This window comes from Gimesia benthica (genome assembly GCF_009720525.1).
Classification (GTDB): Bacteria; Planctomycetota; Planctomycetia; order Planctomycetales; family Planctomycetaceae; genus Gimesia; species Gimesia benthica.
Window position 1 is genome coordinate 4,492,936 of the sequence record NZ_CP043930.1, and the last position, 115,343, is coordinate 4,608,278.

The window sequence follows — 115,343 nt, forward strand, 5'->3', positions numbered from 1 at the left end:
CCGGTAGAGCCGGGATGTCCAGTGCAGCGGGATCGGAATGATCAGATCAAAGTTCATGTTCTCCAGTGTTTCCTGATGGCGGTAGTATAGTAGATTTCCCAGGCTCACTCCCAGAGGGGCTCCCGGGTTCTGCTTCAGTTTTAAGATTAATTCGCTCAATGGTCCCTGATATTGACCCAGGGCTATCGCTCGCGTGAATAAAAAACGATCTTTCCTGCAGTGAATGCAGCCTGAAGACGTCTCTACATGCGGACCCACCGGTGCACCGCACCGTCCACACGTGTGAGCCATCAGGGGGGCGATCTGGTCGATCCGGGGCCCGCAGTTCGTTCCATCGCACAGCTGGTCTTCACCGCACAGTACACACCGAGGCGGATAAACAAAATTCCTCCCCGCCTGCAGCCAGCCGCGGGAAAGTGTCTCAATCAGGGGAATCCCCGAATATTTCATGATTTCACCAAAGTCACTACTGGGATCTCAGCTGATTTTCGATATCCTCACATCTTAAAGCAGCAGTCCCGGAAAATACAGATCCAATGTACAGATGGGACAATTTCACATGCACGGCACGTTGGTCAGGGAAAGTCATTGGAAGACAGCAGCACAGCAACAGTCATTGTCGGAGGCGGTCTCGCCGGCCTGGCCTGCGCTGCGGCTCTCGCGGAGCGGAATCAGCCTGTCACCCTGCTCGAGTCCCGACCCCGACTCGGGGGGCGCGCGAGCTCCTTTGAAGACCAGCAGTCCCAGTCCCTGATCGACAACTGTCAGCACGTCAGCATGGGTTGCTGTCACGAATTCAATCGCTTCTGCGAGACCGTCGGCATCGCCGATTCCTTTGAGCGAGCCGAGCAGCTCTACTTCATCGGTCCCCATCAGAGCGGTCCCGTCAACGCCGACACCCGCTTTCAGGTGAACCGCTTTGCCTCCAGTCCGGCGCTCCCCACACCCCTGCATCTGTTTCCCGCCTTCGCGCGACTCTCCTATCTCAACTTCCGCGAGAAACGCGAACTGGCCCAGGGACTCAAACAGCTCGCACGCACCCGCGTCAATCTGCAAGACGAACCGACCATGGCCGACTGGCTCCAGGCACACGGGCAGTCGCAAACCGTCATCGATCGCTTCTGGAACGTAGTTCTTGTCAGCGCACTCAGCGAAAGCCTGGAACGCATCAGCCTCTCGCATGCCCGCAAGGTTTTTGTGGATGGCTTTCTCCGCGCCCGCGACAGCTGGCAGGTTCTGATTCCCACCACACCCCTCGAACAGTTGTACGGCACCACAATCAGTGACTGGCTGACCACACGTGGTACCGAGATCCGTCTCAAGACCGGCGTCAAACAAATCCACATCACCGACGGCAAAGTAACCGGCGTCGAACTTCGGGATGGCACTCACATCGATGCAGACCGCGTCGTGCTCGCCGTTCCCCACCAGCGCGTGCTCGATCTGCTGCCTGCCGAGTTCCCCGGTCGCACAGAACTGTCGCGCATCGCAGAGCTTGAAGCGGCTCCTATCACCAGCGTGCATCTCTGGTTTGATCGCGAAATCACGCCGCTCCCGCACGCGGTCTTCGTGGATTGTCTTTCTCAATGGATGTTCAACCGTACGCAGTTGATGCAGCAGGAGCACGACGGACGCTGGTATTACCAGATCGTCATCTCGGCCAGTCATCAACTCACCGCAGCCGGACGCCAGGGACGTTCGCAGGAGGAGATCATCCAGGAGGTCATCGCGGAACTCACCCGGATCTGGCCTGTCACCGGAGAGGCCCAACTGCTGCATAGTCGCATGCTCACTGAACATCATGCAGTCTTCTCCGTTCAGCCCGGTGTGGAACAGCTCCGCCCCGCGCAACGGACGCAGGTCGCAGGTCTGTATCTCGCCGGAGACTGGACTTCCACCGGCTGGCCCGCCACGATGGAAGGGGCCGTCCGCAGTGGATTACTCGCGGCCGAGGAACTGCTCCACGATCTGGGGAAACCCGATTCATTGTTACTGCCTCCTGAAAATACGGCTTTTCTATCCAAAATGCTCTTCAGACTGTAAACTTTCACGCATGTTTCACCAGCTGACCTCAACCCTGGATCCGAAGCGCTCGCAGAAGCAGTCGCTTGCGCACTTCTTCCGCATCATGGTTCTGTTGATCGGCTTTACGATTTTCGGAACGGTCGGCATTCGGGTGATCGAAGGTGCTTCCTGGCTCGACAGCCTGTTCATGATCGTGATTACCGCGACCACTGTCGGATATGAAGACCCGGTGTCGCTGTCTGATAACGGCAAAATCTTTATCATTTTCTACCTCATGTTTGGTCTGGGGATTTTCACCTACAGTGTCTCCCAGCTCGGTCAGTGGATTGTGCGCCAGCAAATGAGTTCGGTTCTGGAGAAACGACGCATGCAGAAAACAATTTCCAATCTGGAAGGTCACTACATCGTGTGTGGACTCGGTCGGATGGGACACTCCATCTGTGAGTATCTGCACGAACGCGAAAAACAGTTCGTGGTCATCGACAGTAACGAAGAACGCCTGGAGCAGACCTGCACTCCCCGCAACTGGTTTTACATCCAGGGAGACGCCACCGATGACCAGGTCCTCAAAAGTGCCGGCATCGAACGGGCGGCTTCCCTCGCAGCAGCCCTCCCCGGGGACGCTGACAACGTCTACGTGGTCCTCACCGCACGGATGCTGAATCCCGGCTTTCAGATCATCGCCCGCGCCAGCGACGACAAGGCCGGAGAGAAGATCAAACATGCCGGCGCGAATCGCGTGGTCAGTCCCTTCCGCAGCGGCGCCGTCAAAATCGCCCGCTTCATGATTCACCCCGCGGTCGAAGATTTTGTTGAGGTCGCCAGCAAACATGTGGGTGGGTTCGAAGTCGCCGACCTGCAGATCACCGACGCCAGCCCCTACTGCGGCAAGAAACTGAGTGAAACCGATCTGAGCACCAAAGGCATAATGGTGGTCGGCATCTGTCGTCCCGGTCATCAGCCCCAGATGCCCCCGTCCAGTTCGTCGATTCTCAACGCGGGCGACAGTATCTTCGCCCTGGGTTCCTCGGATGCGATTACGCAGCTGATGGAAGAATTCAATCCGTCCACCGAGACATCCGCCTGAAAAGCGTCCGCGGTTTCTCTTCGTCGGTCCCTGCGGCCCAACCTGAACATGGCTCACCGCTGTCTCAGAGGAAGTGCATAAACTCCCCTTGATCGCCTCCCGCCGATGCGTATGCTGTTCTAACTTTGGCTCGCGCGCGAGACAGGTAATCTGCACTAAAACATTCGGCACCAGTGACGCAACAACAGCTGAATCCCCGTTGCTTTTCACCGGTTGTCTACTGGAACAGATCGCACTACTTCGCAAAGTCAGTCCTTCAATGTTCAGGGCAAACCAGGACACAAACCGGTCACAGCAGGACAAAATTCCGGACAGACCAGGACAAAATCCGGGCACAAGCGGACAAAATTCTGTCCCGCCCCGATTCAGAAAACACATCAACCTGGAACAGAGATTTTACTGAAGAAACGGACTAATGTGTTCGCTCGCCTGACGACATCCCCGACAGCTCAACCTCTGATCGAAATACATATGACACTCTCCCCTGAGCGGAATGGCGCTAGCCACCGGTAACACGGATAGACGCTGACCTCAGAACCAGTGCCGAGCCCTATCACGCTCACTACTGATCCGTGGCCTAGGGTATCCTGTCGCTCTGGTTCTCGGGACTCCAACAACAGAAAATCCAAATTCGCCGCAGTGCGTTAGCCCCGGTTGAAACGACTTTGGTCTGGAGCATTCGAATTAAGAATCACGAACTGCCCACCAGCAGATTATAAGAAACCGCACCCACCACCCGCAGATAAACAGTACGCAGCACTGAAAAGCCGGAACCGAAGCAAGGAGAACACTGCCGCTCACTCAACAGTGAAAACAACCCCACCAGACCTGAGCGGAATGGCGCTAGCCACCGGTAACACGGGTAGATGCTGACCTCAGAACCAGTGACGAGTCCTATTACGCTCACAGATCCGTGGCCGAGGGTATGCTGTTACTCTTGTTTTCAGGACTTCAACAGCAGAAAAGAAAATTAGCCGCAGGGCGTTAGCCCCGGTTGAAACGTCTTTGGTATATATCATCCGAATTAAGAAACGCTACCTAGCGCCTGGCCGCTCACAGAATCGGGTAAGCCCGAATGCAATTCGGGCCGAGCGTAGCGAGCAGGAAACTGCCAGGCAGAGAGCACGAACGAAAGGGAATCGTGGTTGCCGGACATTTCATCTCATCGGACAGCGTTTCCTGAATGATTCGCCTACCCTGTCAGTTTCCTGTTGCCTGCGGCAATACCGGATTGCATCCGGTACCACCCATGGAAATAGAACCGGACACAAAAACCTTTTTCGTGCTTTTCGTATCTTTCATGGTAGCAAAAAAACAGGATCAATCCCGCACCAGCGACCACTGCTGATCCAGAATCTTCGGCGACACCTTCAGCGCCGTTCCCAGTTTCTGGGCGAACAGCGACACGCGGAATTCTTCCAGCAGCCAGCGGAACTTGATCAGTTGCGGATCAATAATCTCCCGCTCATGATGCTGCCGGGCCCGCTGGGCGTACATTTCAATGTACCGCGAAATACTGCGAATATTAGCGATGTCCCGCTGCAGTCCGCTCCCGCCGAGTTTACTCAACCGCATTTCCATCCCCTGCAGGTAACGGGGAACCTGTTGCAGCCAGGGGTAGGGCGTATTCACCAGGAAGCGGGCGTTGATCAGGGCATTCAACTGCGCCCGCATGTCGGCCAGCGGTTCATTCCAGGCGGGAACCTTGGTCTTATCCAGCGTGATCTTGATTTTGTGATACTGCTCAAACAGCGTCGGCAACAGTGCCGCCAGATCCTGTGCGGCGACCGGAATCTGGTTCCGCCATTCCTTGATCAACTGACGATACTCGGCCTCGGTCCGTGGCTGGCGTTCTTTCTGTCCGCACAGCACCCGCTCCGCCAGCAGTTCGACCAGTTGTTCCCGCAGATTGATCCCGCCGATCCCCGCGGCATACAGTGAGATCCGTTCCAGGCCCGGGATATTTTCCACCTGTGATTTCAATCGCCGATGTTCGGCCAGCACAAACAGCCGCCGCAATCCGAACCGCGTCTCATAGGCGGCCCGCTCGGGCGCATCCCGCAGGCAGAGCATCACCGACTTCCCTTCATCGACCAGGCTCGGAAACCCGGTGAGTGACAGATTATCATGATCGATCTGCACCTCGGCTGGAAAATCTCCGAACGTCCAGTCAGTCAACCCGCTCTGGCTCCAGTGATCATCCGAGAGTGCCGAGAAGCTGCTGGCCGCTTTCGAACCATATTCCTGTCGCAGCTGCGTCAGGTTCCGGTTGACGGCGATCGCATCGCCCCCCTGGTCCAGCACACGGATATTCATCTGCAGATGCTGAGGCAGCCGCTCCGTTTCAAACATCTCCTTCGTGATCCGCTCTCCCGAAATCTGGGACAGCAGTGTCGCGACTTTCTCTTCAAACGAACCCTTGCCGAACTCCAGCTGCTTCACGACCTGCTTCGCCGTTTCCGGTGCCGGCACCAGCATCCGCCGGACCGACTTGGGCAGCGCCTTGATCATCGCCGCCACCTTTTCTTCCAGCAGCCCCGGCACCAGCCAGCCCAGTCGCTGGGGTGACAACTGATTGAGACTCTCCTGCGGAATTGAAATGGTCACGCCGTCTTCCGCGGCTCCCGGCTCGAGGTGATACTCCAGCGGAAACTGCATCTTCCCCATCTTGAGTGCGTTCGGGAATTCGGTCTCGTCGACCTCCTCCGCCTGTGCGTCGAAGAAGTCCTCCAGCCGCATGTTGAGCAGTGTCGGCGTCTTCCGTTTGGCGACCTTCCACCACTTCTTCAGGCTCACGCCGTCATAGACGTCTTCCGGAATCCGTGCATCATAAAACGCGAAGAGCTGCTCCTGCGAAGGAATCAGGTCGTACCGCCGCGACTTCGCCTGCTGCTGTTCGAGGTCACTCATGAACTTCTGATTGTGTGCCAGGAAGTCGACGTTGAGCGTAATGTCCCCCTCGACCAGGCCATACTGCAGCATCAGGGTCCGCGACTGTTCGGGATCGATCTTGCCGTAATGCACCGAGCGTCCCGGCACGATGGTCAGACCAAACAGCGTTACCTTTTCTGTGGCCATCGCAGACGCTGCATCCCCGTTCCAGCGGGGATCGCTCCAGGTCTTTTTCACCAGGTGCGGTGCCGCGGGCTCGATCCAGTTCGGCGAAATTTTCGCAACTGTGCGGGCATACCGCTTACTCGTTTCGATCAGCTCCGCCGAGATGACCCACTTTGGCTTCTTCTCAAAAATCCCCGACCCGGGCCAGAGGAAATACTTCTGCCCGCCGGAGCCCGTGTACTCGTGCGTGTCCGACCGCATGGCAATGTTCGACAGTAACCCCGGCAGCAGTGCCCGGTGAATCGCCGCCGAGTCATCTTTCCGAGGATGCAGTTTCAGCCCCGTCTCTTCGACCAGCTGACGCAGCTGCCGAAAGATGTCCGCCCATTCCCGCAGCCGATTGTACGACAGGTAATTCTGCACGCAGGCCCGCCGCAACCGGCTCTGTGACAGATCTTCTTTCAGCTTGTGATAAAAGTCCCACAGCTTGAGGAAGCTCAGAAAGTCCGAATCGGGATCGCGAAACTGTTCCTGGGCTTCGTCGGCTGCCTGCTGTTTATCGATCGGTCGCTCGCGTGGATCCTGCAGTTCCAGGGCCGACGCAATCACCAGAATCTCATGCAGACAGTTTTCATCGTGGGCCGCCAGAATCATGCGTGCAATCCGCGGGTCGACCGGCAGCCGACTGATCTGCCGTCCGATGTCGGTCAGCCGGTTCTGTTCATCTATCGCCCCCAGTTCAAACAGCGTGCTGTAACCATCGCGAATCGCCGCCGGCTTCGGAGGATCGATAAACGGAAAGTCTTCAATCGCGCCCAGCTTCATATTCAGCGTCTGCAGAATCACCGAGGCCAGGTTGGTTCGCTGAATTTCCGGCGACGTGAATTCATCGCGGCTGTTGAAATCCGCTTCGCTGTAGAGCCGGATACAGATCCCCGGCGCGACACGTCCACAACGACCGGCCCGCTGATTGGCAGACGCCTGCGAGACCGCTTCGATCGGCAAACGCTGCACCTGCGACCGACTCGAATACCGGCTGATGCGGGCCAGCCCCGTATCAACCACATAGCGAATACCCGGCACCGTGATCGACGATTCGGCCACGTTCGTCGCAATCACAATTCGACGATAGGTGGACGGGCGAAAGACCTTATTCTGTTCCGCCGTCGAGAGTCGCCCGTAGAGCGGCACAATCTCCGTCTGTCTTCCGCCGTCATCACCGATGATCGAGCGACCGCGCAACAGCTTCGCCGTCTCGCGAATATCCCACTCTGTCGCCACGAAGATCAGGATGTCCCCATCGTCGATCGCCGCGAGTTCATTCACCGCGTCCGCCAGCTGGGACTGTTCATCGCGGTTACTGTTTTTCCCTTTGCCCTGTCCCTTATCGTCCGGCTCTGCATCAAAGGGCCGGTAACGAATCTCTACCGGATACGTCCGCCCCGAGACATTCAGAATCGGCGCCGGCCCTTCACGGTTCGCAAAGTGTTCGCTGAAACGTTCGGCGTCGATCGTGGCCGATGTGATGATTACCCGCAGATCAGGCCGCTGCGCGAGCAGGCGTTTGAGATAGCCTAAGAGGAAGTCGATGTTCAGCGAGCGTTCGTGTGCTTCGTCGACAATGATCGTGTCGTACTGATTCAGAAAGCGGTCGTTCTGCGTTTCGGCCAGCAGAATCCCGTCGGTCATCAGCTTAATGTAAGTGTTCGGGTTCGTCGTGTCGGTGAAGCGGATTTTAAAACCGCAGGCGGTTCCCTGTTCGCGTCCCAGCTCTTCGGAGATGCGGGCCGCCACTGATCGGGCGGCAATTCGTCGTGGCTGGGTGTGACCGATAATGCCATTGATGCCTCGTCCCATCGACAGCAGCAGCTTGGGTAACTGCGTCGATTTCCCCGAGCCGGTCTCCCCGCAGATAATCACCACCTGGTTGTCGGCGATCGTCTGCTTGATGTGATCCAGTTCGTCATGGATCGGCAGGCTGCCGTCAAACTTGACCTCGGGCCGCAGCTTGAGCCGCTCCTCCCGTCGGGCCAGCGACTTCTTGAGTTCTTCCTGCAGCCGCTGCAGATTTTTATCGAACGGCTTTTTGTTCTTCTTTGCCTGCCGGATCGACCGCAGCCGTTGGGAGAACCGAAACTGGTCAACAACCATCGCCTGTGAGATCAGCCCGGGCAGCTCTTTCAGCGCAGCGTTCAGATCCTCACTGGCAGCACCAGCGTCAGCAGCAGCCGAATTCGCATCACCACGGGACATCACACATCAACAGACAAAAGAGGTAAACGCACAATAGTAAGCAGAAGGACCCGCATTATGCAGCGAAAGTTCGGCAGCGCGAAGGGTTTCCACCGGGATTTGTGGGAATAGTTGACCGGAAGTGCAGAGTTTTAGAACCACGTAAGGCACAAAAAACACGAAAAGTCTGTGACAGGAAACAGCTCTGAGGGTGGTCTCGGATGAAATCCGAGATTGCCGCAAGCAACAGGAGGTCGCAGAGAAATTAAACTGTCTTGTTTTGGTGTTCCCCACCAGTACCAACTACTGGGCCAGTCTCTATGGAATCGATGAAAGTCACTCAATTTCAAAGCAATCCTAACATATCCAGCACGTGCCCTTCTGATTACCTGCCTGTAACTTCTTCCTTGCACTGGCCTGGATTCACATATACCATATTACTGATGCAAGGTTGCTGAGAGTCCCACCTGATTTTCCTGCCTTCTACGTTGCTGTCGTAATGTTTCTCGCCCGTATTACTCCATTTGAAGTGGAACAGCGCTATGAGTCTATCTGCACCCACCGTCCGCAAACGCGGCTTCACCCTGATCGAACTGCTGGTGGTGATTGCCATCATCGCGATTCTGATCGCCCTCTTACTGCCCGCCGTCCAGCAGGCACGCGAAGCGGCCCGTCGCAGTCAGTGTAAAAACAATCTCAAGCAGATTGGCCTCGCGCTGCACAACTACAACGAAACACATCGTGTCTTCCCACCCGGATTCATTAACGATCACGGCTGGTTGTGCAACCTGTTTATCCTCCCTTTCATGGATCAGGCTCCTCTCTACAATAAAATCAGCCCCAACAGGCCCATGGATCTGACCAACACCACCGTACTCGCCGATGTGCGTACGGTTCTGCCCGCCTACCTCTGTCCGTCCAGCGCCGATCCCAACCCGGCTCAGAACGCAGACAACAGAGTGAGTGGCGTGGCCATCGGTCTGTCCAACTATCTCGGCTTCAACGGCAACGGCGACTATCGTTGTAACTCCTCCGCGAAGCCGAACGGTATGTTCTATCACAATAGTAAAACCCAGATCCGCGACATTACCGACGGTCTCTCCAACACGTTTGCGTTCACAGAAAGAACCACCGTGAACGACGCTGCCGGCACGAACCACATCGGTTCGATCTGGGCAGGAGTTACACCCTGTGCTGCGACTCCCAACAAATTCGAAAACATTCGTTACGGTCTGGTGCAGGCACGTGTCGGCTGGTCCATGATCAACGGAACCGGTTACCAGTTTGGTCCCAGCAGTCTGCATGAGGGGGGCGTGCATGTGCTCATGGCAGACGGTGCTGTTCGCTTCGCCAGCGAAAATATGGATGCTTCCAATAACCCAGGCACCATTTCCTCCGCAACCAGCACTTACTTCCGACTGGCCGTCATCAACGATGGTCAGGTCATCGGTGAATGGTAAGCCGAAGTAACTTCTGCTTACCTGTAACATAAAAAGAGCTCCCTGGTGCTCAGGCGCCAGGGAGCTCTTATCGTTTCATCTTAGTTGGGAACTGTTACATCAGTGCTTCAGTTCTCAACTCATTCCTTGTCCAGCTTAAAGGGGAAATCGTTTTCCCCGGGTTTGACTTCCACCGTCAGACTAGAGCTCTCATTGTACTTGGCAGGAATGACCTCTTTCATTTCGGTCGTGGTTCCGTCAGGATTTTCGACGTAGCGTGCTGTCGAGATGCGAACCGTATGCTTGCCGATCTTGGCTCCCTTGGTTGTCGGGTTATAAGCCAGTTCAAAGATCCCCTGGCTGTTTGTGATACCCGTCGAAGGCCGCCCCGCTTCAGGAGCAAACGTCACGACTGCTCCCTCGATCGGTTCCCCTTCCATGACCACCAGACCCTTCACCGATGCGGTATCAGGCTGATCCTCAGGTGTGCCGGAACAACCTGCCAGCAGAGTGCATACCGTAAAAACCAGTCCCGTGCAGCGTAACGAACGCGTAGATAAAAAATACATTGTGTTCCTGTATCCAAAAGGGGCGCGCTTAAGAAACTTCAGCCGCGGCACAGACTGGAAACAATCTGTCCACAGACTGCTGAAACAGATTCCATTCTCAGGAATCGTCGCGCAGGTGTAAAGCCAGACGGAAATCTGATTTCCCGTACGCAGGAAAGATCAGTTACCGGCTTTCTGCCGGGGAGCCTGCTTCACATGCTGATCGAGGAACTTCACGATGCGGTCGTTGGTCTCAGGAGTATTGAATTCCCGACCACCATGTCCGGCGCCTTTGACGACGATCAACTGCACGGGCACCTTCGCTTTTTTGAGTGCGGCGTCGAGTAGCTGACTCTGATGCACGGGCACCAGCGGGTCTTTCGAACCGTGAATGATCAGGAACGGGGGATCCTGTTTGTCGATGTAGGTGATCGGGTTGGCCTGTGCGACTTTGTCTTTGTTCTCCAGCACCGGTCCGCCCAGCAGCAAAGATTCCGGCGAACGGGGGTCGTTGTGTTTGAAGCGGGCGTCGGGCAGGGCATGCGCATCCATCTGCAGAAAATCGGTCGGTCCCCACATGTCGAGCACCGCCTGAACCTGACTCGATTGATCCGCATGTTTGCCGACGGTCCCTTCCAGCTGTTTGTCACCCCCACTGGTTCCCAGCAGGGCCACCAGGTGACCGCCGGCGGATGATCCACCTACGCCGATGCGGGACGCGTCGTATCCGTACTCTTTGGCATGGGCTCTCAGCCAGCGGATGGCGGCTTTACAGTCGTGAATCTGCGCAGGGAATGTTGCCTCGCCACTCAGGCGGTAATTGATGCTCGCACAGGCATAGCCGTTCTGCAGACCCAGGGGAACCAGTATCCCACCCCGGCCTTTGTCGCCACTTCGCCAGCCACCGCCGTGAATCCAGACGAGCAGGGGAGGCTGTTTGACATCTTTCGGAAGATACAAATCCAGCAACAAAGGCTTCCCATCCACTTCCGCGTATTCCAGGTTCCGATGCACTTCCGCATTTTCGCGAACCCAGCGAGGCGCACCACGGCGGGGCTGCTGGGCCGAAGCGGATTCGTTCAGGACGACGGTCAAGGTAAGTAGAATCGCGATGAAAGTCAGGCGGTTTCGGTGCATCTGGTTCTCCAGTGGTTCATGGGATGTGAGTCCCGTTGCAGGCTCAAGTCAGTTTAGGTCAGCGCAGTTCCCCATGAAACCCATTTCAGGCCCAACAGTTTCGCGGCAGCTCTCGATATTAGAGAAATCATCCCCGCCATCTGAAGCGGATGCGTATCCGCATGTTTCGCTATGTGAAGTTAATAATGGGAGATATGCGATGTATGGGGTGATATGGTGGTGGTGAACCGAAAGTGGCGATCAGCCTCATTTTGAGAAAGGTGTACATTTAGGCATGCAGAACGCAAATATCAATGAATAAACATGTTGCGATGCGTATGTTCGATAAAAAACACCATCAGAATGTCGGATTTTGAATAAATAAAGATTGAATTGTTAAAAAACATTATTAATATCGAGTTAGATATCTTAATAATTCTTAATAATGACAGCTGGAGTTCTTCCGGCTGATACGAATCACTTCCCCCGCTCAAGGGAATGTTGTTTCCTCGGCGATTTTGAAAATCGTACTTTTCTTTTTTTATCTTCTACCCAACGCGAGAGAATTTCATGCAAGTATCCACAACCCGCAGGCGTGCTTTCACGCTCATTGAACTTTTGGTCGTCATCGCCATCATTGCGATTTTGATTGCCCTGTTACTGCCCGCTGTCCAGCAGGCCCGTGAAGCCGCCCGGCGATCCCAGTGTAAAAACAATATGAAACAGCTGGGACTGGCCTTTCATAACTACCACGACAACTTCACCATGTTCCCCACGGGGTACTTCCATAGCTCAGGCTATCTGACCGGCTGGGCTGCTCGTATTCTACCCTATATCGATCAGGCGCCCCGCTACAACCAGATGACCGCACTGGGAGAGCTGACGCAACTGATGCCTTACCGGTTTACCACTGCACCTCACAATGGTGACAATAACCTGTTTACCGATCCGATCGCGGTCTTCTGCTGTCCCTCTTCGGAAATTGGTGAACGGGCTACCGACTACTCAACCGGCTGGGGGGGGAACCCCGGGAATGACGGCTCGCTGCACTACCGCGGCAATGGCGGTTCCGTCGATGTCGGCTTCGTCAACGGTTCCAATTCGAGTCGGCACTATGGAACATCAGGGGTCCTCTATCCCGGTTGTAAAACCCGGATGCGCGACATTACCGACGGGACCACCAACACCTTCCTGCTGGGCGAGCTGTCCAGCTACATCGGCTGGAGTGGTTCCAAGGGAGGCTGGGATGACATTGCACCCTGGACCTGGGCTACCTACTACTACGGTTCTGCCGGTTATCTGATGATCGACACCAAGCTGATGCAGTATCCCATCGGTTCGGGAAGTCACAGTCAGTATGGTGTCGGCTGGCGCAGTCAGCACGTCGGCGGCGCGCACATGCTGCTCTGTGATGGCAGTGTCCGTTTCCTGTCTGAAAGCACCAGTCTGGATCTGTTGAAAGGCCTTTCCACCCGTGCCACCGGCGAAGTGATCGGCGAGTTTTAATCGCGCAGCTTTGCTGTTGTCAGATTCAGAAATGTTTATCAGACTCTACAGGAACAGGATATAAATGAACGCATCGTATTCTTTCAAGCAATTCACACTTCCCGCGCTCTGCCTCTTGATGCTCACGCAGGCAGGCTGCTTCGGCGGTTCAGACCAGCTGGAGACGGCAGAAGTGCATGGCAAAGTGACTTATAAGGGCGAGCCTCTCGAAATGGGGACCGTGACCTTTATTCCAGAAGGTCCAGGGAAATCCGCCGCGGGCGAAATCCAGAAGGACGGCACCTATACCCTGACGACCTACACGAAAGGGGATGGCGCTACCATCGGCAAGCACGGAGTCATGGTGATCTCGGAACGGGATACCTCCAACCTGCCGGCCGAATCGGCGGAAGCGAACGTGGATCTTTCCCTGATCCCGGAAAAGTACAGCATGAGCCCCAAGACTTCCGGTCTCACCGCCGAAGTCAAAGAGGGGGATAATGAAATCAATTTTGATCTGGAAGAGTAATCTATCAGACCGCAGTGACAGGCAATCGTTGTCCGGGCGCATGCGTCCCGATTCAGGCAATGGGTCTCTGCAGGTTTGACACGATAGAAGTTGACAGTTCCAGAACAAATTGAAGGCGAGAGGCGATCTCTTTCTGCAGAGGGAGATCGCCTTTTTTATTTCACTCGTGTGACAGAAAATCAGATCAGCGAGTCAATCGTCAGCATAACCAGGATCACCACACCGATCGCCAGCTTACCTACCACACCCAGCAATCGCCCCACAAACGCGGCCCGGCTGATTTCCATGCGGTCCACATCCAGGTTCCCTTTCCAGGCTTCTCCCAGGTAAGCGCCCAGATAAGCACCTACGGCGCCGCCGAGAATTGCCCCCACGACCGTGCCCACAGGCGGAAACACGGGAGTCGCCACCGTCGCGCCCATCACGCTTAACAGGAACGTGCCCAGTAGCGCCAGAATCATCGCCCGCCGACTGGCCCCTTTTTTCGCAGCCCCCGCAGAACTGCCCAGCGCTTCAACCAGTTCTCCCAGCCCCGCCAGCAGAATTGCGATCACCAGTACTGTCAGCGAAATTCCCTTGCCGCTTTCCTCAGGCATGAACAGGTAAAACAGCGCTGAGAGAAAGACCATGATCCAGTTGCCCGGAATCAGAAACAGAATCGAGGCCCAGGCAGCGAAATTCGCCAGGAACAGCAGCAGCGCCATCAGGTAGTAAAACGTGAAGGGCAGCCACTCGGTCAACCACTCAAAGGACATAGGTGTTACCAGATCTGAGTCAGAATAGTGTGTTTAACGGCCCCGGATTCATAAAACGGGAGTTGCAGGGGGCACTCTTATAGTTCGTCAATCGACTTAAATTATTGCAGAATGCAAAAATAAAGACGAATGTAAAGCCTGGTTTTGAGGTTAATCTGGTAGCATGTAATGGGTACGACGTGCAGGAATGTGTACTTATGGATATGTTTCTGTGCGGTCTGGAAGGACAATGATTGTATTTGTCTCTCTTCAGGGGTAAAATCTGACATTTGACGCACCATTGATGGACGGATTTTCTTATAATCATCAATGATATCCGATGTCAGTTGCGGGCGGCGATCTCCGTGCGGCCTGTGAGTGACACCGTTTCCCGTGCAGACGTACAAAAGCGCGTGCTTGAATTACAGTCTCATCCCAAGGAGCAGACCGTGAGTATTGCCAATTCCACCAGAGACGTTCATGTCGAAGAAATTGTGGACGTCGAACAACGCAACTGGCTCAACATGAAGGAAGTTCCCGCCTGGTTTATCAGTCTCGGGGTCCACCTGCTGATTCTGTTTGTCCTGGCAAGCATCACCCGCATTACGCTCCTCGATTCGGAACATGCGATTATCTCGTCCATCGAAGAACTGGACGACAATGTTTTCAAACTTGATCCCACCATCCAGGATGTCGTCGGTTCGTCCGGCGATACCGAGATTCTGGCCCCCTCCATGGCGGCCGCTCCTGTTTCAGCTAAAGAGCAGCAGGAAGCACTCAAGGATCAGCTGGAAAATGATATTGAAACTCCCGAACCGGTCTTTGATGACAACCTGACTCAGCCCGCTCAGGAAGAACTGACGGCTGCCGTAGAGGTCACCGGCGAAACCGACCGTCCGGGCGGAGTAGCAGGTGCCATCGATCGTCTGACCCTCGAAATCGCTGCCGCTGTCAAAGAGAAAAAACTGCTGGTGGTCTGGCTGTTCGACGTCTCTCCTTCAGTCAGCAAACGCCGTAACGAAATCGCCGATCGTTTTGAAAACGTCTACAAACAGTTGGGTATCCTTGAAGCTGCCGAAAATGAAGCCTCACTCAAAACCGCTGTGGCTGCCTTCGGTTCAACAACACAGTTCGTGACCAAAGATCCGGTCAGCGATGTCAAAGAAGTCGTTTCCCAGATCCGTTCGATCAAAGAAGATACATCCGGCGATGAAAACGTCTTCGCCGCTGTGAACCAGGTTTCCAAACGCTGGTTGTCTTACAAACGCTCCAGCCGTCGCAACATGATGGTCATCGTGGTAACCGATGAAGCAGGCACCGATGCCGTTCAGAACCTGGAAGAAACCATTCTGCTTACCAAGCGTAACGGCATTAAATGCTACGTCGTGGGGAACGCATCCCCCTTTGGTCAGCAGGAAGTCATCACCCAGTTCGAAATTGAGCCGGGTGTCGAAGTACCTGCCGTCTCCGAATCCGGTCCGGAAACTGTATTGCCCGAACGCATCAAACTGCCGTTCTGGGGCCAGTCCGATTACGACATTCGCCAGATCAGTTCGGGCTACGGTCCTTATGCTCTGACGCGGCTTTGTGCGGAAACCAACGGGATCTACTTCATCACCGAAGATACCACTCCCAACTTTGACGCTGCCGATATGCGGGACTACCATCCCGATTATATCTCCATTCGCGATTACGAGCGAATGCTCACACAAAACATGGCTAAGCAGGCGCTCGTCCGAACAGCCGCAGCAACTCGACTTTCTGACCGTCGACTGCCGCAGCCCACCCTGGAATTTCCTGCCAATAATGATAACGTTCTCAGGCAGGCGATTACTGAAGCCCAGAAGCCGGTCTCGCAGCTCAGCTACGGCTTGAATGAACTGCAGGTCATGCTGGAACAGGGACTCAAAGATCGTAAGAAAATCACAGAACCCCGCTGGCGTGCCAACTACGATCTGGCATTGGGACGCGTCCTGGCCAACCAGGCACGTGCTCACGGATACAACACGATCCTGGCCGAAATGAAAAGTAATCCCAAGGTCTTCGAGACAAAAGGCAACAACGCCTGGAGACTGGTGGCCGCCAAAGACGCACGTTCCAGCCCAACTGTCCGGAAACTGGAAAAGCAGGCCATGGAACTCCTGAATGGCGTGATTGACGAACATCCTGGAACTCCCTGGTCCTACCTGGCTGCCAAAGAACTGGAAAAACCGCTGGGCTGGAAGTGGCAGGAAATGAAGATGAACCTCGACAACAGCGGTAACCGGGTCCGAACACCGAACCCACGTTTTGAAGAAGAACAGCGTAAGAGAAGAGAAGCGCTGAAGAAACGCGGTATCACCGGAAACAAACCGCTGAAGATCTGATTTACCTAACTGAATACACCGACAATACTTGAGTTTTATACCGAGGCTCCTGAGATTGCAGGAGCCTCGGGTTTCTGACATATCATTTCAACTGATTTTTCAAGACTCGTTTCTGCAACATCCAACGCCGAAACAAAGCAGGCACAACACTTTGAAAGCAGTTCGCTGAGAAAGTGCCGGGGGGATTATTACTGATGGCTCAAGCGCGAGACTATTCAGCCTTTTTTACGTCTTTGATCGTTCACGCTGTGATTCTGGTCGGCATGGGACTGATTCATCATCAGCTCACCGACAGTCAGCCCGAAGTCGCCATCGAAACCATCTTCGATGACGAACGCGATCAGGCGGAATTCGAACAGGTTCTGGAAACCAATCTTGAAGTCTCTGAAAATCTGAGTGTGACCTCCGGTGGCATGGTCTCGACGAACGTCGGTGCCTCAACGTCAACCGCCGTCTCCTCTCAGAAAATTGAAACCTCCGAGAGTCTCAAAGAGCCGGAAATCAAAATCAACGCCGGCGAAATCACAGCCCCCGGCGATGACATCCTGGGCGAAGACCTCGGCGTCGGTGAAGTCACCGGTGAAGTCGGTGCTGTCGTCGAAGGTTATGGCACCGCCATGAGTCGTATCTCCAAAGAGCTGATCCGCATCATGCGGGAAGAAAAAATTCTGGTGGTCTGGCTCTTCGATGAATCGGGCAGTATGAAAGACGACCAGAAAGAAATCTCTGAGAACTTCAATAAGATCTACAGCGAGCTGGGTATCGCCGCCAAACAGGAAAAGAAAACCCGCGAACGGGACCAGACCCTGCTGACGGCCATTCTCAGTTACGGGGCCACCGTGCATGTGCATACCCCTAAACCTACCGTGGACGTCAAAGAAGTTCAGGACGCCATCGGCAAAATTCCCATCGATGAAACCGGTCTGGAAAACATGTGCCAGACCGTCGCGGCCACGATCGACAAATACAGTACCATGGCCCGTAAAACCGACCGCCGTCTCTGTATCGTCTGTGTGACCGACGAGTCCGGCGATGACGGTGCCGCCGTTGAAGAAGTCATCACCCGTGCCAAACGGATGAAGTCTCCCATCTACATCCTGGGACGTGAATCGGTCTTCGGCTATCCCTATGCCCGTCAGCTCTGGCGCGATCCGGTTTACAATCTGCCGCACTGGATTCAAATCAATCGGGGACCGGAAACCGCGTTCCCCGAGTCCCTGCAATACGACGGTCTGCACGGTCGCTGGGATTCCTTCTCAGCCGGGTTCGGACCTTACGAACAGGTTCGTATCGCCCGTGAAACCGGCGGTATCTTCTTTGTTCTGCCCGGTAAAGAACAGCGTCTGGCTGGTGCCGGCAGCAACCAGGAGCGGCAGTTCCGCTTCCAGGATATGAAAGAGTATCAGCCTCTGTTGCTCTCGCGGCGCGATTACGATGCCTCGCGCTCAGCCAGTAAGTTCCGTTCTTCCATCTGGAAGGTGATCGTCACGCTGAATCCACACCTGGATAAGCAGTTGAATATCAAGGAACTTTACTATCCACTGCAGAAGAAAGAATTTTACGAAGCCGGCAGTAAGGAAGTTCCCAAGGCCATCCGTGCCATGGGTCTCCTGCAGAAAGCTGTCGACATTCTGGAAGACATCGAACCGCTGCGGGCTCAGGAAAAATCCTCCCGCTGGCGTGCTGCTTACGACCTGACACTGGCGCAGTGTCTGGCCTACCGCGTTCGTCTGTTCCAGTACTGCCTGGCCATGGACTCGCATGCCAAAAACATGCCTGCTCCCAAGGATCAGAAGAGCAACACCTGGAATGTGAGACGTGGTAAAAAGTTATTGCCCCCCGATCCGGTTCAGGTCAAACTTACCAAGGTCAGCCCGGAAGAGCTGGATAAGCAGCTGAAGAAATCGGAAAGCCAGTATAAGTTCGTAATCAAAGAGCATCCCGGTACCCCCTGGGCACAACGGGCGCAATACGAACTCAATCAGGGGTTCGGCATGTATTTCGAAGAACACTTCCGTGATCCACGCTACGACAAAGTCGGTAAGGAAATCAAAGTTCCTAAGCTGTAAGCAGGCTTGAATTACTAAAGATACTTAACACAGGCAGAGCACTTTTCGGAAAAATAGCCGGGAAGTGCTCTGTTTCCTTTTAACGGGTGCAACGCCTGCGTAGCATATAGAAACTGAGCAGAGAACCGTCTCTTATTTCTGATCCGCTTCCAGGAGTGATACCCACAATGAACAAATACCGCTCGCAGTCTTACTTCAATGTCTTCACCGGTCTGATGGCAGCCCTGGTGATCTCCTCCGTTCTGGGCAGCACAACTGCCTGCTCCGGTGATAACAACGCAGCTTCCTCTGATGGCTGGGTTGACCTCTTCAACGGTAAAGATCTCACCGGCTGGAAGATTGCAGAAGGGGGCCCTTTTGAAGTCAAAGATGGCGTGATCGTCGTCACCGGGAAGCGTTCGCATCTCTTCACCGAAGAAGAGTTCAAGAACTTTGAATTCAAAGCAGACGTCAAAACCACCCCGGGCAGTAACTCCGGCATCTTCTTCCACACCAAATTCCAGGAAGAAGGCTGGCCGACTCAGGGGTACGAATCGCAGGTCAATGTGAGTCACAAAGACCCGGTCAAAACCGGCAGCCTCTACAACCGCGTCAAACTCTTTAAGACACCTGCCAAAGATAACGAATGGTGGACGCAGCACATTATCGTCAAAGGTCGTCACGTGATTGTCAAAATCAACGACGAAACCGTGATCGATTACACCGAACCCGAAGGAGCCACCGGATCACCCTCACTGGGAGACAAGGGAAGCTTCGCTATCCAGGCACACGATCCCAAGAGCGTGGTTTACTACAAGAACATCAAGGTGAAGCCACTGGCTGACTGAACCTGATCGCGTTATATTGAAAGTCTGTTATCGGCCCTCGTTACATAACGAGGGCCGTTTGCATTCGACTGACATCCGCTGCGGAGAACTGAGACGTGAAACCGGGATTTAACACCAACGGTCTGGCCTTCCATCGCTGGGATGATGCCCTCCGCCTGATTGCCGAGACCGGTTATACCTCCGCAGCGATCACCGTCGATCATTACACGCTCAATCCGTTTGCTCCCGAACTGTCCCGGCAGATCGCAGCGATGCAGCAGCTGCTGCAGGAATGTCAGCTCTCCACTGTCATCGAAACCGGTGCCCGCTTCCTGCTGGATCCCCGCGTCAAACACGAGCCGACACTCGTCAGTCCGTCTCCGGAAGAGCGGGACCGCCGCATCGACTTTCTCAAACGCTGTGTCGATCTGGCCGCCGCTCTGCAGTCTGACGCCGTCTCATTCTGGGCCGGTCAGTTGAAAGCAGACCTGCCCCGCGTCGAAGCACTCAACAGGTTAGCCGCCGGCTGTCAGGAGGTCATCGACTACGCTGCTGACAAAGAGGTCCGTCTGGCTTTCGAACCGGAGCCGGGTATGCTCATCGAGACGCTGGCTGATTTCGAGGAACTGCTCACGCTCGTTGACCATCCCTGCTTTGGACTGACTGTCGACATCGGTCATCTGCAATGCATGGGAGAGCTGCCCATCAGTGAATATCTCAAACCCTGGCGTGAGCGCATCTTTAACATCCACATCGAAGACATGCGACAGGGCGTGCACGATCACCTACGCTTCGGAGAAGGGGAGATCGACTTCGAAGACGTATTCGCCGGCCTCAGACAGATTGACTATCAGGGAGGACTGCACGTCGAACTCAGCCGCCACAGTCACATGGCCCCTGATGTACTGCGCGAGTCTTTTGCCTTCCTCCAGCAGCATCTGCAGACAGGTTGACGGATCGACACCTTTTTCTGTGTTGCTGCCTGTTTTTTGAGGCCTTCCTGCCGCAAGTGTAACGGTTATGCCGCATAGCAGGGTTAAAACACTCTGGTTGCAGCAGACCGCCTCTGATTCTCGATATTGAAAGATAGCGGGCAGGAAATGCGCAGTTGCTGCGCCGGTGACGGGCAGGGGACAAACTCCTGGCTCTTAATCCCGGATTTGCGCTGCGTTGGCAGATCCAGGCACTTAATTCGATCTCAAGTCAGCATGGCCTCCTCAATTACTAAAACCTTTGACTTGTTGGCGCAGAGCAGAAATTCGCATGCGATCAACGCCTTGATCCTGGCACTCGACGTCGAAGACGAGTTGATCCAGGAACAGGCTGTCTTTGCGCTGCTCCAGCAGCAGAGTGCCCGTGGTCTGGTCGAAGTCATCCGGCGGTACGCTACTCACTCGCCGTCTGTCCGCAAGCTTTTGGAAACACATACCAAAGCCCTTGATGCCGCCATCCGTCAATGTCTGCTGCACGGCAACCGGGAGCTGCAGTACTGTGGCCTGGAGTTCGTCCGTGTGAACCACGATTTCAGGCAGATCCCCGCGCTGATCGATCTGTTTGAAAACAAGCGGTTGGTCAACCATCAACCCGACCTGGCCACGCAGACGCTCCGCCATCTGATCGGTCTGTTGTACGAGCATTTTCTCGATCGCTCCGTCGACTCCGCTTACTCCCGTTCGTTTCTGAAGAACGCCAAAGAGATCCGCCGCGAGATCCTCAGTTCGCTGATGAAAGCCTCCGAAAATCTCCCCGAATTCGATCGTCCCGAAGAGATCATGGAGAGCCTGCTGATCCTCGGCAATGTCGATGACGCCGCCATTCGTAAGATTCTCTGGCACTCCGATCCGGAGACGCGACGACTGGCAGAAGAAGTCCTCCACGAGAGCAAGCACGTCGGCGTGATGCAGCTTATCTGTGATTTCACCGGCGTAAGCTATCCCAACACTAAAGCCCTGGAGGCACTCGCGAATCGCGAAGATCCCGAGTTCATCGCACACCTGCTCCGCTGGCTGCCCGAACATCCGTCGGAACTGCAGCAGACCAACTTCCGACAGATCGGCAAGCTGGCCTGGCTCGAAGCCGATCACCAGGACTTCACTCGCATTCCGCCTGTGTTACAGACCAGCGTCATTCGGTTGATCAGTCTGCTCGACCTGGATCTGCCCAGTAAGAAGCAGGCACAGCGCTGGATGCTGCAGTATGGAACCCCGGCCGCCAAGGAAGCCGCGATCTCGATTCTCCGTAATCCCGACCGCGCCGAGGTTGCTGAAATGGTTCTGGAAAACCTCGACTCCGAAGATCCGGTGCAACAGGCCTGGGCGACCTGCCAGCTCCGTGCGCAGCATGTCCCGGATGCCATGAATCTGCTGGTCGAAAAAATCGACAGCCCCATCGAAGAAGTTCGGGAAGCCGCCCGCCGCGAACTCGCGAGTTTCGACGTCGATTTTGTGCTGGAACACTTTGAAGAATTCAGTCCCCAGGTCTGTCCCTCTGTCGGCAGACTGTTGCTCAAACTCGATCCCCGTTGTCTGATCGATTTGAGTCGGGCCATGGCACATCCGTTGAAGAAACGCCGGATTCAGGCTGCCCGCTGTGCACAGGTCTTACAGTTGCACGGAGAAGTGATTCCCGCTCTGAAAGCCCTCACCGAAGATTCGGATGAACTGGTCCGCCGTACCAGTGCCGAGATCCTGGGCACGCTTTCCACCCCCGAAGCCCGACAGGCGCTGCTGCACCTGGTAAGTGATGAGAAAACACGTGTCCGCGAAGTCGCCATCAAAGCCCTCCGGGTTCCGGAAAAGTCAAAAGAAGTACCCGCTGACCAATCAGCAACTGAGAAGGGAGAGTAATCGATGTCCTATGATTTCTTTCTGACCCTCGCCGGTCACACCGATGATGTTTCGCGTGCCTTTCGTAATCGCGGAGTCCTGCAGGAAAACTGGTTGCTGATTACCGCGACGATTGTCATCAGTTCCATCTGGCTCGGACTCTATCTCTGGGAAAACCTGCAGATTCAGCGGAAGGCCAGCGCCGATACTCCGCAGGGACTGTTTTACGATCTGTGTAAAACGCATCGATTGAGTCGTACGGATATCAGCTACCTGCTAAAAGCCTCGGAAGAACACGCACACGAACAGCCCGCGCTGGTGTTTATCGATCCCGGCATCCTGCACCTGCATGCCTCGGATGGCGGGACCGATGCCCGCTATTACGAAGAGCTTTCTAAAAAGCTGTTTCAGCGCTAAGCGACGTTTCCGCAGCCACACCAGGTCGCGCGATATAATACTCGTGCAGTACATCCTCGGGCAGCAGGCGATATTCCAGATTTCCCAACCCTGCTGCTGTCAGACTGCTACACAACGCTTCTCTGCCGCGTTCGTTACCCGCTGCTGGACGCTCGACTCCGGTCAGATTCCGCAGACTGCAGATGGATAAGAGCAAAGCCGATAGCGGGTGCTGCAGATTTTCTTCCCGGCTGCGCGAACAGGCCAGTTCTCTCAGCAGCAACGTACCATCGGGTCTGAGTGCCATCTGGACGGCTTGCAGCATCTCTTCCCGTTCCTGCGGCGCCACGGTGACGTCAAACACGGTGATCAGATCGAAGGCATTGATCGCATGAATGGCTGTCAGTTCCCGCTCGATAAACGCGACATTCTCCAGCCCCTGCGCTGCGGCACTTTCGCGTGCCTGTGCAATCAACTCGGCCGAAGGATCATAACCCACAAACCGACTCTCTGGAAACGCGGTCGCCAGTTCCAGCAGCAATCTACCATCGCCACAACCCAGGTCCAGTACATCCAGGCCTTCGCAGAGTTGCATGATCAAACCGGGAATCAAAGGCAGGATCTGTTGAAACAACTGATTCGTAAATGACGTCGAACGCTCTGCACTCTGTGCCTGCAGGATCTGTTCGCGGGTTTCGTCTGATAGCGGTGCTCCCGCGCGCAGACTCTCTGCCAGCTCGTCCTCCAGTTTCCCCAGCAGTGTCAACCAGCGCAGGCTCTCCTCGTATTGGGCGGAGCCGGTCAGAACTTCCGCATGTTCGCGTGGCAGTCGGTATGTCTGAAAGATTGGATCATACTCCACCAGCCCGCCTCCCTGCATGGCCGTCAGCCAGTCGGCGACATACACTTGTTTGAGACCAGCTTCTGCTGCAATTTCACTGCTCGTGGCATGCTCCAGCAGACTCATGACTTTCCAGAGTCCCGTCCGGTAACCCAATGCGACCAGTAACGCCAGGCTTCCCTGGTTAATCTTATTTTGCAGCTGGTTTTCAAAAGCGACGGTCCGATCTTCAGAAATGGTCAGTGTGGTATAGCTGGTTGTCATTCAAAGTCTCCCCTCAAAGAAAATGAATTTGTGTCCTCTACTGACTACCAGGCGCAAAACCACAGCAGCTGTTACAGGGTTTTTCAAAAAAAGCTGATATGGGAAAGGAGGGGAATACCTCGCGGCGGGTTTTGCTGATGGGTCATTTGTAAATCCTTGATTTTGAACAGGATACGATTTCTCTTGTGCTCTCAGGACATCTGTGTGAAAAAATCTTTAAACTCTGGGCGGACAACAACTGTTTTGCTGTGTACAATCAGTTAGTGAAATGAAGTAATTTGAGAAGACATTTTTAATTGACGGGCTCCTGCAACGGAGCGGTTCAAAACGGTGCCGGAACTATCTGAGACAGGATTCAGAAGCAGGCAGAGGGAGAGCGGGCTATGTTTCGACAATTGACTTTAGTATCAACGATCGTGGTAATTGCGCTGGCAGGGATCGGTTGTTTTCTGTTGAGTTCTGATTCAACACAAAATGCCGTCGCCGACAAGCAGCAGGGTTCTCCTGCGCCGCCTCTCAAATTGCAGTCCGATCCTCGTGTGCTGGAACGGACCAGGAAACTCGAAGAGATCAATCAGATACTTGCGAGCCGGGTCCCGCATATCACGGAGACCGCTGGTACCTCACATACCCATGAAACAGAAACCTGGCAGGACCCTGCGCTGGAACGGATCTATCAGCAGATCCGCAATCAGAAACTGACAATCTGGTTGCCCCGGAATGGTGAGCCATTCTCGATCTGGGTCGGCAATCCACAGAAGACCGTCGACGGCAAGAAAGTCTTTAACCACACCGAAGCACTCACCAACGCGATTCCTCACATTAATCAGCTTCCGTTCCCGGTACGTATCTGGTTCTATGGAACCCGGGATCAATCTAATCCGGAACTGGGAGCCTGTGTGGAGACGCTGACAAAGATTGAAAAGCTGCACAGCGTGAAATTTTCCTACTGTCGCATCAGTCAACGCGGGTACGAGGCTCTTCATGATCTCCCCCAATTGACCGATCTGGAAATCCTGCATTCGCATCTCGATGAAGCAGCCCTGAAACACATCGCTGAGCTCGCGCAGCTTCGTCGCCTGCATCTCAGTTTTGGCGATCAGAAGATATCCACCATCGCTGCAGAGCAACTGCTCGATATCTCTGAACTGGAAGACTTCAAACTGCAGATCCACCTGGAGCCCAAAGAGGTCGGACGCTTCTGGAAAAAACTGGCCGGCTGTGAATCGCTGGTCAAACTGGAAGTCGACTGTGGAAAAGTCAGCCAGGACATGATGTATAACTTCCTCACAAAAGGGGATCACCAGCGACTGAAGAACTGGACCATCCGGGAACACATTCCCCGCCAGAAACTCGCCGACGCACTGGCCCTGGCCCCCAACCTGGAAGTGCTCAAGGTCCCTTCCGGCACTCCGGATGAGATGGAATATCTGCTTGAGCGTCTCGCAGAGCAGAATACGAAGCTCCGCTCGCTGACCATCGGCTGGGACTCAGGAGAGCATCTCAAAGGCAGACAGGCCCGCAAAGCACTGCAGTTGCTCTCCGCCTTCCCCAATCTCCAGCAGGTACACATACCTGTCAAGTTGCCTGACGTCAATGCACTGGAACCGCTCACGCGTCTGCATCAGCTCGAATCTTTTTACTGTCGTAATCTGAATCTCCATCAGTCGACTCTGATTTACCTCGCCCGCATGCCCGCACTCAAGCATCTCACCGTGCGAACTCTCTCATTCTCTGATGAATCAGCGCATCTGCTGCCCTGGCTCTCCCATGTGGAGACCCTCGAAATCGAATATCCGCAGTCACTGACCAATAAACGACTCATGCTCCTGGCCACCATGCCCGAGTTACGCGAACTCAAATGGTGTGATATTGGTTCAGAACAATCCGCTTCGCTGAGTGATGATGTCAAAGCCCGGTACCCGTTTATCAAATACAGTGTCTGCGGTAAGTAGCATCAGCCGGTCGTGAGACCAATGAGTCAACGCGTATTGAAGTTCCCGGGAGCCCCGTCTTCTCTGAATAAACGGGAACCTGCGTCTTTACGGGGCGCACTCCGGAAGGGACTGCCTTGTATGCAATCAACCTGACTAAACCGGGACCACCGCGCAGGCTGAAACCCCGACAGCAGGATCAGAAACTGCTCAGTCTGTCGATGTCACCCGACGGACGTTTCGTCCTGTTCTGCAGTGATCGACCTTTAGAGGAAGACTAAAGAGCAGTTAAAAAGAGTAACTCGCTCAGGCCTGAATTGACTTCACAGAAAATTCATGCAGCGATTCCGGCCAGATAGCCCGAAATGTATTATCGGTCACATTACGATAGCCGGCACGCACACGTTCCATCAGTGGATGTTCAATCTTTCCACGAATGCGGCTTAAGACGTTTTCCGGATCATCCACGGTCAGAAACAGATTCATCTGCGAGCTGCCGAAATCGTGTCCGTCCACGGTCGCCTTGCCATCTTCCTGAATTTGTTCAATCAGCACCGACTCCAGGTCTACCAGTGAATCATAGTCAGGAATTACAGTTCCCGTGAATTGCAGAACGAGTTGATACTTCATAAGAGAGCCCCCTGTTCAAAAGAAAGAAACGGCGGGTCACAGAACATTGGACCGATGTGCCTCACGGAATTGAGGCTTAAGACTGGTGTTAATATATTATAACGGTGAGACGACGAGTCTTCACACAAGGTTCGATGAATTTCCTGTGATTATCCCAAAGCGGATTTCTCTGTCAAAATAGGCAGTTCTATCCGCTTGAATCACAAGTATGATGACAACAACAGGTTCAGATGAAAATGATTTAATTCGGGAAGCTTACAAAATGCTCAATCGGAGTTCATTTATTTGTCATAAAAATCTGTTGGCTTGCATTCTGGCCTGTCTGATCGCAGTTTCAGCGCTCTTTTTTCTGGTTCCGCCGCCGCAACAGACAGAAATCGCCTGGCAGGAATATTCCCTGCCGCACATCCAGCGTGACATGGATCAAGGCAAAGTCATCCTGATCAGCGCCATATCAAGCAAAGATCTTTTGATCCTCTTTTATGAGGCGCGCTACTCACGCGATCCTGCCATGCTGCAGTTCCTGCGCACGCATCCGGTTTCCTGTTATCGCATCGATCTCGCCAGCCTCTCCGAGGAACAGTTCCAGGCCTGGCAGGGATATTATGATTCGCTCTCCCCACTGGGCGTCGTGCTACTGGTTCAGACGCCGGAGAATGACGCGGTGATGGAAACCATCGAAGTCGACGGCGATCAACTCTCTCCACAGCATCTGATTTCACGTCTGGAAAAACTGCTCGTCCGCCGGAACACGCAGGGCGGTGCAGGCGTCTAAAACGTGCGCTCCATCAGGTATTTCTTCCAGTTCTCTTTTTCCAGCCGCTTGAACTCGCCCTCGATGTCAGTCCCGGTATAAAACGTGAGAATACCGTAAACCCGTTTGATTTCTCCCGGCGGACAGTCAGGAAAAATCGGATCCGAGTGCAGGCAGGGACACTTCTGATTCCCCCACGCTTTGAAGCAGGGAGTCCACCCCATGATCACCCAGTGGTTGCCCTTTGCAGACCGACAGGCAGCATACGGTGCGCGAAATACCTTGTTGTCATTGCTCTGTTGGGTGAAACCGTCCATCATCTTCAGCATCGCACAGTTCTGCACCCGCAACTTGGAAAGAGGCTCATCGGTGCCGTTCTTTAGCCACATCTCCATCAGCACCGCTTTCTGAAGAGGCAACACGATCGTTCCAAATTCGATGCCATTGGGCAGTCGACGCCGTGCTGTCATGGATCCGTCTTGATGGACTGACCATTCCCGCGGGGGCAGTTCCTTATTCTGCTGCGTCCAGATGGTAGGCACATGCGTGTGCGCGAGGTACGTCAGACCCAGGTTCGACCAGATCGCTTCCGGGATATCCAGCACGACATAGCTGTCTGGATCCCAGGGGGCAAACACGGAGATCTTCGTCTCCCGCTGAGGGTTGATCGCCCCTTCCAGAAAACCGATCCGCGGATGCCGACCACCCGGATACGGCTTCACCGTCAAGATATCCGCAGGCTTACGCTCCGGTGCGAGTCGCTCCTGCAGTTCAAACCGTTTCAGTGCCGACTTGATCTCCGGCTTCGAAAGCCCGGTCGCCTGCTGCATTTCATCCAGTGAATAGTGATGATACAGCGACATGTTCTCCAGCCAGTATTTCAGCTCCTCATCCGTCGCCGGCTTCCGTGCATTCGGAAAAGATTCCTCTGCACTGAGGGGCACAGCCAAACAGCAGCAGATCAAACTGAAAACAGCAACGCGACAAATCCACAACATCGGAGCACCTCGTGTTCTGCAAGATCGGTTCGGGTTCACATTTCTTATCCCGATTATAATACACTATTCTGCTCATCTCACCCTCATAGTAAAAAACGGTGGCAATGCTGGCTCGCCAACATTGATCGTGAAAACACATCAATAAACATAAAAAAATAGATGGGCTCGGATGTAGTCCGAGCCTAGCGCAGCGAGCAGGAGGTCTCAGAGGGTTCAGCCATTCCAGCAGCAACGCACCTCACCAGAAAATGCAGGGTGCGGACCCATGTGTCCGCCCGCCGGGCGAGGCCCTGATCAGCTCAGACATGACAGGAGCCGCCACGAACCTCACGAACGACACACATGAGAAATAATCCCATCGATTACAGAAAGAACCTGCTCAAAAACGTCACAAAACCAGCACGAATCACAGAAAAACTGAGCAGACGTTACCCCCTGCGGGTGATTTCCTCCCATCAAACCCCATCACTATAGACACGATTGCCCAATCCCCCTAGAATCGGCCGGTTTTTTATTGGTACTCCACACTCTGACAGCATCGGTCTTATTGAATGAATTCCCAGCAGACACTCGTGCCCCCTCCGGAAACGGATCCTCTTGTTCCTGAAAACACGTCTGCTAAGATGCCTGAGTCGGGCCGTTATGCAACACCTGACTGGGCGAATATCGGTTGGGTCGTCGCCATTCATCTGGGCGTCCTCGCAGCACCGTTCTGCTTCACCTGGACCGGTCTCTTCACCTGTATGTTCCTGGGCTGGCTCACCGGCGGCATCGGTATCTGCCTGGGCTATCATCGTCTGCTCACGCATGGCAGCTTCCAGACCTATCCGTTCATGAATCGGCTGATTGGATTGATCGGCTTGCTGGCAGGGCAAGGGCCTCCAATCCAGTGGGTCGCCAATCATCGTAAACATCACCTGCACAGCGACCAGCCCGGCGATCCGCATTCGCCCCGCGATGGTCGCTGGTGGAGTCACATCCTCTGGCTCGTTCCTTTTCACAGTGCAGAGGAAATTCAGGCGACCCATCAGCGGTTCGCCCCCGATCTGCTGAAAGACCCGTTCATGCGTCTGCTGCAGCGAACCTTCCTGTACTGGCACCTGGGTCTCGGCGCACTCCTCTACGGCATCGGCTACTGGGCCGGCGGTACAGAACTGGGCCTCAGCCTGCTCGTCTACGGCATGTTCGTGCGTCTGTTCTACGTCCTGCACGCAACCTGGTTCGTGAACTCAGCCACGCACATCTGGGGCTATCGCAACTATGAAACCACCGACGACAGCCGCAATCTCTGGTGGGTGGCTCTGCTGACCTACGGCGAAGGCTGGCACAACAATCACCACAAATACCAGCGGATGGCAAAGAACGGCCACAAGTGGTGGGAACTCGACATGACCTACGGCGCAATCCTCGTTCTCGAAAAACTGGGTCTCGCCTGGAAGGTCGTCAAAACCATTCCCCCAACGACAAAGCGACTGCCGTCAAACCACCCAAATTCGCTACACAACAGCAGGCAGTCCAGGCACAGGTCGACTGAAGTCACTCTTAACGTGTGCGCTCGGACGTAATCCGAGCCGAGCGCAGCGAGCAGGAAACTGTCAGGGGAAGCGTACAACCCAGAACGAAGCAGCCACCTCAATCGTTCTACAGGTGAGCTTTACCCACACTCAGAAACTGGATTCCGGACGAAAGCTCACTCTGTCCCCAACTGCTCCAGAGCCGCGGGCATCCGCTGAATATTGCCTTCCCGGTCCACGCACGCAATCACCGATTGGGCCACCGCCACGCTTTGACCATCGCGAAACAGCTCGTACTTGTGTACCAGTTTGGCCCCGGTCACTTTTTCCAGGGTCGTTCGCAGCGTCAGCACATCATCGTAGCGGGCCGGCAGCCGGTATTTGCATTCGATCTTAGCCACCACCAGCAGGTAGCCTTTCTCTTCCATCTCGCGGTAGTTACCACCCTGGGAACGGAAGAGCTCGGTGCGGCCCATTTCGAAGTACGTGAAGTAATTGCCATGATGCAGAAATCCCATGGCGTCCGTTTCGTTATAACGGACCCGGATTTCGATCTCATGCGAGTTAGACATCAGTCAAAACCATCCTTTGTCGAAATCAGAAGGCGTCTCAGGAGCGAACCGGACTGCTGGAGAGAGTCACATCGTAGGTCCGGTGTGCTTCTTCGCCGTTATCGTTCAGCGAATTCTCTACCGCGATCTGATACAGCTGACGACCCGACTCGGTCGGGTAAGTCGTATCGATACAGGCCTGGCAGAGAGAACTGCCGGGCAGACCTACGGCACGCGCGATCGAAGCCTTGGGCAGATACTTCAGCGTATCGGCACCAATCGCCTCGGCCATCGCTTCTTCCACTTCGGGGCTCATTTCGCCACCGTTCAGGAATTTGGGGGCGAACAGCTCGTTGATCGTCGACATGTCGATGCCGTAAAAACAGGGAGCAATGATCGGTGGACAGGCTACGCGGACGTGTACTTCCTTGGCCCGGCCCCGTTCCTTCAGCTGGCTGATCAATGCCTTCATTGTGGTCGAACGGACGATGGTGTCTTCCACCAGCAGTACCCGCTTCCCTTCCAGAACTTCTGGCAGCGGCGTGTATTTCGCCCGTACTTTGTCTTTACGGTTGGCCCCTTCGATAAAGGTTCGCCCGATGTAACGGTTACGGATCAAGCCTTCCAGACAGGGCACCCGCAGGGTATACGCCATACTGTCGGCGGCTGCTTTCGCGGTGTCCGGCACAGGTACGACGATGGTGTCTTCATCGATGGGCACGGTTTCCTGCTCGGCCAGTTCTTCACCCAGGCGTTTACGGGTGATATACACACTCTGGTCGTCCAGGGTACTGCAGACATTCGCGAAGTAGATCCATTCGAAGAAGCAGTGTGCCTTCTGTGTTGGCTTCGCATATTCGCGGATCTTCAGTTCGCCATCCTGAATCACAATCGCACAACCGGGGGCCAGGCTCTTGATCTGCTCGGCTTCGAAGCCCATGTTGGCCAGTGCCACACTTTCAGATGCAGCTGCGAACAGCGAACCATCAAAGGCATAGCACAACGGACGCAGTCCCACCGGATCGCGGGAAACGAACATGTTCCCCAACGCATCCAGGAAGACAATATTGTAAGCACCGTCCAGACGTTTGCTGAGCGTGGTCAGCATGTCGAACAGCTCGGCAGGATTCTCTTTGGAAAGCTCCTGCGAAATCAAATGCATCAGAATTTCGGTATCGGTTTCCCGGGCCAGATGGAAGTCGGACTCGGTCAGGATTTCCTTGCAGAGTTCCTGGTAGTTGGCCAGCTGACCGTTAAAACCAAAGGCGAACCATTTGGATTTCTGAATATGATGCCGTTCGAACGGCTGTGCGTAACTGCGGTCATCTTTACCACAGGTCGCGTACCGCACGTGGCCGATCGCCGCGGGGCCCTCATACTTCTTCATCAGGCTGTTGAAGGTCTGCTGATGATTCAGCTGGAAGACCTCGGTGACGGTTCCCACATCTTTGTGAGTATCGATCAACTGATTCCGGCCAGGGTTAAACGTAGTCATTCCCGCAGCCAGCTGGCCGCGATTCTGAATATCCAGCAGTAACCGGGAGATAAGTTGCGATGTCTTTTCAGGATCGCCCATGGGAGCCAGAGGACTGGGATCTCGGTTGGGAAGATGGTAGACGGCTGCAATTCCACATTCGTGGTATAGTTCCGACATAAATTGCCTTAGTTCGTGAAATAGAGTTTCGAAATCAGTGTGAACCGGGTGAACTATGCGGTAAATTGTTCCCGAGCCCTGCTTGAGCGTCAAACAGAATCAGCAAATTGAGAGAGAAAAACGTCGTTTTACAGGAAATCCCTTTGATTTACGACATGCTCGCGCTGATGATTAACTATGCTCCGGCCCCGGACTTCTATATTATATAAATATTAAGAAATAGGGACCCGGTGGCGAGTACCTCTTTGAAATTTTTTTGTGATTCCCGGAAAAAGTGCAGACTGTGAGTCTAACCCGTCGCGAAGTCATCGACTCAGCGGAAACGCTGGTAATTAAAATTGGAACAAACGTTCTCTCCTGCCCGGACGATACACTCGACCCCGCACGGATCGAAACGCTGGCCGAACAGATTCACCGTGTCAAAATGACCGGCCGCAAAGTCGTCGTCGTTTCCAGTGGTGCCATCGGTGCCGGCATGGGTTTACTGGGGCTCAAAGAACGCCCCCGCGATCTGGGGCACCTGCAGGCCTCCGCCGCTGTCGGACAGGCGCACCTCATCCGTCGCTATGACCGCTACTTACGCAAACACGGCTATCATGCCGCCCAGCTGCTCGTCACCGCCAACGATTTCAAAAACCGGACGCGCTACCTCAATGTACGTAACACCATCCATACGCTGTTTGAGTATGGTGCCGTCCCGATTGTGAATGAAAACGACACCGTCAGCATCCAGGAAATCAAGTTCGGCGATAACGATCACCTGGCCGCTATGGTCACCAGCCTGGTCAAAAAGCCGCTGCTGGTGATCCTCTCCGTCGTCGACGGTCTTTATAATGGCGATCCGAAATCTCCCGACAGTACCCGCATCTCTTCAGTGCAGGACTGGACACCCGAATTACTCGCGCTGGCGACCGACGACAGCAGCTCGCGGGGCACCGGGGGCATGAAATCAAAACTGCAGGCAGTCCGCTCGGCGACCGCCGTCGGTGAGAATGTCATTATCGCCAACGGAACTCAGGAAGGGATTCTGGATCGCATCCTGCAGGGCGAGGATGTCGGTACGCTGTTTCACGCCCAGGGTGCCTCGGTTTCTGCCTGGAAACGCTGGATCGGCTATACCATCCGCCCCAAGGGACGCTTTCATCTTGATGAAGGCGCCACCCGCGCCATTCGCGAAGGGGGCAAGTCGCTCCTGGCGATCGGCATCCGCTCGATTGATGGCACTTTCGAAAGCGGCGAAGCAGTCACCCTCGTCAGTCCCAGCGGAGAAGAATTTGCTCGGGGGCTGACCAATTACAATTCCGCCGATCTGGCAAAAATCATCATGCACCGTTCCGATCAGATCGCTTCCATCCTGGGATCAGTTCCTTATTCGGAAGTGATTCACCGCGACAACCTGGCCGTCCTGGAAAATCATCCTGCAGTCTAGGAGACAATTCAATGTGGTTTACCGAAACAGCCATTCCCCCCATTGCCATCTGCTCCGTGATTGCAGCCATCCTGTTTATCCAGTGGTATCTGAGGAGACAGTCAAAATACCTCGTGGGCATGGCAATTGCCCTGGTCATGCTGGGGGTTTCCTATCTGGTTGAAATCAGCATCGTGACGCCTCGCGAACGTGTCGAAGCCGACCTGTATGCACTGGCCGATGCATTTCAGCACAAACAAGTAGATGCGACAATGGGCTACATCAGCCCCCGCGCAATTCCGCTGCAAACCCTGGTCATGCTGGCGCTGAATACAGTCACCATCGACGGAGATCTGCGGATTACCGACGTCGAAACAGAAATGCTGGCCGATGACTCGATCGCCAAAACGCATTTTCGTGCCAATGGCGCGGCCACCTTTCGGGGCATCAGCGGTCGCGCCCCCACCCGCTGGGAACTGACCTGGCAGCAGATCGGGGGCGAATGGAAGGTCACTGAGGCCCGGCGACTGAACCCGATCACCGGCGACGAACTGCAGCCAATGGCCGTTCGCTGAGCAGACCGAAGATTATCTCTGGGCCACTTTGTAACCCTTGGGGTAACCCAGGGTCCGGGCAAAAAACTCTTCCATCATCGGAAATGTCTGGGTCTGGTCTCTCAAAAAGACCGCGTGGCCGGCACTGTCACTGCGATAGTAAGTCACATCCCGGGCACCGGCAGATTTCAACGCAGCCACGAACTGGTCTGCCTGGCTTACATCCACGAAGGGATCCAGTACGCCATGCATCACAAGCATCGGCGGGGCATCCGCACGGACGTAAGTGATCGGCGAGATTTTCGCGACTTCCGTTTTCAATTCGTCTTCGTTCTTCCATGTCAAATGGATCATCCGCGGGAGATGCTCGATGCCATCTGCCCAGCTCAGGTAGTCTGTCGGCGTCGCGGTCACACAGAATGCATTCAGTTGGCTGGACTGGTCGCGCCAGGGGGCACTTGAGTCTACCTGCTGACCCTGTTTCATCAATCCGACCAGGCAGACCATGGAACCGCCGTTCGCATTTCCAAAGGCGCCAATTCGTTCCGGATCAATCTGGTATTTATCTGCATGTGCCCGCATCCAGCGAATGGCGCACTTCAGATCTTCCAGGCAGTCAGCAAAGGGGGTGTCATCTGAATGACGATGATAAAGGCTGACGCAGACATACCCTTTGCGGGCGTAATGCAGGGGACCTGTCCGAGAGTGTCGAGTCGTATTGTTTCCGCCTGAACCACCCCCGGCATAAACAAAGACCAGGGCCGGACGTGGTTGAGTTTCCGCCTGCTGAGGCAGTACCAGGTTCATCCGCCAGCGGGTCTTTTTGCCGGGGTGATAGACAACATCATCGATGACTTTTAAGTCTTTGGGCAGGGGCACAATATTCGAACGGGGAATGGAACTCAGCTGGCGCGCCGGTTCTTTCTCCTGCTTTTTTTCCCCGTCCGGGATCAGGCAGGCTACGATTCCCAGAAAAACGATTCCCAAAACGACACGTGTTACGAAAACCGGCATTGCGCCCCTCAACACTTCCTATGAAATTGAAACTGAAAAACAGTACTCAAACAAACCCCAGATCCGGCCAAAAGTGTTCCTCACTTTTTTGAAAATGGGAAATAAATTTTCTGCCCTGCTCCCAATCTGCCTCAGAAATTCGATTTTTGATTTGCAAGATTATATATAATCTGACAGAATAATAGATTATCTGGGCTTGCCAGGACCTCCCGCACAGGGACCATAATGAGTGTATTCGTCTCCCGCCTGAGTCTCTGAATCAATTAACACAAAGAAGATCTGCCATGTTAGCGCGTACATGTCTGCTCTGTCTGATTCCTCTGGTATTGGTATCACCCCTCGGTGCTGCGGAAGCGCCGCCCGAAGCGAAACAAAAGGTCGATTTTGAGAAACAGGTTTTCCCCCTGTTGCAGTCGAAGTGCTTCGATTGTCACAACGCCGACACCCAGGAAAGCAAGTTCCGTCTCGACCGCAAAGCAGGCCTGCTCCGAGGGGGCGATTCGGGTGAACCAGCTATCATTCCCGGCCAGAGCGCGAAGAGTCACCTGCTCAAACTGGTACGGGGAGAAGAGGCCGGCCTGCTGATGCCCCCCGACGAATCCGAACGACTCACCGCAGAACAGATCCAGCTCCTGGCGGACTGGATCGATCAGGGAGCACCGTGGCCCGGACCAGACGGCGTCGTCAAACAGGAAAAACGGACGACCGATCACTGGTCCTTTCAGCCTCTGGCCAAAGTCACGCCCCCGGATACCAAAAACGCCTGGGTCCGTTCCGGCATCGACGCCTTCATTCTGGATCGTCTTCAGCAGAAACAGTTGACCCATAATCCCCGCGCCGATCGCAGAACACTCATCCGTCGGCTCTACCTGGACCTCCTCGGTCTCCCGCCAACGCCCGCTGAAGTCGAACGCTTCGTGAACGACGATAGCCCCGACGCCTGGGAGAAACTGGTCAACGCCACACTCAACAACCCCCACTACGGAGAACGCTGGGCCCGCTACTGGCTCGATCTCGTCCGCTTCGCCGAAACGCATGGCTTCGAAACCAACCGCGAACGACCGCATGCCTGGCCTTACCGCGACTATGTCATTCAATCACTCAACGCAGACAAGCCCTACAACCAGTTCATCAAAGAACAGATTGCCGGCGACATTTTGGGTGACCCGACCGGCACCGCTTATCTCGTCGCGGGCCCCTACGATCAGGTCAAAAGCCCCGACATCAACCTGACCCTCATGCAGCGTCAGAACGAACTCGACGACATGATCAATACCACGGGAACCGCTTTCCTGGGCCTCACCCTGGGGTGTGCCCGCTGTCACAATCATAAGTTCGATCCTGTGACCCAGGCCGACTACTATTCGATGCAGGCCATCTTCGCCGGCGTCAGGCACGGCGACCGCAGTCTGCCGATACCCGCATCACAACAGAAGGAAATCCGCCAGAAACAGACGCGTATCGCGAAGCTCAAATCCGAACTGGAACCCTATCGCCGCCGAACCGAGTCCCACCGCTTCGTTTCCATCGACGATCAACTTTCGCCGGAAAACACGTCTCCTCGTCTCGAAGTCCTGCAGACGCGTGCCGGTTTCGGCGCCAATCCCGCAGGCACCGATCCAGGCGCAAAGGACGATCCCGGCAGCCCCACTCGCTCGCCCAACCTGAGTGGCGGTAAATACAGCTGGTGGAAAAACGAGCCGGGCAAACCCCTGGTCGCCTGGAAGCCCGGGCAAACCGGCGACTATCGCCTCTGGCTCTCCTGGGGCTGTGGATACGAGTCGCACAGCACCGATGTCCGATATGTTCTGGACCGCGATGGAAACCCGCAGACCACAGATGACTGGCAGGAAGTCGCCCAGGTCGATCAGCAACGCTTTGCCGATGGAACGAAACCAGCCCGTAGAGCAGCCCTCTGGAGTGGTTTCCACGATGCAGGGATCGTCACGCTCGAACCGCAGAATGCACTGCTCCTGGTGGGCGGCAAACACGGCACCGCTGTGACCGCGGACCTCATCCTCTGGGAGTCAGTGACTCTCTCCCCCTCCGATCAGAGCCTGCCCAAACCAGCCTTCCGGAAACCGGTGCAACCGACCCACAATGTGGAACGCATCAGCCCTGTCGAAACCCGCTTCGTACGTTTTACGGTTCACGCCACTAACAGCAGTGCTCCCTGTCTGGATGAACTGGAAATCTTCTCCGGCGGGCAGAACGTCGCCCTCGCTTCCGCAGGCGCAAAAGCCACCTGTTCCAGTGCGTTGCCCGGATATCCGATTCACAAGCTGGAACACATCAACGACGGCAAATACGGCAACAGCCGCAGCTGGATTTCCCACGAGAACGGCGGCGGCTGGATTCAAATTGAACTCCCGCAGACCACAACCATCGATCGCATCGAATGGGGCCGTGATCGCGAAGGCAGATACAGCGACCGCGTCCCCGTCGACTATGTCATCGAGGTCTCAGAGACCGGCACTGACTGGCAGACGATCGCCGGCTCCAGTGACCGACTTCCCCTCACGCTGCCTGCAGATACACTCCAGGCCGCCAGCACCACCTACCATTTCGACCACCTGCCCGCCAAAGAAGCTCAGGCTGGGAAACAGCTACTCGCTGAACTGAAGCAACAACAGGGCGACCTCAAACGCCTGCAGAAATCAGACATCGTCTATGCAGGTAAATTCATGCCACCTGGACCGACCCACCGCCTCTATCGAGGCGAACCCCTGGCCAAACGGGAACAGGTTCCGCCCAATGCCCCCGAGATCTTTACCGATCTGAAACTGAGTACCACTGCTCCCGAAAACGAACGCCGCAAACGGCTGGCCGAGTGGATCGCTTCTCCAGAGAATCCACTGACCGCCCGCGTCATCGTGAACCGCCTCTGGCAGTTCCACTTCGGTAAGGGACTGGTGACAACACCCAGCGACTTCGGAGCCGGCGGCGTACCACCCACGCACCCCGAACTGCTCGACTGGCTCGCGCAGGAACTGATCGCACATGACTGGTCCCTCAAACACATTCATCGCCTGATTCTTAACTCCGCCACGTATCAGCAGTCAGGGCAACCCAATCCCCGGGCACTCAAAGTTGATGCCGCCTCCCAGCTCTGGTGGCGTTTCCCGCCACGCCGTCTTGAAGCCGAACCGATCCGCGATTCGATCCTCGCGGTGACCGGCGTATTGGATCTGAAAATGGGCGGACCCGGTTTCAGTGCTTTCGAAGTCGAAGCAGAGAACGTGCGGCACTATCACCCCAAGAAAAACTACGGTCCCGCTGACTGGCGCCGCATGATCTACATGACCAAAGTCCGTATGGAACAGGATTCCGTCTTCGGTCTGTTCGACTGTCCCGACGCCGCCACCTCCGTCGCCAAACGCAGTCGCTCCACAACGCCGCTGCAGGCTTTGAATCTGTTCAACAGCCGGTTCCTGCTGCAACAGGCCGACCTGTTCGCCCAGCGTCTGGAACGCGAACATCCCGGCGATCAACGGGCCCAGGTTAAACGGGCTTTCGAACTCTGTTATTCGCGTCCCCCTACCGAGTCCGAACTGAGCGACTCCGTCCAGTTCATCCAGGCGGAAAAACTGCCCGCCTTCTGTCGGGCTCTGCTCAACAGTAACGAGCTTCTGTTTATTCAATAGGTCAACTTCACCAGGCATTGAGAGTCACACATGAGCGCTCCTCAAAACCCGTTTCCCGCGAATCGTCATCTGCTTAACCGCAGAAACTTCCTCGGTCAGACAGTCAGCGGTTTGAGCAGTATCGCCTTCTCCGCGATGCTCGCCGAACAGCATCTGCTTGCCGCGGAGAAGGAACCCCGGTTGACCGTGGGTGGCAAAGCACCCATCCGGCCCGAAATCGATCCCGGTAAACCCTTCGCCCCCCGCGATGCCCACTTCCCGGCGGCAGCGAAAAATGTCATCGTCATTTTCTGCTCCGGCGCCTGCAGTCATCTGGACACCTTCGACTACAAACCGTCGCTCGTCAAAATGCATGGCAAGCCGATGCCTGGCGGCGACAAACTCGTCACCTTCCAGGGGCAGCAGGGGAATCTCACTCAGAGTCCGTGGAAGTTCAAACCGCGGGGCGAATCGGGCAAGATGATTTCCGACCTGGTGCCCCACCTCGGGGAACTGGCCGACGACATCTGCTTCCTGCATTCCATCAAAGGCAAGACCAACACACACGGCCCGGGCGAAAACTACATGTCGACTGGCTTCACCCTCGACGGTTTCCCCAGTATGGGCGCCTGGACCAGCTACGCTCTGGGGAGCGAAAATCAGGACCTCCCGTCCTACGTCGCGATTCCCGATCCCCGCGGCACGCCGCAGGCTTCCGTCAATAACTGGGGGCCCGGATTCCTCCCCGCGGCTTTCCAGGGAACCGATTTCAACGCCGCCCAGCCCATTCGTAACCTCGATCGCCCCGTGTCTATCGATGCAAAAACCGATCGCGCCACCCGCAGTTTTCTGCAAAGGCTCAATGAACAACATCTGGCCCGTTTCCCCGGCGATTCCGAACTCGCGGCCCGCATCTCCAGCTACGAACTGGCTGCCCGCATGCAGCTCAGTGTCCCCGAGATCAGCGATCTCTCGCAGGAATCAGACAGCATACTGCACATGTACGGCATCGATGACAGCGAAAACCAGCTCAAAGCGGCTTATGCGAAAAACTGTCTCCTCGCCCGCCGCTTAATTGAGAAAGGCGTCCGCTTCGTTCAGCTCTTCAACGGTGCCTACCAGACAGGCGGGGAAGGGGTCAGCAACTGGGACGGACACAAAAAGATCAAGGATCAGTACAGCATCCACGGTCCGGTCCTCGACCAGCCCACCGCAGCCCTCATCAAAGACCTCAAACAGCGCGGCCTGCTCGAAGACACGCTGGTCGTCTGGTGTACCGAATTCGGTCGCATGCCCACCTTCCAGAAAGGGGCCAGCGGTCGCGACCACAATCCCGAAGGCTTCACCTGCTGGCTCGCCGGTGCCGGCGTCAAAGCCCCCTTTACCTACGGAGCCACGGACGAGTTCGGCTACAAGGCCGTCGACAATGTCGTCACCGTCCACGACTTCCACGCGACGATTCTCCACCTGCTCGGACTGGATCACGAACGCCTGACCTTCTATCACAACGGCCTCGAACGCCGACTCACCGATGTAGAAGGGACCGTCGTGAAAGAGATCCTGGCCTGAAAAGTGTGAGTGAGTTGAGTTACACGACCGAAAAGTAAATTTAATTTCAAAGAGTAAAAGTGAATGGCTGCAGTTGTTTCAAAAGAGTTAATGCACGGATCCCGTCGCCAGACCCTGGTTCAGCAGGTCCTGCTCAAGTTTTTTCAGGGTGAATACCAGCCCAACCAGCGGATGACCGTCCAGTCCCTCGCCCGCGAATGGAACGTCAGTGCCACCCCGGTGCGCGAGGCACTCGTCGAACTGGAAGGCATCGGCATCGTCGATATCTATCCCAACCGGGGCGCCGTCCTGCGGAACTTCGGTGCCAGGGAACTTCGCGAAATCTGTCAGGTCCGCCGCATCCTCGAAAGTGAAGCCGCCCGCTGTGCCTGCGGCCACATCACACCCCACGAACTCGCCCAGCTGGAACAGATCTTCACCGAGCTTTCTACTGCCAAGCGGACCGTGGTCTGGTCGGAAAAGACCCAGGAATGGGACGACTACCTGCATGAACTCATTTACCGCGCCTGCGACAGCGAACGGCTGGTGCTCGAAATCAGCCGCTACAAAGCCCTGCATCGCACACTCAGACAGGTCCGTCACAACAAACGGCAGAACGTCAAAGACTACGACCGCATGGAAGAAAACGCAGAGCACCTGCGCATCGTCCAGGCCCTCGCCTCCGGAGATCCGGAAGCAGCCGCCCAGGCAATGAACGATCATCTCGCCCAGACCCCCATCGGCCTGGTGCGCGATCTGTTCGAACAAGAGGCATAAAGGGTGGGAAACCCTGTTCCAACCCATTTATCAGGCGAAAAGGGGCTCCATTTGGTGTTCGCGGGAATTTCATTAAAGATCTGCCCGCTGAATGCTGATCTAGTCTTAAATATTCGTGTCATTTCCGTTGGAATCCTTCCAACCGATTCAGCCGGCCTATTTTATGAAGAGAATAGTGAGAACCATTGACGGCTTCTCCGTGTCTCTCTAAACTGTGCCACTAACAAGTCACGGGGCGTAGCTCAGCTTGGCTAGAGCGCTTGCTTTGGGAGCAAGAGGTCGCACGTTCGAATCGTGTCGCCCCGACTTTTAAACCCCCTCTGGTAATGGACTTACGAGATTCTGTCTCGCACACTGCCATCAGAAACCGGGACAAAAAAAATCGCGATTCACTCGCGATTTTTTTATGCGCGGTGCCTGACGCAGGCCGCAGCTGGTCATAATATCATCTCCAGGTGTTAGTATCACATGCTCAGTTTCTGGGACACCTGGCTTTTACCTGAATTTTCTTGCGTGATTCAGTTCTCAACAGACTTTCGGGAGAATGACTTTCATGGGCGTCTATTATTACTACGTCAACGAAACCAGATCTCAATATTTCTGTATCGATCCATCGGGACGAGACATCAAGCAATATGCGGTGGGGCATAATATTGGTTCCCGGGCATTCAGCTATCTGCTACTCGACAAAAACGAATACGCAACCGGCGTGAAAGACCATCCGCTGGTAGGCAGTTGGATGGGCGATCGCTGCTATATTACCGGAGATGATTACTGCACCAGCTTCGCAGGAATTCAGACCGAGTATGAGGATATTGGCCAGCAGGTTATCGAGTTAATGGTCCACAACGATCCCTGGGAACTGCTGCAGTATGGAGGCGTCGACTGGCTACTGGATCTCATCCAGCAAAGCGGGCAATTCGTCACGATTACCAACGAAATGCGCAAGCGGATGTCCCATGTATTCCGCTGCGCCCGCCAAGAGTCACCAAGTGAAGATCTGGACCGAATCTGTGAAGCATTGAAACGCTGAATGGGCTTAAAAAAGGACGGCTTGATTTTCGAGACTTTCGTGATTTATCATTTCGGCAAATCGTGGCAGTTTTTGAAACCACACAAAAAGATTGCTAACCTGAACCAGGCAGGCCACTCTTCCCCGTCAGAAGCCAAAGGAACTCTCATGAGTTTTGATATTTTCTTCCAGACGTCTCGCCTCAGTGATCAGACCGAGGAAGCCGTGAATCCTTTTACTGGCGAAGTCATGCAGAAGCCGGTGGGGGAGTCCCTTTCACCGGCCGACCGTGATGCGTTACGCGAATTGCTGACGTCTCATGGAGCGACCTTGCCACTGGACTCCAACTGTTACCAGTTTAATTTCTCCGATGGTTCCGGATTTGAACTTTTCATGGATCACCTGGACTCCGATGCAGATGTCTCGGGAGGCATGGCTGCCTTGCGTGGACTGAGCACGGAAATTCTCAACGTGCTTTATGCTCTAGCCGAGGCGGGAAACATGGTAATGCTCCCCGCGATGGAAGAGACGCGCCCGCTGGTCACCTCGCGCGAAGTGGCAGATCGGGTTGCTTCCCGCTGGCCTGATGTGCTTGTTCTTACATCTGCTGAAGACCTGGGCGCCTTTTTGCAGCAAGGTTTCGCAGGCTGGAAAGCGTACCGGGATCGTGTCACAGGTGAAGACTGAGAGACATCCATTCGAATTCACTCAGTCGACTTGAACCGGGTAGGGCACCGGGTCGATGTAAGGCTTATTCTGTCGCTCCGGATCCGTCAGACGGGAATTCAACTCAAACACCCGTTTCTTCTTTTCCGGGTTTTTGATCCAGTCAATATCCTGGGTCAGTTCAATCAGTTCGCGTGTCACCGGCCCCATTCCCCGAATGTTCTTATTCGCCGGTATGAGTGTGACCCCTTCTGCATCGACAAAAATCAGGTGATTTAACAACAGCAGCAGCCCCGTCAGGAACGCGAATAAAAACACACATAATCCTGATGGTCCGTGTAAAATCGACCCTGACAAACGTAACAAACGCGAAAGCATAGCGCACCCTCTTTCAGAATTGGCAGGACCTGCCAAAACTGTTCGTAAAGTTTAGGAAGAAATGTATTGTGCCTGTTTTTTAGAGCTTTTGTTCTCGTTGTGAATCACATCGAACGTGTTGGGGTGAAGGGTGCCAGACACGGAGAAGACCATGTCTGAGATTAGTATGTGAATTTGTGTATTAGTGGTCAACCTGATTATTCGTTTAATCCCATTAATTATTAATAATGTTTAATATTGAGGTCTGCTGCCAAATTTGATTTGAATCCGCACGATTCCCGTTATCTTTCAGAGACATGCTATGATCGCTGGTGTTCAATCAGTAAGCCGCTTACTTTTGCCAGGTAGATGTTGTTTCCGTCGAAAGAGAAGAGCATGAAAGTCTTACGATCCTCTCTGTGGTTGCTTTATTCAGGGCTCCTGTTTTCACTGATCTCTGTCACGCAGGCGGCACAGTACGATCCCCTAAAAACTGAGTCGGGCAAATCCGCGGCTCCCATTGATCTCACCATGCAGGATCAAAGTCGAAATCGCGATATTCCCCTGCGGGTTTATTTCCCCCGGAAGAAACAGCCGGCTCCCGTTCTGTTATTCAGTCACGGTCTGGGAGGCGCCCGTACCGGCTCACAATATCTGGGAGAGCACTGGTCGGCCCGCGGCTATGTCGTGGTCTACCTGCAGCACGCCGGCAGTGATGAAGCGGTCTGGAAAGACGTCCCCGCATTGCAGCGGCTGCGGGCACTCAAGTCCGCGACCACTCTGCAGAATACCGTCGACCGTTACCAGGATGTGAGTGCCGTCCTCGATCAGCTCGCCCGCTGGAATGGTGATTCACAACATCAGTTTCATCAGCGAATGGACCTCAACCGCGTCGGCATGTCGGGCCACTCTTATGGAGCAGTGACCACGCAGGGCGTCAGCGGTCAGTCCTGGCGGCTGTTGGGAAAACGTTATACCGATCCCCGCATCAAAGCCGCTGTCATGTTCAGCCCCAGCATTCACGGTCGGGCGGAACCTGCAGACTCCTTCGGACAGGTTTCGATACCCTGGATGTTACTCACTGGCACCAAAGATACCTCACCCATTAACGACACTACCGTCGCCGACCGCCGCGAAGTCTATCAGGGCCTGCCGGACAGCATCGACAAATACGAACTCGTCCTGTTCGACGCGCAACACTCCGCGTTTTCAGACGGACGACAGCGCCGCGGTCTGGCGCGCCGGAATCCCAACCACCACAAATCGATTCTCGCCGTCACCACTGCTTTCTGGGATACCTACCTCCTCGACAGCAAACAGGCTCGCCAGTGGCTGCAGGGCAAAGCCTGTCGCGAGCAACTCGATCCCGAGGACGAATGGCAGTTAGAGGTATCGAAAAACCAGATCCGGTAAAATTAATGGGTCTGGTTTACTGATCATTCGACTGTTTTTTCGTTTTCCGTTTAAACGGATCCAGCAGAACACCTTTACCGTGCTTAAATCTGTTTTTGGGGTCGGACAACACTTTGGTCCAGAGCTTGAATAGTTTTTCTCGGTCTGCCTCGTCATAGCGTATTTCACCGGAGGCCTGCAGTTCTGCCGTCAGTCCGTACCAGGCGGAGAGTGAGTGCTTGATCTCACCCTCTGCGGCAGGTGGTCCCCAGTACTCGATCAGCAGCAGATGACAGATTGCAGTCCGGTCTTTATGTTTCAGATTCTTCAGCAGCCAGTTTTTATCTTCCGGGGAAATGTTTTTCGCAAACCGCGTCGCCCGCCGGGAAATGCGTGGATAGAACCCAAAGAAATTGCCTTCCCATTCCACGTCCGAATTATCCAGCTGGGGCTCGGTGATCTTCAGCTCAAGTTCAGATTTCTTCTCCGCATCTGCCATTACAGCAGCGTTGTCTACCAGCAGGATCATCAGCATCGTTAAGAACACAGAACGGAAATGAATCATGAGGAGCCCGTTGAATAGGAGAATCTGGGTTTGAAACTGAGAGTTCCCGTTTGAGCACTTAAGGGAAAGGTACATTTATCATACCGGGTCAAGCTGCAGATCCTAAGAGAATTCTTCTCGATTCCCGGGCAACTCTTCTTTGAGAATGAGCAGACACAGGGGATGTCCACAGCTATAATAAAGGCTATTCTCAAACACCTGTGAACGTTCTTCAGAGTCCTCACTAATGGAGATTCCCGTGCTCAAGCCAATTTCCACCGCGCGTCGCCCCTTTGTTTGTTTAACACTGGTCTTCAGTCTGTTGACCCTGATCTCTTTGACGTCTCTCACTCACGCAGCTGAACCCGCATCACCACAATGGCAGTTCTCAGAGGAACTGCTCGAACCGGTCTGGAAAGGCGATACCGTTCGCGGCGAATCGGTGCTGTTTATTCGTGATTTGAGAACGGGTCAAACCAAAGCTTCGCTACTGTTCCCAGCACAGAAAGTGCTCAAGATTACGAACAGCGCGGGAGACATTACTTACGAAGAAGGTCGCGACTACCATTGGAAACCCGGTTCGCGCGAAATCACACTCCCCGAAAACACACGGATCGTCTGGAAGTTTCCTACCCAGATGCGGCGCCCTGCGAACTCACAACGGCATAAGCTGACGCACCGCGATGGCCACGGCGAAATCTTCTTCGGCGGACAACTCGAATACCACGACCTGCAGACCTGCATCACTTATACCCACGCACCCGTCGACTGGAGTAAGATCGCACCGGTCTTTAATACTAAAGCGCTGCCCCGTACGATCAAGAAACTGCAGAAACACGACACGACCTCCATCGTCCTGCTGGGCGACAGCATCTCCACCGGCTGCAATGCCTCGGGCTGGGCCGGGGGAGCTCCCTTCCAGCCGGCATTCTTTGGACTGCTTCAGGAGAATCTGCAGCACCACTATCAGAACCGGATCGCATTGACCAATTTGTCCGTCGGCGGCAAAGACACAAAGTGGGGGCTGACACAAGTTGACGAAGTCGTCAAAGCCGACCCCGACCTGGTCATCATCGCTTTTGGGATGAATGACTCAGCCGGTCGTTCCGCGGAAGAATTTAAAGCCAACACCAAAGCGCTGATCGAACAGATTCAGAAAAAACAGCCCCGGGCAGAATTCATTCTGGTGGCACCCATGCTGGGGAACCGGGACTGGATCCGACTCAAACACGAACTGTTTCCCCAGTATCGCGACGCATTGGCGGAACTTACAAAAAGGGGAGTCGCTCTGGCCGACATGACCTCCCTCTGGACCGAGTTCTTCAAACACAAACAGGACTGGGACCTGACCGGTAACGGCGTGAATCATCCCAACGATTTCGGGCACCGCGTCTATGCCCAGGTACTCTCAACGCTGCTCATTCCCGACGACGAAACCAATGCCGCCTCAGAGACCAGTCTGCCCCCCGAAGTCTTCTCCCTCTGGGACGGCAAGGCCCCGGTTGGTGCTGAACAGTTCGAAGAGGCAGACGTGAAACTCACGCTGCATCGCCCCGTAAAACCGAACGGTGCTGCCATTGTCATCTGTCCCGGCGGCGGATATCAGCGCGTCGTCACCGGCGGAGAAGGGCACGGCATCGCTGCCTGGCTCAACAGGCATGGCGTGACGGGGATCGTCCTCGAGTATCGCATGCCCGACGGTCGCTCCTTTGTGCCACTGATGGATGCCCAGCGGGCGATTCGCATGGCTCGCGCGCATGCGAAAGACTGGGGCATCGATCCTGCGAAGGTCGGCATTATGGGCTTCTCCGCAGGTGGTCACCTCGCCTCCACTGCCGCCACACACTTTGATGCCGGCGATTCCCAGGCTCAGGATCCGATCAACCGACAAAGCTCCCGTCCCGACTTCGCGATTCTCGTCTATCCCGTCGTCACCATGGGAGAAACCACACATGGCGGCTCGAAAAACAACCTGCTCGGTCCCGAACCCACAGCTGAGATGATCGAACTCTTCTCGAATGAAAAACAGGTTACCGACCAGACACCGCCAATCTTTCTGGCCCACGCGGTCGACGACAAACCGGTGCCCATCAAAAACAGCCAGGCACTGTATGCAGCCCTGCAGGAAAAACAGATTCCATCCAAACTGCTCGAACTCCCCGATGGCGGACACGGCCTCAACGGCTACAAAGGTCCCTCCTGGGATGCCTGGCAGAAACAGTCCCTGGAATGGCTCGCAGAACTGAAATTCATTCCGCAACAGTGACGAACGGCGTGGGTAGTTTGCTCAGCAGGCGATCCGACTGCAATCCCAGTGAAAGATTCATAGTATGACTACCCTCGTTGTCGGCGCTACCGGTGCCACCGGACGGCTGCTCGTGGAGCAGTTACTCAAACGGAACGAACCCGTGAAAGCACTCGTGCGCCGGACCGGTATGTTCAATAAGTTCATCACCACACATCCCGACTTCACCGAAATCCAGGCCAGCGTGCTTGACTTGAGTCCCGATGAACTGGCGCGTCATGTCGCAGACTGTACCGCGCTCGCTTCCTGCCTGGGGCATAACATGACCTTCAAAGGAATCTTCGGCAAACCGAGGCTGCTCGTCACCGATACAATCCGCAGGCTGTGCGCAGCAGTTCCTGACACAGGTACCACGCAGCCTGTCCGCGTGGTGCTCATGAATACCGCGGGCAACAGTAACCGCGATCTCGTGGAGCCGGTCTCGTTCGCCCAGCGCTGCGTGGTGAGTCTCATCCGCACTCTGGTCCCTCCGCATCGGGATAACGAACAGGCCGCCGACTACCTGCGCACGCAGATCGGTCAGAACCATGATCGTATTCAGTGGTCCGCCGTCCGCCCCGATTCCCTGATCAATCTGGATGAAGTCACTGCGTATGACCTTTTCCCTTCACCAACGCGCAGTGCAATCTTCAACCCCGGCAAGACCAGCCGTATCAACGTAGCGCATTTTATGGCAGAACTGGTGACCCACGACGAAACCTGGCAACAGTGGCAGGGGCAGATGCCTGTGATCTATAACCAGTGAGATAGACTCGGGTTAGATGCTTTACATTCCGTAACCCGAGGAACGCATCTCACACTTGGAAAAATGTATTCGCTAAAAAATTAGCTTTTCGTATTGACGCCGCTTTACAGAAACGCTAAAAAATTAGCGTAACAATTGCTGCCATGCACAGGGAACAGCCCATGTCACAACAGGCCCAACTCAGTCGGCGGGAACGCCAGATCATGGATTCGCTTTATTCGCGCGGGGAAGCGACCGTGCTGGAGATCCAGAGTGATCTGCCCAGTCCGCCCACCCCCACTGCAATTCGCACCATGCTCCGCATCCTGATGGACAAGTCGCTGATCCAGCGGCACAAGCAGGGCCGTGAATTTGTTTACGCCCCCACGTCTCCCCGACGTCCGGAAGGCACCAAAGCCCTCAAACATGTCGTTCAGACTTTCTTTGATGGTTCCTTTAAGCAGGCCCTGGCAGCACAGCTCGCCAGTGATGACGAAGCCCTCTCGGACGACGAATTACGCGAAATGGTCAAACTGATTAAAGCAGCTCGAGAAAAAGGAAACTAAGCGATGCAAACGATTCTGCAATACATTCCGTTCATCGGGCAGCCTGATTTCCTGCTGGACCTGATTATCAAGTCGACTGTTATCTTGCTCGTCGCACTGGTCGCCACTCGACTGTTGCGACAGGCCAGTGCAGCCGTTCGTCACACTGTCTGGAGCGGCGCCCTGCTGGCGGTGCTCGCCTTAATCTTCGTCAACGGAAGTATGCCCAAGCTGACGCGACCAACTCTCGCGACTCAGGAAACAGCAGCGTCCTTCTCCACACCCGTGACCAGCAACACACAACAGACAATACCCGGATCATTACCCGAAGTCACAGCACAGCCTGCCGACTATATGACGCTTCCAGCGGCCGGTAATACACAACTTCAGAACGCACAAGACAGCGCAGCATCCCTCCCGCGTGTCGGCATTCACTGGAATGCCATCTGGCTGACGGGAGTTCTGGTGATGCTGGTTCGACTGGCGCTGCTGCAGTTTCGTCTCCACGCTTTCAGCAGACAATGTAACATCATCACAGAGGGGCCGCTCTTCGATCTGCTGCAACAATGTCGCGGTGAACTGAACTGCTCTCAGCCGGTCACTCTGTTTAAGACCGATCAACGTTCGCTCCCCATGACGTGGGGTGTAAGGCGTCCATCGATTCTGTTGCCCCGCGAAGCTCAGAACTGGACGGAACAGGAAGTCCGCTGTGCCCTGCTGCACGAACTGGCACACGTGGCCCGACGCGACTGTCTCTGGCAGCTGCTCGTGCAACTGACACATGCCTGCTACTGGTTTCATCCCCTGGTCTGGTTCGCCTCGCGGAAACTCTATCTCGAACGCGAACATGCCTGCGATGACATCGTCCTGCAGCACGGCACCCGGGCGTCTGACTATGCAGATCAACTGCTGCAGGTGGTCTCCGCGTTTCGATCCAGTCGCAGCTTGAAACTGACAACCGCCTCGCTGGCCGCAGAGAGTGGGTTTTCCCGCCGCCTGAAGTCCATTCTGCAGGAGACCCGGGACCGACGTCCGGTCAGCTTCCGCACGCGGCTGGCACTCAGCTTCACCTTTGTCGCGCTGACGGGTCTACTGGCTGGCTTTCCGATTGTCTTCACCGCTTCCGTCCAGGCGCAAAACTCCAGTCCGCAACCGCCACAGGTCGAGTCGCGTGCGGAATCGCTGGTGCCTCCCATGCAGACAGAGGCGAAAACTACTGCTCCCGAGAAATCCGTTCCGGGCGGGCCAGCGGATGTCCTTCCGAAGGTCCCTGTCCAACAACAGTCCCCGGCGAAGGTCAGCATTCAGGAAGCACTTCCTGAGCCTCCCGGCAAGGTCATGCTCAGAAACGGAAAACAGGAACCCCGGGTGTTCGAAGAGAACCGTCCCGCGGTCCGTTCACTGAATATCGTCTTCGCCCACGATCCGGGAATCGGAAACTACGATGGCGTCGTGGGGCGTCCACAGGATATCTGGAACATGGTTGACCTCGGCACAACCGCGGTTGACTACACACGGTACAGCGATGCCACACCCAGTACCGTTCGCCTGCGTGTCACCCGGCACGATGGTGAGTGGGGCATCAAGGGCCAGTCCGGCATCTTTCAGGGCTACATCTATCACAACTGCCGCTGTGTCGATCTGCAGACCAGGGTACTCGATCTGCCGGGCGGGAAATACAAAATCTATGTCTTCGCGCACGGCGATGCACCAAACCAGAACGCGAAAATCGAACTCAAAGTCGGTGATCGCGTCATCGGTCAGAAAGCAACCGCCAGTGACGGCACCTGGAACTATCGCAATCAGCCGTACCGTGAAGGCGTGCAGTACGTCAGCTTCGATTTTGACATCAAGACGGGCCAGGAACTGACCCTGACCAGTTTCCGTGCGGACAGCGATTATTCCATGTTCAACGCGATTCAGATTGTACCGCAGACCAATTTACCGCCCGCTCCTCAGGCCCGGTAAGCTGTTGGCAGATTACGGTTTATCGAAAGCTGCAATTAGCCATGGTTGATTTTTCTGGAAACCCGGACAGGGACTGCCTAAAATAGAAGGACGCCAACTCAATCGTACAAATGTAATTCATACGCGAATTCTGTTTGCTGCAGAGAGGGAGGTCCTGTCATGTCGAAACTCACAGTCAAACGTGAACCCGGTTGTGCCGACAAGATGCGCAAGTTTTCAATTCTGGTGGACGGCGTTTCTATCGGCTCCATCGCGGAGGGTGAAACACTTCACTCTGAAATCAATCCACAGAAACATCGGATCGAAGCCCGCGTCGATCTGTGCGGCAGTCGCACCCTCGAAATCGATGGCACCCACGATCAATGTCTGACGGTCCGCAGCGGACTCCCCAGCTGGCACGGCGCCCACAGCCTCTACAAAGTCTTCATCGACCGCAAAGGCTATCTCGAACTGGAAGTGAATAACGAGAACTGACGCGGGACGGAAGTAGATTAAAGTCTGATGGCTTATTTCACTCGTTCCAGAACACAGGAACATACTTGACCTCCTGCGCATTGTAAGCGGCGACAACACCACTGTGTGCTTTTCCGCTCACACGGATCGACTGAATGGCATATTGATAGTCTGGTCCCAGTTTCTGTCGCGCCAGTTCCACAGCTTTGGTTCCTGCAGAACCTTTAAGCAGGACATTGAACAGCACGCCTACGAGTACAACCAATAGAAAACCTGCCAGAAACGCGGACTGCGGTCTGCCGGTACGACGACCACTTTCCCGACGTGCTTCCAGTACCGGCATTGAACGCATCTGCCGATAAGTCCAGATCATCAAGCCAACCATCGTTGCATAATAGACTCCCAACAGGAGACACTGTCCGGGGTGCAGGCGAATCAGGCTGACCAGCAGTCCCACGGGTTGCAACAGGGGTGCCAGCAGCAGTCCGCCGGCAAACAGCATCAGCATGAACGCGGAGAACCAGGTGACCAGCGTAGTTGCTCCCAGGCTCCCTCGATATAAAAACAGACCCAGGATGACAGCAAAGAGATTGAAGCTGGATGAATAGTTCTGGCGCTGCATCAGGCAGTAGATCATCAACCCGATATCAAGCAGACCAAAGCCAATCCAGGCCAGCCCCACGCGTCTTAAGATGACACGATAATCCATCATACGGATGTAATCACTTTCCGCCAGGCTTCCCGTCGCGACCTTTAATCTGGTTTAACTGTTTCGACAGCGTTTGACTCTCGTCGGTTCGTTTCTCCGCCACATTCTGGTTTTCCAGTGGATCGGAACTGTGATCGTAGAGCATGCGTGACGTCCGTTTCCCTTTGGGGTTGGTGTATTCGGTATAACGCAGCGCATCAGTGCGAATCGTGTCCCCGTTGCGGAAGCGGCTCACAGCAGCCTCTTTCCATTTCGTATCCGGATTCCGCATCAGTTCGACAAAGCTCTGTCCCGCCAGATGTTCGGGTAGCGGAATTCCCGCCAGCGTGCAGAGGGAAGGATAGACGTCAATCGTTTCGATCAACGCCGACCGCCGCTGTCCACCCTGGATGCCCGGCGCCCGGACGAGCAGGGGAATCTGCAGCGAACTTTCGTAACAACTGTGTTTGCACCACAGTGTATGATCGCCCAGGTTCCAGCCATGATCGCCCCAGAGTACGACGATTGTATTGTCGCTCAGTTCCAGTCGATCGAGTTCCGCCAGCAGCTTACCGATCTGGGCGTCGGTGTAACTCACACAGGCATAGTAGCCGTGAATCAGGTTGCGGGCGGTCTCTTCGGACACGGGTCCCTTGCGGGGAATACCCGCGTAAGCCCGCAGCTCGCCCGAATTATGAATCGATTCCTCCGGTGCGTCCTGTGGAACTTTATAATTCTCGGGCAGCTGAATCTTATCGTGATCGTACAGGTCCCAGTATTTCTGCGGCGCGATAAAGGGGAGGTGTGGCTTGAAGAAACCGACGGCCAGGAAGAAGGGTTGCTCCTGCTTTTTCAACTGCTGCAGTTTCGAAATCGCCTGTTCGGCGAGCACGCCATCCGCGTAAGCGTTATCGGGGACGTCGGCTGATTCCCATGCGGGCCCCTTGGCCTTTCGTTTGCCCTGTTTCTGTCGCTCCTCGTGCCGTTTCTGATTTTCGGGCCGCTGATACCAGGCAACGCCTTTGGGACGCCAGGCCGGCTCCGACCAGCCCTGTGCACTGTCCTGGGGGTGATGGAAGATCTTCCCCATGGAAACCGTGTAATAGCCGTTCTGTTTGAACTGCGTGTTCATGGTTGTGATGCCCGGCGCATCGCGGTCGGCCCAGGTCAGAAAGTTGACGAACCGCTTACGGGCCGGGCGAATTCCGGTCATCAGACTCGCCCGCGAAGCCCCGCAGGTAGGGACCATGCAGTAGGTTCGCTCAAATAGCGTACTGCTTTCCGCCAGCTTGTCGATGTTCGGCGAATGAATGTGCTGCTTCCCATAACAGGCCAGTTCGGGCCGCAAATCGTCGACCGCAATAAACAGCACATTCGGCTTGTCTGCAGCGAAAGCAGGAACAGCGAAACAGAGTACAAACAGGAACAGCAGCGAGCGTCTTTTCATTTTGAATTCCTGAATCGAAAAACGGGATCAATGTTGTGGGGGACGGTGTGGACCGTCAATCTATTTATTTCTGCTGATTACTCAGTGTATCAGGTGCCAGTGGTAGTGTCTTCCATCTCCTCTAGACTCAAGTCATGAAGATCGAAATGGAATCGGTGGGATTATCACTCTACCGGTTGCCTCTCTGTTCGCACACACCAGCGATTGTAACTGTTTCGATTGGAGATCCGTCGATAGTATTCTGTCTGGGGGTACAACCCGGGTGCCACATCACTGATTCCAATCGACGCATGAAATTGGGTGTAATTGTAATCCTTGATTCTGTTAAGTGAATGCTGGGAAGCGAAACCCACCACAGTCAGCCCGAGCAATGCCCCCTTCTCAGCAGGCAGAATCTCGCCATGGAAGTTCCCGCCGGCGTAAATCTCAGTGTGAGGCGCGCCGGTTTTTAGAATCCCATCGAAGTCGGATTCAATCCAGACTTTCAGGGAGTCAATAGAATGAAGTCTGCCGGTGAAACGCCCTCCGATAAAAATGTGGCAGCTTCCATCCGCTCTGATTTCCGCCTGTGGTCCTGCATCACCGGTGATAATGATCTCCGAAATGCCTTTGACTTCAATAGTCGCATTCAGGTTCCCGTAGATATGGATCAGGCCCCCCTCATCTGCCTCCAGGTCCTCATTACAGTCCCCTTCAATGACCATCATAGGGACTCCTCTGAAACTGGTAGTGTCGTGGCGGCCTGGAGTTGTCTGAACCGAATGATCCTCCCGATTCTGGCGTTGCCAATGATCCAGGGATTGAGAGAAGAGCATATCCTTCATCACGCTTGCATGTGCAATGCGTATCAGGGTCTCGTTGGAAACAGGCATGGAATTCACAGCCGATCTACAGTGAAGTGGAAATGAAACAGCAGTTCGTCAGGAACAGCTGCGAATGTTGCCTCTTGCCTGTCAACCCAGGAACTTCACGGGAATAATCTCTGCCCAGAAACAATACCCGACCAGACTGAGGGCACTCACCACAAACAGGTAGAAAGTTACTTTCTCCAGTTTAAGAATGGCTACCTCCGATAAGCCGGCCGGCAACCTCCCCGCAACTCTGAAGATCCCATACAGCGCGAACGTGATCGCCAGAATCAGCCAGGCATCTTTTCGGAACAGGGCGGCGAAATAGATCACAGCGACGCCGATGACGAAGAAGACGCCATACATCACGCGTGCGAACGGTTTGTCAGAACTCGAATGCGGAATCATGACAGACTTTCACGGAGTCGGGGCCTTAAATGCAGACAACAGCAACATCAATACTGTCATCATAAAGCAGAGTGGGCCAAATACCAGATGAAAGTAGATCTTCTTCCTGATGACCGCATCGACTTGCGCACGCTGTTTCCAGAAATGCGCGATACTCCCGTGAAATCCCCAGTTATAGATTTTAAAGCCAAATGCCTTCACCGGCTGCCAGCAGTTAGCCTGTTTCAACAGAATCAAGAGTCGAATACTTGAAGCACCGGCGATGAACAGCAAAACGAGAAAAACCGTTTGTAGAATTTCCAGGGAGATCATGTGACAACTCGCCGGCAGGAGGCATGTATCATGTCATCAGCGTTGACGAAATATGAGACTGGTTGTGACAGCCACTGTCTGATGCCACTCTGCTGTATTATAAAAGACAGCGTTGCTTCGACCAAGCAGAGAATCTGAAAACCATGATGCGCAGCGAGTATTGTGATACAAAGTCTATCTAAGCAGCAGCCGGCGTGCGTAATTGTGGATGAGTGGCCAGCAGCAGGGAGGCCGCCGATGCCGTCCAGACGGAGAACGAGAGCGGCCCTTCGGGGCCGGTGCCGAATGTCATGCACAACGCAAAGGTTAACAGTAACAGGCAACTGCTCAGGGCAACCGCGCGGAGCTGGATACCTGTAATCAGGCCAACCGCGTCGGTATGGAAATCATGCCGTCCGCATGTATGCGCGGGAACCGGAGCAGGTCCCAGGCATGGTCCTCGGCTTCGCCGCCTTCGATCAGAAGCAAATCAGAAAAGCCGTCCGCAACTGGGCCCAGGAATTCAACCAGCGCTGAGTGGCGCTGGTGAATGCGGTCACTCTGAGGGCAAACAAAAAAGTGCCAGGCTCCACACGGGAACCTGGCACCAGTTATTAAATCAGTTTCTTACTGCCGGCTGCTCTTTTTCGAGCCGGAAGATTCCTTCGCCCCCTTTGACGGTTTCGACGCAGTAGTACAGATTACCGTCTGCGTCTGTGCCGAAAGCCATCACGGGAACCGTGCTGGTGGAGAGACGCAGGTTCTTGGTCACTTCGCCTGCTTGCTCATCATATTTGAGCGCCCAGATTTTGCCCGAGACGAAGTCGGCGTAAACGTACATGCCGTCCAGTTCAGGCAGCTTCTTGCCGCGGTACACGGTACCGCCTGTGACAGAGCGACCGATACCATGATCGTATTCCCAGATCGGGGCAATCGGTTTCTCCTGCGCGGTCTCGGCGCTATTACCAAAGTTGTGTGTGCCTTCACGCACACTCCAACCATAGTTACCACCCTTTTTGATAATGTTGATCTCTTCCCACAGTTCTTGTCCGACCTCACCAGCGTAAAGCGTTCCGGTCTTGGGATCGAAATTCAGCCGCCAGACATTCCGCAGTCCGTAAGCGTAAATTTCCGGGCGGGCCTTGGCACGATCGACGAACGGGTTGTCCGCGGGGATCGCATAGTTTTTGCCGTCCTCCTGGTGATCGACGTCGATTCGCAAAATAGAACCGAGCAGGGTTTCCAGGTTCTGGCCGTTACCCAGCGGATCGTTCCCGGAACCGCCGTCACCCAGACCGATGTAGAGATATCCATCGGGGCCGAATTCAATCGAACCGCCGTTATGGTTTCCGAACGGCTGATCGATTTCCATGATCACGGTTTCGCTCTTCGGATCGGCCTTGTTAGGATCACTGGCGGAAACCTGGAAGCGGGAGATCTTCGATTTCCGCGGCATTCCTTCAGCCGTGTAGTAGACGAAGAACTGTCCGTTCCTGGCAAAGTCGGGATGGAACGCCAGGCCGAGCAGCCCCTCTTCGTTATTTTTCTTCCAGGGGGCGACTGCCTCGCGAATGTCGAGGAACAGCTTCGCCTGTTTAGGTGACTTGGGATCGATGGTGTGGATCATGCCCCGCTGAGTAGCGACGAAGAGGCGGTCGGTGCCATCACCGGCACTCTTGACGACCATGGGCCGTAGTGGAACAACCTTACCGGTCTCTTCATTGACGGCTTCCCAGCCTTCCCATTTCAGATCGGGAAACGCGGGAACCCCTTTGATTGCCAGTTCGCCATCACTTGGGTCCGGCGCGGAACCGTCGTCGGCAAGCTTCCGGATTTTAATGTTACGGAAGGAGACGAGGTCGTTATGGTCCTGCAGGCAGATGTGTCCTTTCTCTGCTTTGCCGAACTTCGGGAACTTGGAAAACTTGCTGTCAGCCACCCGTTTGTCCCAGTCGGCACTCCCTTTGTTGAAGCGGAAGTAGCGAATGCCGTTCATCACGACTTCGGAACGATCGGGGCCGATTCGCAGGAACAGGTTGTTCCACTCACCGGCCGGACGTGTGGCATCGGCTGGCTTACTTTTTTCCTCTTCGGTACCTGTCCGGGGAGGAGCCGGTTTGTACAACTGATAGAGCCACCCCGCTTTCTGAGGGTCGTGTCCGTCAACGTTATCCTGGATCTGCACTTCGGGACCGGTCCGCCAGGGAGTTTTTTCTTCTTCGGTGACGTGGAACATCAGTCCGCTGTTCCCCTCTGGGGAGATCTTGTAATCCAGTGAGAGTTCAAAGTACTTGAACTCATCATCAGTGATGATGTCGCCGGCCCCTTTTTCAGCGCGGGTCAGCACACCGTCCTTGACCTTCCAGCCATCACTGACGCTGTCTTTCTGATAATTTCTCCAGCCGTCGGTGGACTTGCCGTCAAACAGCAGCTTCCAGCCACTTTTCTTTTCCGCGGTGGAAAGTTTATTTGCGTCGTCAGAGTTTTCCGCCGCCGAGACTGTCGACAGTGACAGACAGGCAGACAACATGAGCGTCAGCTTGGTCTTTAAGTTTAGCATCACAGGTGCGCTTCCTTTATGAATCAGCAATTTAATGGAGGGAATGAAGTTGCAGAACTTCAGGCGAGAATGTTTGAGTTACCCCTGTTATCCAATATTTCACGGGCAGAATCAACAATAAACGGACGCCTGAGGCAGATTGGTAGCGTATTTCAGCATCGCAACAACAAGCTTCACAGCAGATCAGTATCGCAGGATATTTAATAAGTTGACCGTCCTGCTTAAAGTTGAAACCGAACCTTACCCTGTCGGGGGCAGAGGGTGTGGCAGGACCAGATCGTCGGGGCTTCCCGGCAGACTGCGACCGCAACGAGCCATCGCATAACCCACCATCTGCTCTGAGGTGAGCTCAGACCCGGGACGAAAGGCACCACCCGGATCCCGGAACAGCGACGCATCCCCGAACCATTCGTCGGGCCAGAATATCAGATCGCTGATGTTACTCTCAGGGAATTGAGTCTCTAGCCAGTTCAGATAGTAATCGGTTTCATGCTCTGACAGCTCGCCTGTCTTGAAGACATCAATCACGGCGCAGGCCTCTGAGAACTGCAATTCCTGATCTACCGTTGGCTCTGGATTCAAGGCGGTCAGCACGAAATCTTCTTCAGAAGTCGATTTCCAGTAGTTCAGGAAAGCATCTGTAGTATATCTGTGATTCGCATGCTGGTGCCATTGCTGCAGCAGAGCCTCTGCATCGCCTCCCGCCTCCAGTTCCTCTTCGATATCGGGTAACAACTCCAGCATGCGGGCTACCACGTTTTCGTCTACCGGTCTGATTTTCAGTCGATCAGGAATAGACATGATCACATCTTGTCCTTCGAAAAGAAACTGTCAGTCACGCCACGCAACAGGCAAACAATACAGAATTAATGGGGGATCCGACTGAGAAGACGGTTCCTGTTCCAGCCGGTCCAGCAGTTCCACTTCGACCAGGCATCTGAGTGTGCGGTAGACCGTGGACAGGGAAACCCGCCGCGGTGTAGCGACCTTGATCGATTCCGCGACATCAACGCCGGTAAAGCTTTCCCGCTGGCGGTACTGCTCATGGATGTGACGGACAATCAGCAGCCGTTCCCTGGTTGCCTTGAACAGGTTATGTTCGCGAATCCGGATGGCGAATTCTTCGAGGTAACTTCGATTGCGGCGGATCATGTTTCCACAGGCCTCTGGTACGATTGGGCTGTCTCAAGTATGTCCTGATATCAGACGGCTCTCAATCGTAGCGTGATCTGACGCGTGGTTCCAGCAGAAGCGACAATCGAATTCACGGTTATCTGGACTGGGGACGCTGTTGAGATGGCATGCCTTTGTGGGGCACTTTCATCAGGATATCCCCGGTGTCCGGCGCATAGGCTTTCACTTCGAAGGTCAGATTCCGTACCTGCTCGCTTTTAAAGCGGCGTTGGCAATCCTGATCGACGAGGTACAATTCGAGGTCGACAATCTTATGATCGACGACTGAGTAACGGGCTGTCAGATGCCCCTCACTCACGGGCCAGCCGGTTAATCGCTCCGTTTTTTTAGCAGAGGCGATCTGCAAAGGTAGATATTCTTTGAGCCCGGCCCGTTCCATGACCTGGATCGCTTCCTGGATATTCTGACCGACCCGGATCGCACGGGGAGTTTGACGGACGGCCTGTTTCTGTATGGCAAACAGTGTTGTGACCACCGAAAGTACAACAACCACAGCCGTCAGCAGAGTCGTTTTAAAGTTCATGACGGTTCCCCCATATTGATTTCAGAAACGCAAACAGGCCGGGACTTTGTAAAAAAGTCCCGGCCTGTTCGATGTTATTATTTTACGCCCCGCTTTAGTAGGTCGTTGCATTCTCTTTGGAGGCATAGTAGATGCAGAGCAGACTGTTGCGAATACCCGATTCCCCTTCCAGAGGTTCGCGGCCGTGCCAGCTCTTTTTACGAACTGAATTGATCACGGAAAATGCGAAAGCACTGTTTGGTTCGAACGGATACTGATTCACCTTTTCGAAGCCGCGAAATCCCTTGGGACGGTTGAGCAGAAACTTAGGTGACAGGTTGCGTTTGTAGATCATGGTTCCCAGGTCCAGCTGCGAGCGATCGCGGGGCAGGGCGATCTGAAACGTGACCAGTTTTTTACGGGTGTCAGGGTGAGGCGTAATGAAGTAGCCCGGCTTTTCCCGCATCAGGCTCAGACGGGGAAACGCTTCTACCTGGTTGACATCTTTGGGATCGATACCAAACCGGTAACCGATGCCTGCACTCAGACGATTAAAGACCGCCTTTTTCAGTTCGGGGGCATTCAACGCATTCCGGATGCCGGTCCAGAGTGTGTGACGGCTGTCAGTCAGGTTCGCGTCGATGTTCTCCGCAGACAGCTGAAATTCAAAACGATTCGATTCCCCGTTTTCCATGATATGCCGCTTCCCCATGGTGGTGTAAACGGAATCTTCCGGCAGCAGATCAATCAGATCGGCATAGACGTCCTGCGGGAAAATATCGCGAACGCTGATGTGGGGATAAGGATCTTCACACGGATCGACTGCACTTAAGCGGTTGATCATATGCGATAACACGTGCTGGGTAATCTGTGAACTGGCGGACGGGGATGCAAGCTCCATCGGTGACTCTGCTTTCTGACGCTGATCCAGAAGGACCAGTAGTATTGTGGGTTTAACACGATCAGATCCGGGAGTAGAGAGCAGTCCGGTGAATGCAGACCAGAGATCGATTTAAAAATCGCCTCCAGGGAAGGTGAATCCATTCACTGTGTCGTTACAGAATCAACTGGAACGAGCGCTCGCCATCGGGGACTGACTTGAATCAGGGCCGCGATATTAAGTCATTTGCCCAAAATCACAAATAGCAATTCCTCACAAAATGAGACAAACAGGTCGAGAGGATTCGGGGTCTTGGATTCAGATTGCAAAAGAGCCTTGAAACAGGCTTCAAAAGGGAAATATCAAACCCTTTTTATGGGACGCGTGAGTCCATTCACTGAAAGATTCAGTCGTCAGACTGGGGCGGCTCTGTTGTCATCTTCTTACAGAGAAAGATCCGCTCCTGTCCGGTGGGGAAATCTCCCAGGTTTCCAAACGGAGCATAACCCAGTTGCGTGTAAAACGCGGGGGCCTGAAAAGTGAAGGTATCGACCCAGGCTGCGTGGCACTTTCTGTCGCGGGCGATCCGTTCCGCCTCGAGCACCAGCTGGCGTCCCAGCCCCTGTCCCCGCAAATCCGCTTCGACTGCCAGCGTCTGAATATACAGCCATTCCCAGAGCGTGAACCCAACCAGTCCCGCGACCAGCTTTCCTTCCTGCTCAATTTTGAGTTTCAGTGGTTTCGGCGCGTAGGGAAATCCCGTTGTCTCAGCATTCGCAGACAGGATCCGGCTGACCTCGGTTTCAATCGACTCGGCATGGGCTTCTCTGATTTGCGCATCCATGGTCAGACCTTCTTGTTCAGGACTCAAACAAAATATCGTTCATTTCCCGAGCATGGTATCAGATCAAGGCACATTACAGTATCGAGAATTCTCGCTGGATTCGGAGACCCCTTATTGTCCCAGACGGAATTGGCCTGGGTCATCCAACCCTGGTTCAACTCGCGTTACGGCGGTCGAGATGTTTTTTCAGTAACCGGGAATTACGGCGGTTCGATTTAAAGAACACATCAAAAATATCGCCAGCGACTGGAATCGAACCCAGCAGAAAGTCCAGACCCGTATTCCCGACCATCCGGGCCAGCACCCAGTTGGAAGCGCCGAGTTGCTTTGCCTGGTAGATCAGATAACCCGATAAAACCGTGGAGATCATATCGCCCAGCCCTGGCACAATGCCGATGATCGAGTCCCAGCCAACGCGGATACTGGTCCCCGGGATGGTAAACGAATCGTCGAGCAGACGGGTCAGCTTTTCAAACCGGGCAAAACGATCGACGCGTTCCGCGCGATATGCACCCTGATCGACGGACGGAGGGAAAAGATATTCGGCCAGGGAACGGTTCTGTTTTATTTTCTGAATCATGGGACTCGCCTTTCAGTTCGGTAAGTCGTGTTATGATGGAGTAAGAGACGGAGTTAACTTTTATAGGACAGATTCTTTGGTTCATTTCGGTGATAGATTTTCTCTGCAGTCACCAGTACGGCTCCGGGTGCTGGTTTCGGGCCGTCACCAAATTCGATGGACCAGCTTTGAGTGAATTCGGCTCCCAGTAAAATGATCAGGGACGAGTAATAGACCCAGATCAGGATCCCGATCATGGATGTCGCTGCACTTCCCCAACTGGAACCCGCCTCAGAGAATTGCAGATACCAGGCAATGCCACTTTTACCAATCGTGAATAGTATAGCTGTCACTGCCGCTCCCATGAATACATCTCGCCACCTGATATTCGCGTCGGGCAGGACTTTAAAAGTCGCAGCAAACAAGAGTGTCGCCAGACCCAGCGTCAGCAGAGTATTCACAATCATGACTGCAGACAGGATTCCCACATCCAGATATCCGTAGTCCAGCCAGCGCGTAAATTCATCGACAAAGGTGGTCAGCACCAGTGAGATCAACAACAACAGACCGACAACGATCAGAAACGCCAGTGAGATCAATCGTTTTTTGATAAAAGCCATGATGCCACCCTGTTCCGGATCCGGTTCGACATTCCAGGCTTTATTCAACGCGGACTGCAACTGGGCCAGCATACCGCTGGCTGAAAAAATCAGTACGGCAGCTCCCAGAAGTCGGGACCACAGGGGCCGCTCAGGTGTCTGACCTGACTGTACACGCTCCGCAACACTGGTCAGGTCGAATCCTGCAGAAGTATCAGCGTCATCCTCCGCTTCTACACTCTGTTCGACAGGGAGTCCCAACTGGGAATTGATCACTGAAGAGACTTGTTCCGCAGACCAGAATTGTGTGGTCAAAGCGAAGACGATTGCCAGCAGAGGCGGCAGCGAAAAAATGGTGTAGTACGCAATCGCAGCGCCGCTGGACATGCATTCGTCGTCAAGGAAGTCAGAACCGGCTCGTTTCAGAACATTACGTAATTTTTGATAATCCATGGGTCATCGCTCCTGTATGAGATACGGAGGTACGTCTCTTATCAATCGCAATTCATATGCCAGAGTTTTTGAGGTGGTGTTTTAGTGAAAATGATACTGAACATGGGTGTCTCAGCCTGCGGTCTGGTCTGTGGGCTGCCAGTGGCGTATATGCCCTGATCTTGGTTTAAGCCACGATCAGGGGCGTCAGTCTTTGAGAGCCGGTCCCCCCAGAGAGGTTGTTGTGGCTTAAGTTGAAGAAAAGGAAAGCAAGCATCGATGAATCATCTGTGCTCTATACGTTTCTTCTATATTCTGCGAGCGTTATCATGAAATACATGCGATTGATTTGATTTGTTTCCAGGTTCAGTTGAACATCTCCCCGATCAGAGGAACTTCCATGGTCCGTCTGCTGCAACGTGTTTGCTGTTTCAGTGTCGTGCTGCTCATCACTCTTGGTAGCTGGACTCCAGACCTCACCGCAGCCGAGCGTCCATGGAATGTGGTTTTCTTTCTCGTCGACGATCTCGGCTGGACCGATCTGGCCTGTTATGGCAGTGACTACTATCAGACGCCGAATATCGATCGTCTCGCTTCAGAAGGGATGAAGTTCACGCAGAACTATGCGGCCTGCAATGCCTGTTCGCCGACCCGCGGTGCCCTGATGACCGGTATGTATCCCGCCCGCACTCACCTGACCGACTGGATTCCCGGCTGGGCGAAGCAGTACCGCGACTTTCCACTCAAACCACCCGAGTGGCAGCAGCACCTCGCACAGAAATACACAACGCTTCCTGAAGCGTTACACGGGGCCGGGTACAAAACTCTGCACGTCGGCAAATGGCATCTCGGCGGGCCAGGCAACCTGCCAGAAGATCACGGCTTTGATGTCAACATCAGCGGCACGAACCGGGGGTTGCCCCGCAGCTATCACTTTCCCTACGGCGGTGATGCATTAAAGTGGGACAGTCGACTGACCGAGGAACAGCGCGCGGGACGTTATCTCACCGATCGGCTCACCGACGAGGCGGTGACACTCATCCGTGAGCAGCAGGATAATCCCTTCTTCCTCTACTTTGCCTTCTATTCGGTACATGCGCCGATTCAGGGGCGACCCGACCTGGTGCAGAAATTCAAAGAACGGCCTCGAGGTGCACATCATCATAACCCCGAGTATGCAGCCATGGTCCACTCCGTCGATACTGCCGTCGGTCGTGTCCGCGCTCAACTGGAACAGAGTGGCATCGCAGATCGCACGTTGATCGTCTTCACTTCTGACAATGGCGGCGTCTGTCGCAAGACCAGCAGCAACCTTCCCCTGCGTGGTGAAAAAGGCCAGCACTGGGAAGGGGGAACCCGTGTGCCTGCGATCGTCCTCTGGCCTGGTGTCACTCGTCCCGGGTCAGTCTGCCAGACTCCCACGATCACGATGGACTTCTATCCCACCATTCTTGAAATCACTGGCGTTCAGGGAAACACCGCCCACAACCAAAACGTGGATGGCATCTCGCTGGTTCCCGTTCTCAAAGACCCGCAGGCTGCACTCAACCGCGATGCTCTCTTCTGGCACTACCCGCATTACAACGTCTTTATCGGAGTCCCTTACAGTGCCGTCCGTGTTGGCGATCATAAGCTGATCCATTACTACGAAGACGATCGCAACGAACTCTACAATCTGACTGAAGATCTGGGCGAAACGCGGGATCTGTCAGCCGAACAGCCTGAGTTGACCGCTCGCCTCAACCAGCGGCTGCAGACTCACCTCAAACAGGTGGGAGCTCAGATGCCTGTTCCAAATCCGACTTTCAAAGTGAACCGTCAGTAAATCGCGGTTAGCCCGTACATCGGGAAAATCCCTATTGGAAAGCAGTGGTTCTGCTGCTTGACCACTCGATATGTGTAACTGATAATAATCGGAAGTTTTGGTGTGATTTATCGCTACCCGCCAGGCTCTGAAGTCGCCATGGAATGCGGTTTGCCTATGCTGCGGTGCACTTTTCATGAGGCCATTCTGACACCTGAGGATTAACTGCCATGCGTTTCCAGCGATTCGTATTTGCGTTGTTGTTTCTCCTGTTTATTCCTACTCTTGCTCTGGCGCAGGCGCCTCGGAATGTCTTTGAATGGACACCCGAAAAAGTACTCCAGTATGCCTGGTTATCGGAACGCGACCACCTGGCTGCGAATGTCTATGTGCATTCGCCTGAGCGTGGTTATGTTCAGACTGGCCGGGGGAATTACTGCCTGCCCAATATCGATTTCGTCATTCCCGTTGAGACAACTGAACTCCGCATCGAACGTCTCTATGCCAGTGATTCCCAATTTCGCGGTCGCTTTGGCTTGGGATGGCACAGCAGTCTTGATGCCGCGTTGAGCGTGGGAAAAAATAATATCACGACGGTCAGTGTCGGTGGTGTCCCCTACCGGTTTCAGACCGATCCTGCGAATCCCGGTATTTTTAAGCCGCTGCAGTCTTCCACAGCCAACTTGACGAAAGTCGCTGATGGGTCATCTCTTTTCAGCACTGCAGAAGGTACATGGAATTTTAACGCGGGCGGACAGCTCAGAAGCTGGCAGAAACTGGGGACGACCTTCTCTTTCCAATACCAGGGGCAACTGCTGACCCAGATTCTTGCTGGCAATAAGCCGATATTCCAGGTCAAAAGTAATTCGCAAGGGATGGTTGAGCAATTGACTGACAATACCGGTCGCACCTCACAGTACCAATATGATTCTGCAGGGCATCTCCAACAGGTGAATCACTTCGATCGCACCTCCGAGAGCTATCGCTTTAATACGGCCGGCCAGCTCTCTGAAGTACGATTCCGCAACGGCAGTCGGCTCGCTCTGGCCTGGGACTCACAGGGGCATCTGCTGGAACTGAAGGGGCCTGGCCTGAAACGCTCCTCGTTTGCGTTTCGTCAGTCAAAGACCAGCCGTGAAATGGTCGTGACTCTTCCGGGAGAAGTAACACCCCCGCAAATCACAGAGCCCGCGCAACCGGAGCCTGTTCCAGCGATCCCTGAGCCTCCGCGTTCACTGCCCGAACCGAGCCCTGTTCCGGAACCTGTCGCACAGCCGCAGCTGGAAGAGACGAAAGAAGAAACGATATTTTACAACGCGAATGATCAAGGCGTTTTACCGCAGCCCACCCGGTCAACAGAGTTCACACTGAAAACGCCGATCCGACTTACCTATATGATGAATTATCATTGGACTCAGAATAACGAAGGAACTCCAGGTACCATTGCGCTGAAACACGAGAATGGCACCACGTATGGCCCCTGGCAGACTCACGCCGCCCGTAACGGAGGACATGTCAATAATGCTATCTGGGAGTGTATGCCCGATGTATTGCTGATCAAGGGGACCTATACGGTACTCGACAGTCAGCCGGAAACCTGGGCACAAAATCAGGGAACCGGCGGGAGAGGGATTACCGAAATTCGCGGTATTAAACTCAAGGCAACGCGACTGGTACCAGCGACCGATCCGAACGGAATATTTTATCAGCATGGTGAAAATGACTATCGCTTCCGGTTACCTCCCGGCTGGCATGTGGAAGAAAACAGACGGAATACAGTCGCTGATGAGACCTTCGATACGGTAGTCAACCGGGATCGTTCGTTAGTTCTCATCTGCTGGAAAGGACACGAAGCGGTTACAGACGCCCAGGCGGCACTCAAGCAGTTCGTCAAAGAGAAGGAACAGGAAGTTAAACAGAATCCGCAGATCGCCCCCACTGTGGGGTCGCGTTTCTATCAACTCGTCAGTGCCCCTGCAGCACGCGTTGGCTATTACCTGCCCGGACGTAAAAGTGCCGTCTTCCGCATCTCATTTGTCACAAACAACAGGCGACATGTGATTAACGTCATCAAAACGGGATCGGCCCGTCTGGATGAACCTTCTCCCGAGCTGGCAACACTGTTTAACTCAATCGAGTTTGATCACAAGCAACAGGTCAAGCCAGCACCTCCAGTGTCACCACAGCCATCTCCTCCCGCAGTGGACCCGGTACCACAGCCAGATCTGACTCCCCCGCCGGTTTCACCAGCCCCACCCACTCAACCACCGGCCTTGGCCGCAGCTACGCTCACCTGGAAATTTAATGACCAGAATCAATCAGTGGAGATCATCGACTTCGAAGACAATGTTTCTAAGAAGTATTACGATTCTGCTGGTCGTCTTGTTCGACATGTCCGTCCTGATCAGTCACAGATGACATTCGCTTACGACCCACAGGGCCGGCTCATCAGCAAAACCCGTTTTGATCAGACCCGGGAACAATACTCCTATGACGGGCAGAGCGATCGCCTGGCATCTGTTTCTGGTCAACTGGGGAAAGTTGATATTCGTTATAATTCCCAAGGCCTGATCCAGGAATTCATTGACGCCCATGGCGTCAGTTCTCGATATGACTATGATGCTCGGAATAATCTCACCGGCATCCAGAATTCTGATGGAGAATCGGTGGCCTTTGCGTATGACAACCAGGGGGACCTGCAGCAAATGACCTTCGATGGAACAGAGACGCTGCAGTTACTGACCTCCGACAAGGGGCTTAAGAAAACACTTCGTGAACCGAATGGTGCTACGGAATCTCTGGAATTCACTACGCGGGGGCAGTTGCGTCGTCAGACAGACGCCCTGGGGCAGACCACTTCCTTTCAGTATGGTCCAGGGGGGCAGATGACATCCCATACCAATGCCCTGGGACAGACCACGCGCTATGCCCATGATAGTGCTGGTAACCTTCGTGTTGTCAGCTATCCGGGTGAACGAGGCAAGCTGCTGTTCAGCTATAACCGGGCAGGGCAGCCTGAATCCATGACTCTGCCGGGAGGTCAGAAATACCTGTTCGAGTTCAATCCGGTTGGTCGGATGACGAAAGCCACCGATCCGCTGGGGCGCAGTTTCGGCTATGAATTTAACCAGCTGCAGCAGCTCTCGAAAATGAGCTTCCCGGACGGCACTTCTCGTAATCTGGTCTATGATGCCGCTGGTCGGCTGGTCTCGGATCAACGGAGCAGCGACCCCGCTGTCAAGTATCGCTATGACGAACGTGATCGTCTGGTTGAGATGACCTCCGGTTCAGGGGCCCTGCGTTATGAATACGATGCTGATGACCAACTGGTGCGGGTTGTCGATCTCTGGTCAGGTCAATTGACGGCCCTCCGCTACGATCAGCGCGGTCGACTGATTGAACTCAATGATTCCTTCCACGGGCAAATCAGCTACCAGTACGATGCTTCCGGCCGTTTGATTGCAGTACAGAATTCCGAGGGGCAGCAGGCTGAATTTGCTTATAAAGATACGGAGCTGCCCACCGAACTTCGCCAGATCGGCGGGGAAACGGTTCGCTTTGAATATGATCTCGCCGGGCAGCTAAAGCGGGAAGATTCCACGGTTACTGGAATCAGACGCTATGACTATGATGCTTTGAATCGTCCAAAAGAAATCATCTCTCCCACTCGAGGCGCCAGGCGCTATGAATACGATATCGCCGGGAATCTGTCACTGGTACAGACAGGCCAGAGCGAATATCGCTATGAATACGACACGGCGGACAACCTCAAGGTCATTTATTCCCCGGGAGGAGGACAGACCCGCTTTGAATACGACGATGTCGGTCGCGTCTTAAGCCGAACCAATGCCCTGGGGCAGCGTCGCCAGTATCGCTGGAACACCGCCGACCAACTGGAAGAACTGACACGCGAAGACGGAAAACGGCTTTCATACAAATATGATAAGACCAGGCAACCGGTGGAGATCAAAGATGGAGAAACCGTGATTCGCTCCCATGAATACAATTCGCAGGGGTTGCCTGTCACCAGTGCTGTCAAAGATCAGACTTATCGCAATCTATATGATCGCGGGGGCAAACTGCTCGAAGTGCGAAATGATACGCAACACACTGCGGTTGGCTACACCTACGGAAACGGCGAGCGTGTTTCATCGGTTCTGTTACCGGAAGGGAAATCGATCAATTATCGCTACGATCAGAAGGCCCGGCTGACCGGCGTGTCTGGTCCTTCAGGGGCAGAGGTTGGCATTGAATATGACGAGTTCGGTAGACGCCAGGCTTTAATCACAGGTCAGTCAGCCCGCATCGAATACGCCTATCATCCCAATGGGCTGTTACAACGAATTGAATGCAGACAGAATAGCGGCAAGGTGATCTACCAGGCCACCTATGATTATGACTCCGCTGGCCGCATCATTCGGGCGGTCCTGCAGGGTAACACCTTTTCTTATGCCTATGATAACCAGGGACGACTGAGTGAAACCGTTTATCCTGATGGGCGACGCGAATCATATGAGTATGATCTGGCTGGTAATCTGAAAAAACGGGATAGCCATGAACGCAAATTTAACGCTCTCAATCAACTGCTGAGTACGGGGGAGACTTCCCTGCAGTACAGCACTACAGGCAACCTCATCAGTCGCGCCAACCAGCAGGGCACAACCCGCTATGATTATGATGCGCTCGATTTGCTGCAACGCGTCGATCTGCAGGGCAGCAAATCCATCGAGTATGCTTACGATCCCGATGGTCTGCTCGCCTCGCGAAGTGAAGGTGGTCAGGCCAGACAGTTCCTGCAGGACCGGAAAAATATTGTCGGTGAACTGATTGACGGCAAACTGGACCGCGTTTATCTCAACGGAGAGAACCTGGATCAACGGTTCGGCCAGGTGATTGGCAAGGAACAATACTATTTCATCACCGCTCCCGATCAATCCGTACTCGCATTGATCAACCAGCAGGGAGAGCTGGTCAATAGCTATAACTATTCCCCTTATGGTGAAGTCAACGTTATCGAGGAGCAGGTTCCCAATCGTTTCTATGCCAAGGGACGCTATTTAGATCGAGAGACCGGTCTCTACCACTACCGCAGCCGTTGGTATGATGCCGCTTTGTCTCTCTTTATTTCTGCGGATACAGAGTCAGGCACACTCGAAGATCCAATCACTCAAAATGCCTATCTCTACCTGAACGGTGAACCTGTCAACCAATTTGACCCGGAAGGCACGACAGGTATTCCGGCCCCAGGTTCGGCTGGAGCCATCTGGTTGGAAAATTTACCATCTCAACCCTTTAATCCGACACCTCCACCCGTGGTCATGCCCAAGATGCCGGTCAATCAGTGGATACCCCCCGGGATGAGACATCCATTCGAGCAGATGGAAGCGGCGCGTCAGGCTGCGAGGGCGGCGCCTGTCGAATCGGGAGGGACGGCTGCGATGAACGCAGAACAGCAGGCAGCATTCCAGTCTCTGAAATCGTCGGGCCTCCCCAGCCGGATGACCAGATTCGGCAAGTTGCGAATTCTCGGCAGTAAGGCGGCTCCCTGGTTGGGACGCGGACTGATTATCTATGGAGTCTACAACAGCGCAAAAAACATCTATACCGCTAAAGATAGAGTCGATCAGACCAAAAGAGAAGTCAGTGTCTGGGGAGCAGTCTGGCTCGGTGCTAAGCTGGGTGGTGCCTGGGGGGCCACTGCCGGGGGGATCGGTGCAGTGCCCGGTTCCATCATTGGTGCCATCACTGGTTATCTCGGTTCCAAACTGGTGACCGACCCTGAGATTCTGTTTGATGATGATCCCCCCCTGACAGGCGTGAATCTGATTTATTCCATTCCCATTCAGAGTAAAGAAGGTGAGAAGCCTAAAACGGTCTTAATGGAATTCATGTTGACCGGTGAAGAGCAGAAGATGGCAGCCAAAGTCACCCTGCACCTGCCTCTGAATGCGGAAGAGAGAGCCGATTTCAAGAAACACTTTGGTCTCGACAGTAAGCTCACATTCTTTGCTGAAAAAGGAGAAGATGGATCGTATGTGATCGCCGACGAACGATTGAAAGAAATTGTCAGTAAGTTCTACAAAGCAGTCACTTCAATGGCAGTCGCCATGGGTATGGGGTTTGCCGAAGGTTTTAAGGGATTCGGTGGTATTGCTCCTGGAGCAGGTGGAAGGCCATCTAAAGAAGAGAGTCAAAAGAAAATTGAGGAGACTATCGCTGGGATACGCGTGACGGTTCATGAAGCCGAGATCTGGATCAAACCTGGCCAAAAGGGAGTTACCGGAGATATCAGGCTGGATGTCGAAGTGGAAATCCCCGGCCAGAAGGGGTCGCGTAAGTCGGTAGATGGAACATTCGCTGGAAAAATTGCGATTCCTAAATAGACACCTGACAGGCATTTCCAACTGAAGTCGCGGGATCAAATAATCTCGCGACTTTTTTTAAGTCCTTACCAGAAAAATGGTTATTCTGTCGGGATGATTTCGTTTCCCGATTTTTCAAAAAATACAGTAACATACCCCCTGTATTACCGCTCTGTCTTTTAGATGGAAGGACAGCGGGCCTGTGTTTGTCCCCCAATACAAATTGCTGTCACATTACTGCAAAGGAGTATGAGCGACCATGTGTAATAACTGTAACCTGAATATTGATGCCGAGCGGACAGACGAGTTCGGGCAGAAACTGCTGCAGATCGTCAATCACAGCGGACTCTCCTTCATGATTTCCATCGGGCACCGCGCTCGACTGTTTGACATCATGAGCGAAATGGAACATGCCACCAGCAGTCAGATCGCCGAACAGTCAGGCCTGAATGAACGCTATGTGCGCGAATGGCTGGGGGCCATGGTGACCGGAGGCATTGTGGAGTACGATTCGGTGCTGAAGACGTACTTCCTGCCGGCAGAACATGCGGCCCTCTTGACGCGGGCTGCCGGCTCTAACAATTTCGCGACGACGATGCAGTGGTTCTCGGTGCTGGGGAGTGTCGAAGATCAAATCGTCGACTGCTTCCGGGAAGGGGGCGGGGTACCCTATTCCGAATTTGCCCGCTTCCATGAAGTGATGGCGGAGGAGAGTTATAACTCGGTGGTCTGCGGACTCTTCGAGCATATTCTGCCCCTCGTCCCCGGACTGGAGGAAAAACTGCAGACTGGTATCGAAGTACTGGACATCGGTTGTGGCAGCGGGATGGCACTGATCGAAATGGCAACCGCATTTCCGAACAGCCGCTTCTCTGGCTATGACATCTCGGAAGAATCAATTGGCCGGGCGCAGGCCTCTGCGGCGGAACGCGGCTTGACGAATATCACCTTTCGAGTGCAGGACGTGGCCCGCATGGACCAGCCGGAAACCTTTGATCTGATTACTGCTTTCGATGTAATTCACGATCAGGCCCAGCCAGCAGTGGTACTCAGCCAGGTCAATGCTTCACTGAAACCGGGAGGCACTTTCCTGATGCAGGATATCGCCGCTTCGAGCAATGTAGAACAGAACATCAGCAATCCGCTGGGGCCCATGTTCTATACGATCTCTACTATGCACTGCATGACCGTTTCGCTTGCCCAGGGGGGCGCAGGGCTCGGAACCTGCTGGGGGAAAGAGCTCGCCTGCGAGATGCTCCAGACCGCCGGCTTTGAGAAAGTGGATGTACAGGAATTGCCCCATGATATCATGAATTATTTCTATACGACCACCAAGGCAGCCTGAGCCTTTTGAGCCAGTGATGTGTCCTCTCCGACAGCAGAACTGATGATGTTTCTGCTGTCGGTTTTTTATGGCACTTCCCTGAATCCGTTGATTTAACTGAGCTTAAAGTAATCCAGCCAACAAAATGGACATAAAGATACGCTTTGGTTTGGATCTGTAACGGTTATGACTATAATTCCGACAGGGGAAGTCGCTTGAGTACATTCTCATGGAAATTCTCAAGAAACACGCAAGAATGTGCTATTTCAAGGCTTTCCCTGTGGTGAATTTGGTGTAAAAATGCCGATTATAAGGAATAATTCTATTTCATTGGGTTTGCCGTTTGATGGAGCGATGGTGAACGGTCAATGAGGAATATATGGAAGTCTGAAGCCGAACTTCATTCCCTGACGGGGATTGAATCGATTTCGCTTGCCAGACGGAATGATTCATCAAATTGTGAAATCAAGTGTGAAATACTCCTGCGTCTTTCCCTCCTCATCAGGGTCATGCTCAACCGGGCCCGTGTCATGTCTGAGAGACCACTTCGCGTTTTCCCTGGTTTCATTCATTCAGTGATGGACAGTCTGGTTTTTGCGTTATCAGAAACAGGGCCAGACCAGAGGAACGGACATCCCTGAGACGGGCTGCTGTCGAATAGACAGGCTGCTGTCAGGAATAAAAACGCAGCAAAAACTAACAATACAATTTTCTTTCAACTGAAACAGTCTGAACTGGCAACAGAACAGACTGCCAGGGAGTAACAATCAGAATGGCGACCACAGACGTGCCTGGTGCTAACGGCAAAATCAGCGAACAACTGGATGCTGTTGTTATCCGTTTTTGTGGAGATAGTGGAGACGGGATGCAGCTGGCTGGCACGCAGTTTACCAACGTGTCAGCCGTCTTCGGTAATGATGTCAGCACATTGCCGGATTTCCCCGCAGAAATTCGCGCACCCGCCGGTACGCTCGGTGGCGTGAGTGGTTTCCAGATCTGCTTCTCCAGTTCCGACATCTACACGCCGGGCGATGAAGTCGACACCCTGGTTGCCATGAACCCCGCTGCTCTCAAGACGAACGTTGCCGACCTCAAGCGGGGCGGAACCCTGATCGTTAACGAAGATGCGTTCGAGAAGAGCAATCTCTCCAAAGCCGGCTACGAGAGCAACCCGCTGGACGATGAAGAAGCACTCGCTGCCTACCAGGTCCAGAAAGTGCCAATGACCAGCCTCACTCGTGACGCTGTCGCGGAACTGGGACTGTCACCTCGTGAAGCAGAACGTTGCAAAAACTTCTTCGCCATGGGCCTGGTCTACTGGCTCTACCAGCGGGATGCGACACCGACCGAAGAATGGGTCAAGAGCAAGTTTGCCAAGAAACCCGAACTGGTTGAAGCAAACCTCAAGGCACTGCATGCCGGCTATAACTTCGGAATAACCACCGAAGCGATGACCGTGCACTATCGCGTTGATCCTGCGGAACTGCCACCAGGTAAATATCGCAAAGTCACCGGTAATGAAGCGATCGCCTTCGGTTTCGTCACCGCAGCCACTCTGGCCGGTAAGAAGCTGTTTTACGGCGGTTACCCGATTACACCTGCCAGCGATATTCTGCACGAGCTGTCCAAACTGAAAAACTTCAACGTGGTCACCTTCCAGGCGGAAGACGAAATCGCCGCCATCACCAGTGTGGTGGGAGCCTCCTATGCCGGCGACCTGGCGATTACCGCCAGCAGTGGTCCCGGGATTGCCCTCAAAGGGGAAGGCATGGGACTGGGCGCCATCATGGAGCTGCCAATGGTCATCGTAGATGTCCAGCGCGGCGGACCCAGTACTGGTCTGCCAACCAAAACAGAGCAGTCCGACCTTTATATGTGCATGTTCGGACGTAACGGCGACTGCCCGCTGCCTCTGGTTGCTCCTGCTTCTCCCGCAGACTGCTTCCACATGGCACAGGAAGCGATGCGGATTGCTGTGGAATTCATGACCCCCGTCATGCTGCTCAGCGACGGTTACATCGCCAACGGTGCCGAACCCTGGCAGATTCCGGAAATGTCCTCGCTTAAGCCGATCAAAGTCTCACACGAGAAGAGACAGAAGGATGGCGAGCAGTTCATGCCATACCTGCGGGATGAAAAGAAGGCCCGTCCCTGGGTTGTGCCCGGCACTCCCGGTTGTGAACACCGCGTGGGCGGCCTGGAAAAATCGGATGTCACTGGTAACGTCGATTACTCTCCGCAGAACCATCAGTACATGACGACTCTGCGAGCCAATAAAATCGCCGGCATCGCCGACTTCATTCCCGAACAGGAAGTCGAAGGCCCGGAATCTGGCGAACTGCTTGTGATCAGTTGGGGCGGAACTTACGGTGCTGTCCGTACCGCCGTCAAACATTCGATCAAAGAAGGACTTTCGGTGGCACACGCTCACCTGCGGTATCTGAATCCGTTCCCCAAAAATCTGGGCGACGTGATCAAGAACTACAAGAAGGTCCTGATTCCGGAACTCAATACCGGGCAGTTGCGAATGATCATTCGCGGCACCTATCTGGCAGACGCCGTTGGTTTGAACAAGGTCCAGGGGAAACCGTTCCTGATCAGCGAAGTCAAGCAGAAGATCAGAGAAGTGATCGAAGACAAATAAACCATCGTTTTCACAGACCAACAGCTAAACTATTTTAGAAACGATTGATTGCGTTTAAGGATAATAAAATGAGTGTAGACACCTCGCTACCTGTCCTCTCGCCAAAAGATTTTGCCAGTGACCAGGAAATCCGCTGGTGCCCCCGCTGCGGCGACTATTCCATTCTCGCCCAGATGAAAAAAGTTCTGCCCACCCTGGGAATTCCCAAGGAAAAATTTGTATTCGTGTCCGGTATCGGCTGCTCCAGCCGGTTCCCGTACTACATGGATACCTACGGCATGCACAGTATTCACGGTCGTGCACCGGCAGTCGCGACAGGCGTAAAACTCGCCAACCCCGATCTGCAGGTCTGGGTGATTACCGGTGATGGCGATTCGCTCTCCATCGGCGGGAACCACTTCATGCACGTCCTGCGGCGGAATGTGGATGTCAAAGTTATTCTGTTCAACAACCAGATTTATGGTCTGACCAAAGGACAATACTCACCGACCAGCCCCACGGGTACTAAAACTAAAAGTACGCCGTTCGGTTCGGTGGACCGTCCGCTGAACCCGCTGTCCGTCGCCATCGGCGCACGTGCTACCTTCGCAGCCCGCTCGGTCGATGTCGATATCAAGCACCTCTGTAACGTGCTCGAACGGGCTGCCAACCACAAGGGAACCGCCTTCGTCGAGGTCTACCAGGACTGTAACGTCTTCAACAGCGGTGCCTTTGCATTTGCCTCGAAGAAGGGCGAAAAGGAAGAAAACGTTATTTACCTCGAACACGGCAAGCCGCTGATTTTCGGTAAAGATCGTGACAAAGGGATTCGGCTCAACAGCCATGATCAGCCCGAAGTCGTCGAACTGGGTAAAGGCATTACCGAAGACGATCTGCTGTTCCACGACGAAAAATCGGAAGACATGAATCTCGCATTCCTGCTGGCCAGCATGCGATATCCGGAAATGCCCGAACCCATGGGCGTCTTCCGTTGTGTCGAACATCCGACCTATAACGAAGCCGTCTACGATCAGGTTAAATCCGCTACTGAACGTAACGGAGAAGGAAACCTGGAAGCCCTGTTCAATACCGGGGATACCTGGACCGTGTAAACGGCTCGCATCATTCCATCAAAAAAGGCGTTACAGTTTCTGCTGTAACGCCTTTTTCATTGAGTGAATTATTTCTGACGTCTAGTCCGACGTTTTCTCTTCGCCGAAAGAGAGTCGCATCTGGCGATTCTCGTTGGGATTCAGCTCTTTGAACAGCAGGCTGGGTTGAATGCCTTTGTTGTTCTGGTACTTGTCACTGTTGTATTCGACGATCTCGCCTTCCACTGTGTGGTAAATAATCTGGCAGATCGGAATGCCTGCATAAATACGGACCGGCTGAGCCACGGTAATTTCCAGAGTCCAGTAGCCACAGAATCCGATGTCGCCTACCCCGGCGGTGGCGTGAACAGAAATTCCCAGTCGTCCGATGGAAGAGCGGCCCTCCAGCAGAGGGGCCAGGTTGTGAGTTTCAGTCCGTTCGACGGTTCGTCCCAGATAGAGTTGCCCGGGGTAAAGAACCATCCCTTCTTCCGGGATGACATATTTCCCCAGCCGGTTCGGACGGGCCATGTCCAGCACGATTTCCTCGTAGACCATCAACTCATTGTGGAGACAGAGGTTATAGCTGTTGGGATTCAGATACTTTGCATTATACGGCTCAATGACAATATCAGTTCCCAGGCGTTTTTCGATTTCTTTCCCGGTCAGGATCATCGGCGACTCATTATTGTGAAGGTTGAAGGAAGACTTCGCATACTGGAACCATAAACCGCGGCGAACAGGCTTTCAACAGTTCGGGCGGACGTTTTCAGAATCGGGAACAAGTCGTTAACCAACAGGCAATTACTGGTCGAGGGGTTTTAAACCGATCCGCGGACAGATTTTCAGCAGAGCACATTCCCGGCAGCGCGGCTTGCGGGCGACACAGGTTGCCCGACCGTGCAAAATGACCCGATGCGAAAAGGCGATCCATTCCTTCTTCGGCAGGACCTCCATCAGATCCCGCTCGATGATCTCCGGGTTCTTGCTTGTCGTCAGTCCGAAGAGATTACAGATCCGTTTCACATGCGTATCAACGACCACGCCGCTGGGAATATCAAAGGCCGTTCCCAGAACCACGTTGGCGGTCTTGCGGCCGACGCCGGGCAGTGCGACCAGTTCTTTGAGCGTCTTCGGGACTTCCCCCTCGTGATCGTCCATCAAAGCCTGGGCCATCTTGCGGATGTTTGTCGCTTTCGCGCGGAAAAAGCCCAGCGGGTACACGATCTTTTCTACATCAGCCTGCTTGCTGGTCGCAAGTTTCGCAGCCGTGGGATATTTTTTGAACAAGGTCGGCGTCGTGGCATTCACGCGTTCGTCGGTGCACTGTGCTGAGAGGATCGTGGCGACCAGCAGTTGAAACGGTGAATCGTGAATCAGGGCACACTCGGGTTCAGGGAACAGGCGAGCCAGTCCGCGCGCGATTTTGCGGGCATGTTTCTTTTTATCATCAAGTGAGTCGGCATAACTGGAACCTGACACAACGGGTTTCGTTTTTTTGGCCATATTCTGAATGACATTTCCCAAACTGGAGTGCTACTCTGAGTGACATCGCTGGTTTTCACCGGCGAGCATGTGAACTGGTCTCAGTATGGGAGACCCCGGATTCTTTTTCAATGAATCGACAGGAATTAGCAGATGGTATCTGATTCGGAAATGATTGAGCAGCGGCTGGAAGCCAGCGCAGGTGTTGTACCGGTTTTGAGTCTGGAGAACACGGTTCTGCTGCCCCACTCGCTGCAGTTATTGAGAATCACTGCCCCCCTCGATTGCCAACTCGTCTCGGATGTGCTCGCTTCCGGATCTCTCATCGCCATCGATTCGCAACAGGTCTGCTCCCGTACCGGATCAATTCTCTCTATCGGAACAGACATTCGTCCCGTCTGTCTGGCTTCGATCGTTTCACCAGCTCAGCTGGAAGCGGGGCACTATTCGCTGCTGGTTCAGGGGCATTGTCGAGCGCGTTCCGTCACGCTGCTCAATACGGATACGCCTTATCGCACCGCGCTGTTGGATCTCAAACCCGATTACTATCCCGAGGAACCGGTGATTCACCGGGAGCATCGTCAACTGGAACTGATCGAACATTTCTCGCGGATCTTTACCGATCACATTTCTGAACCCACATACTTTCATCAACTGCATCGCGATATTGAGCTGGGCATTCTCTGTGACACGCTCGCTGGCTCGCTGCCGCTCGAATCTCCACTGCAGCAACTGATCCTGGCAGAACAGGATGTCGATCAGCGGAGCGATTTACTGCTGAGTTTTCTGAAGAGCATTGTTCGCCAGCAGCAGCGCGATCCCGCCGCCGCGATCCCTTCCAACGGATTCAGCTTGAACTGAAGTGCTCATACATTCCTGTGTGCCTTCCCGGATAAGCAAAATTGCTTGTGACTTCTGACTCTCTCGCCTAAGATAAAGTCAACTGTTTGATTCTTTATCCCCAGTCTCTTCTCCGGGAATCGGCTTCGATGAAATTGCGCTTCACAAACTTCTGGCAGGTGATCTGTGTCTGTCTGCTGCTCGCTGGGTTACTGACCAACCAGATACAGGCTGCCGAGAACAGTCGCCCCAATATTCTGTTCTGTATCGCCGATGACGCCTCTTATCCGCACATGGGCGCGTATGGTTGTTCCTGGGTCAAGACGCCCGCCTTCGACCGGGTGGCTCGCGAAGGTCTGCTCTTTACGAACGCATATACGCCGAATGCCAAGTGTGCTCCTTCGCGTGCCTGCATCCTGACTGGACGCAATTCCTGGCAACTCAAAGAGGCCGGCAATCACATGGCGTTCTTTCCGCCGGAATTCAAAACTTATGTTGAAGCCCTGGCAGAGCACGGCTATGTCGTCGGTAAAACAGCGAAAGGCTGGGCACCAGGTGTCGCCGTCGATGCACAAGGCAAACGCCGAAACCTGGCCGGTCCCGCCTTTAACAGCAAAAAACTCAAACCGCCTGCTACAGGCATTTCGTCCATCGACTATGCCGGGAACTTCGGTGAATTTCTCCAGACCTGTCCCGAACAGAAATCCTGGTGTTTCTGGTACGGCGGTTTCGAACCGCATCGACGTTATGAATACGGCTCGGGGGCGAAGAACGCCGGCAAGAAAATTGCAGACATCGATCGCGTTCCCGCTTACTGGCCCGATAACGAAGTCATTCGCAACGACATGCTCGACTATGCGTACGAAATCGAACACTTCGATCAGCACCTGGGGCGCATGTTGAAAATGCTGGAAGAGCGGGGTGAACTGGACAATACCCTGATCGTGGTGACTGCGGATAACGGAATGCCTTTTCCTCGCATCAAGGGACAGGAATACGAACTCTCCAACCATCTTCCCCTGGCCATCATGTGGCCGGATGGCATTAAAGCCCCGGGACGCGTCATCAAGGATTACGTGAGTTTCATCGACTTCGCGCCCACGTTCATCGAAGTTGCCGGGCTCAAATGGAACCAGACCGGAATGCAGCCTGCAACCGGTCAGAGCCTGACCGATATTTTTCAGTCTACCAAATCGGGGCAGGTCAATCCGGACCGCGACCATGTTCTCATCGGCAAAGAACGCCACGATATCGGCCGCCCTCATGATCAGGGATACCCGATCCGTGGTATCGTCAAAGGGGGGATGCTTTACCTGCACAATTACGAAACAGGACGCTGGCCCGCCGGCAATCCCGAGACCGGTTACCTGAATTGTGATGGCAGCCCGACGAAGACAGTCATCCTGGATCTCCGTCGCGACGGCAGTCAACAGCAGTTCTGGGAGCTTGCGTTCGGGAAACGGCCGTCCGAAGAACTGTTCGCGATCGACAGCGATCAGGAGTGTATGACGAACCTGGCAGAAACGCTGGAATATCAGAAAGTCAAACAGGCCCTGAAACAACAGCTGGAAGCAGAACTCAAAGCGCAACAGGATCCGCGGATGACAGGCAAGGGGGGCGTCTTCGAAGCTTATCAGTATTCCGATCCCCGCACGCGGAATTTCTACGAACGTTACATGGGGGGAGAACCGCTCAAAGCGGGCTGGGTTAACAAGACGGACTTTGAAGCTGCTCCGCTCGACTGAAGTGTGACACGGATTTATTCGTCATCCTGTTGGGAACTGAAGTAGCCGGCCGAGGACTGAAAGTACTTCTCACGTCGGCGCTGGGAGTCGGCAGACAGATTCGAGAGACCCGCTTTCAGATCTTCCAGGTTCGCATTGCAGTAGCGACAACCGGTCTGTTGCAGATGGAATTCAACGAAACTCTGGAATTCCGGCGGCAGGGTTTCCAGTAGATAGCCCCCCAGTTGACTCCGGGTCGGGCAGCTCAAACGGTTCCGTCTCCAGATCTCGCCGACAGAATGCACTCCTTCGTCGCGCTGTCGCGCAAGTTCCGCCAGCCGGACCCGTAATCGGTCTGATTGACGGAGTGCCGCCTCGATCTGAGACATCAGGTCTGTCGACAGACTTTCATCCAGATATGACAGTAGTTCCTGATCGGTGAAGCTGCTTTCAGTCATGCTGCGTCCCAGGGGGAAGAGTACGGGAGAATTCTGAACCACAGTTTCATTATGGACGAATGAATTCTTGCTTTAAAGACTAGTCGGATAAACAGTTGTGATTTTGACCAGAAAGAGCAAACCGTTAATTTCTGAAGAAAGCTGCCTGAGGGGAAGCAGGTATTTTACAGAATAAGTAGGTCGTCGGCCGGCTTTTCCAGTGCACAAACGGGTTTCTACAGCTCAAATGGTTGTGGCTGGAAGGCTTGCTCGTTAGCATACCGGAAGAAAATTGACGCGCTTAAGTTGCGCCTGGTGGCGCCTGAATGCTGTCACAGCTCCATTCTCTGATTGTCAGATCAGGTAACACCCTTCTTTCGGTCCTCTGAAGACAGCAGGTTCCATTATCACAGAGGGGAACTGGATTCAGAGTCGGGCGCGTGATGATTTTATGGTTCGTTTAGAAGAATTGAAGGAAATACAGTGGCTGCTCAAGCAAATGCCTTATCAATGGAAGAATTGAAGGAAAAAGGAAAAGTCCTTCGCCGTCTGATCATCAAAATGACGACCGAAGCTGGCAGTGGACACCCCAGCAGCAGTCTGTCTGCCGTCGAAGTGGTGAACGCACTCTGGTTTGGCGGGTTCATGAAATACGATCCACAGAACCCCACCTGGGAAGCCCGCGATCGCTTCATTCTGAGCAAAGGTCACGCGGTTCCCGTGTTGTACGCCGCCATGGCGGAAGCCGGTTACTTCTCCACTGATGATGTCATGACGCTCCGTAAACTGGGCAGCCCCTTCGAAGGTCACCCCAACATGAAGCGTCTGCCCGGGATTGAAGCCTCCACCGGCTCACTGGGTCAGGGACTCTCACTGGGTATCGGCCAGGCCCTCGGTGCTCGTTTGAATAAAAACGGTGCCAACGTCTTCGTTGTTATCGGCGATGGCGAAATGGGTGAAGGTCAGGTCTGGGAAGCACTCGCAGCTGCTGAGAAATACAAGCTCGGAAACCTGACCGCGATTATCGATCAGAACGGTTACCAGCAGACCGGTGCCACGAAAGACGTTCTGGATATGGGATCTTTCGAAGATAAGATTGCCTCCTTCGGCTGGCACACCCAGACCATCAACGGTAACTGCCAGGAAACGGTAGTCGAAGCACTGGAAGCAGCCGCTAAAGTCACCGATCGGCCCAAGGCTATTATTTCACAGACCAAAAAAGGGTATGGCATCCTGCCGGTTCTTGAAGAAGCCGGCGATACCAACTACCACGGCAAGCCGCTCTCTCCCGAACTGGCAGAAAAAGCACTCGCCTTGCTCAGTTAGTACCCCTGCTATTCCTGACCGCTCGGTAAACATCCGGGCGGCGTCAGGTTGCCGGCAGTTCGAATCAAACAATATCTACAGGCAAAACACAGACAAAAGAGATAAAGCATTATGTATTTAGGTGAACTTAGCGGATTGAAAATCGGACAGGCCACCCGCGATGCGTTTGGCGATGCATTGAAAGATCTGGGTGACCAGTTTTCGACTGTCGTTACCGTTGACGGTGACGTAGGAAACTCGACTCGTACCGAAGTCTTCGCCAAGGCATACCCCGAACGTGCCTTCAACGTCGGGATCGCAGAAAGCAACATGGTCAGCGTGGCCGGTGGTCTGGCCTCAACCGGTCATATCCCCGTCGTCGCCAGCTTTGCCGCATTTCTGATGTGCAACGCTTACGACCAGATCAGAATGTCGATCGCGTTCCCGAGCATGAACGTCAAAATGGTTGGTACTCACGCCGGGATTTCGATCGGTGAAGATGGTCCTTCACAGATGGGTATCGAAGACGTCTCCCTGGCCTGCAGTCTGCCCGGCGTTGTTGTGATGGTAACTGCTGATGCCTTTTCCACCAAAGCCGCAACCAAAGCCATGCTGGAGCACGAAGGACCTGTCTACCTGCGTCTGGGACGTCCCAACGTTTCTGAAATCTACAAAGATGGTGACAGCTTTGAAATCGGTAAAGCCAATACCGTTCGTGAAGGTGACGATGTTACCATCATCGCTAACGGCCTGATGGTCGCCGGTGCGATGGACGCTGCCACCAAGCTGGCTGAAGAAGGTGTCAGTGCTCGCGTCATCGACATGCACACCATCAAGCCGCTGGACACGGACGCGATTGCCAAAGCAGCCCGTGAAACAGGTCGGATTGTGGTCGCTGAAGAACACCTGGCACACGGCGGACTGGGATCTGCTGTCGCCATGGCTGTCTCACAGATCGATCCGGTCCCCATGGCATTCGTTAACGTCGGCGACTGCTTCGCTGAGAGTGGCGATCCTCAGGGACTGCTCGACAAGTACGGTCTGACTGCTGATGCGATCGTTGAAGCTGTCAAAAAAGTGAAATAAGCAGAATGGCAAGCCCCCCTGATTTTTCAGGGGGGCTTTGTCTATAATTGTTGCTGACAAATTGATTCATATGACCCATTCACATTCTGTGAGAGAACTTTGTGACTGAGTTTCGCGCCTTCCACAACACTGACCCGCCGCAGCTGCTGAAACTCTGGCATTCTGCAGGATTAGGGAGAGGTGCCGCAGAATGTCTCACGAACGACGCATTCGAAGTTCTCATCTTTTCCCAGCCCTACTTTGACCCGGAAGGGTTGATCGTCGCCGTGGAAGATGGTGCGATCGTTGGTTTCGTACTGGCTGGCTTCGGTCCTAATCAGGAACTCTCGGCCCTCAGTTTCTCTGAAGGCGTCATCTGTGCCGTCATTGTGCATCCGGAATTCCGACGTCGAGGCATTGGTCGCGAACTGGTCCGTCGGGCAGAGGAATACCTGCTCGCAAAAGGCGCCACGCAAATCACCGCCGGACCCTCCGGACTGCTCTCTCCTTACCTGGTCGGCCTGTATGGCGGGACCCGCCCTTCTGGGTTTCTGCTCTCCGATCCCCTGGCGGCTCCTTTTTTTGAAAGCCTCGGCTACGAAGCCATTGGCTCTACGCGCATCTATCAGCGTGATCTGCTCGGTCAGAAACCGCCGATTAAATTTCACCTCGTGAACCTCCGCCGAAAAATGCAGCTGGAAATCTCCGATGATTACCAGGCTCCCAACTGGTGGTGGCTGACACGTCTGGGACGTCTCGAAACGCTGCATTTCGAACTTGTGCCCAAATCCGGCTATGATGCCATGGCCTCGGCGACCGTCGTGGGACTGGACCTCTATATTCCCAAATGGGAAGAACGCGTGATCGGTCTCACCGATGTCTACGTGAAAGAATCAGAACGGGGCAAAGGCTACGGGCAGTCACTCCTGCTGGAAATTGGCCGTCGACTTCAGGACGAGCTGATCACCAAGCTTGAACTGCACGTTGCCGAAACCAACGCGGTTGCCTGGCACGTTGCAGAAGCGGTGGGTTACTACCAGGTGGATACTGGTATTGTATATCAGCGCGTTTCTCGTTAGCGTGTAACTGACTGCCGCGTCGTTAATATAACTCTCGACAGGCACGCTGGTTCTGCTGATTCCGAAATGTCCATGGAAAGGTAACCGTAGATGGCGGCTCTCTATATCTCCGAAGACGATGTCCGTTCCCTGATGGACATGGAGAAATCCATTCTCATCACGCACAAGGTTTTCAAAGAAATCGCAAGCGGGCGAGTGATGAATGCCCCTCGACAACGGGTGCGGGCACCAGGTGTCATGCTGCATACCATGTCTGCCGCCAATGAATACCTGAACTACGTCGGCTGGAAAGCATACACCACCACCAGAGAGTCAGCCCGCTTTCACGTGGCGATCTACGATCAGGAATCGGGTGAGATGCGCGCCTTGATCGAAGCGGATTTTCTCGGCCAGCTGCGCACCGGCGCAGCCAGTGCTGTCGCTACCGAATTCATGGCTCGCCCGGATTCCAAGGTGGTCGGCCTGTTTGGTTCCGGACTGCAGGCACGCACTCAATTGCAGGCCATCTGTATGACCCGCAAGATAGAATTCGTGCAGGTCTATTCGCGCAATTACGAAAACTGCAGCCGCTTCGCTGAAGAAATGACCGAACTCTGCGATGTCGAAGTCAGTGCCTGCCATTCCCCCGACGAGACGGCAGCCGAAAAAGACATTGTGATTTGCGCCACCACCGCCAAGGCTCCCCTCTTTGATGGACGGGTTCTGGATGAAGGGACGCATTTGAATGTCGTCGGTTCAAATCACCGCAGCCGTCGCGAAATTGATCGCACCACGATTAAACGGGCCGATGTGATCGTCTGTGACGACATCGAACAGTGTAAGATCGAAGCCGGCGACTTCATGCAGCCGGTTGACGAAGGAATCACGGACTGGCGGCTGATGCACAATCTCTCAGAGATCGTCGCCGAACGCGAAACCGGACGGGCTACCGACGATCAGGTGACTCTATTCAAGTCGGTAGGCATTGCAGCCGAAGATGTCGCGATGGGCGTTCAGGTTTATGAATATGCACTGGAAGAAGGGCTTGGCGTCGATCTGCCGTTCTAAATCGCTTCAGCGCTGTGCTCGTTCCTGCTGTTTGACTGCCTGGTAGATGGCTTCCATCTCCTGCAAAGTCGCTTCCTGGATTGAGCGGCCTTCCGTTTCCAGGGCCTGTTCGATTTTCTGGACCCGCACCTGGAACTTACGGTTACTTTTTCGCAGGGCTTCTTCCGGGTTGATCTTCCAGCGACGGGCAATGTTCGCGACCACAAACAGGATGTCTCCCAGTTCGCCTTCCACCCGGGCCTGCAGCTCCGGATCGTCCAGTTCCTGGTCCGCAATGACTTCGGCTTCCACGGTGGCAGGTGTTTCAGGCAGTCGTCCATCATGAAACAGTTCGTCGGCCAGTTCCTGGATTTCTTCCCGCAGCTTATCAAACAGCATGTCGCGGTGAGGAAAATCATAACCCACCTTGGCCGCTTTTTCCGCGACCCGCGATGCACGAGCCAAAGCCGGCAGTGCCTCGGGCAGGCCATCAAAGATCGAGCGCCGCTGTTTTTCCTGGTCTTTGATCTGGTCCCAGTTTTTGCGGACTTCATCCGGCGTTTCCGCACTCACATCACCGAACACATGCGGATGACGTTCAATCATCTTGCGGGTCAGGCGGTCAACCACATGAGTTAAATCAAAGCGACCTTCGTCCGCCGCGATCTGTGAGTCGAGCACAATCTGCAGCAGCAGGTCCCCGAGTTCTTCGATGATATGCTGATCGTTGCCCGAATCGATGGCTTCCAGCAGTTCGTAGGTCTCCTCGAGGGTATAAGGTTTGATCGTTTCCAGCGTCTGTGCCCGGTCCCAGGGGCAGCCTTCCGGCGATCGCAGTCGGGCAATCACGTCGCAAAGCTTTTCAAAGGCGGGGGTTAGAATGCTATAATCGGGAGGAGTACCCGGCAGGGGAGCGGAGCTACCCTGAGTGTTCTCGGATCGGGCTGGGGGGACAGAATCTGTCATTGTGCTACCGTATGATTCACCTGAAGGCTCGGATCGTGTAGGATGAATGTATCGTAGCGAATTCGCTTGTTCCTGAAAATTCACAACCATTCGATGAGGCATAAATCATGAGTTTTCTCAAGAAAAGTTCACTGGCAGTCTGTGTAATGATGTTGTCTCTGAGTACCGCGTTCGCCGACGATTCCACTCAGCAGGCGGAACTGGAAAAGAAATTCGAAAAAGAAATGTCCGGTGCCACGCTGGTGGGACATTTTACAGTCGATGGCAGAGAGAACGGAAATCCACTCCGCGAGGAACGCTATGATATCGCCTCAGCCAAAAAACTGCAGGGTGACCAGTGGGTCTTGACAGCCCGTATCAAGTACGGTGACAACGATGTCAATGTCCCGATCCCATTGAATGTCTACTGGGCCGGCGACACTCCGGTGATCTCACTGACGAATATTTCGATCCCCGGTCTCGGTAACGCATTCACTTCCCGGGTCATGTTCTACGATGGTCGTTATGCGGGGACCTGGCAGCACGGCAAAGTAGGCGGAAACCTCTGGGGTAAAATTGAGTACGCCAAAGAGAAAACCGATTCTGAAAACGACAAGTAACAGCAGCCTTTGATTCAGCTAACTGAGGAGTTCCGATTGATGTTCCGAAAATTATGTTCCGTCGCCCTGATGCTGGCCTGGGGTTTGTCTGGCAGTCATACATCGACCGCTGCAGAAAAGTTGCCTGAAGCACAGCCGGCGGACAATCCGGTTCTCACAAAGATTGAAGTCAAAAGCACGCTGGATCAGAGCATGCAGCCATCTCTCATCTGGGCGCCGAAGTCTGCCAAATCCAGTCCCACACCATTGTTTGTCTTCCTGCATTCCTGGAGTGGCAATTATAAGCAGAACAACGCCAAGTGGCTTAAAGAGGCACAACAACGCGGATGGATTTACCTGCATCCCAATTTCCGGGGCGTCAATCAGCAGCCGGAAGCCTGTGGTTCTCGACTGGCTCGACAGGACATTCTCGATGCGATCGACTATGTCATTCAACACTATGATGTCGATCAGTCGCGAATCTACCTGGCGGGTTCTTCGGGGGGCGGACACATGACAATGCTCATGGTTGGTCATCATCCGGATCGTTTCTCTGCCGCCTCGGCCTGGGTCGGCATCAGTGATCTCGCAGACTGGTATCGCTTCCACGTCAAAGATGGTAAACCCCAGCGGTACGCCCAGATGATTCTCAAGTCGCTGACTGCCAAACCGGGAACCAGTCAAGAGGTAGATGCCCAGTATCGTGACCGCTCCCCTTTGTACTGGATTGCGAATGCCAGTGAAGTACCGCTGGATCTCAACGCCGGTGTCACTGATGGCCAGACCGGTTCCGTGCCCTTCATGCATACACTGAAGGCCTACAATCAGTTGGCGAAAAAGAATAACAGCCCCCTAATTACTGATGCAGAAATGCATCAATTGTGGGATCAGGGGAAACTCACAACGCCTCAGTCTGCCGATGAGACCCCTGACGAAACTTACGGCCGCGATATTCATCTCCGTCGCAAGTCGGGGCAGGCCCGCGTCACCATTTTTGAAGGGGGGCATGAAGGATTACCGGAACCAGCCTGCGCCTGGCTGTCGCAGCAGTCTCGTGATACTTCCAGCTTTGGAAAAGGGTCAGACTGAGAGATCGGAAGGACGTGTACACGCTTCACTGGGGCTGTTGACGCGTGCCTGGTTAATCTGCTGCTTCAGGGGGTTCTGCAGAGAGCTTGCGGAATAAGCCTGTTCTGCGGGTTCTTGCGCAGCAGTCTTCGAATTCGCTTAGGTCGGATCGTTTGGGGCAATTGACTATTCAAACCCTGACCCGCCTTCGCGTACAATACAGGCTGTCCCAAGCCTCAAACCTGCTTGCGAATTATTTCAACCTGAGAGTCAGTTACTTTGGACCGTCAACAGCAACGAATCGCAGAAGATCTCTCCAGCCTGATTGCAGGTGATGTGCGATGCGATCCGGTGTCGTTGTCGATTTACTCGAGCGATGCCAGCCTCTATCAGATGCCTCCCCTCTGTGTCGCCTATCCCCGTGATCGCGAGGATATGATCGCCATCGCCCGGTATGCCTCGGAGATGCATATCCCCATCATCCCCCGTGGTGCAGGAACGGGCCTGGTCGGAGATGCGATCGGCACCGGAATTGTAATTGACTGCTCGCGGTTTATGACCGGATTTGAACTACTCAATGACAATCTGATTCTGGTCCAGCCCGGCGTGGTACATGCGCGTCTCAATCGCTATCTCAAGCCGCTGGGTCTCTATTTCCCTCCGGATCCCTCAAATACAGAAGTCACGACAGTCGGCAGCATGCTGGCCATCGATGCTGCCGGCTCCCGTGCAATTCGCGTCGGATCGACCCGCGATCATGTCAATCGCATTGAAGTCGTGCTGGCAGACGGAACCTGTTTTGATGTGGGGAACGAAAGTCTGTCGATTCTCAATCAGCCTGTCGCCGGTTCGAGTACCTCTCTGCTCAGTGAACCGTCCCCCGAAGTACGCGGCGAACAGACCCGACGAACGATTCTGAGTAAAATGTCGAAGCTGCTCACCGATAATGCTCAGCTCATTCAGGAGAAGCAGCGTACCGGAATTCCCAACTGCAGCGGCTACTTTCTCAAAGGGATTAAATCACGCGATCACCTCAACCTGGCGCGCATGCTGGTGGGATCCGAAGGAACGCTCGGACTGTTCACCTCGGCGATTTTGCACGTTTCTCCATTACCCGCTCATCGCGGCGTCGCGCTGCTTCTGTTCGGAGATCTCTCCTCAGCGATCAAGGCCGTGCAGACCATCATCCAAGAGCAACCCTCGGCATGCGATCTGCTCGACCGTCGTCTGTTGTCGCTGGCGCGGGACGCTGATCCCCGCTTCGCTTCGCTGATTTCACCTGCAGCCGAAGCGGCACTGCTCGTAGAGCAGGTTGGCTTCAGTGATGCCCAGGTTCAGCAGCGTCTGCACAACGTAACGCTGGCTGTAAAAAACATTAACTCCCGCGTGGTAGTGGCTATGGAAACACACCAGCCGGATGAGGTTGATTTCCTCTGGTCATTGCCTCAAAAAGTGGTGCCTTCGCTCAGTCGTCTCCCGGGGGAGTCCCGACCGCAGCCCTTTGTCGAAGACATCGCGGTGCCTCCGGAACGGCTTAACGAGTTCTCACAGAAAGCGCAGAAAGTCTTTCAACGCCACGAAGTGACGGCTACGTTTTACGCGCACGCCGCCTCGGGGCAGATTCACCTGAGACCCTTTCTGCCTGCTCTGACCGAGCAGAATGCACCCATTCTGGAAAGCATTGCCCGCGACCTCTACCAGACGGTCTTTTCCGTTAACGGAACCATCAGTGGAGAGCACGGCGACGGCCTGGCACGCACGGCGTTCCTCCGTTCCCAGTACGGCGATCTCTATCGTGTCTTCCGTGAAGTCAAAGACATCTTCGATCCCAGTAACCTGCTCAATCCCGGCAAGATCATCAACGATGATCCGCACGTGACGATCCGCAACCTGCGTCCCGTGCCTGAAAAGTTTCCTGAGCTGATCGACCTGCAGTTGAACTGGACGCCCCAGGAATTGCAGAACGAGGCCAGTCGCTGTAACGGCTGTGGTTCCTGTCGTCGTCAGGATGACGGTTCCCGCATGTGTCCCGTCTTTCGTATCGAACCTGTCGAAGAAGCTTCACCCCGCGCCAAAGCCAACCTGTTTCGCGGTCTGCTCTCGGGAGCGATTCATCCCAATGAGCTCTCCTCTCAGGATACCAAGCGACTCGCGGATACCTGCGTGAACTGCAAGCAGTGCGTGCTCGACTGTCCTTCCTCGGTGAATATTCCGCAGATGGCCATCGAAGCCAAGGCGGCATACGTTTCCGCGAATGGACTCGACCACACAGACTGGATTCTCTCCCGTGCCCATTCCTTCGGTGCGCTCGGTAGTACCCTTTCTATGGCTGCCAACTGGGCGATCAATAATTCGACGGCCCGCTGGGTCATGGAAAAGATGATGGGCATTCATCGGCACCGGAAGTTGCCCCTGTTTTCCCGCAGATCGTTTCTGCGGTCGGTCCCACGCAAACTGACGAAACGACCCCGACCGGGAAGCGATCCCGATCTTGTGATCTTTTTCGTTGATTACTACGCCAACTACCATGATCCTGAACTCGCGCATGCCCTGTTGGCCATTCTGCAACATAACCAGATTCCGGTTTACATTCCGCCCCTGCAGCTTGCTTCTGGCATGGCGATGGTGTCGGCAGGAGATCTGATCGCGGCACGTAGTCTGGCGAAGGAAAACATTCAGATCCTGAGTGAATTCGCCCGCGAAGGGCATCGCATCGTCTGTACCGAGCCGGCAGCCGCCATCTGTCTCAAGCAGGAATATCCGATGCTGGTCCCCGGAGAAGACAGCGAGGTAATCGCGAGCCAGGTACTGGAAGCGGGAGAATATCTGTGGGAGCGGCGTGAATCAGGTCGTTTGAGGACCGATTTCGGGCGGCTGGCGATGGAACTGGATTATCATACCCCCTGTCATATCAAGGCTTTATCGTCGCGGTCCGCTCTGAAAGAGCTTCTCGCTTTGATTCCTGAGCTGCAGGTGAATACAATTGAAAAAGGTTGTTCGGGTATGGCTGGTACTTACGGCCTGGCCCGGGAAACCTTTGAGACTTCCAAGCAGATCGGTCAGGAGTTGATCGATCATATGAAAATAACGAATGTTCACGCGGGTGCGACGGAGTGCAGCAGCTGTAAAATGCAGATGGAGCAGGAATCTGCGATTCCCACCATTCATCCGATCAAGCTACTGGCGCTTTCTTATGGGCTCATGCCAGAACTCGAACGGTCTTTGCAGCCCCAGAAGAAAAAACTGGTCGTATCATGACAGCCTCCTCCATTCAGGTCCGTTTATTTGCCCGTGCCCGGGAACTGGCCGGCAGTGATACCATCAGGGTCAAAGCTGTTGATAACATGACGGTAGCCGGATTGCGATCTGCGATTGCAGAACAGTATCCCGAACTGCAGCCCTTGAGCGGTCAACTGTTTATCGCCATCGACAATGCCTATGCAGGCGAAGAACAGCCACTCACCGCAGAACAGGAAATCGCCTGTTTCCCGCCGGTAAGCGGTGGATGACTCGTCCGAGTAAAAAACATTAAAACTGGGAGCATCATGCCCGACTCGATTGCGATTGTAGAAGAACCTATTGACTACACTGCCCTGACCGAACAGGTTCGTTCGAATGCCTGTGGTGCCGTGGTGCTGTTTATGGGGACGGTCCGGGAAATGACCCAGGACAAGCAGACCGTCGCTCTCGATTACGAAGCGTACCCGGAGATGGCGTATAAAACGATGCAGCAGTTGATCGACGAAGCCCGCGCGAAATGGGACGTGCATTTAATCGGCATTGAACATCGCGTCGGTCATCTGACACTAGGGGAAATCAGCGTGGCGATCGCCGTCAGCTCGGCTCATCGCAGTGAAGCGTTCGAGGCGGGGCGGTTCCTGATTGATCGCCTGAAAGAAATCGTTCCTATCTGGAAAAAAGAGAACTGGGCCGACGGGACCACGGAATGGGAGCATCCGGGGATCACGGCAGAATAATTCCTGTGGAACCGCAGATCGCGGCTATAATAGTAGATAAACAAATCATTGGACTTTAATAACCACGTCAGCGTTTAACCGACGTCAAACGCGAGAGGCATTGATGGAACTGCAGAATCAGCTCATCGATTCATTCGGACGGGCGCATAACAACCTGAGAATCAGCGTCACCGATCGCTGTAATATCCGCTGCTTTTACTGCATGCCTTCGGAAGATGTCCAGTTCGTCCACCGCAGCAAGATCCTCTCCTTTGAAGAGATTGTACGATTCGTGCGACTGGTGGCCCCGCTCGGAGTCAATAAAATCCGCCTGACCGGGGGAGAGCCTCTGGTTCGCAAAAACATTCCGGAGCTGGTCAAGATGATCGCCGACATCCCCGGCATTCAGGATATCGGGATCACCACTAACGGAATTCTGTTGCCTCAATACGCCCAAGCTCTGTTCGATGCCGGACTCAGGCGAATTAATATCAGTCTGGATGCATTGAACGCACAGAAATTCCAGGAGATCACCCGACGGGACGATTACGAGAAAGTGCGGGAAGGAATTCGTGCTGCTCACGCGGCTGGATTTGATCCCGTTAAAATCAATGCCGTCTCAATCCGCAATCTGACTGAAAATGAGATAGTTCCTTTTGGGCAGCTGGCCCGGGAAACCGGGGCGGAAATCCGCTTTATCGAATTCATGCCCCTCGATGCCGACAACAAATGGGAACGCGACAAGGTTCTGTTCGCACAGGAGATCAGCGACATTCTCACGCAAGGGATCATGCCGCTGGTGCCTGTTGAGCAGACCGACAAAAGTGCCCCCGCATCAGACTTTGTGTTTGAAGACGGCGTCGGGCGAATTGGCTTTATTGCCTCGATCAGTAACCCGTTCTGCATGAGTTGCAACCGGTTTCGTCTGACTGCGGACGGCAAGTTAAGAAACTGCCTCTTCAGCCTGGATGAGACCGATATCCGCAAACTCTTCCGTACAGACGCACCCGATACGGAAGTCATCGACGCCGTGAAAAACAGCATCGCTGCCAAAAAAGAGGGGCACGAAATCAATACCGCCCGTTTCATCCAGCCCGATCGTCCCATGTATTCCATCGGAGGCTGATTTCGCAGGTTCCTTCCTGACGGTGAACGATTCATGAACGAGCAGCAGATCTATCTGGATAACGCGGCGACCAGCTATCCTAAGCCGGATACAGTTTATACCGCCATCAACGAATACAATCGCCACTGCGGTGCACCTGTCGGCCGAGGGACCTACCGAAAATCGGTCGAGGTACAATCCGATGTCGATCAGTGCCGCAAGCTGGCAGCCGAAGTTTTGGGGGCGAGCCGACCTGAAGAAGTAAGCTTCACGTTTAATGGCACCGACAGTCTCAACACAGTGATTCACGGTCTACTCCGCCCGGGCGATCACGTCATTACATCCGATGTTGAGCATAATTCCGTGCTCCGTCCCTTACAGACACTGAAACAGCGCTGGGGACTGGAGGTGACGCATATCCCTGCGAATGCAGAGTCAGTCGTTGATCCGCTCGCTTTTAAACAGGCACTCCGCAAAAATACCCGGCTCATCATCCTGAACCATGCTTCGAATGTCACCGGCAGCATTCAACCCATTGATGAAGTGGGAGAGATCGCTCGTGAGGCGGGGGTACTCTTTCTGGTCGACGCTGCACAGTCTGTCGGTCATCTCCCCCTGAACGTTTCCGCTCAGCCGATCGACTTTCTGGCATGTCCCGGACATAAGGGGCTGCTAGGCCCTTTGGGGACCGGGCTGGTTTATATCCGGTCCGATCTGGCGGAGCAGGTCGAAAGCCTGAAGCAGGGCGGGACAGGGACCAGCAGTGAAGAAGAGACCCAGCCCCTGACTCAACCCGATAAATATGAGGCGGGCAACCACAACACTCCCGGGCTGGTTGGTTTAAAAGCTGCACTGGAATACCTGCAGGACAGAGGCCTTGAGGATATCAGGCGGCACGAACAGGAGTTGACGGGGTGTCTTTTGGAAGGCTTCCGTTCTCTCTCTGGCTTTGAAGTCCCCGGACCGCAGGAGGTAGCAGACCGGGTGGGGGTGGTCAGCCTGATCAATCAGGCGGTGGAGCCACAGGTGCTGGCATCGATTCTTGATGAAAACTTCGGGATTCAGGTTCGAGCCGGTCTGCACTGTGCTCCGCGCATTCATAACTCAATTCGTTCCGCAGAGTGGGGTGGCACGATTCGCTTCAGTCCCGGGCCTTTTACAACACTGTCTCAGATTGAGACAACGCTCTCTGCGATGCAGGAGCTGGCCGTTTCTTTTTCAGTCTGATCCCCGTTAATGACGATGAGTGAATAGAGACGCCATTTTCGGCGTAAAACCTGCCGGGGAAAACTCTTCGAGTATTTTTTGTATAGCAATTACTTGCTTGACACTCTTCCTCATTCACTTCAAAATTAAAATAGGCAATTCTAGCTCGACCTATCTGCAAACTCTTACCCTGAATGAAACATGATGAACCGAGATTAATCAGCTCAGTCGAACTGGGTTTGATCGGTGCTGGAGTCGTAACAGGGGCCTGTTTCTGCCGAGCGAATCGCCTTGAGTTCATAGAAATTTCACAAACCAGATCGAACCAGAGTCTTGATTCCCTGCATGCGTTATGGGACAAACAAAAAGCGTTGCTGGTGAAATCTGATTCTAATCCGTGGAGAAATTGAATGGCCGATGATTGGATGCAACAGTTAGTCGATGATGGATATCTTGGTCCCGCGCAGCTGGACGAAGCCTCCAGTCTGGCCAGTTCGATGGGGATTTCACCTGGGGAAGCACTGGTCAAGCTGGGCTACGTGGGAGCCGAGGTGATCGCCCAGGCCCAGGCATCCATGTATGGTTATGAGTTTGTTGAGCTGGAAGGCCTGGAAATTCCCCAGTCCGTGATCGAACTCGTGCCGGAATCCATGGCCCGTGAAAACACGGTTATTCCGGTGGGGATGCGGGGGGATTCACTGCAGATTGCCCTGCATGACCCAATGAAATACGAAGTTCTGGACAAGCTGCGATTCATTATTAACCGCGATATCGATGTGGTGATGGCCCCCATCGAAGCGATTCAGGCCGCAATCAACCGGCATTACGGTCAAAGTGAGACTGAGTCGGTCGATACGATGCTGAAAGAGTTCACTGAAACTCAGATTGATATCACCGCGACCGAACTGGCGACGTCCACCAGTGTGGAAGAAGAGGACGAGACTGCCCCCGTTATCCGTCTGGCTAACCTGATCATCAGTGAAGCGGTTAATATGCGGGCCAGTGATATTCATGTCGAGCCCTTCGAAGACCGGATCCGGATTCGGTACCGGATCGATGGTTCGCTGATCGAGCGAGACAGCCCTCCCCGCCGTCTGCTCTCCGCCCTGGTCTCCCGTTTCAAGATTATGGCGAAAATGGATATCGCCGAAAAACGTCGTCCTCAGGACGGTCGTATCAAGACCACCATTTCCGGTAAGGACTATGACCTGCGTGTCAGTATTCTCCCAACCAACCATGGCCAGGCAGTGGTCATGCGTATTCTGGACCGGGATAACATTAAAGTCGGGATTCGAAACCTCGGATTCTCGGAAGAGAACTACCGCCGCTTCCAGACGATCATTCGGCGCCCCAACGGCATCTTTCTCGTGACGGGGCCGACGGGGAGTGGTAAGACTACAACTTTGTATAGTGCTCTGGGTGAGCTGAACCGACCCGACCGGAAGATCATTACCGCCGAAGACCCGGTCGAATACTATCTGCCGGGTATCAATCAGGTGGAGGTGAAGCACAGCATCGGCCTGGACTTCTCCCGAATTATTCGTGCCATGTTGCGACAGGCCCCCAACGTGATCCTCGTGGGGGAAATTCGCGATGTGGAAACTGCTGAGATGGCAATTCAAGCATCTTTGACAGGACACTTGGTATTCAGTACTCTACATACGAACGACGCGCCCAGTTCTATTACACGTTTGATCGATATGGGTGTTCAGCCGTTCCTCGTGGCTTCCAGTGTGATGGCGGTCATGGCACAGCGTCTGGTGCGTGTTGTCTGTGGTAAATGTGTGGAGCAATACACACCCGATCCAGGGGAGCTGGAGTACCTCGGTATCACCTCCAGCCAGATGGAGAAAGCGATCTTCAATCGAGGCAAGGGCTGTAACACATGTTCACACACAGGCTTCAAAGGGCGTAAGGCGGTTTTTGAACTGATGATGATGAATTCCGCTATACGTGAGATGACTTTCCGCAGTGAGGCTTCACAAAACATTCGGCGGCAGGCCATCCTGCACGGGATGAAATCACTTGCAGAGGATGCTACTGATAAGGCCCTGCTGGGCATCACAACACTCTCGGAAGCAATGAAGCTGGCCAAGGGCATGGATTCTTAATCTGGTCGCGTTCAGACACTCTGTTTTTGGAGCATTTTTAGGGCAATCACCCGGTTCCAGGTGCTGATCGTTCTGACTTTTCATGTGAAGATATTGATCTAAATTCCCTGATTTTGTTGAGTTTTGCCTGACATTACCGGATAATTACATCGGATTCGCACTCAAAAGCGGCCCGAATTCATAAATACATTTCTAAATCGTCTTATCTAAATCTACGTTATTTTGTTCTCGGATAACTTGTTACATCAGGTGGTTCACGGAAAGCCGGAAGTTCATGATCGTTCTGAGAAAAGGATTGCCTCAAGTCACAGAATGATCCTCGATTTCCGGCGTTGATCGCATTTCCGATCTTCGTCGAACACGCTCCAGATCCAAATATCGCGTTTTCAGAAAGTACTTTGGATGGCAACAGTTCAGATTGATAAATTGCTGGAGACTGTCGTTAAAGAAAAGGTGAGTGACCTGCACATCACCACCGGGCAGCCTCCTGTTGTACGCGTCGGGGGCCGGATGGTCCGCCTGGAAACCAAAAGTCTCGAGCCGGACGATACCGTCGCGTTGATGAAGAGTATCACACCCGAACGAAACCAGCAGGAACTGCAGGAAGTCGGGGGGACCGACTTCGGATTCGCGTTTGGAGAAAAAGCGCGGTTTCGTGTGTCCGTCTTCAAGCAGCGCGGCCAAATCGGTATGGTGCTGCGACGAATTCCCAACGAGTTCCTCACGTTCGAACAGCTGGGGCTGCCAAAAGTGATTGGTGACCTGTTGGAACGTCCCCGAGGTCTGTTCCTCGTGACTGGTCCAACCGGGTCGGGAAAGACAACCAGCCTCGCGAGCATGATCAATCACATGAACGATACGATGGATCACCACATCATCACGATGGAAGATCCGATCGAGTACTATCACCAGCATAAAAAATCGACTATTAACCAGCGTGAGATCGGCGTGGACGTGCCGACCTTCCCCGAAGCGCTGCGTCGTGCTCTACGACAGGATCCGGACGTGATTCTCGTGGGGGAAATGCGAGACCTGGAAACCATTTCAGCGGCGATTACTGCGGCGGAAACGGGGCACGTTGTGTTCGGAACGTTGCACACCACTGGTGCTCAGGGAACGGTAGACCGAATTATCGACGTGTTCCCCACCAGTCAGCAGGACCAGATCCGCACGCAGCTTTCCAGTTCGATTATCGGGATTCTAAGTCAGGCGCTGATGCCCAAGAAACCCAAGGGGCTGGTCGCCGCTTATGAAATGCTGGTCGTTACGCCCGCGATCGCGAACCTGATTCGCGAAGCGAAAACCTATCGTATCAACTCCAGTATTCAGACGGGACGTAAATTCGGGATGCAACTGCTCGACGATGCGTTGTTCAATCTGTGGCGCGACGGGTTGTGTGAAGAAAAAGATGTTGTCATTCGCTCCAATAATCCCGGCGAGTTGAAAGCCAAGATTGCGATGGCCAAGAAGGGCCTCCTGGAAGATGACGATGATGACGACGAAGACGATGACTTTGAGGATTGAGATCAAAACAGAAAGGCGACACAGTAACGTCGTTCTTTTCTGTCTGGAATAAACTAGGTGTTAATCAGAGGTAGACACACATGGCAGCACGACGCCTTGGTCAAATCATGGTCGATCTGGGATACATTTCAGAAGATCAGTTGTGGGATATTCTGGAAGAACAGAAGCAGAGTCCGGGGGAAGTAATCGGCCAGGTGGCGATCCGCATGGGCCTCGTGACTGACGAGCAGGTCACTCAGGCACTCGCCGAACAGTGGGGTATGCCCGTTGTTGAACTGAGTGAAACAAATATTCCTCCCAAGGTGCTGGAACTGGTTCCGGAAACGATGGCCTCGATTTACAAGATCATGCCCGTTTCCCTGAAAGACGGCGTGTTGACCGTCGCCATGGCTGATCCTCAGAACGTGGCAGCCCTCGATGACCTGCGCAACTTTCTGGGATACGATGTCCGCGGTGCGGTTTCGAACCTGAAAGATGTTGAAGCGGCCATCGAACGGCATTACTCCGAGCATCAGGACAGCATCGAAGACGTCATCGGTGCCATTGAGGATGAACTGGGTGAGGAGACCGGCAAAAACGTCTACAACATCACTGATACGGATGAACTCGTCGATGCAGCTCCGATTCGTAAGCTGCTCAACATGGTCATGCTGCTGGCGATCAAAGATAAAGCTTCCGACATCCACATGGAACCGTTTGAAGATGAATTCAAGATCCGTGTTCGCGCCGACGGTGTGCTGTATGAAATGGTTCCCCCTCCCCGCCACCTGGCGAATGCCATCGTCTCCCGTATCAAAATTATGGCCGACCTCGATATCGCCGAACGGCGTCTGCCGCAGGACGGTCGTATCGAATTGAACGTCGGCGGCAACCCGGTCGACTTGCGTGTCAGTGTGCTGCCTACCCTGTTCGGTGAAGCGGTCGTTATGCGAGTTCTGGACCGGACCGTGGTTCAGCTCGACCTGAATAAAATCGGCATGGATCCCAATACACTCACCCGTTTCCGCGAAATGATTCATCGCCCCAACGGGATCGTACTGGTGACCGGCCCGACGGGGAGTGGGAAAACCACGACCCTTTACTCGGCGTTGAACGAGCTCAACGTCATCGAAGAAAAAATTATTACAACCGAAGACCCGATCGAGTACGACATCGACGGCCTGATTCAGGTCCCGGTGAATCCCGATATCCAGGTGACCTTTGCGTCAGTGCTGCGGGCGATTCTGCGACACGATCCTGACCAGATTCTGATCGGCGAGATTCGTGACTACGAAACCGCCGAAATCGCGGTGCAGAGTGCGTTGACCGGTCACCTTGTATTCAGCACGTTGCACACCAATGATGCACCGTCGGCGATCACCCGACTGCGCGATATGGGGGTTCCGACCTTCTTGATCACCGCAACGGTTGAAGCGATTCAGGCACAACGTCTGGTGCGAACCATCTGTAAAGAGTGCCGGACCGAGTTCGAGCCCAGCGATGAGTTGCTCATGGAACTGCAGCTCCCCATCGAGCAGGCACGACAGTACAGCTTCTACTACGGAAAAGGTTGTGCCACCTGTAATAACTCGGGATACAAAGGCCGTACCGGTCTGTATGAACTCATGGACGTCACCGACGAAATTCGCGACCTGATCACCGAGGATGCGTCGGTCGACGACATTCGAAATGTGGCACGCAGCCAGGGAATGACCACGTTGCGTGAAGCCGGGCTGAAACTGATTTTTGACGGAGTCACCACGATCGATGAGGTCGTACGGGAAACCGTTATGGAAGATATCGAATAATCTGGTACTACCAGGTACATGCAAAACACACTTTTTCAAGACGACTAATGACGGAGTAACGCCATGCCGGTTTATCAGTATGAGGCCATGGATAACACAGGGCTCGAGGTCAAAGACACCATCGAAGCGCCTTCCGAAGCCGATGCCCAGACCATGATCAAAGAGAAGGGCTTTTTCGTTACCAAAATTGCTGAAAAAGGCCGCGGCAAAAAACAGAAAAAAGGAGCAGGCGGCAAAGGGGGGGCAGCTGCCAAGAAAGCCAGCGCCAAGAAAGGTGGGTTCTCCATCGGCGGCGTGCGGCCCAAACAGCTCTGTACCTTCACCCGTCAGCTGTCCACACTGCAGGACGCTGGTCTGCCGATCCTGAGAAGTCTGCGAATTCTGGAATCGCAGGCCAAACCGGGGCCGCTCAAAGCTTCCCTGGATGGCGTTATTGAAGATATTGAATCGGGCAACACGCTCTCCGAAGCCATGGCCAAGCAGCCTAAGTGCTTCGATAACCTGTACGTCAACATGGTGAAAGCCGGTGAGGCCGGTGGTGCGCTCGAAATCATTCTGCAGCGTCTGGCCGAGTTCAAGGAACGGGCCCAGAGTCTGAAGAAGAAAGTACAGGGGGCGATGATCTATCCGGTCGCCGTGATCACGGTAGCCAGTTTGATCGTGGGCTTCATCATGTACTGGATTATTCCGAAGTTCAAAAAGATCTTCCTCGACTTCGGTACTGAACTACCTGGTATTACGCTCATGCTCATGAAGGTGAGTGATATCGTGGTGAACTACTTCTATCTTTTCCCGGCCGTTCCGATTGCGCTCTGGATCTTCATCAAGATTGTGAGGAAGAACAAGAAAGGAGCGTTTATTGTCGACTGGATTGCCCTACGAATACCCTTGCTAGGCAAGATTATCAGTAAGTCGGTGACCGCGCGTACCTGTCGAACACTGGGGACATTAATTTCATCCGGGGTGCCCATTCTGGAAGCGATTATCATCGCCCGTGATACGGCGGGGAACATGGTCTTCCAGCGGGCCTTCGATACGATTTACGCCGCGATCCGCGAAGGGGAGACCATGGCGGTTCCGCTCAAGGAAGCCCGAATTGTGGATGATATCGTGGTCAACATGGTGGACGTGGGTGAAGAGACCGGTGCACTCGACGACATGCTCTACAAGGTGGCGGACGTGTATGACGAAGAAGTCGCTGTACTCGTGGACGCCCTGGTGAGTCTGCTGGAACCGCTGATGGTGATCGTGCTGGGTCTCATTGTGGGTTTCATTGTGATCGCACTCTTCATGCCGCTGATTAAATTGCTCAACGATTTGTCCTAGTTAGATCGTAGTATTTTGAGAGGGGTGTTGCAGAATAATACAACTTTTCGCCTCTTTCTGGTACTGGCCATTATGCGATAAGTCTAATTATAAGTGTCACTTAGTGTTAATGATGAAAGTCGGGCATAAAATTTGCCCTATATATATCGTAGAGAAGTCCCGGCTGAACCCGCCTGAATCAGGCAAACGGGACGTTTTCTAATGCTAAAATGAATCAATGAAAAGAGTTAGGAGTTAGAAATGCAAAAACGGTCGCCAAAAGCCCCTTCGGCGTCGCAGCACAACAGGAGTGCGTTTACTCTGATCGAGCTCATGATTGTGATCGTGATCATCCTGATTCTGATCGGCCTTCTCATCCCCGCCGTAGGTGCCGTCCGTCTCCGGGCGCAGCAGGCGAATGTGAGAACGGAAATTACCAGCCTGGAAGGCGCCATCACTGCCTTCAGGCAGGATTTCGGTATGGATCCCCCCAGTGGCATCGTTCTCTATGAGTCCGGCAGTGCCACCTGGGATCAGCGCAGTAAAGGGTTGGTCCGCAAAATGTGGCCTCAATTTAACTTCGGCCTTGATAAAGATATTAACGGGGATGGTGACACTACAGACGTGATTGCACTGAATGCAGGGGAATGTCTGGTCTTCTTCCTGGGAGGCGTTTCGGATCGGACTCCTGATGGGACCTTTCGCGTGTTTGGTTTCTCCAAGAATCCGGCCCGTCCTTTTCTAAATCCCGGCCATACTTCAGCAGATCCAGGTTACTCTGCTTCTCTGACAGCGACGAATTCCGGACGTCTGGGGCCCTACTTCGAATTTGATAACAGTCGTTTTGTTGATACAGACGGTGATCTTTCACCCGAATTTCTTGACCCCTTTCCCAGTCAACAGAAGCCTTATATCTACGTCAGCAGCTATGACGGACGCGGCTATCGCGTGGCGGATATTACCGGGACAGGTATGACCAGCGTCTATTTCCAGGGAGATCCTTCAACGGCTCCGTCGACTAACAGTACACCTTTCAAGCCCAAGTCATATCAGATTATTTCACCCGGTGCTGACTATCAGTTCGGGACCGGCGGCAATTATGACGCCAATAAAAACTTCCCGGCCGGTCGGACTGTTGAAGCAGACAATATCACCAATTTTGTCGGCGGGGCGTTGAAGTAATCAGTAGTTCATAAATTCACTTGTGTCTCTCTCATCAATGATGTCAGGTTTTCAATGCGTCGTAATATAACTCATCAATCTGTTCGATCAGCGCGAAGCGGTTTTACGATCGTCGAGTTGTTGGTGGTCATTGGCATTCTGCTGTTCCTGATTGCTACGTCCGCATTTGTGGTTCGCAACATCGGGAATAAAGCGCGTGAGAAAAAGACCATGTCGACCATCGTCAAAGTGAATGGTCTGATGCAGGATCGCATCGAAGCCATGCGGAAAGCACTCGACTCCACGAAAAACCAGCAGCAGCTGCAGTCCCTGGTGGGGCAGAAATATACATCGCTTGTGAACAACTACGGTGCAAAATACCGCAGTATTCCCAAGCCGGTCGTCGAAATCCTGGTCCGTAAAGACATCTTCCGGCAGAACCTGCCTCAATATGTCGCGGAAAATCCGAGCGTCAATGCCGCCATGGACGCCCAGCAGGGGGTCGCTTCCGGTGCTGCCGGAAATCTGGGGGCCGATGCTGGTGCCAGTATCAGTTCGGAATACCTGTATTACATTCTCACCAAACACGAAACCTATGGCGTCCCACCGGTCGGCGAAGATGCGTTTCTCGCATCGGAAGTGGCCGACACTGATGGTGACGGGCTCATGGAGTTCGTCGATGGCTGGGGCAGACCACTGCGGTTCTACCGCTGGCCGACCCGTCTGATCAAACCCGATGGTTCGACCATTCGGCGGGACATTGCCAGCGCCTTCTTTAACGGACTGCCTCCTGCTTCAGCAGCGGGATTTAACGAAGCAGATCCCATGAATGTGGACGCCGACGATCCTCAAGGACGGATTCAGCACGAAAACAACCGCTCGGGGATCTGCTGACACCGTTGTTCAACAGCAGTGCAGACTCGCAGTATGTGACCGGTCAGTATGGCGTCATGAATACATTCTGGTTGCCCCTGATCGTTTCCGCTGGCCAGGATGGCATCCTGGGGCTGCAAGAACCACATGATGAGGTCAACATAGGCGTGCTGGCACAGCCGGTCATTCCTATTGTCGAAGGTGTCTTCGATAATATTACCAACCACAATCAACGAGCCGGAGGAAGGTAACGTCTATGTACGCCTTTCATAAGGACAATCAGTTACCGCTGCGATTCACATCAGAACGCCGCACTGGCTTTACGCTGGTCGAGCTGCTGGTCGTGATTTCCATCCTGGCGATTCTGGCCGTGATGACCGTCTCTTCGATCAATCTGGCACTCTCCAGCGATGTGACCCGCAGTGCCTCACGACAGGTTCAGTCTTACCTGGCTGGTGCCCGCGACCGGGCCATCTACGCCAAGGAACCCCGGGGGGTTCGTTTCCTGGTTGACCCGAATAATCCATCGATGGTCACCAGCATGGTTTATATCGCGCCCAGCCCCGACTGGAGCCAGGGGGTCATTCGCCTGGAACGCATCGACACCAATACCGATGGTACACCCGATACGATTCTGCATGTGCGTGGTTCAGGTACTGACTGGAGTTTCCTTTACAACCGTGGCCAGCTCGTGGATGGTGCCCGCATCAAGATCCCCGGCGATGCCAGCGGTTCCTGGTACACCATTAATCTGAATCAATCACCCGTGACCGGCGGAACCGAAATTCTGCGTCTGACCACAGCTTACCGGGATCCAGGGACGTCCGATTCCTCAGAAGTAGTGGCATTCGCACCGGGCAGTGGTCCCTCGACTTATCAACTGGAGCTGCCCCCTGTGGTGCTTTCAGGAGAAGAGCCGACACTGCTTCCCAATAATACCTGCATCGACCTCGATCGTTCCTACCTGCCCGCCAGCTGGCGGATTACAGGTGTGTCCGGCGGTGATGATGGTCAGCCCGGCAAATCCGGCGTTAATGATGATGGTTCAGGCGGGACTGATGACAATGGCGAATACCTCTGGCCCGGATCAGATGATATCCGTCTCTATTCCAGCCAGCTTGACCTGATGTTTTCACCCCGCGGTTCCGTTTCCGGCAGCGAAGCGGGAGGGGGCAAGATTCATTTCGTCATCGATACCATTGAAAATGCCCGGTCGACCTGGCTCTCAACCACCGACTATTTTGAGGGAGACCGCGTGCTTATACCCGCCCGGTACATCACGCCCGGTACCCTCGATTGGGATATGAATTTTAAACCTTACGACCGTATTTATACGGCTGTGTCTTCCTCCGGCACGAGTGGCAGCAACCCTTCCATTTTCATGGGAGCAACTGCTCGCACCGAAGGCGCCACCTTTACCGATGGCGGTGTCACCTGGAAAGTGGAATTGAATTCGACACCCTCTCTGCTTTCTATCTTCACCCGTACGGGGAACGTCAGCGCGTACCCGCTGTTCTTCGATAACGCGGTCAGCGTTCCTACCGGACAGGCACCTGATGTCTTTTACTATGCAGAATCCGGGGAGACCGCCAAATGAAAATATTCCGTTTCAAATCAGGCCAACCCGTTCTCCGCACTCCCGGTTCACAGCAACGCGCTGGTGTGACGCTGATGGAAGTTCTCATGTCAGTCATGATCATGAGCATCGGCGTGGTTTCCCTTGCGTCCCTGTTTCCGATTTCCATTCTGCGGGGAGTCCAGGCGACTCAGCTCACAAACGCGACCGTACTGCGTTACAACGCGGAAGCACTCATCGATTCCTTCCCGACTCACTTTGTCTTCGATCCGGATGGCACTCTGAATGCGAACGGGCATATCGCCCATCAGCGGGCAAACCGCAAATACGTGGTGGATCCCCTTGGTGCATACTATGCCTCACTGGATGGGACTGGTCTCGAAGCCCGGTTCGGCAACGATGGATCCAGCAGCCCATTTCCTAACATCCGACGCTTCAATGCAGGCCTGACGACACAGCTGCAGGCGTTGAATTTCTTCACTCAGCAGGACAGCTGGGATGAACTTTATTCCGGAATTCCTGCCGCGATCAACGGTGCACGCGACACGGTTACGATCGATGCCAACGATATCGCTTCCGGGGTTGTGAACCTGGATGAAGTCTCTCAGATCTTCACCCCGGCAACCGGGTCGGCCGTCGGTGGACGGATTCTGATTTACGATACCACCGGTAAACAGATCCAGGAACGTTTCATTACCGGCGCGAATATCAACAGCGGGGCAGCGACAATCAGCTTCTCTGATCCGCTGCCCAACAACGGTTTGTATGACAGTATTTCCAAGATCCGTCTGGAGACACTCGATCCACAATACTCCTATCTGCTGACCGTCCGTCGTTCGATTGCCAGCGATATCGCATCGGTCGATGTCGTGGTGTTCTTTCGTCGCAACTTCTCACCCGAATTTGAAGCGGTTCACGAAGTCGAAAACTTTGTCGCCCAGTGGTTGCCAGGTCCCGACGGGGACTGGGGGATCTCGGGGGTGGATGACGACAACGATGGTTCCACCGACGAGCAGGCAGGAGAGCAGGGGGCCGCTGGGTCCGATGATTACCGGCGGCGTGCCTTCCGCGTTCGCTTTAACACGAATGTGGATCCACCCAATCTCAAGCGGGGCGGTTATGTCTTCGATACCATCAACGCCCGCTGGTACCGCATTCAGAAAGTGGATAACTATCCGATCGGTAGCCCCACAGCAGATATCACACTGGATCAACCCATCATTCAGTCAATCAACCCCAGTGCAGATGACACACCGGCTCCAGGTCTGATCCTCATGCCGCACGTCGTACAGGTTTATCCGTTAGGCAATAAAACACGCTAGTATTTGAAATCAATTATGACAGTCAGTCATTCGTTATAAAGTGAAGTTATTTATGAACACCTTTCACATCAGACAACAGGGCCATACAGATCGCAGCGCCGCCAACCGCAGCGTCCGCGCCGGTTTTACGCTGGTCGAAATGCTGGTTTCGGTCGCCCTGGTGCTGCTGATGATGTTGATGTTTACCGAAATTTTCCAGCTGCTCTCCGGGTCGATGACCACGCAGCGGGGGATTTCCGAAAACGATCAGCGGGAACGACTGCTGGTCACCGTGCTGAAAGCAGACCTGGATAGCCGTACGTTCCAGTACCTGCTCCCATTCAGTAACTTCCAGAATTTCACGACCCCGGCAGGCGTCAGTCCCGCTCCCACCGATCCCCGCAGCTATCTGTACCACAAAGAGGATCGCAAAGGTTACTTCTACATTTCGGAAAATGATCCGAACGACGATACGGATGATTTCATTCAGTTCACGGTTTCCCGTTATGCGAATCCGTCTCGCGCAGACGACACCGAAGATTTCTATTACGGCAAAGCCGTCGATCTGAGTGGTCGTGCCCCCAGTGGTGGAACGACTCTGTCACGCCATCCCAACCAGCCGGAAGCCGATGACGGTCGGATTGTCGCCGATGGAACGTCGCAGTCTTCTGCAGCCGAAATCTCCTACTTTTTGCGGGGCAGCAATCTCTATCGACGGGTCATGCTGATTCGCGAACCACTGGCGCTTTCCAGCACGCAGACGGCACAGCCTATAGCCTCAGATAACAATAGTACGCCCTTCTTTCTGAGGTCAACCAGTACTCCTGGTCCTCTGTATGGGGAAGCATATACTTCCGGCGACAATTTCTGGCGTGATTTTGACTTCTCGGCATTTACGGATGTCGTGACCGATCCGACCACACCGTATGCTCGGTTTCATAATCTGAGTGAGCTGAAAAACAACGATCCGACCGGAAGTGAGGTTCTGTTCCCGCTGGGCATGCCCCAGTACCGTTTCGGTTTTAATCATGATATGTCTGGCAGTAGTGGTGGCCTCTCACGGGAATTCGTACCCAGTTCTGCCGGTTCAAACCCGGAACTGTTTATCGGCCGTTTCACCCACGAAGAGACTTCACATCGGCACTTCAATTATCCGCAAGATGCGACAGATTCTTCCATCGGTGGTGGCGGCAATCCCATGGATCCGTCCGGCCCCTCCCTGCTGGTCAATCCCAACGATCGTGTCATCGACCTGCTCCGCAACGGATCGCGTCGCTCTGAAGACCTGGTGCTTTCGAATGTTCGTTCGTTCGATATTAAGGTCTTCGATGACGGTGCTCAGGATTATGTGGACATCGGCGGTGCGAGTGCAGTCCGCTTTGCTCCGGGCGCACGTCAGAACACGGTTCATGGCAACAATGTATTTCAGAATGTATTTGATACCTGGCACGTTCGGGCTGTCTCCAGTGGTGGCGATCAGGATCCACCTTATCCGATGTTGTCCGATTCAACAGTTTCCGCTGTTGCGCCCCAGGTCCCCGTTTACGATCTGGCCAACCAGACACCAGTTCCCAGGGCTTCTCCCCTGACATCGATTCGCATCGAAATTCGCTACGAAGATCAATCCAGTGGACAGCTCAGGCAGATGACCCTCATTCAGCCGTTGCGGAATAAGGGTGAAGGTTAACAGACACAACTCAGCAGGCAATTTCCCCAATGTGCCGAATCCGGGCCACGGCCTTTGGTCACTTTGGGAGGTTTTGAGATGAAACCCATGAAGCTTAAACAAAAACAGAACAATGAGACTCAGCTGAACCGGTCCCGTCGCGGATCGACGTTGCTGGTCGTGATCGCCCTGTTGGCGATGCTCTCCCTGCTCGGGGTGGTCTTCTACACCTTCGCAGCCCAGGAAGAACGCAGCGCGCAGTACTTCACAGAAGCCTCGCTCAACGAAGCCGACCCCGGCCTCGATGCCGACGTTCTGTTCAACTGGGGTCTGGAGCAACTCGTCAAAGGCCCCGAAGACAATCTCTATAACAGCGCCCTGCATGGGAAATGGCATTCGATGCTTCCCAAAATGTTTGGCTCCGACCTGCACCCGTTTACGGGGCGGGGAATCAATGTTGTCATGGATGACAGTGGTTCTGCAAATCCTGGACGGGTTTTTGTTGACCAAGATTATAATGGGACGGCTGACTTAAACGATCTTCTCTCCATAAATCACAGTCGGGCTGCTCATAGGGGAACGCTACCTTCCGCGTTACAATCAGGGAATATTCCTGAGCCCGATGTCGATTATACGGCCCCCGATATCAATAATCTGTTCCTCGCGTATGATGGTTACACACTGCTGAACGGAAACTGGCGTCGTGTTGTTATCCCTTCATTCTTGAGACCTCAACTGTTACGTAATATATCAACTGGTGATCATGTAAATGACTGGTATGAAAATGATGGTTCGGTACTTGCCGACGAAGAAACTACGACGCGCGTGATGCGCCCTCACCCAAGGCATGTCTTCGTCGCTCCCAATGGAACAGCCTCTGCGACCCCGCGATTCACAAGCTCGTTTCCTTTTCAGCCGCTGACGAATCCCGGTGGAAATGCCACCATGCATGGCGAACTGGGGATCTTCACGAATTCCTTCAACCTCGGAGCTCCGGTCGTCGAACTTGATGTCGACAACGACAGCGACGGTCTGCTGGAAGGGATCTGGATGGACCTCGACTTTCCGCCGATTCAGAGTCCCAGCGATCCAACCAAATATATTCTGCCGCTGTTCTCGTTTACCGTTTACGATATGGATGGTCTGGTCAACCTGAATACGGCCGGTAACATGCGACGGCCCGGCGATATCGATCTGAACTACACTCCCAGTAATAATTTCTTTGGTGAGCACAGCTCGATCTATACCGACAAGTATCTGTTCCTCTCCCGGTCCAACATGGGGCTCTCCTCACCCGGAGAAGTCAATCCCCAGTGGGTACTCAATGCCCGTCCGGAACTGGAAACCTCGGGCGGCGATTTGAAATCATCCGCCTCAGCAGCCGACGTCTTCCAGCAGCATCGTCTGTTCTTCGGCGGCTATCCTTATCCACATGGTGCCATCGCTTCACCGCGTGCTTATGCAGGGGCAGGCGACTTCCAGACGGCGTACGAAAACACCCGGGACTGGCGTGAAGTTTCGAACATGGAATACTTCTTCCTGAACTTCGGACGGCCCGAGTTCAGTCTGCCCAACCCGATCGCAAATGGAACTCAGAGCGACGTCATCGATCTCTACGCCGGTCGCTGGGGCGAACCCAACCGGATGTACGATGCACTCCGCACCAATCCCACAGACAATATCTACATCGTTGATGCCAGCGGTTCCCCCGTGGTCGCCTTCCCGCGAGCCGGACAGACCCTGGTCGATGATAACGCCAACCGTTACGAAGGGGGCGTCCTCAGCGGATCCCTGGCGGGCAACCGGGCGAACGTGCATTCCTTCATGCATCCCCTGGCTTACAACGGTTCGGGACGAACCAACAAAACCGGTGCGAGCTACCGTCAGGCTCTGGTTGGCTATAACGGCTGGAAAGGCTATCAGGATTTCGAGATTGCCGGCGGCATCCGTTACAACAGCGGACTGACCTTCTTCAAAAATTCGGTCGCCGATTCCTCAGCGAATTTTGGCGTCCTGATGGACGATGCTGATGAAATTACCGTCGACATGGAAAAGGTACAGCGGCCTTACGACGAACCTTTCACCCCCGACGATCTGGCCTTTCTGCATATGAGTCAGACCGACCAGGATGACACGGGCGTTAACTCCCGCCTGGAAAACCTGCTTCCGTTCAACTTTGGCCGGGCAGCAACGATCAATAAACGTGGTAATCAGATTCGTAAAAAATTCACCACGATGAGCTGGGATCGTAAACAGTTCGGCATGACCGTCATTCCCGGTTTTCGTGAATATGAATTCGATTTTTCACGCCAGGAATTTCCACCATTCAATACTCTTTCATCCAGACTGAATCCGTTCCGTCCGCCTTTGAAGGAACTGTTGTACGTCAAGCTGAACGATACCGATACGACGAAGCAGCGTCTGCAGATGAAGCTGAACCTCAACGAAGTTCTGGTTTACGAATCAACGGGTACGGGACGTGTCGTGACGACTCGCCCCTTGACTCCGCACCCGGGTGAAGATGTCGACAATGATGGTACTCTCGATCCGGGAGAAGACCTCAACGGCAATGGCGTACTCGATGGCCTGGCTGCCACCGCGATCAATAGCGGCTGGTATGGATTTAACCTGCCAGCCTATCCACCAACGACTGTCCAGCAACAGGAATTCTGGGCCCGCTACGATCGTCAGTTGATGGCCCGTGATATTTACGTTCTGTTGTATACTCTCGGTGGGGGTAATAATGCTCTGGATTACCGAGCTGATAACTCGGGTAACGCTCTCTACACTGATGCCCAGCTCGAAGAGATGGCCCAGTTCGCTGTCAATGTGGTTGATGCCCTTGACCCTGATGATGTGATTACCCGTTTCGAGTATGACAAAAACCTGGCTGATGGCTGGGGACTGGGAGATAACGCATATCATACCGGCGACGAATCCACGCTGGCCTCTGCACTGGGGGTTCCCAGCCAGGCTGCCCAGCGGGGTATTGTATATGGTGTCGAAGCGCAGAAACTGACTCTCGGCGAATTTCTGGCAATCAAAGCTCCCAGGGTAGAAGACTCGTCCTCAAATCCGGTCAATCATGACGCGACCGAATACGATGATGAAAAAGATCGCTACTTCTCTTACATCGAGCTGCGAAATGCGAGTACCCGCACCGTCAGCTTTGCCAACGATGGCTGGCAGATTCGTCTGGAACCACGCACCGATGGAACTGGTATCAGCGGTGACTACTCAGATCTGGACAGCCTTGCCCCTGATCCTGTCTTGAACGATACTCACAAACGACGTGTCACTCTACGGAGTGGCGCAGTGGGTGGCGGCGGAATCTACAGTATTCGTTCCGCGGGCGACAATGAAAACATGGACCCGATGTCGGGGATGCCGCGCGAGAGTTATTTCCGCGTCGATCCTAACTTCTCGGGGGGCTCACCGACTTATTCGACAATCGTTCCCCGGGACATCACGACTCCTGCCACGGACCTGATTACCGACGACGATACCAGCGAATTCCAGATGACCACGGAAGCCGATACGGTTACCACGATGGCCAATCGGGGCGATTTTCTGAATGGATCAAATACAGATGCAGGCAGCACGAATTTCAGTGATCTGACATTCATTGTCCGTCTGATGCGTCGGGCCCATCTGGGGCGTGCCGCCCCGGGTTTAAGCAATACTGCCGATAACGCAGACAACCCATGGGTTGAAGTAGACAGTATGGTCATCAACAACATGAATGAGTTTGCGTTGCAGGAATCAGACATGAGCACGCAGATTCAAACTCAGTTGAATCAGTTGCAAAGTTTTGAACGGTCACAACCACTCTATGCACGTGGTGCTGGTGAAGCGTCGCATGCTGCAGGCAGTTCCGGTACAGGTTATCGTGCCAACACCGTGGGGACGACGAACTCCAATACCGGTGCTGGTAATCTGGGCGCTGACGGGTTGCCTGGGATCGCGACCTTCGATGATGATGGTGACTCGACTCCCGATAACGCTGCGGAACGCGGTTGGGCATTTTCTGATGACCGCCCTCGTTTCGATATCTGGCAACCTCATTTTGACCGTGACTTCGCGTCTGTGGTTGACCTGTTCTCAATTCCGGTTATCGGACCTCATCGCGTGACACGCGATCTGGCCACGGAAGCAGGCTGGCAGACTAGAACTGACACGACTACGAATGTCGATCGGGCCAATGATGTTCGCTTTGCAGGCATTCAGAAGTTCCTGGATCCGAATGGTCCCGATGATAATACTAGTGTCATAAGTGATGACAATCGCTGGTATCGACTGCTCGACTTCGTGGAGGTTCCCACACGAGCCCACCTGCAACTGGGAAATCCTTTGGCAGATCCTCGCGTACCAGGACGCATCAACCTGAATACGATCCGGCACCCTTCAGTGCTGGCAGCGTTGCTGGATGATTCCGATGCCTTTTTACTGAATCTGGCGATCAATGATCAGAACCCACCACTGGCTGCACCACATCTGGGTGGTGCTAACTGGTGGGAGCAGTTCCAGAATTCACGCGATCCGAAGTGTTACAACATTCCCGGTATTACTTCTGGAAATGAACCCCATATTCCTGGGAGTCCCAAGGTGGTCGGTGAGCAGGCAGTACCGTTCCACGGCTTGCATCACGGTTTGAGTAATACCGTCGATGAACTGCGTGAAAAAACCATCTACCGCAGTCTGCCGGCGGATGCTGGTAATAACAACAGGCGATTACTGTTCGAAGTCGCCACTGGGTCAGAACACCTGGGTACGGCTGGTCCGTTAAACAAAGTTGACTTCCATACGCGAAATCGTCTGTTATCCAAGATCGCTGCGAATACGACAACACGGAGTAACACGTTTGTGGTATTCATGTCGGTCGCTTACTTCGAAGCCTCTGGCGCAGGGACCACGACGTATGGCAGTCCGGTGCAGATCGGGGGGCGACTGTCACCCTTTGATGCGACACGAACCGCGAACCAGCCTGACTATCGAGGCTTCTTCGTCATCGACCGGACGCGGGCAGAGCAGGCATTTGAACCCAGTACGGGTAAATTTGACCACTGGAAAAACCTGATTCGTTATCGCCATACGATTCAACAATAAAACTACCGTTTTGCCCGGCCTGTCGAACTGGACAAGTGGGTATAATTGATAAATCTGACACAACTGGGAGGGGGAAAGCCATGTTACCTGAGTGAACAACTTCGGTTGCGGGCCACTGGGTAAAGTCAACAGGGGTGGATGTTTACAACGTCTGTTCCGATCAGGCAGGTTAAAGCCGGAGAAGCGTCGGATTCCTGTCAAAACACGTCGAATTAGAGTTTGTTTTTGCTACTTGTAAACAAGTAATATATAATCAGTTTGAACCGTATTCTTAGTGAGGAGAATGACAATGCATACTCTTAGAGTAAAACAAAAACTGCAAAAGCGTAAAGGGTTTACGCTCATCGAACTGCTGGTGGTGATCACCATCATCGGTATTCTGGTCTCGCTGACACTGCCGGCGATCCAGAGTGCCCGTGCCGCTGCACGGAAAGTATCCTGCCTGAATAACATGCGGAACGTCGGCCTGGCTGTGGTCAACTTCTCTTCAGGTGCTAACTCACAGCTGCCGCTGCTCGTTGATCCTAACGTTGCCATCAGCACAACCGCTGCTCCCAATGCGAACGCCGGTTTTGACAACCTGTCCTGGTGCACGACGATTCTGCCGTTCCTTGACAACGTCGGTTTCCGTCAGCGATGGGACCAGTTGGCCAGCGTTATTGCAGACGCCTCAACTGGTGGTACTTCAAACGCCAACTACAATGCTTTCGTCGCCCTGAACAACAACCGTTTCCCTGTCTTCACCTGCCCCGATGACCAGTTCAACACCGATCAGGGAGCACTCTCCTATGCCGTTAACGTCGGTTACGTGACTGCGAACTACAACGCTTCCGGCGTTGGTTATGACTCTTCAACCGGTGTAGGACATCACCCGGCCGGCGATGGTGGTATGGACGGTGATGCGATGACGACTGCTGATATTCCTGTCAAATTCGCTTCCGGCGTCTTCTGGCGTCCTCACACCTCACGTATGTCTCTGGACTTCATCTCAGCTGCCGACGGTCTGACTCAGACCCTGATGCTGAGCGAAAACCTGCAGGCAGGTAACTGGTCCAGCCAGGATACCGGTAGCCTCGGTTTCGGTGTTGACCTGCAGGGTGTCTACTCCAGTGGTGCAACCACTCTGGCCCTGCCCTCCGGTTTCAACCTGGTTAACACAACCAGCGGTACCGATTCACGCATCGGTTCCAATCTGACTGCTGCCAAATCACAGGCATGGCGTCCCAGCTCTAACCACCCCAGTGGTGCTGTGAACGTAGTCTTCTGTGACGGCAGTGGAAAATCACTGACACCACAGATGGACGCTGGCGTTTACGCTCGTCTGCTGACACCTGCTGGTCTGCGTTATGGACAGGCTGTTGTTGATGGATCATCCTACTAATTCTGACGATTGATCCTGCAACCATCATTTGAGTCATTTTCTCAAATCGGTTCAAACAAACGGGCACCAGAGATCAGCGGGTCTCTGGTGCTTTTTTCATATCTCGACCGCATACTGTATGGGCGTGTGCTTTCTGTTCGTCTGTTTCAAAATAGACATTAGAGGCGCACGAGACACATCCCTTTGTCATTTCTTTTAAGGGGCACTCGCATGCAGAATCAAAAAACGAAACGACCGGAGCGACGTGGTTTCTCGCTGACCGAATTAATTGTGGTGATCGTGATTATTGTAATCCTGGTGGCACTGACTCTACCAGCGCTGGAAAGCGCCCGGGCTCCTTCCAGGAAATTAGCCTGCCTGAATAAGATGCGGAATGTGGGCCTGGCTGTTGTTAACTTCTCCTCCGGAGCAAATTTGGAACTGCCGCTGCTGGTGGATCCGAATATGACCGTTTCGACTGAAGATGCCCCCAATCCACAGGCGACTCACGATGACCTCACCTGGTGCACAACGATTCTGCCTTTCCTGGATAACGTCGGTTTTCGCCAGCGCTGGGATGAGACCGCCAGTCAGGCTTCCAGTGCCACGATGAATGCAGAAGCGATTTCGTTACTGACGAATCTGAATGCGACACGTTTCCCCGTCTTCACCTGCCCTGACGACGCGGCGAACACAGAACAGGGGGCTCTCTCTTATGTCGCGAATGTGGGTTATGTAACCTCTCATTATAATACCGCGACTGACCGAGCGCACCGTCCCGACAGTGCCGACGGCGGGCTGGATGGCGACATCAAGACAACAGCAGACATCCCGGTGAAATTTGCCACCGGAGTTTTCTGGCGACCTTATACATCCCGCATGTCACTCGACTTCATCTCCCAGAAAGGGGATGGTTTGAGACAGACACTGATGCTCTCAGAAAATCTGCAGGCGGGCAACTGGGCATCCACCGATACCGGCAGTCTCGGTTTTGGCATCGACATGCAGGGCATGTATTCCAGCGGCACAACTCAACTCACACTGCCAACAGATTTCACTCTGGAGAATGCCACAACCTCGACGGACTCAAGTATTGGATCCCAGATCGGCGCTAAAAAAAGTCAGGCCTGGCGGCCCAGTTCAAATCACCCCGGTGGTGTAGTGAATGTCATCTTCTGTGATGGCAGTGGAAGATCGCTGAGCCCTGATATTGATCCAGGAATCTATGCCCGCCTGCTGACACCCGCTGGTTTAAGGTACGGTCAGGATGTGGTCCCCCAATATGGATTCTGATAAAACAGGGGGACTGGCGATTTTTCTGAATGTCGACTGACTGCGCTCCGTTCGATTAATACTCATTGCACCAGAGATTCTATGGTCTCTGGTGTTTTTTTACGTCGTGGAATACAATCTGTTTTCCTGTACACTTTTTGCATATGGAGTGTGCCCCTAAGCTTTTCATATGAGAGCGGTGCCTGGTTAAAAGCACTGTCCCGTCAAGTGGATCTCCGCATAACGTCTCTTGACGAAACAAGGGGAAATCGGATAAGGAACAATATAAACTTAGAAACTAAAATAGGAGTGACTGTGCGCCTGCCTGGGGATCAGACAGGGGAGTGTCTCAGCCGCTTCGAGCCAGAGAAAATAACGGGCTGCAACTTGACGGGTTCTCCAGCAGCAGCGATAGTCGTTGGTTCAAACAGATGTGAGCGTTAACTAGAATTAACCTCGTCACGATTCACTAAAGCATACTATTACATCTCAGGATACAATCATGTTCGATCCCTTATCAGGGCAGATGCCAACTCAGGCGAATCAACGTGCCAGAAGCTATTCACAGCAGCGCCAGATGGGCATTGGTGACCTTCTGCTGGACAACCGGATCATCTTTCTGGACAGCGTCATTAATGATGCCAGTGCGAATCTGATCGTGATGAAACTGCTCTATCTGCAGTCTGAAAATCGTCACCAGGACATCCATCTTTATGTCAATTCACCCGGTGGTTCAGTGACATCCACGATGGCCATTTATGACACGATGCAGTTCATCGAATGTGATGTGGCCACTTATTGTGTTGGTCTGGCTGCCAGTGGTGGCGCGATCCTGGTTGCCGGGGGACAGAAGGGGAAACGTTACATTCTGCCGCACGCCAAAATGATGATTCACCAGCCTTTTGGGGAAGTCGGTGGTCAGGTTTCTGACATCGAAATTCAGGCCAAAGACATTCTCGATACCCGTGAGGTATTGAATAAAATTCTGGCTGGCCACACCGGTCAGAGTATTGAAAAAATTGCGCAGGACACTTCTCGTGACCGCTTCCTCTCTTCAGCCGATTCGGTCGAATACGGTCTGGTCGATGAAGTTCTGGTCCGTGATACCAGCGACAAAGACAAGAAATAAAACAGACGTCGGCAGACATGCTGCCCCATGACGATCCAACATCAATCTACCATCTATTGAAGTGAGTTTTACATGACGGTCCTAACACCTTATGTGATCGAAAAAAATGGCCGCGATGAACGGGCCATGGAT

91 protein-coding genes and 1 tRNA gene (2 of these 92 only partly in view) are annotated in these 115,343 nt (G+C 54.0%); 62 read left to right on the forward strand and 30 right to left on the reverse strand.

The window, feature by feature from the left end:
* Positions 1 to 450: the 5' portion of a ComF family protein gene (locus tag F1728_RS17415; RefSeq protein WP_155365161.1), read on the reverse strand. It extends 309 nt beyond the left edge of the window; the window shows 450 of its 759 coding nt (coding positions 1-450); the start codon lies at positions 448 to 450; the stop codon falls past the left edge of the window.
* Between the two features lie 138 nt (positions 451 to 588).
* Between F1728_RS17415 and hpnE the strand changes: the two genes are divergently transcribed.
* Positions 589 to 2,043: a hydroxysqualene dehydroxylase HpnE gene (gene hpnE / locus F1728_RS17420; protein WP_194242416.1), complete on the forward strand. Its 1,455-nt coding sequence runs from the start codon at positions 589 to 591 to the stop codon at positions 2,041 to 2,043.
* Positions 2,044 to 2,053: 10 nt separating this feature from the next.
* Positions 2,054 to 3,112, forward strand: a complete 1,059-nt coding sequence (locus F1728_RS17425) for a potassium channel family protein (protein WP_155365163.1) — start codon at positions 2,054 to 2,056, stop codon at positions 3,110 to 3,112.
* Positions 3,113 to 4,432: 1,320 nt separating this feature from the next.
* Here F1728_RS17425 and hrpA read toward each other — a convergent pair.
* A complete protein-coding gene (gene hrpA / locus F1728_RS17430) occupies positions 4,433 to 8,422 on the reverse strand; it encodes an ATP-dependent RNA helicase HrpA (protein ID WP_155365164.1) in 3,990 nt (1,329 codons plus the stop codon).
* A gap of 521 nt (positions 8,423 to 8,943) precedes the next feature.
* Between hrpA and F1728_RS17435 the strand changes: the two genes are divergently transcribed.
* Positions 8,944 to 9,861, forward strand: a complete 918-nt coding sequence (locus F1728_RS17435; RefSeq protein ID WP_155365165.1) for a DUF1559 domain-containing protein — start codon at positions 8,944 to 8,946, stop codon at positions 9,859 to 9,861.
* A gap of 119 nt (positions 9,862 to 9,980) precedes the next feature.
* Here F1728_RS17435 and F1728_RS17440 read toward each other — a convergent pair whose 3' ends face one another.
* On the reverse strand, positions 9,981 to 10,409 hold the full coding sequence (locus F1728_RS17440; RefSeq protein WP_155365166.1) for a transthyretin-like family protein: 429 nt from the start codon (positions 10,407 to 10,409) through the stop codon (positions 9,981 to 9,983).
* Positions 10,410 to 10,568: 159 nt separating this feature from the next.
* Positions 10,569 to 11,525: an alpha/beta hydrolase gene (locus tag F1728_RS17445; RefSeq protein WP_155365167.1), complete on the reverse strand. Its 957-nt coding sequence runs from the start codon at positions 11,523 to 11,525 to the stop codon at positions 10,569 to 10,571.
* A gap of 549 nt (positions 11,526 to 12,074) precedes the next feature.
* On the opposite strand from F1728_RS17445, the gene F1728_RS17450 reads away from it, so the two are divergent.
* Entirely contained in the window at positions 12,075 to 13,010 is a 936-nt protein-coding gene (locus tag F1728_RS17450; protein WP_155365168.1) for a DUF1559 domain-containing protein, read from the forward strand.
* A 64-nt stretch (positions 13,011 to 13,074) separates the two neighbouring features.
* Positions 13,075 to 13,518 (forward strand): hypothetical protein, encoded by a 444-nt coding sequence (locus F1728_RS17455; protein ID WP_228030216.1) that lies wholly within the window; start codon positions 13,075 to 13,077, stop codon positions 13,516 to 13,518.
* Between the two features lie 179 nt (positions 13,519 to 13,697).
* On the opposite strand, the gene F1728_RS17460 is transcribed toward F1728_RS17455, so the two are convergent.
* Positions 13,698 to 14,273: a DUF456 domain-containing protein gene (locus tag F1728_RS17460; protein WP_155365169.1), complete on the reverse strand. Its 576-nt coding sequence runs from the start codon at positions 14,271 to 14,273 to the stop codon at positions 13,698 to 13,700.
* A 428-nt stretch (positions 14,274 to 14,701) separates the two neighbouring features.
* Between F1728_RS17460 and F1728_RS17465 the strand changes: the two genes are divergently transcribed.
* The 6 genes from F1728_RS17465 to F1728_RS17490 all read left to right on the forward strand — a co-directional run bounded on the left by F1728_RS17465 (position 14,702) and on the right by F1728_RS17490 (position 22,735).
* On the forward strand, positions 14,702 to 16,618 hold the full coding sequence (locus F1728_RS17465; protein ID WP_155365170.1) for a vWA domain-containing protein: 1,917 nt from the start codon (positions 14,702 to 14,704) through the stop codon (positions 16,616 to 16,618).
* A gap of 194 nt (positions 16,619 to 16,812) precedes the next feature.
* The gene (locus tag F1728_RS17470) at positions 16,813 to 18,687 is read left to right on the forward strand and encodes a vWA domain-containing protein (RefSeq protein WP_228030217.1); all 1,875 of its coding nucleotides are present in this window, start codon (positions 16,813 to 16,815) and stop codon (positions 18,685 to 18,687) included.
* A gap of 167 nt (positions 18,688 to 18,854) precedes the next feature.
* Positions 18,855 to 19,514, forward strand: a complete 660-nt coding sequence (locus F1728_RS17475; RefSeq protein ID WP_155365172.1) for a 3-keto-disaccharide hydrolase — start codon at positions 18,855 to 18,857, stop codon at positions 19,512 to 19,514.
* 95 nt (positions 19,515 to 19,609) lie between these two features.
* Positions 19,610 to 20,446 carry a sugar phosphate isomerase/epimerase family protein gene (locus tag F1728_RS17480; RefSeq protein ID WP_155365173.1) on the forward strand — a complete coding sequence of 279 codons (837 nt, stop codon included), beginning with the start codon at positions 19,610 to 19,612 and terminating at the stop codon, positions 20,444 to 20,446.
* Between the two features lie 255 nt (positions 20,447 to 20,701).
* Positions 20,702 to 22,339 carry a HEAT repeat domain-containing protein gene (locus F1728_RS17485; protein WP_194242417.1) on the forward strand — a complete coding sequence of 546 codons (1,638 nt, stop codon included), beginning with the start codon at positions 20,702 to 20,704 and terminating at the stop codon, positions 22,337 to 22,339.
* A gap of 3 nt (positions 22,340 to 22,342) precedes the next feature.
* Positions 22,343 to 22,735, forward strand: a complete 393-nt coding sequence (locus F1728_RS17490; RefSeq protein ID WP_145044648.1) for a hypothetical protein — start codon at positions 22,343 to 22,345, stop codon at positions 22,733 to 22,735.
* On the opposite strand, the gene F1728_RS17495 is transcribed toward F1728_RS17490, so the two are convergent.
* Positions 22,713 to 23,819, reverse strand: coding sequence for a class I SAM-dependent methyltransferase (locus tag F1728_RS17495; protein ID WP_155365175.1), 1,107 nt, complete (start codon positions 23,817 to 23,819; stop codon positions 22,713 to 22,715). The genes F1728_RS17490 and F1728_RS17495 overlap by 23 nt on opposite strands.
* Before the next feature lie 383 nt (positions 23,820 to 24,202).
* Between F1728_RS17495 and F1728_RS17500 the strand changes: the two genes are divergently transcribed.
* Both F1728_RS17500 and F1728_RS17505 read left to right on the forward strand, forming a co-directional pair.
* A complete protein-coding gene (locus tag F1728_RS17500) occupies positions 24,203 to 25,774 on the forward strand; it encodes a hypothetical protein (RefSeq protein ID WP_155365176.1) in 1,572 nt (523 codons plus the stop codon).
* A 116-nt stretch (positions 25,775 to 25,890) separates the two neighbouring features.
* Entirely contained in the window at positions 25,891 to 26,034 is a 144-nt protein-coding gene (locus F1728_RS17505; RefSeq protein ID WP_155365177.1) for a hypothetical protein, read from the forward strand.
* A 25-nt stretch (positions 26,035 to 26,059) separates the two neighbouring features.
* On the opposite strand, the gene F1728_RS17510 is transcribed toward F1728_RS17505, so the two are convergent.
* Positions 26,060 to 26,383, reverse strand: a complete 324-nt coding sequence (locus F1728_RS17510; protein WP_145044641.1) for an ABC transporter — start codon at positions 26,381 to 26,383, stop codon at positions 26,060 to 26,062.
* A gap of 262 nt (positions 26,384 to 26,645) precedes the next feature.
* On the opposite strand from F1728_RS17510, the gene F1728_RS17515 reads away from it, so the two are divergent.
* A complete protein-coding gene (locus F1728_RS17515; protein ID WP_155365178.1) occupies positions 26,646 to 27,158 on the forward strand; it encodes a hypothetical protein in 513 nt (170 codons plus the stop codon).
* On the opposite strand, the gene F1728_RS17520 is transcribed toward F1728_RS17515, so the two are convergent.
* Positions 27,155 to 28,081 (reverse strand): hypothetical protein, encoded by a 927-nt coding sequence (locus F1728_RS17520; RefSeq protein WP_155365179.1) that lies wholly within the window; start codon positions 28,079 to 28,081, stop codon positions 27,155 to 27,157. The genes F1728_RS17515 and F1728_RS17520 overlap by 4 nt on opposite strands.
* A 605-nt stretch (positions 28,082 to 28,686) precedes the next feature.
* Between F1728_RS17520 and F1728_RS17525 the strand changes: the two genes are divergently transcribed.
* On the forward strand, positions 28,687 to 29,700 hold the full coding sequence (locus F1728_RS17525; protein WP_155365180.1) for an acyl-CoA desaturase: 1,014 nt from the start codon (positions 28,687 to 28,689) through the stop codon (positions 29,698 to 29,700).
* Between the two features lie 125 nt (positions 29,701 to 29,825).
* Here the strand turns inward: F1728_RS17525 and F1728_RS17530 are convergent, their stop codons facing one another.
* Entirely contained in the window at positions 29,826 to 30,221 is a 396-nt protein-coding gene (locus tag F1728_RS17530) for an acyl-CoA thioesterase (protein ID WP_155365181.1), read from the reverse strand.
* A gap of 37 nt (positions 30,222 to 30,258) precedes the next feature.
* Positions 30,259 to 31,854, reverse strand: a complete 1,596-nt coding sequence (locus tag F1728_RS17535) for an amidophosphoribosyltransferase (protein ID WP_155365182.1) — start codon at positions 31,852 to 31,854, stop codon at positions 30,259 to 30,261.
* A gap of 283 nt (positions 31,855 to 32,137) precedes the next feature.
* On the opposite strand from F1728_RS17535, the gene proB reads away from it, so the two are divergent.
* Together proB and F1728_RS17545 are read left to right on the forward strand one after the other, a co-directional pair.
* The gene (gene proB / locus F1728_RS17540; protein ID WP_145044624.1) at positions 32,138 to 33,283 is read left to right on the forward strand and encodes a glutamate 5-kinase; all 1,146 of its coding nucleotides are present in this window, start codon (positions 32,138 to 32,140) and stop codon (positions 33,281 to 33,283) included.
* Between the two features lie 11 nt (positions 33,284 to 33,294).
* Positions 33,295 to 33,837, forward strand: a complete 543-nt coding sequence (locus tag F1728_RS17545) for a hypothetical protein (RefSeq protein ID WP_155365183.1) — start codon at positions 33,295 to 33,297, stop codon at positions 33,835 to 33,837.
* 12 nt (positions 33,838 to 33,849) lie between these two features.
* On the opposite strand, the gene F1728_RS17550 is transcribed toward F1728_RS17545, so the two are convergent.
* Complete coding sequence (locus F1728_RS17550; RefSeq protein WP_155365184.1) at positions 33,850 to 34,830, reverse strand: alpha/beta hydrolase; 981 nt, start codon at positions 34,828 to 34,830, stop codon at positions 33,850 to 33,852.
* Positions 34,831 to 35,114: 284 nt separating this feature from the next.
* On the opposite strand from F1728_RS17550, the gene F1728_RS17555 reads away from it, so the two are divergent.
* The 6 genes from F1728_RS17555 (at position 35,115) to F1728_RS17580 (ending at position 42,477) form a co-directional block, all read left to right on the forward strand.
* A complete protein-coding gene (locus F1728_RS17555) occupies positions 35,115 to 38,474 on the forward strand; it encodes a DUF1553 domain-containing protein (RefSeq protein WP_228030218.1) in 3,360 nt (1,119 codons plus the stop codon).
* Between the two features lie 30 nt (positions 38,475 to 38,504).
* Positions 38,505 to 40,022 (forward strand): DUF1501 domain-containing protein, encoded by a 1,518-nt coding sequence (locus tag F1728_RS17560; protein ID WP_155365185.1) that lies wholly within the window; start codon positions 38,505 to 38,507, stop codon positions 40,020 to 40,022.
* A 63-nt stretch (positions 40,023 to 40,085) separates the two neighbouring features.
* On the forward strand, positions 40,086 to 40,778 hold the full coding sequence (locus tag F1728_RS17565; RefSeq protein WP_155365186.1) for a GntR family transcriptional regulator: 693 nt from the start codon (positions 40,086 to 40,088) through the stop codon (positions 40,776 to 40,778).
* Between the two features lie 231 nt (positions 40,779 to 41,009).
* Positions 41,010 to 41,084, forward strand: a tRNA-Pro gene (locus F1728_RS17570).
* 247 nt (positions 41,085 to 41,331) lie between these two features.
* Positions 41,332 to 41,811: a hypothetical protein gene (locus tag F1728_RS17575; RefSeq protein WP_155365187.1), complete on the forward strand. Its 480-nt coding sequence runs from the start codon at positions 41,332 to 41,334 to the stop codon at positions 41,809 to 41,811.
* 147 nt (positions 41,812 to 41,958) lie between these two features.
* Positions 41,959 to 42,477 carry a hypothetical protein gene (locus F1728_RS17580; protein WP_155365188.1) on the forward strand — a complete coding sequence of 173 codons (519 nt, stop codon included), beginning with the start codon at positions 41,959 to 41,961 and terminating at the stop codon, positions 42,475 to 42,477.
* Positions 42,478 to 42,498: 21 nt separating this feature from the next.
* On the opposite strand, the gene F1728_RS17585 is transcribed toward F1728_RS17580, so the two are convergent.
* Positions 42,499 to 42,774 carry a hypothetical protein gene (locus F1728_RS17585; RefSeq protein ID WP_155365189.1) on the reverse strand — a complete coding sequence of 92 codons (276 nt, stop codon included), beginning with the start codon at positions 42,772 to 42,774 and terminating at the stop codon, positions 42,499 to 42,501.
* A gap of 435 nt (positions 42,775 to 43,209) precedes the next feature.
* On the opposite strand from F1728_RS17585, the gene F1728_RS17590 reads away from it, so the two are divergent.
* Entirely contained in the window at positions 43,210 to 44,226 is a 1,017-nt protein-coding gene (locus F1728_RS17590) for an alpha/beta hydrolase family protein (RefSeq protein WP_155365190.1), read from the forward strand.
* A 16-nt stretch (positions 44,227 to 44,242) separates the two neighbouring features.
* Here the strand turns inward: F1728_RS17590 and F1728_RS17595 are convergent, their stop codons facing one another.
* Positions 44,243 to 44,770, reverse strand: coding sequence for a hypothetical protein (locus F1728_RS17595; protein ID WP_155365191.1), 528 nt, complete (start codon positions 44,768 to 44,770; stop codon positions 44,243 to 44,245).
* A gap of 238 nt (positions 44,771 to 45,008) precedes the next feature.
* On the opposite strand from F1728_RS17595, the gene F1728_RS31705 reads away from it, so the two are divergent.
* From F1728_RS31705 to F1728_RS17620, 5 genes are all read left to right on the forward strand, one after another.
* On the forward strand, positions 45,009 to 47,015 hold the full coding sequence (locus tag F1728_RS31705) for a GDSL-type esterase/lipase family protein (protein ID WP_228030219.1): 2,007 nt from the start codon (positions 45,009 to 45,011) through the stop codon (positions 47,013 to 47,015).
* Positions 47,016 to 47,079: 64 nt separating this feature from the next.
* On the forward strand, positions 47,080 to 47,799 hold the full coding sequence (locus F1728_RS17605) for an NAD(P)-dependent oxidoreductase (RefSeq protein ID WP_155365193.1): 720 nt from the start codon (positions 47,080 to 47,082) through the stop codon (positions 47,797 to 47,799).
* A gap of 161 nt (positions 47,800 to 47,960) precedes the next feature.
* The gene (locus F1728_RS17610) at positions 47,961 to 48,344 is read left to right on the forward strand and encodes a BlaI/MecI/CopY family transcriptional regulator (protein WP_187781871.1); all 384 of its coding nucleotides are present in this window, start codon (positions 47,961 to 47,963) and stop codon (positions 48,342 to 48,344) included.
* A 3-nt stretch (positions 48,345 to 48,347) separates the two neighbouring features.
* Complete coding sequence (locus F1728_RS17615; protein WP_155365194.1) at positions 48,348 to 50,291, forward strand: M56 family metallopeptidase; 1,944 nt, start codon at positions 48,348 to 48,350, stop codon at positions 50,289 to 50,291.
* A gap of 159 nt (positions 50,292 to 50,450) precedes the next feature.
* Positions 50,451 to 50,765 (forward strand): hypothetical protein, encoded by a 315-nt coding sequence (locus F1728_RS17620; RefSeq protein WP_145191953.1) that lies wholly within the window; start codon positions 50,451 to 50,453, stop codon positions 50,763 to 50,765.
* A gap of 37 nt (positions 50,766 to 50,802) precedes the next feature.
* Here F1728_RS17620 and F1728_RS17625 read toward each other — a convergent pair whose 3' ends face one another.
* The 13 genes from F1728_RS17625 to F1728_RS17685 all read right to left on the reverse strand — a co-directional run bounded on the left by F1728_RS17625 (position 50,803) and on the right by F1728_RS17685 (position 62,017).
* Entirely contained in the window at positions 50,803 to 51,456 is a 654-nt protein-coding gene (locus F1728_RS17625) for a hypothetical protein (RefSeq protein WP_155365195.1), read from the reverse strand.
* Positions 51,457 to 51,466: 10 nt separating this feature from the next.
* Positions 51,467 to 52,879 (reverse strand): sulfatase, encoded by a 1,413-nt coding sequence (locus tag F1728_RS17630; RefSeq protein ID WP_155365196.1) that lies wholly within the window; start codon positions 52,877 to 52,879, stop codon positions 51,467 to 51,469.
* Between the two features lie 164 nt (positions 52,880 to 53,043).
* Positions 53,044 to 53,586 (reverse strand): bactofilin family protein, encoded by a 543-nt coding sequence (locus F1728_RS17635; protein ID WP_155365197.1) that lies wholly within the window; start codon positions 53,584 to 53,586, stop codon positions 53,044 to 53,046.
* A gap of 246 nt (positions 53,587 to 53,832) precedes the next feature.
* Positions 53,833 to 54,135: a hypothetical protein gene (locus F1728_RS17640; protein WP_155365198.1), complete on the reverse strand. Its 303-nt coding sequence runs from the start codon at positions 54,133 to 54,135 to the stop codon at positions 53,833 to 53,835.
* 9 nt (positions 54,136 to 54,144) lie between these two features.
* Complete coding sequence (locus F1728_RS17645) at positions 54,145 to 54,447, reverse strand: hypothetical protein (protein ID WP_155365199.1); 303 nt, start codon at positions 54,445 to 54,447, stop codon at positions 54,145 to 54,147.
* A 598-nt stretch (positions 54,448 to 55,045) separates the two neighbouring features.
* Positions 55,046 to 56,986 (reverse strand): PQQ-dependent sugar dehydrogenase, encoded by a 1,941-nt coding sequence (locus tag F1728_RS17650; protein WP_155365200.1) that lies wholly within the window; start codon positions 56,984 to 56,986, stop codon positions 55,046 to 55,048.
* A 240-nt stretch (positions 56,987 to 57,226) separates the two neighbouring features.
* Positions 57,227 to 57,787, reverse strand: coding sequence for a hypothetical protein (locus F1728_RS17655; RefSeq protein ID WP_155365201.1), 561 nt, complete (start codon positions 57,785 to 57,787; stop codon positions 57,227 to 57,229).
* Between the two features lie 30 nt (positions 57,788 to 57,817).
* Positions 57,818 to 58,138 carry a transcriptional repressor gene (locus F1728_RS17660; RefSeq protein ID WP_155365202.1) on the reverse strand — a complete coding sequence of 107 codons (321 nt, stop codon included), beginning with the start codon at positions 58,136 to 58,138 and terminating at the stop codon, positions 57,818 to 57,820.
* Positions 58,139 to 58,256: 118 nt separating this feature from the next.
* Complete coding sequence (locus tag F1728_RS17665; RefSeq protein WP_155365203.1) at positions 58,257 to 58,703, reverse strand: hypothetical protein; 447 nt, start codon at positions 58,701 to 58,703, stop codon at positions 58,257 to 58,259.
* A gap of 94 nt (positions 58,704 to 58,797) precedes the next feature.
* Positions 58,798 to 59,583, reverse strand: a complete 786-nt coding sequence (locus F1728_RS17670) for a hypothetical protein (RefSeq protein WP_145044484.1) — start codon at positions 59,581 to 59,583, stop codon at positions 58,798 to 58,800.
* A gap of 385 nt (positions 59,584 to 59,968) precedes the next feature.
* Complete coding sequence (locus F1728_RS17675) at positions 59,969 to 60,406, reverse strand: GNAT family N-acetyltransferase (protein WP_155365204.1); 438 nt, start codon at positions 60,404 to 60,406, stop codon at positions 59,969 to 59,971.
* Positions 60,407 to 60,560: 154 nt separating this feature from the next.
* Entirely contained in the window at positions 60,561 to 60,986 is a 426-nt protein-coding gene (locus tag F1728_RS17680) for a DUF4112 domain-containing protein (protein WP_155365205.1), read from the reverse strand.
* Positions 60,987 to 61,039: 53 nt separating this feature from the next.
* The gene (locus tag F1728_RS17685; protein ID WP_155365206.1) at positions 61,040 to 62,017 is read right to left on the reverse strand and encodes a YihY/virulence factor BrkB family protein; all 978 of its coding nucleotides are present in this window, start codon (positions 62,015 to 62,017) and stop codon (positions 61,040 to 61,042) included.
* Positions 62,018 to 62,396: 379 nt separating this feature from the next.
* Here F1728_RS17685 and F1728_RS17690 point away from each other — a divergent pair, with 379 nt between their 5' ends.
* The 5 genes from F1728_RS17690 to F1728_RS17710 all read left to right on the forward strand — a co-directional run bounded on the left by F1728_RS17690 (position 62,397) and on the right by F1728_RS17710 (position 75,221).
* The gene (locus F1728_RS17690) at positions 62,397 to 63,821 is read left to right on the forward strand and encodes a sulfatase (RefSeq protein WP_155365207.1); all 1,425 of its coding nucleotides are present in this window, start codon (positions 62,397 to 62,399) and stop codon (positions 63,819 to 63,821) included.
* 209 nt (positions 63,822 to 64,030) lie between these two features.
* Positions 64,031 to 70,183: an RHS repeat-associated core domain-containing protein gene (locus tag F1728_RS17695; protein ID WP_155365208.1), complete on the forward strand. Its 6,153-nt coding sequence runs from the start codon at positions 64,031 to 64,033 to the stop codon at positions 70,181 to 70,183.
* A 238-nt stretch (positions 70,184 to 70,421) separates the two neighbouring features.
* Positions 70,422 to 71,507: a class I SAM-dependent methyltransferase gene (locus tag F1728_RS17700; protein ID WP_155365209.1), complete on the forward strand. Its 1,086-nt coding sequence runs from the start codon at positions 70,422 to 70,424 to the stop codon at positions 71,505 to 71,507.
* Between the two features lie 751 nt (positions 71,508 to 72,258).
* Positions 72,259 to 74,130, forward strand: coding sequence for a 2-oxoacid:acceptor oxidoreductase subunit alpha (locus F1728_RS17705; protein WP_155365210.1), 1,872 nt, complete (start codon positions 72,259 to 72,261; stop codon positions 74,128 to 74,130).
* A 68-nt stretch (positions 74,131 to 74,198) separates the two neighbouring features.
* Entirely contained in the window at positions 74,199 to 75,221 is a 1,023-nt protein-coding gene (locus tag F1728_RS17710; RefSeq protein ID WP_145191877.1) for a 2-oxoacid:ferredoxin oxidoreductase subunit beta, read from the forward strand.
* A gap of 81 nt (positions 75,222 to 75,302) precedes the next feature.
* On the opposite strand, the gene dcd is transcribed toward F1728_RS17710, so the two are convergent.
* Complete coding sequence (gene dcd / locus F1728_RS17715) at positions 75,303 to 75,875, reverse strand: dCTP deaminase (protein WP_155365211.1); 573 nt, start codon at positions 75,873 to 75,875, stop codon at positions 75,303 to 75,305.
* Between the two features lie 129 nt (positions 75,876 to 76,004).
* Complete coding sequence (gene nth / locus F1728_RS17720) at positions 76,005 to 76,682, reverse strand: endonuclease III (protein WP_155365212.1); 678 nt, start codon at positions 76,680 to 76,682, stop codon at positions 76,005 to 76,007.
* A 156-nt stretch (positions 76,683 to 76,838) separates the two neighbouring features.
* Between nth and F1728_RS17725 the strand changes: the two genes are divergently transcribed.
* Entirely contained in the window at positions 76,839 to 77,546 is a 708-nt protein-coding gene (locus tag F1728_RS17725; protein WP_155365213.1) for an LON peptidase substrate-binding domain-containing protein, read from the forward strand.
* A 128-nt stretch (positions 77,547 to 77,674) separates the two neighbouring features.
* The gene (locus F1728_RS17730; protein WP_155365214.1) at positions 77,675 to 79,270 is read left to right on the forward strand and encodes a sulfatase family protein; all 1,596 of its coding nucleotides are present in this window, start codon (positions 77,675 to 77,677) and stop codon (positions 79,268 to 79,270) included.
* Between the two features lie 14 nt (positions 79,271 to 79,284).
* Here F1728_RS17730 and F1728_RS17735 read toward each other — a convergent pair whose 3' ends face one another.
* Complete coding sequence (locus tag F1728_RS17735; protein WP_228030220.1) at positions 79,285 to 79,749, reverse strand: anti-sigma factor; 465 nt, start codon at positions 79,747 to 79,749, stop codon at positions 79,285 to 79,287.
* 420 nt (positions 79,750 to 80,169) lie between these two features.
* Here F1728_RS17735 and F1728_RS17740 point away from each other — a divergent pair, with 420 nt between their 5' ends.
* The 4 genes from F1728_RS17740 (at position 80,170) to F1728_RS17755 (ending at position 84,182) form a co-directional block, all read left to right on the forward strand.
* Positions 80,170 to 81,012, forward strand: a complete 843-nt coding sequence (locus tag F1728_RS17740; protein WP_155365215.1) for a transketolase — start codon at positions 80,170 to 80,172, stop codon at positions 81,010 to 81,012.
* A gap of 111 nt (positions 81,013 to 81,123) precedes the next feature.
* Positions 81,124 to 82,077, forward strand: a complete 954-nt coding sequence (locus F1728_RS17745) for a transketolase family protein (protein WP_145191856.1) — start codon at positions 81,124 to 81,126, stop codon at positions 82,075 to 82,077.
* A 101-nt stretch (positions 82,078 to 82,178) separates the two neighbouring features.
* Complete coding sequence (locus F1728_RS17750) at positions 82,179 to 83,135, forward strand: GNAT family N-acetyltransferase (protein WP_155365216.1); 957 nt, start codon at positions 82,179 to 82,181, stop codon at positions 83,133 to 83,135.
* A gap of 90 nt (positions 83,136 to 83,225) precedes the next feature.
* A complete protein-coding gene (locus tag F1728_RS17755; RefSeq protein WP_155365217.1) occupies positions 83,226 to 84,182 on the forward strand; it encodes an ornithine cyclodeaminase family protein in 957 nt (318 codons plus the stop codon).
* 6 nt (positions 84,183 to 84,188) lie between these two features.
* Here the strand turns inward: F1728_RS17755 and mazG are convergent, their stop codons facing one another.
* Positions 84,189 to 85,127 (reverse strand): nucleoside triphosphate pyrophosphohydrolase, encoded by a 939-nt coding sequence (gene mazG, locus F1728_RS17760; protein ID WP_155365218.1) that lies wholly within the window; start codon positions 85,125 to 85,127, stop codon positions 84,189 to 84,191.
* 107 nt (positions 85,128 to 85,234) lie between these two features.
* Between mazG and F1728_RS17765 the strand changes: the two genes are divergently transcribed.
* From F1728_RS17765 to clpP, 22 genes are all read left to right on the forward strand, one after another.
* The gene (locus F1728_RS17765) at positions 85,235 to 85,726 is read left to right on the forward strand and encodes a hypothetical protein (RefSeq protein ID WP_228030221.1); all 492 of its coding nucleotides are present in this window, start codon (positions 85,235 to 85,237) and stop codon (positions 85,724 to 85,726) included.
* A gap of 39 nt (positions 85,727 to 85,765) precedes the next feature.
* Positions 85,766 to 86,794 carry an alpha/beta hydrolase family protein gene (locus F1728_RS17770; RefSeq protein WP_155365219.1) on the forward strand — a complete coding sequence of 343 codons (1,029 nt, stop codon included), beginning with the start codon at positions 85,766 to 85,768 and terminating at the stop codon, positions 86,792 to 86,794.
* Between the two features lie 258 nt (positions 86,795 to 87,052).
* Positions 87,053 to 90,031 (forward strand): anaerobic glycerol-3-phosphate dehydrogenase subunit C, encoded by a 2,979-nt coding sequence (locus F1728_RS17775; protein WP_155365220.1) that lies wholly within the window; start codon positions 87,053 to 87,055, stop codon positions 90,029 to 90,031.
* Positions 90,028 to 90,282: a MoaD/ThiS family protein gene (locus tag F1728_RS17780; protein ID WP_155365221.1), complete on the forward strand. Its 255-nt coding sequence runs from the start codon at positions 90,028 to 90,030 to the stop codon at positions 90,280 to 90,282. Before F1728_RS17775 ends, F1728_RS17780 begins: the two co-directional genes overlap by 4 nt.
* A 36-nt stretch (positions 90,283 to 90,318) precedes the next feature.
* Positions 90,319 to 90,750: a molybdenum cofactor biosynthesis protein MoaE gene (locus F1728_RS17785; protein WP_155365222.1), complete on the forward strand. Its 432-nt coding sequence runs from the start codon at positions 90,319 to 90,321 to the stop codon at positions 90,748 to 90,750.
* 103 nt (positions 90,751 to 90,853) lie between these two features.
* On the forward strand, positions 90,854 to 91,855 hold the full coding sequence (moaA, locus tag F1728_RS17790) for a GTP 3',8-cyclase MoaA (RefSeq protein ID WP_155365223.1): 1,002 nt from the start codon (positions 90,854 to 90,856) through the stop codon (positions 91,853 to 91,855).
* A gap of 33 nt (positions 91,856 to 91,888) precedes the next feature.
* Complete coding sequence (locus F1728_RS17795; RefSeq protein ID WP_155365224.1) at positions 91,889 to 93,061, forward strand: aminotransferase class V-fold PLP-dependent enzyme; 1,173 nt, start codon at positions 91,889 to 91,891, stop codon at positions 93,059 to 93,061.
* A gap of 389 nt (positions 93,062 to 93,450) precedes the next feature.
* Positions 93,451 to 95,151, forward strand: a complete 1,701-nt coding sequence (locus F1728_RS17800; protein WP_145191830.1) for a GspE/PulE family protein — start codon at positions 93,451 to 93,453, stop codon at positions 95,149 to 95,151.
* Positions 95,152 to 95,553: 402 nt separating this feature from the next.
* The gene (locus F1728_RS17805) at positions 95,554 to 96,675 is read left to right on the forward strand and encodes a type IV pilus twitching motility protein PilT (RefSeq protein WP_145044427.1); all 1,122 of its coding nucleotides are present in this window, start codon (positions 95,554 to 95,556) and stop codon (positions 96,673 to 96,675) included.
* 80 nt (positions 96,676 to 96,755) lie between these two features.
* Complete coding sequence (locus F1728_RS17810) at positions 96,756 to 98,462, forward strand: GspE/PulE family protein (protein WP_145044426.1); 1,707 nt, start codon at positions 96,756 to 96,758, stop codon at positions 98,460 to 98,462.
* Positions 98,463 to 98,525: 63 nt separating this feature from the next.
* Positions 98,526 to 99,788: a type II secretion system F family protein gene (locus tag F1728_RS17815; protein ID WP_155365225.1), complete on the forward strand. Its 1,263-nt coding sequence runs from the start codon at positions 98,526 to 98,528 to the stop codon at positions 99,786 to 99,788.
* A 240-nt stretch (positions 99,789 to 100,028) separates the two neighbouring features.
* Complete coding sequence (locus tag F1728_RS17820; protein WP_155365226.1) at positions 100,029 to 100,949, forward strand: prepilin-type N-terminal cleavage/methylation domain-containing protein; 921 nt, start codon at positions 100,029 to 100,031, stop codon at positions 100,947 to 100,949.
* Positions 100,950 to 101,003: 54 nt separating this feature from the next.
* Positions 101,004 to 101,822: a type II secretion system protein gene (locus F1728_RS17825; protein WP_155365227.1), complete on the forward strand. Its 819-nt coding sequence runs from the start codon at positions 101,004 to 101,006 to the stop codon at positions 101,820 to 101,822.
* Between the two features lie 5 nt (positions 101,823 to 101,827).
* Complete coding sequence (locus F1728_RS17830) at positions 101,828 to 102,052, forward strand: hypothetical protein (protein WP_155365228.1); 225 nt, start codon at positions 101,828 to 101,830, stop codon at positions 102,050 to 102,052.
* A gap of 5 nt (positions 102,053 to 102,057) precedes the next feature.
* A complete protein-coding gene (locus tag F1728_RS17835) occupies positions 102,058 to 103,398 on the forward strand; it encodes a pilus assembly FimT family protein (protein WP_155365229.1) in 1,341 nt (446 codons plus the stop codon).
* Entirely contained in the window at positions 103,395 to 104,699 is a 1,305-nt protein-coding gene (locus F1728_RS17840; protein WP_155365230.1) for a type IV pilus modification PilV family protein, read from the forward strand. Before F1728_RS17835 ends, F1728_RS17840 begins: the two co-directional genes overlap by 4 nt.
* 52 nt (positions 104,700 to 104,751) lie before the next feature.
* On the forward strand, positions 104,752 to 106,365 hold the full coding sequence (locus F1728_RS17845) for a PulJ/GspJ family protein (RefSeq protein WP_155365231.1): 1,614 nt from the start codon (positions 104,752 to 104,754) through the stop codon (positions 106,363 to 106,365).
* Between the two features lie 87 nt (positions 106,366 to 106,452).
* Entirely contained in the window at positions 106,453 to 111,450 is a 4,998-nt protein-coding gene (locus F1728_RS17850; RefSeq protein ID WP_155365232.1) for a hypothetical protein, read from the forward strand.
* A gap of 289 nt (positions 111,451 to 111,739) precedes the next feature.
* Positions 111,740 to 112,831 (forward strand): DUF1559 family PulG-like putative transporter, encoded by a 1,092-nt coding sequence (locus tag F1728_RS17855; RefSeq protein WP_261344457.1) that lies wholly within the window; start codon positions 111,740 to 111,742, stop codon positions 112,829 to 112,831.
* A gap of 210 nt (positions 112,832 to 113,041) precedes the next feature.
* Positions 113,042 to 114,103: a DUF1559 family PulG-like putative transporter gene (locus F1728_RS17860; RefSeq protein ID WP_155365234.1), complete on the forward strand. Its 1,062-nt coding sequence runs from the start codon at positions 113,042 to 113,044 to the stop codon at positions 114,101 to 114,103.
* Between the two features lie 481 nt (positions 114,104 to 114,584).
* Positions 114,585 to 115,211, forward strand: a complete 627-nt coding sequence (locus F1728_RS17865) for a ClpP family protease (protein WP_145191798.1) — start codon at positions 114,585 to 114,587, stop codon at positions 115,209 to 115,211.
* A gap of 72 nt (positions 115,212 to 115,283) precedes the next feature.
* Positions 115,284 to 115,343: the start of an ATP-dependent Clp endopeptidase proteolytic subunit ClpP gene (clpP, locus tag F1728_RS17870; RefSeq protein WP_145191795.1), read on the forward strand. 546 nt of this gene lie beyond the right edge of the window; 60 of the gene's 606 nt are visible here — the first part of the coding sequence; it begins with the start codon at positions 115,284 to 115,286; the stop codon falls past the right edge of the window.

Bases quoted from the DNA above. Each gene is read 5' to 3' on its own strand.
- F1728_RS17425 (WP_155365163.1), top strand. From the start codon at position 2,054: ATGTTTCACCAGCTGACCTCAACCCTGGATCCGAAGCGCTCGCAGAAG.
- hrpA (WP_155365164.1), bottom strand. From the start codon at position 8,422: ATGTCCCGTGGTGATGCGAATTCGGCTGCTGCTGACGCTGGTGCTGCC.
- F1728_RS17435 (WP_155365165.1), top strand. From the start codon at position 8,944: ATGAGTCTATCTGCACCCACCGTCCGCAAACGCGGCTTCACCCTGATC.
- F1728_RS17440 (WP_155365166.1), bottom strand. From the start codon at position 10,409: ATGTATTTTTTATCTACGCGTTCGTTACGCTGCACGGGACTGGTTTTT.
- F1728_RS17445 (WP_155365167.1), bottom strand. From the start codon at position 11,525: ATGCACCGAAACCGCCTGACTTTCATCGCGATTCTACTTACCTTGACC.
- F1728_RS17450 (WP_155365168.1), top strand. From the start codon at position 12,075: ATGCAAGTATCCACAACCCGCAGGCGTGCTTTCACGCTCATTGAACTT.
- F1728_RS17455 (WP_228030216.1), top strand. From the start codon at position 13,075: ATGAACGCATCGTATTCTTTCAAGCAATTCACACTTCCCGCGCTCTGC.
- F1728_RS17460 (WP_155365169.1), bottom strand. From the start codon at position 14,273: ATGTCCTTTGAGTGGTTGACCGAGTGGCTGCCCTTCACGTTTTACTAC.
- F1728_RS17470 (WP_228030217.1), top strand. From the start codon at position 16,813: ATGGCTCAAGCGCGAGACTATTCAGCCTTTTTTACGTCTTTGATCGTT.
- F1728_RS17475 (WP_155365172.1), top strand. From the start codon at position 18,855: ATGAACAAATACCGCTCGCAGTCTTACTTCAATGTCTTCACCGGTCTG.
- F1728_RS17485 (WP_194242417.1), top strand. From the start codon at position 20,702: ATGGCCTCCTCAATTACTAAAACCTTTGACTTGTTGGCGCAGAGCAGA.
- F1728_RS17490 (WP_145044648.1), top strand. From the start codon at position 22,343: ATGTCCTATGATTTCTTTCTGACCCTCGCCGGTCACACCGATGATGTT.
- F1728_RS17495 (WP_155365175.1), bottom strand. From the start codon at position 23,819: ATGACAACCAGCTATACCACACTGACCATTTCTGAAGATCGGACCGTC.
- F1728_RS17500 (WP_155365176.1), top strand. From the start codon at position 24,203: ATGTTTCGACAATTGACTTTAGTATCAACGATCGTGGTAATTGCGCTG.
- F1728_RS17510 (WP_145044641.1), bottom strand. From the start codon at position 26,383: ATGAAGTATCAACTCGTTCTGCAATTCACGGGAACTGTAATTCCTGAC.
- F1728_RS17515 (WP_155365178.1), top strand. From the start codon at position 26,646: ATGCTCAATCGGAGTTCATTTATTTGTCATAAAAATCTGTTGGCTTGC.
- F1728_RS17525 (WP_155365180.1), top strand. From the start codon at position 28,687: ATGAATTCCCAGCAGACACTCGTGCCCCCTCCGGAAACGGATCCTCTT.
- F1728_RS17530 (WP_155365181.1), bottom strand. From the start codon at position 30,221: ATGTCTAACTCGCATGAGATCGAAATCCGGGTCCGTTATAACGAAACG.
- F1728_RS17535 (WP_155365182.1), bottom strand. From the start codon at position 31,854: ATGTCGGAACTATACCACGAATGTGGAATTGCAGCCGTCTACCATCTT.
- F1728_RS17545 (WP_155365183.1), top strand. From the start codon at position 33,295: ATGTGGTTTACCGAAACAGCCATTCCCCCCATTGCCATCTGCTCCGTG.
- F1728_RS17550 (WP_155365184.1), bottom strand. From the start codon at position 34,830: ATGCCGGTTTTCGTAACACGTGTCGTTTTGGGAATCGTTTTTCTGGGA.
- F1728_RS17555 (WP_228030218.1), top strand. From the start codon at position 35,115: ATGTTAGCGCGTACATGTCTGCTCTGTCTGATTCCTCTGGTATTGGTA.
- F1728_RS17560 (WP_155365185.1), top strand. From the start codon at position 38,505: ATGAGCGCTCCTCAAAACCCGTTTCCCGCGAATCGTCATCTGCTTAAC.
- F1728_RS17565 (WP_155365186.1), top strand. From the start codon at position 40,086: ATGGCTGCAGTTGTTTCAAAAGAGTTAATGCACGGATCCCGTCGCCAG.
- F1728_RS17575 (WP_155365187.1), top strand. From the start codon at position 41,332: ATGGGCGTCTATTATTACTACGTCAACGAAACCAGATCTCAATATTTC.
- F1728_RS17580 (WP_155365188.1), top strand. From the start codon at position 41,959: ATGAGTTTTGATATTTTCTTCCAGACGTCTCGCCTCAGTGATCAGACC.
- F1728_RS17590 (WP_155365190.1), top strand. From the start codon at position 43,210: ATGAAAGTCTTACGATCCTCTCTGTGGTTGCTTTATTCAGGGCTCCTG.
- F1728_RS17595 (WP_155365191.1), bottom strand. From the start codon at position 44,770: ATGATTCATTTCCGTTCTGTGTTCTTAACGATGCTGATGATCCTGCTG.
- F1728_RS17605 (WP_155365193.1), top strand. From the start codon at position 47,080: ATGACTACCCTCGTTGTCGGCGCTACCGGTGCCACCGGACGGCTGCTC.
- F1728_RS17610 (WP_187781871.1), top strand. From the start codon at position 47,961: ATGTCACAACAGGCCCAACTCAGTCGGCGGGAACGCCAGATCATGGAT.
- F1728_RS17615 (WP_155365194.1), top strand. From the start codon at position 48,348: ATGCAAACGATTCTGCAATACATTCCGTTCATCGGGCAGCCTGATTTC.
- F1728_RS17620 (WP_145191953.1), top strand. From the start codon at position 50,451: ATGTCGAAACTCACAGTCAAACGTGAACCCGGTTGTGCCGACAAGATG.
- F1728_RS17625 (WP_155365195.1), bottom strand. From the start codon at position 51,456: ATGATGGATTATCGTGTCATCTTAAGACGCGTGGGGCTGGCCTGGATT.
- F1728_RS17630 (WP_155365196.1), bottom strand. From the start codon at position 52,879: ATGAAAAGACGCTCGCTGCTGTTCCTGTTTGTACTCTGTTTCGCTGTT.
- F1728_RS17635 (WP_155365197.1), bottom strand. From the start codon at position 53,586: ATGATGGTCATTGAAGGGGACTGTAATGAGGACCTGGAGGCAGATGAG.
- F1728_RS17640 (WP_155365198.1), bottom strand. From the start codon at position 54,135: ATGATTCCGCATTCGAGTTCTGACAAACCGTTCGCACGCGTGATGTAT.
- F1728_RS17645 (WP_155365199.1), bottom strand. From the start codon at position 54,447: ATGATCTCCCTGGAAATTCTACAAACGGTTTTTCTCGTTTTGCTGTTC.
- F1728_RS17650 (WP_155365200.1), bottom strand. From the start codon at position 56,986: ATGCTAAACTTAAAGACCAAGCTGACGCTCATGTTGTCTGCCTGTCTG.
- F1728_RS17655 (WP_155365201.1), bottom strand. From the start codon at position 57,787: ATGTCTATTCCTGATCGACTGAAAATCAGACCGGTAGACGAAAACGTG.
- F1728_RS17660 (WP_155365202.1), bottom strand. From the start codon at position 58,138: ATGATCCGCCGCAATCGAAGTTACCTCGAAGAATTCGCCATCCGGATT.
- F1728_RS17665 (WP_155365203.1), bottom strand. From the start codon at position 58,703: ATGAACTTTAAAACGACTCTGCTGACGGCTGTGGTTGTTGTACTTTCG.
- F1728_RS17670 (WP_145044484.1), bottom strand. From the start codon at position 59,583: ATGGAGCTTGCATCCCCGTCCGCCAGTTCACAGATTACCCAGCACGTG.
- F1728_RS17675 (WP_155365204.1), bottom strand. From the start codon at position 60,406: ATGGATGCGCAAATCAGAGAAGCCCATGCCGAGTCGATTGAAACCGAG.
- F1728_RS17680 (WP_155365205.1), bottom strand. From the start codon at position 60,986: ATGATTCAGAAAATAAAACAGAACCGTTCCCTGGCCGAATATCTTTTC.
- F1728_RS17685 (WP_155365206.1), bottom strand. From the start codon at position 62,017: ATGGATTATCAAAAATTACGTAATGTTCTGAAACGAGCCGGTTCTGAC.
- F1728_RS17690 (WP_155365207.1), top strand. From the start codon at position 62,397: ATGGTCCGTCTGCTGCAACGTGTTTGCTGTTTCAGTGTCGTGCTGCTC.
- F1728_RS17695 (WP_155365208.1), top strand. From the start codon at position 64,031: ATGCGTTTCCAGCGATTCGTATTTGCGTTGTTGTTTCTCCTGTTTATT.
- F1728_RS17700 (WP_155365209.1), top strand. From the start codon at position 70,422: ATGTGTAATAACTGTAACCTGAATATTGATGCCGAGCGGACAGACGAG.
- F1728_RS17705 (WP_155365210.1), top strand. From the start codon at position 72,259: ATGGCGACCACAGACGTGCCTGGTGCTAACGGCAAAATCAGCGAACAA.
- F1728_RS17710 (WP_145191877.1), top strand. From the start codon at position 74,199: ATGAGTGTAGACACCTCGCTACCTGTCCTCTCGCCAAAAGATTTTGCC.
- dcd (WP_155365211.1), bottom strand. From the start codon at position 75,875: ATGATCCTGACCGGGAAAGAAATCGAAAAACGCCTGGGAACTGATATT.
- F1728_RS17725 (WP_155365213.1), top strand. From the start codon at position 76,839: ATGGTATCTGATTCGGAAATGATTGAGCAGCGGCTGGAAGCCAGCGCA.
- F1728_RS17730 (WP_155365214.1), top strand. From the start codon at position 77,675: ATGAAATTGCGCTTCACAAACTTCTGGCAGGTGATCTGTGTCTGTCTG.
- F1728_RS17745 (WP_145191856.1), top strand. From the start codon at position 81,124: ATGTATTTAGGTGAACTTAGCGGATTGAAAATCGGACAGGCCACCCGC.
- F1728_RS17755 (WP_155365217.1), top strand. From the start codon at position 83,226: ATGGCGGCTCTCTATATCTCCGAAGACGATGTCCGTTCCCTGATGGAC.
- mazG (WP_155365218.1), bottom strand. From the start codon at position 85,127: ATGACAGATTCTGTCCCCCCAGCCCGATCCGAGAACACTCAGGGTAGC.
- F1728_RS17765 (WP_228030221.1), top strand. From the start codon at position 85,235: ATGAGTTTTCTCAAGAAAAGTTCACTGGCAGTCTGTGTAATGATGTTG.
- F1728_RS17770 (WP_155365219.1), top strand. From the start codon at position 85,766: ATGTTCCGAAAATTATGTTCCGTCGCCCTGATGCTGGCCTGGGGTTTG.
- F1728_RS17780 (WP_155365221.1), top strand. From the start codon at position 90,028: ATGACAGCCTCCTCCATTCAGGTCCGTTTATTTGCCCGTGCCCGGGAA.
- F1728_RS17785 (WP_155365222.1), top strand. From the start codon at position 90,319: ATGCCCGACTCGATTGCGATTGTAGAAGAACCTATTGACTACACTGCC.
- moaA (WP_155365223.1), top strand. From the start codon at position 90,854: ATGGAACTGCAGAATCAGCTCATCGATTCATTCGGACGGGCGCATAAC.
- F1728_RS17795 (WP_155365224.1), top strand. From the start codon at position 91,889: ATGAACGAGCAGCAGATCTATCTGGATAACGCGGCGACCAGCTATCCT.
- F1728_RS17800 (WP_145191830.1), top strand. From the start codon at position 93,451: ATGGCCGATGATTGGATGCAACAGTTAGTCGATGATGGATATCTTGGT.
- F1728_RS17805 (WP_145044427.1), top strand. From the start codon at position 95,554: ATGGCAACAGTTCAGATTGATAAATTGCTGGAGACTGTCGTTAAAGAA.
- F1728_RS17810 (WP_145044426.1), top strand. From the start codon at position 96,756: ATGGCAGCACGACGCCTTGGTCAAATCATGGTCGATCTGGGATACATT.
- F1728_RS17815 (WP_155365225.1), top strand. From the start codon at position 98,526: ATGCCGGTTTATCAGTATGAGGCCATGGATAACACAGGGCTCGAGGTC.
- F1728_RS17820 (WP_155365226.1), top strand. From the start codon at position 100,029: ATGCAAAAACGGTCGCCAAAAGCCCCTTCGGCGTCGCAGCACAACAGG.
- F1728_RS17825 (WP_155365227.1), top strand. From the start codon at position 101,004: ATGCGTCGTAATATAACTCATCAATCTGTTCGATCAGCGCGAAGCGGT.
- F1728_RS17835 (WP_155365229.1), top strand. From the start codon at position 102,058: ATGTACGCCTTTCATAAGGACAATCAGTTACCGCTGCGATTCACATCA.
- F1728_RS17840 (WP_155365230.1), top strand. From the start codon at position 103,395: ATGAAAATATTCCGTTTCAAATCAGGCCAACCCGTTCTCCGCACTCCC.
- F1728_RS17845 (WP_155365231.1), top strand. From the start codon at position 104,752: ATGAACACCTTTCACATCAGACAACAGGGCCATACAGATCGCAGCGCC.
- F1728_RS17850 (WP_155365232.1), top strand. From the start codon at position 106,453: ATGAAGCTTAAACAAAAACAGAACAATGAGACTCAGCTGAACCGGTCC.
- F1728_RS17855 (WP_261344457.1), top strand. From the start codon at position 111,740: ATGCATACTCTTAGAGTAAAACAAAAACTGCAAAAGCGTAAAGGGTTT.
- F1728_RS17860 (WP_155365234.1), top strand. From the start codon at position 113,042: ATGCAGAATCAAAAAACGAAACGACCGGAGCGACGTGGTTTCTCGCTG.
- F1728_RS17865 (WP_145191798.1), top strand. From the start codon at position 114,585: ATGTTCGATCCCTTATCAGGGCAGATGCCAACTCAGGCGAATCAACGT.